The 115,343-nt window shown below is 42.3% G+C and carries 118 protein-coding genes (1 of these 118 running past the window's edge); 57 read left to right on the forward strand and 61 right to left on the reverse strand.

The features are described from left to right. Together CTN01_RS10535 and potE are read right to left on the reverse strand one after the other, a co-directional pair. Window positions 1–1,105, reverse strand: a 1,105-nt coding sequence (locus CTN01_RS10535; protein WP_282957570.1) for an Orn/Lys/Arg decarboxylase N-terminal domain-containing protein, incomplete at its 3' end; no start/stop codon positions are given. Window positions 1,106–1,322: 217 nt separating this feature from the next. Then, entirely contained in the window at window positions 1,323–2,645 is a 1,323-nt protein-coding gene (potE, locus tag CTN01_RS10540) for a putrescine-ornithine antiporter (RefSeq protein WP_045084687.1), read from the reverse strand. Between the two features lie 755 nt (window positions 2,646–3,400). Between potE and CTN01_RS23105 the strand changes: the two genes are divergently transcribed. Beyond that, entirely contained in the window at window positions 3,401–4,138 is a 738-nt protein-coding gene (locus CTN01_RS23105; RefSeq protein WP_045150582.1) for a type II secretion system protein, read from the forward strand. A 75-nt stretch (window positions 4,139–4,213) separates the two neighbouring features. On the opposite strand, the gene CTN01_RS10550 is transcribed toward CTN01_RS23105, so the two are convergent. The 3 genes from CTN01_RS10550 to CTN01_RS10560 all read right to left on the reverse strand — a co-directional run bounded on the left by CTN01_RS10550 (window position 4,214) and on the right by CTN01_RS10560 (window position 5,884). Further along, a complete protein-coding gene (locus tag CTN01_RS10550; RefSeq protein WP_045084689.1) occupies window positions 4,214–4,681 on the reverse strand; it encodes an outer membrane lipoprotein in 468 nt (155 codons plus the stop codon). A 120-nt stretch (window positions 4,682–4,801) separates the two neighbouring features. Further along, window positions 4,802–5,389 carry a tRNA-uridine aminocarboxypropyltransferase gene (locus CTN01_RS10555; protein ID WP_045150581.1) on the reverse strand — a complete coding sequence of 196 codons (588 nt, stop codon included), beginning with the start codon at window positions 5,387–5,389 and terminating at the stop codon, window positions 4,802–4,804. A 78-nt stretch (window positions 5,390–5,467) separates the two neighbouring features. Further along, entirely contained in the window at window positions 5,468–5,884 is a 417-nt protein-coding gene (locus CTN01_RS10560; RefSeq protein ID WP_045150580.1) for a hypothetical protein, read from the reverse strand. Between the two features lie 60 nt (window positions 5,885–5,944). On the opposite strand from CTN01_RS10560, the gene CTN01_RS10565 reads away from it, so the two are divergent. Beyond that, window positions 5,945–6,403 carry an EVE domain-containing protein gene (locus tag CTN01_RS10565; RefSeq protein ID WP_045150579.1) on the forward strand — a complete coding sequence of 153 codons (459 nt, stop codon included), beginning with the start codon at window positions 5,945–5,947 and terminating at the stop codon, window positions 6,401–6,403. A 58-nt stretch (window positions 6,404–6,461) separates the two neighbouring features. Here CTN01_RS10565 and CTN01_RS10570 read toward each other — a convergent pair whose 3' ends face one another. Next, window positions 6,462–7,268, reverse strand: a complete 807-nt coding sequence (locus CTN01_RS10570; RefSeq protein WP_045084693.1) for a Cof-type HAD-IIB family hydrolase — start codon at window positions 7,266–7,268, stop codon at window positions 6,462–6,464. 157 nt (window positions 7,269–7,425) lie between these two features. Beyond that, entirely contained in the window at window positions 7,426–8,346 is a 921-nt protein-coding gene (locus CTN01_RS10575) for an alpha/beta fold hydrolase (RefSeq protein WP_052666740.1), read from the reverse strand. 264 nt (window positions 8,347–8,610) lie between these two features. On the opposite strand from CTN01_RS10575, the gene rhtB reads away from it, so the two are divergent. Next, window positions 8,611–9,228 (forward strand): homoserine/homoserine lactone efflux protein, encoded by a 618-nt coding sequence (rhtB, locus tag CTN01_RS10580; RefSeq protein ID WP_005372087.1) that lies wholly within the window; start codon window positions 8,611–8,613, stop codon window positions 9,226–9,228. A 29-nt stretch (window positions 9,229–9,257) separates the two neighbouring features. Continuing rightward, window positions 9,258–10,481: an EAL and HDOD domain-containing protein gene (locus CTN01_RS10585; RefSeq protein WP_045150577.1), complete on the forward strand. Its 1,224-nt coding sequence runs from the start codon at window positions 9,258–9,260 to the stop codon at window positions 10,479–10,481. A 143-nt stretch (window positions 10,482–10,624) separates the two neighbouring features. Here CTN01_RS10585 and CTN01_RS10590 read toward each other — a convergent pair whose 3' ends face one another. From CTN01_RS10590 to CTN01_RS10605, 4 genes are all read right to left on the reverse strand, one after another. After that, window positions 10,625–11,101, reverse strand: coding sequence for a Dps family protein (locus CTN01_RS10590; protein WP_045129324.1), 477 nt, complete (start codon window positions 11,099–11,101; stop codon window positions 10,625–10,627). A gap of 209 nt (window positions 11,102–11,310) precedes the next feature. After that, window positions 11,311–12,195, reverse strand: a complete 885-nt coding sequence (locus CTN01_RS10595; RefSeq protein WP_045150576.1) for a patatin-like phospholipase family protein — start codon at window positions 12,193–12,195, stop codon at window positions 11,311–11,313. A gap of 103 nt (window positions 12,196–12,298) precedes the next feature. Next, entirely contained in the window at window positions 12,299–13,156 is an 858-nt protein-coding gene (locus CTN01_RS10600; protein WP_045150575.1) for a LysR family transcriptional regulator, read from the reverse strand. A 113-nt stretch (window positions 13,157–13,269) separates the two neighbouring features. After that, window positions 13,270–14,850, reverse strand: a complete 1,581-nt coding sequence (locus tag CTN01_RS10605) for an AbgT family transporter (RefSeq protein WP_045150574.1) — start codon at window positions 14,848–14,850, stop codon at window positions 13,270–13,272. Between the two features lie 377 nt (window positions 14,851–15,227). On the opposite strand from CTN01_RS10605, the gene CTN01_RS10610 reads away from it, so the two are divergent. Next, entirely contained in the window at window positions 15,228–15,950 is a 723-nt protein-coding gene (locus CTN01_RS10610) for an SDR family oxidoreductase (RefSeq protein ID WP_045150573.1), read from the forward strand. Between the two features lie 159 nt (window positions 15,951–16,109). Next, window positions 16,110–17,114: an acyltransferase gene (locus tag CTN01_RS10615; RefSeq protein WP_045150572.1), complete on the forward strand. Its 1,005-nt coding sequence runs from the start codon at window positions 16,110–16,112 to the stop codon at window positions 17,112–17,114. A 59-nt stretch (window positions 17,115–17,173) separates the two neighbouring features. On the opposite strand, the gene CTN01_RS10620 is transcribed toward CTN01_RS10615, so the two are convergent. Beyond that, window positions 17,174–17,506, reverse strand: coding sequence for a DUF2500 domain-containing protein (locus tag CTN01_RS10620; protein WP_045130327.1), 333 nt, complete (start codon window positions 17,504–17,506; stop codon window positions 17,174–17,176). Window positions 17,507–17,695: 189 nt separating this feature from the next. Between CTN01_RS10620 and CTN01_RS10625 the strand changes: the two genes are divergently transcribed. From CTN01_RS10625 to CTN01_RS10645, 4 genes are all read left to right on the forward strand, one after another. Next, window positions 17,696–18,052, forward strand: a complete 357-nt coding sequence (locus CTN01_RS10625) for a hypothetical protein (RefSeq protein ID WP_045150571.1) — start codon at window positions 17,696–17,698, stop codon at window positions 18,050–18,052. A 982-nt stretch (window positions 18,053–19,034) separates the two neighbouring features. Then, the gene (locus CTN01_RS10635; protein WP_045150570.1) at window positions 19,035–19,655 is read left to right on the forward strand and encodes a lysoplasmalogenase; all 621 of its coding nucleotides are present in this window, start codon (window positions 19,035–19,037) and stop codon (window positions 19,653–19,655) included. A gap of 22 nt (window positions 19,656–19,677) precedes the next feature. After that, complete coding sequence (locus tag CTN01_RS10640; RefSeq protein WP_005372049.1) at window positions 19,678–19,998, forward strand: putative signal transducing protein; 321 nt, start codon at window positions 19,678–19,680, stop codon at window positions 19,996–19,998. A 305-nt stretch (window positions 19,999–20,303) separates the two neighbouring features. Continuing rightward, entirely contained in the window at window positions 20,304–20,546 is a 243-nt protein-coding gene (locus CTN01_RS10645) for a hypothetical protein (RefSeq protein ID WP_045132373.1), read from the forward strand. Window positions 20,547–20,798: 252 nt separating this feature from the next. Here CTN01_RS10645 and CTN01_RS10650 read toward each other — a convergent pair whose 3' ends face one another. After that, entirely contained in the window at window positions 20,799–21,065 is a 267-nt protein-coding gene (locus CTN01_RS10650; RefSeq protein WP_005372036.1) for a DUF1145 domain-containing protein, read from the reverse strand. After that, on the reverse strand, window positions 21,062–21,667 hold the full coding sequence (gene rsmD, locus CTN01_RS10655; RefSeq protein WP_045149839.1) for a 16S rRNA (guanine(966)-N(2))-methyltransferase RsmD: 606 nt from the start codon (window positions 21,665–21,667) through the stop codon (window positions 21,062–21,064). Before rsmD ends, CTN01_RS10650 begins: the two co-directional genes overlap by 4 nt. A gap of 84 nt (window positions 21,668–21,751) precedes the next feature. On the opposite strand from rsmD, the gene ftsY reads away from it, so the two are divergent. From ftsY to glpG, 6 genes are all read left to right on the forward strand, one after another. Continuing rightward, complete coding sequence (gene ftsY / locus CTN01_RS10660; RefSeq protein ID WP_045149841.1) at window positions 21,752–23,131, forward strand: signal recognition particle-docking protein FtsY; 1,380 nt, start codon at window positions 21,752–21,754, stop codon at window positions 23,129–23,131. 3 nt (window positions 23,132–23,134) lie between these two features. Then, window positions 23,135–23,803: a cell division ATP-binding protein FtsE gene (gene ftsE, locus CTN01_RS10665; protein WP_005372029.1), complete on the forward strand. Its 669-nt coding sequence runs from the start codon at window positions 23,135–23,137 to the stop codon at window positions 23,801–23,803. Continuing rightward, window positions 23,793–24,725: a permease-like cell division protein FtsX gene (gene ftsX / locus CTN01_RS10670; RefSeq protein WP_005372027.1), complete on the forward strand. Its 933-nt coding sequence runs from the start codon at window positions 23,793–23,795 to the stop codon at window positions 24,723–24,725. Before ftsE ends, ftsX begins: the two co-directional genes overlap by 11 nt. Window positions 24,726–24,909: 184 nt before the next feature. Beyond that, complete coding sequence (rpoH, locus tag CTN01_RS10675; protein WP_005372026.1) at window positions 24,910–25,770, forward strand: RNA polymerase sigma factor RpoH; 861 nt, start codon at window positions 24,910–24,912, stop codon at window positions 25,768–25,770. Window positions 25,771–26,321: 551 nt separating this feature from the next. Next, a complete protein-coding gene (glpE, locus tag CTN01_RS10680; protein ID WP_005372025.1) occupies window positions 26,322–26,648 on the forward strand; it encodes a thiosulfate sulfurtransferase GlpE in 327 nt (108 codons plus the stop codon). Window positions 26,649–26,727: 79 nt separating this feature from the next. Beyond that, window positions 26,728–27,573 (forward strand): rhomboid family intramembrane serine protease GlpG, encoded by an 846-nt coding sequence (gene glpG / locus CTN01_RS10685; protein ID WP_045149842.1) that lies wholly within the window; start codon window positions 26,728–26,730, stop codon window positions 27,571–27,573. Window positions 27,574–27,632: 59 nt separating this feature from the next. Here glpG and CTN01_RS10690 read toward each other — a convergent pair whose 3' ends face one another. Further along, window positions 27,633–28,052, reverse strand: a complete 420-nt coding sequence (locus CTN01_RS10690) for a flagellar basal body-associated protein FliL (protein ID WP_045149843.1) — start codon at window positions 28,050–28,052, stop codon at window positions 27,633–27,635. A 168-nt stretch (window positions 28,053–28,220) separates the two neighbouring features. On the opposite strand from CTN01_RS10690, the gene CTN01_RS10695 reads away from it, so the two are divergent. Both CTN01_RS10695 and ubiA read left to right on the forward strand, forming a co-directional pair. Further along, window positions 28,221–28,763, forward strand: a complete 543-nt coding sequence (locus CTN01_RS10695; RefSeq protein WP_045083799.1) for a chorismate--pyruvate lyase family protein — start codon at window positions 28,221–28,223, stop codon at window positions 28,761–28,763. Beyond that, window positions 28,757–29,617: a 4-hydroxybenzoate octaprenyltransferase gene (ubiA, locus tag CTN01_RS10700; protein ID WP_045149844.1), complete on the forward strand. Its 861-nt coding sequence runs from the start codon at window positions 28,757–28,759 to the stop codon at window positions 29,615–29,617. Before CTN01_RS10695 ends, ubiA begins: the two co-directional genes overlap by 7 nt. A 77-nt stretch (window positions 29,618–29,694) precedes the next feature. Here ubiA and plsB read toward each other — a convergent pair whose 3' ends face one another. Further along, window positions 29,695–32,136, reverse strand: coding sequence for a glycerol-3-phosphate 1-O-acyltransferase PlsB (gene plsB / locus CTN01_RS10705; protein WP_045149845.1), 2,442 nt, complete (start codon window positions 32,134–32,136; stop codon window positions 29,695–29,697). A 351-nt stretch (window positions 32,137–32,487) separates the two neighbouring features. On the opposite strand from plsB, the gene lexA reads away from it, so the two are divergent. From lexA to CTN01_RS10740, 6 genes are all read left to right on the forward strand, one after another. Continuing rightward, window positions 32,488–33,108 (forward strand): transcriptional repressor LexA, encoded by a 621-nt coding sequence (lexA, locus tag CTN01_RS10715; protein ID WP_005372006.1) that lies wholly within the window; start codon window positions 32,488–32,490, stop codon window positions 33,106–33,108. Window positions 33,109–33,247: 139 nt separating this feature from the next. After that, the gene (locus CTN01_RS10720) at window positions 33,248–34,045 is read left to right on the forward strand and encodes a class I SAM-dependent methyltransferase (RefSeq protein WP_045083802.1); all 798 of its coding nucleotides are present in this window, start codon (window positions 33,248–33,250) and stop codon (window positions 34,043–34,045) included. A gap of 365 nt (window positions 34,046–34,410) precedes the next feature. Continuing rightward, window positions 34,411–35,553, forward strand: a complete 1,143-nt coding sequence (gene coxB / locus CTN01_RS10725; protein ID WP_045128566.1) for a cytochrome c oxidase subunit II — start codon at window positions 34,411–34,413, stop codon at window positions 35,551–35,553. A gap of 12 nt (window positions 35,554–35,565) precedes the next feature. Further along, window positions 35,566–37,185, forward strand: a complete 1,620-nt coding sequence (gene ctaD / locus CTN01_RS10730) for a cytochrome c oxidase subunit I (RefSeq protein ID WP_080896227.1) — start codon at window positions 35,566–35,568, stop codon at window positions 37,183–37,185. A gap of 8 nt (window positions 37,186–37,193) precedes the next feature. Beyond that, the gene (locus CTN01_RS10735; protein ID WP_045130329.1) at window positions 37,194–37,763 is read left to right on the forward strand and encodes a cytochrome c oxidase assembly protein; all 570 of its coding nucleotides are present in this window, start codon (window positions 37,194–37,196) and stop codon (window positions 37,761–37,763) included. Next, a complete protein-coding gene (locus tag CTN01_RS10740; protein WP_005371991.1) occupies window positions 37,747–38,643 on the forward strand; it encodes a cytochrome c oxidase subunit 3 in 897 nt (298 codons plus the stop codon). The genes CTN01_RS10735 and CTN01_RS10740 overlap by 17 nt, the downstream gene beginning before the upstream one ends. Before the next feature lie 22 nt (window positions 38,644–38,665). On the opposite strand, the gene CTN01_RS10745 is transcribed toward CTN01_RS10740, so the two are convergent. Beyond that, entirely contained in the window at window positions 38,666–38,872 is a 207-nt protein-coding gene (locus tag CTN01_RS10745; RefSeq protein WP_005371988.1) for a DUF2909 domain-containing protein, read from the reverse strand. 89 nt (window positions 38,873–38,961) lie between these two features. On the opposite strand from CTN01_RS10745, the gene CTN01_RS10750 reads away from it, so the two are divergent. From CTN01_RS10750 to CTN01_RS10775, 6 genes are all read left to right on the forward strand, one after another. Next, the gene (locus CTN01_RS10750; RefSeq protein ID WP_052666692.1) at window positions 38,962–39,645 is read left to right on the forward strand and encodes an SURF1 family protein; all 684 of its coding nucleotides are present in this window, start codon (window positions 38,962–38,964) and stop codon (window positions 39,643–39,645) included. Then, complete coding sequence (locus CTN01_RS10755) at window positions 39,642–40,178, forward strand: hypothetical protein (protein WP_045083807.1); 537 nt, start codon at window positions 39,642–39,644, stop codon at window positions 40,176–40,178. The genes CTN01_RS10750 and CTN01_RS10755 overlap by 4 nt, the downstream gene beginning before the upstream one ends. A 43-nt stretch (window positions 40,179–40,221) precedes the next feature. After that, a complete protein-coding gene (locus tag CTN01_RS10760; protein ID WP_045149846.1) occupies window positions 40,222–41,295 on the forward strand; it encodes a COX15/CtaA family protein in 1,074 nt (357 codons plus the stop codon). Next, window positions 41,288–42,205 (forward strand): heme o synthase, encoded by a 918-nt coding sequence (cyoE, locus tag CTN01_RS10765; RefSeq protein WP_045149847.1) that lies wholly within the window; start codon window positions 41,288–41,290, stop codon window positions 42,203–42,205. Before CTN01_RS10760 ends, cyoE begins: the two co-directional genes overlap by 8 nt. A gap of 105 nt (window positions 42,206–42,310) precedes the next feature. Further along, entirely contained in the window at window positions 42,311–43,648 is a 1,338-nt protein-coding gene (gene dinF, locus CTN01_RS10770; RefSeq protein ID WP_107342160.1) for an MATE family efflux transporter DinF, read from the forward strand. 113 nt (window positions 43,649–43,761) lie between these two features. After that, entirely contained in the window at window positions 43,762–44,145 is a 384-nt protein-coding gene (locus CTN01_RS10775) for a 3D domain-containing protein (protein ID WP_005371978.1), read from the forward strand. 72 nt (window positions 44,146–44,217) lie between these two features. Here the strand turns inward: CTN01_RS10775 and nfuA are convergent, their stop codons facing one another. Both nfuA and CTN01_RS10785 read right to left on the reverse strand, forming a co-directional pair. Next, window positions 44,218–44,796, reverse strand: a complete 579-nt coding sequence (nfuA, locus tag CTN01_RS10780; RefSeq protein ID WP_005371977.1) for a Fe-S biogenesis protein NfuA — start codon at window positions 44,794–44,796, stop codon at window positions 44,218–44,220. Window positions 44,797–44,938: 142 nt separating this feature from the next. Next, window positions 44,939–45,646 carry a ComFC family protein gene (locus tag CTN01_RS10785; protein WP_045130334.1) on the reverse strand — a complete coding sequence of 236 codons (708 nt, stop codon included), beginning with the start codon at window positions 45,644–45,646 and terminating at the stop codon, window positions 44,939–44,941. A 35-nt stretch (window positions 45,647–45,681) separates the two neighbouring features. On the opposite strand from CTN01_RS10785, the gene bioH reads away from it, so the two are divergent. Both bioH and CTN01_RS10795 read left to right on the forward strand, forming a co-directional pair. Beyond that, window positions 45,682–46,464, forward strand: coding sequence for a pimeloyl-ACP methyl ester esterase BioH (bioH, locus tag CTN01_RS10790; protein WP_045130335.1), 783 nt, complete (start codon window positions 45,682–45,684; stop codon window positions 46,462–46,464). Window positions 46,465–46,535: 71 nt separating this feature from the next. Then, a complete protein-coding gene (locus CTN01_RS10795) occupies window positions 46,536–46,994 on the forward strand; it encodes a hypothetical protein (RefSeq protein ID WP_045130336.1) in 459 nt (152 codons plus the stop codon). 66 nt (window positions 46,995–47,060) lie between these two features. On the opposite strand, the gene CTN01_RS10800 is transcribed toward CTN01_RS10795, so the two are convergent. Both CTN01_RS10800 and greB read right to left on the reverse strand, forming a co-directional pair. Continuing rightward, window positions 47,061–49,385, reverse strand: coding sequence for a Tex family protein (locus CTN01_RS10800; RefSeq protein ID WP_045130337.1), 2,325 nt, complete (start codon window positions 49,383–49,385; stop codon window positions 47,061–47,063). A 163-nt stretch (window positions 49,386–49,548) separates the two neighbouring features. Continuing rightward, the gene (greB, locus tag CTN01_RS10805; RefSeq protein ID WP_005371970.1) at window positions 49,549–50,031 is read right to left on the reverse strand and encodes a transcription elongation factor GreB; all 483 of its coding nucleotides are present in this window, start codon (window positions 50,029–50,031) and stop codon (window positions 49,549–49,551) included. A gap of 363 nt (window positions 50,032–50,394) precedes the next feature. Here greB and ompR point away from each other — a divergent pair, with 363 nt between their 5' ends. Further along, window positions 50,395–51,114, forward strand: a complete 720-nt coding sequence (gene ompR / locus CTN01_RS10810) for an osmolarity response regulator transcription factor OmpR (protein ID WP_005371969.1) — start codon at window positions 50,395–50,397, stop codon at window positions 51,112–51,114. A gap of 3 nt (window positions 51,115–51,117) precedes the next feature. Next, on the forward strand, window positions 51,118–52,449 hold the full coding sequence (gene envZ / locus CTN01_RS10815; protein ID WP_045149849.1) for a two-component system sensor histidine kinase EnvZ: 1,332 nt from the start codon (window positions 51,118–51,120) through the stop codon (window positions 52,447–52,449). 71 nt (window positions 52,450–52,520) lie between these two features. On the opposite strand, the gene recG is transcribed toward envZ, so the two are convergent. The 6 genes from recG to CTN01_RS10845 form a co-directional block, all read right to left on the reverse strand. Next, window positions 52,521–54,602, reverse strand: coding sequence for an ATP-dependent DNA helicase RecG (gene recG / locus CTN01_RS10820; RefSeq protein WP_045149850.1), 2,082 nt, complete (start codon window positions 54,600–54,602; stop codon window positions 52,521–52,523). After that, window positions 54,602–55,327, reverse strand: a complete 726-nt coding sequence (trmH, locus tag CTN01_RS10825; RefSeq protein WP_045083816.1) for a tRNA (guanosine(18)-2'-O)-methyltransferase TrmH — start codon at window positions 55,325–55,327, stop codon at window positions 54,602–54,604. The genes recG and trmH overlap by 1 nt, the downstream gene beginning before the upstream one ends. Window positions 55,328–55,445: 118 nt before the next feature. Beyond that, a complete protein-coding gene (gene spoT / locus CTN01_RS10830; protein WP_005371961.1) occupies window positions 55,446–57,548 on the reverse strand; it encodes a bifunctional GTP diphosphokinase/guanosine-3',5'-bis pyrophosphate 3'-pyrophosphohydrolase in 2,103 nt (700 codons plus the stop codon). A 17-nt stretch (window positions 57,549–57,565) separates the two neighbouring features. Next, entirely contained in the window at window positions 57,566–57,841 is a 276-nt protein-coding gene (gene rpoZ / locus CTN01_RS10835) for a DNA-directed RNA polymerase subunit omega (RefSeq protein WP_005371960.1), read from the reverse strand. Between the two features lie 51 nt (window positions 57,842–57,892). Then, window positions 57,893–58,519 carry a guanylate kinase gene (gene gmk, locus CTN01_RS10840; RefSeq protein ID WP_005371959.1) on the reverse strand — a complete coding sequence of 209 codons (627 nt, stop codon included), beginning with the start codon at window positions 58,517–58,519 and terminating at the stop codon, window positions 57,893–57,895. Window positions 58,520–58,720: 201 nt separating this feature from the next. After that, a complete protein-coding gene (locus CTN01_RS10845; protein ID WP_005371958.1) occupies window positions 58,721–59,584 on the reverse strand; it encodes a YicC/YloC family endoribonuclease in 864 nt (287 codons plus the stop codon). Window positions 59,585–59,812: 228 nt separating this feature from the next. Between CTN01_RS10845 and rph the strand changes: the two genes are divergently transcribed. Continuing rightward, window positions 59,813–60,529, forward strand: a complete 717-nt coding sequence (gene rph, locus CTN01_RS10850) for a ribonuclease PH (protein WP_045149852.1) — start codon at window positions 59,813–59,815, stop codon at window positions 60,527–60,529. A 145-nt stretch (window positions 60,530–60,674) separates the two neighbouring features. Further along, the gene (pyrE, locus tag CTN01_RS10855) at window positions 60,675–61,316 is read left to right on the forward strand and encodes an orotate phosphoribosyltransferase (RefSeq protein ID WP_045149853.1); all 642 of its coding nucleotides are present in this window, start codon (window positions 60,675–60,677) and stop codon (window positions 61,314–61,316) included. 76 nt (window positions 61,317–61,392) lie between these two features. Here pyrE and slmA read toward each other — a convergent pair whose 3' ends face one another. The 3 genes from slmA to coaBC form a co-directional block, all read right to left on the reverse strand. Continuing rightward, window positions 61,393–61,983, reverse strand: a complete 591-nt coding sequence (slmA, locus tag CTN01_RS10860; RefSeq protein WP_005371955.1) for a nucleoid occlusion factor SlmA — start codon at window positions 61,981–61,983, stop codon at window positions 61,393–61,395. 233 nt (window positions 61,984–62,216) lie between these two features. Continuing rightward, on the reverse strand, window positions 62,217–62,672 hold the full coding sequence (gene dut / locus CTN01_RS10865) for a dUTP diphosphatase (RefSeq protein ID WP_045083821.1): 456 nt from the start codon (window positions 62,670–62,672) through the stop codon (window positions 62,217–62,219). A gap of 8 nt (window positions 62,673–62,680) precedes the next feature. After that, window positions 62,681–63,895, reverse strand: a complete 1,215-nt coding sequence (gene coaBC / locus CTN01_RS10870; protein ID WP_045149856.1) for a bifunctional phosphopantothenoylcysteine decarboxylase/phosphopantothenate--cysteine ligase CoaBC — start codon at window positions 63,893–63,895, stop codon at window positions 62,681–62,683. 233 nt (window positions 63,896–64,128) lie between these two features. On the opposite strand from coaBC, the gene radC reads away from it, so the two are divergent. The 6 genes from radC (at window position 64,129) to CTN01_RS10900 (ending at window position 68,055) form a co-directional block, all read left to right on the forward strand. Continuing rightward, a complete protein-coding gene (gene radC, locus CTN01_RS10875; protein WP_045149858.1) occupies window positions 64,129–64,803 on the forward strand; it encodes a RadC family protein in 675 nt (224 codons plus the stop codon). A gap of 172 nt (window positions 64,804–64,975) precedes the next feature. Further along, window positions 64,976–65,212 carry a 50S ribosomal protein L28 gene (gene rpmB, locus CTN01_RS10880; RefSeq protein ID WP_005371944.1) on the forward strand — a complete coding sequence of 79 codons (237 nt, stop codon included), beginning with the start codon at window positions 64,976–64,978 and terminating at the stop codon, window positions 65,210–65,212. 13 nt (window positions 65,213–65,225) lie between these two features. Next, on the forward strand, window positions 65,226–65,393 hold the full coding sequence (rpmG, locus tag CTN01_RS10885; RefSeq protein WP_005371942.1) for a 50S ribosomal protein L33: 168 nt from the start codon (window positions 65,226–65,228) through the stop codon (window positions 65,391–65,393). 171 nt (window positions 65,394–65,564) lie between these two features. After that, on the forward strand, window positions 65,565–66,083 hold the full coding sequence (locus CTN01_RS10890) for a hypothetical protein (RefSeq protein ID WP_045149860.1): 519 nt from the start codon (window positions 65,565–65,567) through the stop codon (window positions 66,081–66,083). A gap of 15 nt (window positions 66,084–66,098) precedes the next feature. After that, window positions 66,099–66,908, forward strand: coding sequence for a bifunctional DNA-formamidopyrimidine glycosylase/DNA-(apurinic or apyrimidinic site) lyase (mutM, locus tag CTN01_RS10895; RefSeq protein WP_045149862.1), 810 nt, complete (start codon window positions 66,099–66,101; stop codon window positions 66,906–66,908). Between the two features lie 142 nt (window positions 66,909–67,050). Then, window positions 67,051–68,055 carry an NAD-dependent epimerase gene (locus CTN01_RS10900; protein ID WP_045149864.1) on the forward strand — a complete coding sequence of 335 codons (1,005 nt, stop codon included), beginning with the start codon at window positions 67,051–67,053 and terminating at the stop codon, window positions 68,053–68,055. Between the two features lie 32 nt (window positions 68,056–68,087). Here the strand turns inward: CTN01_RS10900 and CTN01_RS10905 are convergent, their stop codons facing one another. The 5 genes from CTN01_RS10905 to CTN01_RS10925 all read right to left on the reverse strand — a co-directional run bounded on the left by CTN01_RS10905 (window position 68,088) and on the right by CTN01_RS10925 (window position 72,198). Continuing rightward, on the reverse strand, window positions 68,088–68,813 hold the full coding sequence (locus CTN01_RS10905) for a glycosyltransferase family 25 protein (protein WP_045149866.1): 726 nt from the start codon (window positions 68,811–68,813) through the stop codon (window positions 68,088–68,090). 263 nt (window positions 68,814–69,076) lie between these two features. Then, complete coding sequence (gene coaD / locus CTN01_RS10910) at window positions 69,077–69,559, reverse strand: pantetheine-phosphate adenylyltransferase (RefSeq protein WP_045149867.1); 483 nt, start codon at window positions 69,557–69,559, stop codon at window positions 69,077–69,079. Further along, on the reverse strand, window positions 69,556–70,350 hold the full coding sequence (locus CTN01_RS10915; RefSeq protein ID WP_045149868.1) for a glycosyltransferase family 2 protein: 795 nt from the start codon (window positions 70,348–70,350) through the stop codon (window positions 69,556–69,558). The genes coaD and CTN01_RS10915 overlap by 4 nt, the downstream gene beginning before the upstream one ends. Continuing rightward, window positions 70,347–71,132 (reverse strand): glycosyltransferase family 2 protein, encoded by a 786-nt coding sequence (locus CTN01_RS10920; protein WP_045149869.1) that lies wholly within the window; start codon window positions 71,130–71,132, stop codon window positions 70,347–70,349. Before CTN01_RS10920 ends, CTN01_RS10915 begins: the two co-directional genes overlap by 4 nt. A 7-nt stretch (window positions 71,133–71,139) precedes the next feature. Continuing rightward, window positions 71,140–72,198, reverse strand: coding sequence for a glycosyltransferase family 9 protein (locus CTN01_RS10925; protein ID WP_045149870.1), 1,059 nt, complete (start codon window positions 72,196–72,198; stop codon window positions 71,140–71,142). 89 nt (window positions 72,199–72,287) lie between these two features. Between CTN01_RS10925 and CTN01_RS10930 the strand changes: the two genes are divergently transcribed. Continuing rightward, complete coding sequence (locus tag CTN01_RS10930) at window positions 72,288–72,986, forward strand: 3-deoxy-D-manno-octulosonic acid kinase (RefSeq protein ID WP_045149871.1); 699 nt, start codon at window positions 72,288–72,290, stop codon at window positions 72,984–72,986. 47 nt (window positions 72,987–73,033) lie between these two features. On the opposite strand, the gene waaA is transcribed toward CTN01_RS10930, so the two are convergent. From waaA to rfaD, 6 genes are read right to left on the reverse strand one after another with little or no spacing between them, the layout of a single operon-like run. Then, a complete protein-coding gene (gene waaA, locus CTN01_RS10935) occupies window positions 73,034–74,308 on the reverse strand; it encodes a lipid IV(A) 3-deoxy-D-manno-octulosonic acid transferase (protein WP_045149873.1) in 1,275 nt (424 codons plus the stop codon). Window positions 74,309–74,314: 6 nt separating this feature from the next. Then, window positions 74,315–75,346: a lipopolysaccharide heptosyltransferase II gene (waaF, locus tag CTN01_RS10940; RefSeq protein ID WP_045149875.1), complete on the reverse strand. Its 1,032-nt coding sequence runs from the start codon at window positions 75,344–75,346 to the stop codon at window positions 74,315–74,317. Window positions 75,347–75,361: 15 nt separating this feature from the next. Further along, window positions 75,362–76,444: a glycosyltransferase family 4 protein gene (locus tag CTN01_RS10945; protein ID WP_045149876.1), complete on the reverse strand. Its 1,083-nt coding sequence runs from the start codon at window positions 76,442–76,444 to the stop codon at window positions 75,362–75,364. Next, window positions 76,441–77,712 (reverse strand): O-antigen ligase family protein, encoded by a 1,272-nt coding sequence (locus CTN01_RS10950; protein WP_045149877.1) that lies wholly within the window; start codon window positions 77,710–77,712, stop codon window positions 76,441–76,443. The genes CTN01_RS10945 and CTN01_RS10950 overlap by 4 nt, the downstream gene beginning before the upstream one ends. 1 nt (window position 77,713) lies before the next feature. Beyond that, window positions 77,714–78,670, reverse strand: a complete 957-nt coding sequence (lpxM, locus tag CTN01_RS10955; RefSeq protein ID WP_045149878.1) for a lauroyl-Kdo(2)-lipid IV(A) myristoyltransferase — start codon at window positions 78,668–78,670, stop codon at window positions 77,714–77,716. Between the two features lie 7 nt (window positions 78,671–78,677). Continuing rightward, window positions 78,678–79,622 carry an ADP-glyceromanno-heptose 6-epimerase gene (gene rfaD, locus CTN01_RS10960; protein ID WP_045149879.1) on the reverse strand — a complete coding sequence of 315 codons (945 nt, stop codon included), beginning with the start codon at window positions 79,620–79,622 and terminating at the stop codon, window positions 78,678–78,680. A 115-nt stretch (window positions 79,623–79,737) separates the two neighbouring features. On the opposite strand from rfaD, the gene CTN01_RS10965 reads away from it, so the two are divergent. Continuing rightward, window positions 79,738–80,382, forward strand: coding sequence for a TetR/AcrR family transcriptional regulator (locus tag CTN01_RS10965; protein ID WP_045149880.1), 645 nt, complete (start codon window positions 79,738–79,740; stop codon window positions 80,380–80,382). An 85-nt stretch (window positions 80,383–80,467) separates the two neighbouring features. Here CTN01_RS10965 and envC read toward each other — a convergent pair whose 3' ends face one another. Together envC and gpmM are read right to left on the reverse strand one after the other, a co-directional pair. Continuing rightward, window positions 80,468–81,763: a murein hydrolase activator EnvC gene (gene envC, locus CTN01_RS10970; RefSeq protein ID WP_045149881.1), complete on the reverse strand. Its 1,296-nt coding sequence runs from the start codon at window positions 81,761–81,763 to the stop codon at window positions 80,468–80,470. Between the two features lie 8 nt (window positions 81,764–81,771). Continuing rightward, window positions 81,772–83,313, reverse strand: coding sequence for a 2,3-bisphosphoglycerate-independent phosphoglycerate mutase (gene gpmM / locus CTN01_RS10975; RefSeq protein WP_045149882.1), 1,542 nt, complete (start codon window positions 83,311–83,313; stop codon window positions 81,772–81,774). Window positions 83,314–83,732: 419 nt separating this feature from the next. Between gpmM and CTN01_RS10980 the strand changes: the two genes are divergently transcribed. The 4 genes from CTN01_RS10980 to cysE all read left to right on the forward strand — a co-directional run bounded on the left by CTN01_RS10980 (window position 83,733) and on the right by cysE (window position 86,764). Beyond that, entirely contained in the window at window positions 83,733–84,173 is a 441-nt protein-coding gene (locus tag CTN01_RS10980) for a rhodanese-like domain-containing protein (protein WP_045149883.1), read from the forward strand. A 123-nt stretch (window positions 84,174–84,296) separates the two neighbouring features. Beyond that, on the forward strand, window positions 84,297–84,758 hold the full coding sequence (secB, locus tag CTN01_RS10985) for a protein-export chaperone SecB (RefSeq protein WP_045083845.1): 462 nt from the start codon (window positions 84,297–84,299) through the stop codon (window positions 84,756–84,758). Window positions 84,759–84,775: 17 nt separating this feature from the next. Next, the gene (gpsA, locus tag CTN01_RS10990) at window positions 84,776–85,792 is read left to right on the forward strand and encodes an NAD(P)H-dependent glycerol-3-phosphate dehydrogenase (protein ID WP_045128528.1); all 1,017 of its coding nucleotides are present in this window, start codon (window positions 84,776–84,778) and stop codon (window positions 85,790–85,792) included. A 150-nt stretch (window positions 85,793–85,942) separates the two neighbouring features. Then, window positions 85,943–86,764 (forward strand): serine O-acetyltransferase, encoded by an 822-nt coding sequence (gene cysE, locus CTN01_RS10995; RefSeq protein ID WP_045149884.1) that lies wholly within the window; start codon window positions 85,943–85,945, stop codon window positions 86,762–86,764. Window positions 86,765–86,836: 72 nt separating this feature from the next. Here cysE and CTN01_RS11000 read toward each other — a convergent pair whose 3' ends face one another. After that, entirely contained in the window at window positions 86,837–87,301 is a 465-nt protein-coding gene (locus tag CTN01_RS11000; protein WP_045149885.1) for a tRNA (cytidine(34)-2'-O)-methyltransferase, read from the reverse strand. A 340-nt stretch (window positions 87,302–87,641) separates the two neighbouring features. On the opposite strand from CTN01_RS11000, the gene CTN01_RS11005 reads away from it, so the two are divergent. After that, complete coding sequence (locus CTN01_RS11005; RefSeq protein ID WP_308810986.1) at window positions 87,642–88,730, forward strand: hypothetical protein; 1,089 nt, start codon at window positions 87,642–87,644, stop codon at window positions 88,728–88,730. Continuing rightward, a complete protein-coding gene (locus CTN01_RS23180) occupies window positions 88,709–89,110 on the forward strand; it encodes a GGDEF domain-containing protein (protein ID WP_308810988.1) in 402 nt (133 codons plus the stop codon). The genes CTN01_RS11005 and CTN01_RS23180 overlap by 22 nt, the downstream gene beginning before the upstream one ends. On the opposite strand, the gene cpxA is transcribed toward CTN01_RS23180, so the two are convergent. Together cpxA and CTN01_RS11015 are read right to left on the reverse strand one after the other, a co-directional pair. After that, window positions 89,088–90,467, reverse strand: coding sequence for an envelope stress sensor histidine kinase CpxA (cpxA, locus tag CTN01_RS11010; protein ID WP_045149886.1), 1,380 nt, complete (start codon window positions 90,465–90,467; stop codon window positions 89,088–89,090). The two genes, CTN01_RS23180 and cpxA, sit on opposite strands and share 23 nt — an antisense overlap. After that, entirely contained in the window at window positions 90,467–91,159 is a 693-nt protein-coding gene (locus CTN01_RS11015) for a response regulator (RefSeq protein WP_045149887.1), read from the reverse strand. The genes cpxA and CTN01_RS11015 overlap by 1 nt, the downstream gene beginning before the upstream one ends. A 197-nt stretch (window positions 91,160–91,356) precedes the next feature. On the opposite strand from CTN01_RS11015, the gene CTN01_RS11020 reads away from it, so the two are divergent. Continuing rightward, the gene (locus CTN01_RS11020; protein WP_045149888.1) at window positions 91,357–91,824 is read left to right on the forward strand and encodes a DUF4890 domain-containing protein; all 468 of its coding nucleotides are present in this window, start codon (window positions 91,357–91,359) and stop codon (window positions 91,822–91,824) included. A 471-nt stretch (window positions 91,825–92,295) separates the two neighbouring features. Next, window positions 92,296–93,258: a 6-phosphofructokinase gene (gene pfkA, locus CTN01_RS11030; protein WP_008988155.1), complete on the forward strand. Its 963-nt coding sequence runs from the start codon at window positions 92,296–92,298 to the stop codon at window positions 93,256–93,258. A gap of 144 nt (window positions 93,259–93,402) precedes the next feature. Here the strand turns inward: pfkA and tpiA are convergent, their stop codons facing one another. The 5 genes from tpiA to glpX form a co-directional block, all read right to left on the reverse strand. Then, window positions 93,403–94,173: a triose-phosphate isomerase gene (tpiA, locus tag CTN01_RS11035; RefSeq protein WP_005371890.1), complete on the reverse strand. Its 771-nt coding sequence runs from the start codon at window positions 94,171–94,173 to the stop codon at window positions 93,403–93,405. Window positions 94,174–94,357: 184 nt separating this feature from the next. Further along, complete coding sequence (locus tag CTN01_RS11040) at window positions 94,358–94,696, reverse strand: DUF3135 domain-containing protein (RefSeq protein WP_045149890.1); 339 nt, start codon at window positions 94,694–94,696, stop codon at window positions 94,358–94,360. Between the two features lie 139 nt (window positions 94,697–94,835). Beyond that, window positions 94,836–95,579, reverse strand: coding sequence for a ferredoxin--NADP reductase (locus CTN01_RS11045; RefSeq protein ID WP_045149891.1), 744 nt, complete (start codon window positions 95,577–95,579; stop codon window positions 94,836–94,838). A gap of 15 nt (window positions 95,580–95,594) precedes the next feature. Further along, window positions 95,595–96,209, reverse strand: coding sequence for a helix-turn-helix transcriptional regulator (locus CTN01_RS11050; protein WP_045149892.1), 615 nt, complete (start codon window positions 96,207–96,209; stop codon window positions 95,595–95,597). 162 nt (window positions 96,210–96,371) lie between these two features. Beyond that, the gene (gene glpX, locus CTN01_RS11055; protein ID WP_005371885.1) at window positions 96,372–97,379 is read right to left on the reverse strand and encodes a class II fructose-bisphosphatase; all 1,008 of its coding nucleotides are present in this window, start codon (window positions 97,377–97,379) and stop codon (window positions 96,372–96,374) included. Between the two features lie 608 nt (window positions 97,380–97,987). On the opposite strand from glpX, the gene zapB reads away from it, so the two are divergent. Further along, a complete protein-coding gene (gene zapB / locus CTN01_RS11060) occupies window positions 97,988–98,230 on the forward strand; it encodes a cell division protein ZapB (protein WP_005371883.1) in 243 nt (80 codons plus the stop codon). A 100-nt stretch (window positions 98,231–98,330) separates the two neighbouring features. On the opposite strand, the gene rraA is transcribed toward zapB, so the two are convergent. The 7 genes from rraA to priA all read right to left on the reverse strand — a co-directional run bounded on the left by rraA (window position 98,331) and on the right by priA (window position 106,336). Then, entirely contained in the window at window positions 98,331–98,816 is a 486-nt protein-coding gene (gene rraA, locus CTN01_RS11065) for a ribonuclease E activity regulator RraA (protein WP_045083854.1), read from the reverse strand. A gap of 122 nt (window positions 98,817–98,938) precedes the next feature. Then, a complete protein-coding gene (locus CTN01_RS11070; protein WP_045083855.1) occupies window positions 98,939–99,847 on the reverse strand; it encodes a 1,4-dihydroxy-2-naphthoate polyprenyltransferase in 909 nt (302 codons plus the stop codon). A 134-nt stretch (window positions 99,848–99,981) separates the two neighbouring features. Next, complete coding sequence (gene hslU / locus CTN01_RS11075; RefSeq protein WP_005371876.1) at window positions 99,982–101,313, reverse strand: ATP-dependent protease ATPase subunit HslU; 1,332 nt, start codon at window positions 101,311–101,313, stop codon at window positions 99,982–99,984. Between the two features lie 10 nt (window positions 101,314–101,323). Further along, window positions 101,324–101,851: an ATP-dependent protease subunit HslV gene (hslV, locus tag CTN01_RS11080; RefSeq protein WP_005371875.1), complete on the reverse strand. Its 528-nt coding sequence runs from the start codon at window positions 101,849–101,851 to the stop codon at window positions 101,324–101,326. Between the two features lie 182 nt (window positions 101,852–102,033). After that, a complete protein-coding gene (locus CTN01_RS11085) occupies window positions 102,034–102,768 on the reverse strand; it encodes an SPOR domain-containing protein (RefSeq protein WP_045149893.1) in 735 nt (244 codons plus the stop codon). A 159-nt stretch (window positions 102,769–102,927) separates the two neighbouring features. Continuing rightward, the gene (gene cytR, locus CTN01_RS11090) at window positions 102,928–103,950 is read right to left on the reverse strand and encodes a DNA-binding transcriptional regulator CytR (RefSeq protein ID WP_289844205.1); all 1,023 of its coding nucleotides are present in this window, start codon (window positions 103,948–103,950) and stop codon (window positions 102,928–102,930) included. A 184-nt stretch (window positions 103,951–104,134) separates the two neighbouring features. After that, window positions 104,135–106,336 (reverse strand): primosomal protein N', encoded by a 2,202-nt coding sequence (priA, locus tag CTN01_RS11095; protein WP_045149894.1) that lies wholly within the window; start codon window positions 106,334–106,336, stop codon window positions 104,135–104,137. Between the two features lie 266 nt (window positions 106,337–106,602). Here priA and rpmE point away from each other — a divergent pair, with 266 nt between their 5' ends. Next, window positions 106,603–106,815: a 50S ribosomal protein L31 gene (gene rpmE / locus CTN01_RS11100; RefSeq protein WP_005371866.1), complete on the forward strand. Its 213-nt coding sequence runs from the start codon at window positions 106,603–106,605 to the stop codon at window positions 106,813–106,815. A gap of 220 nt (window positions 106,816–107,035) precedes the next feature. Next, window positions 107,036–108,283: a malic enzyme-like NAD(P)-binding protein gene (locus CTN01_RS11105; protein WP_045149895.1), complete on the forward strand. Its 1,248-nt coding sequence runs from the start codon at window positions 107,036–107,038 to the stop codon at window positions 108,281–108,283. A gap of 74 nt (window positions 108,284–108,357) precedes the next feature. Here CTN01_RS11105 and metJ read toward each other — a convergent pair whose 3' ends face one another. Beyond that, window positions 108,358–108,675, reverse strand: a complete 318-nt coding sequence (metJ, locus tag CTN01_RS11110) for a met regulon transcriptional regulator MetJ (RefSeq protein ID WP_005371859.1) — start codon at window positions 108,673–108,675, stop codon at window positions 108,358–108,360. Between the two features lie 304 nt (window positions 108,676–108,979). On the opposite strand from metJ, the gene CTN01_RS11115 reads away from it, so the two are divergent. Next, window positions 108,980–110,146, forward strand: coding sequence for an O-succinylhomoserine (thiol)-lyase (locus CTN01_RS11115; protein WP_045149896.1), 1,167 nt, complete (start codon window positions 108,980–108,982; stop codon window positions 110,144–110,146). Then, window positions 110,146–112,560, forward strand: a complete 2,415-nt coding sequence (locus CTN01_RS11120; protein ID WP_045149897.1) for a bifunctional aspartate kinase/homoserine dehydrogenase II — start codon at window positions 110,146–110,148, stop codon at window positions 112,558–112,560. The genes CTN01_RS11115 and CTN01_RS11120 overlap by 1 nt, the downstream gene beginning before the upstream one ends. Before the next feature lie 138 nt (window positions 112,561–112,698). Here the strand turns inward: CTN01_RS11120 and CTN01_RS11125 are convergent, their stop codons facing one another. Together CTN01_RS11125 and ppc are read right to left on the reverse strand one after the other, a co-directional pair. Further along, a complete protein-coding gene (locus tag CTN01_RS11125; protein WP_005371854.1) occupies window positions 112,699–113,262 on the reverse strand; it encodes a PadR family transcriptional regulator in 564 nt (187 codons plus the stop codon). Window positions 113,263–113,670: 408 nt separating this feature from the next. Then, window positions 113,671–115,343: the 3' portion of a phosphoenolpyruvate carboxylase gene (gene ppc, locus CTN01_RS11130; RefSeq protein WP_005371852.1), read on the reverse strand. The gene runs 958 nt beyond the window's last position; the window shows 1,673 of its 2,631 coding nt (coding positions 959–2,631); its start codon lies off the right edge, out of view; its stop codon occupies window positions 113,671–113,673.

The following is a 115,343-nucleotide window of genomic DNA, read 5'->3' on the forward strand; positions in this document are numbered from 1 at the left end:
TAGGGTTAAAACGTGCGTAACCGAACCATGCTTCATCCATGTGAATACGGCTAGAGCTTTCGCCTAGTAGCGATTCAGTCACTTCAGAGTGGTAACATAAACCGTCGTAAGTACAGTTGGTTACAACTGCATAGCCAGCTTTTTTCTCATCAGCGTTGAAAGGAATGCCAGCATTTTTAGCTTTAAGTGCAATGCCTTCTTTGCTCATTTGAACTTGGCTGATTGGACCGATAATACCGTAACAGTTACGGCTAGGTACCATGTAGATAGGGCGTGCACCTGTTAAGATCAGACCTTGCTCGATTGATTTGTGACAGTTACGGTCACAAATAGCGATGTCGTCATCTTTCAAACATGCTTGCATGATTGTACGGTTTGAACCAGAAGTACCTACGATACCAGAGTAAGATTGGTGAGCACCAAATACTTTAGCTGCTTCAACTTCTGAATCTTTGAATGCGCCGCTGTGGTCAAGTAGAGAACCTAGTGCTGCACGTTCGATACCCATATCGGTACGGAATAGATTTTCGCCGAAGAATTCGAAGAATTGGTTACCAGCAGGGGTCTTAGTAAAACCGATACCACCTTGGTGACCAGGCGCAGACCATGAGTACTCATGGATGTCGTTGTAGTGCATCATCGCTTTCATGAAAGGCGGTAACACTTGTGAGCGGTAACGACGCATAGCAGCAACGATACGGCCTGCAACGAAGTCAGCAGTATCTTCTAGTACTGAGTAACACTCATCAACACGTTCCATTAACTGGCGGTTGTTAAGAATAGAAGTACGTGCGCGTTCTGCTAGTAGAAATACTGGCACTTCAGGTTGACGTGCTTGTAGTGCTGCTAACAAATCAACTTCTTCGTGAGAGTTAACGATTTGCTCTTCAGTTTTTTCTAGTGCTAATACAAGACTATCGATTTGAGATGCCATGATAACTGCACGTGCATCTTCGTAAGAAGTTGCTGTAACGATTTCGATAGTGCGGCTTTCTAATTCAGCGATTAATGACTTAGTTGCACGATCTGCAAAGCTATTTGGAGTAATGTTTTGGTGCTCAATAACGAGAGCACGCATTTTATTTGTACTATTATTGTTGTTCATAATAACGCCTGAATAAAATAACTGATGGCAGATGTGTTTTACCGCAACATAATTTATATGAAGTAATTAAACGTCTTGCCTAATATTTTTAGAAGGGAATAAATAATACTGCTATTAATGTCTATATTAATTTTCAGTATATTTATTATTTATTCCCATTTCCTTTCTAGCTGGTTATTAATAAATTTCTTTATTATCGAATTTATTAAATCTTTAATTAGTTAGATTCTAGTGGTTTTACATCACGAGCAGCGATGAATCCATAGAAGATGTAACCGAATAGCATCAAGATGGTACCGCCGAACACAGCTGTTGCACCACAAGCGTACACACCGTAAATACTGTAGATAACGGCTAATGTACCCACAACAGCGCCTAGGCGGTATTGTTTTGGTGTAACTTTGTTCTTGCGAAGTAGTACTTCCAAACCTGTCATAGATAGGATGTAAGGTACCATGTTAATAAATACGGCTAGGTTCAATAGTGCGTTGAACTGGCTGATCAAGTTTGGAGAAATAGTCATCACAGCAAGAATCAATTCAGCAACTAGCATGATAAGCATACCGGCAATTGGTGCACCTGCTTTGTTAGTCTTAGCGAAGATTTTAGGGAATAGACCTTCTTCTGCCGCTGATTTAGATACTTGAGCGTTAGTGAACTGCCAGCCTAATAGTGAACCGATACATGCGATAACCGCTGCTAGTGTAACAATGTTACCTACTGTTGGGTTAAACATGTGGCTGAATACTAAGCCAAATGGTGCAGTAGATGCTGCTAGTTCTGCGTTAGGAATAATACCTTGGATAACACCAGTAGACGCGATGTAGATAACAGCTGCGAAACCTGTACCAAATAGTACTGCTAGAGGTACGTTACGCTCTGGGTTTTCAACTGCATCAGAGTTAGCACCAGCAGATTCAATACCTAGGAATGCCCATAGAGTTAGTGCGATACCTGAAGATACAGAGTGCATTGTTGTGTCATGGTGTGGGTTCCATGCGCTCATGAATGTTTGTGGATCGAACCACCACCAACCGATAACAGATAGACCAAGTACAGGTAGAATAATACCCCAAACAGTGAATGCTGAGATTTGACCTGTGATCTTAGGACCACCAAAGTTAGCAACCATAGTAATGATAAGAATTGCACATACACCGAAGAAAGTGTGTACTGGCGTATCTAACCAAGGCATGAATGGCTTAATGTAACCAACAGCTGATACGGCAATTGCTACACAACTAATTACTAGACATACATAGTATGTGTAAGAAGAGATAAAGAAAGATGATTTGCCGTGTGCTTCTTCTGCGTAAGCTGACATACCGCCTGAACGTTTACAAAAAGCACCACATTTAGCGAACGTGTAAGCAATACACATTGCACCTAATGCTGTAACCACCCAAGACAACATTGAAATTGCACCAACTTGAGCCAAGCTCGCTGGTAGCATAATAATACCGGAACCCATCATGTTAACTGCAACAAGTACAGTTAAGCCGACAAGGCCCATTTTTTTAGTGCCAGTATCTGATGACATATATTCACCTATGATTAGAAGGTAATAACTACAAATAAATAAGTTAGTAGTTATTGTTATATTTAATAAGACCCAATCCATGGTGAATTCATTAATAACGTTTAGGTTATTGTTTATTATTTTTTAGTAGGGGGAACAAACTAAAAAATAACTCAGATATAAACCTTGGTTATTAAGACTTATATATGAGAGTGAACTCTTCATCCCTTCGATGGAGCGTATAATGCGACTGTTTTGGTAAAAAAAAAACGTTAATTTCGGAATGAAACGTTCCATTTTTAGTGTTAAAAATGACAAACAGTATCGTTATTCGATCAGTAACTATCGTGAATAATGCCAGCTTGTAAGTTGTTGTTGTAAGGTGTTTTTTTAAAATAACAATGAATAACAATAGGTTGAAAATCCCACACAGTGAGATTTATCATACAAAAAGGGCTGGGAAAGTGAATAATTAAAATATAGTTATTCACTTTTTGTGCGGTTAAATGCCATTTATGTGGCGTTTATTTTTTTCTTATTCAGGGTTAATTTTTATTTAATAACCGTAAAAAGTACTTTTTTAGTAAGAAATCGGCGTCATTTCGAGAGGTATAGTAAAAACTTAAATGATACGTTCAGGATTCATTAATAATAAATGGAATATTAATAATATTTTTAATCGTTTTTTGTAATAAAAGACCGTCATTATTTTTAATAATAATACTCATTGATTTATTATGCCTTTAAATCATGATTTAGGTGTTGGCGGTAGATAAATGAAGCGTAAATTCGGTTTTACTCTTATAGAACTAGTCATAGTTATTGTTATCTTAGGTATTTTAGCTGTTGTTGCGGTACCCAAATATCTGCAAATACAATCCGATGCTCGTAAGGCTGATCTCCATCAGCTAGCCGGTACGTTGCAATCAACATCTGCAACCGTAAACGCCAAAGCGATGATTAACGGGAAAGAAACAGCCTTAGTAAGTACCGTTGATGGTATATCGATAGCGAATGGTTATCCCACAGCAACGAAGAGCGGTATTGTTCAAGCGCTAGCCTCACCGAATACTTGGTATCATTATCCTATTGATATGAAAAAACTCGCGTTAGGCGATCATTTTTGGAGTGGCTGGGCTGGCAGCAAGCTGCAACTGAATATGGGGATGATGGTTTTTTCATTAAAAGATCTATCTGGACTTTCACAAAAGCAGATTTTAGATACTCATTGTTATGTCATGTACGTTGATTTAGCAGAGGGAGCGAAAGCGTCTAGTAATACCGCTCCCATTCCTGAGAGTAGTGATAAATCGGCATCAGGCTGGCGAAATAAACTGTATCAGTTCCATAAGAAAATTTGGCAGGAAGGGATTTGCCCTTATGTACTAACGCCCTTTCATTTAGAGAGTTATTTTAATATCTGCCATCAAGCAACAGATAATAAAGCTCATAATAATAATGAGCCTAATTTGTTAAATGCTCCGATGATTACAGTTGTTGATGACAAATGCTGAGACACTATCTATCACTATCAAAGAAAAAGGCGCTAAATTAGCGCCTTTTGGGTGTTGTTTAAGAAGAAATAATACTTAAGCTGGAGTCACGCGAGAAGTGCCATCGTCTGAGATGTTAATTTGAACACGCTCACCGGCGTGGAACATGACGTTTGGATTAACTTGCTGCACGATAGAGACGGTACGGCCACTGTTTAACTTAATGGTTAAGTTAACACCATTACGTTTTGTGACTTGCTCACCCGCTTCATTACCTAAATAACCGCCGAGTAATGCACCACCAATGGTTGCAATTTCAGAGCCTGTACCACCACCTACGCCAGAGCCTAAAATACCACCAATGGCACCGCCTGCAAGTGTACCAATGCCATTACCGTTACCATTTAATGTTACCGCTTGGGTGCGAACCACAGTACCGTAATATACTTCTTGCATCTGGCGTGCATCATTAACATTGTAAGCATTACCATAAGGATTGGCTGCACAGCCTGCGAGACCTAACGTTGATAAAATCACGGTTAAGGCAAGTATCTTTGTTTTCATGTTGTTTCTTCAATAAAAATACAGTGTTTAAATATTGGGTGTAATTTGAGCTCATTCGATGAGAAAAGAAAGCACGAAAACTCATTTTACTAAAACAGTAAATATAAGGTATTGAATCTGTTAATACGTCTTCTTATGTCCACTTTTATCAGCATGAAAAGTATCAATAAATGCCGCGAAGTATTGGTGTAACTGTGCTGCTTCTGTTGTGAATTGAAGTTGAGTAAGTAGCGCTATCCCCACTTCACAGGTACATAAATTACCGTCTTGTTGATTACGTCGTAAGGCGTAGTTTGATGCCTGTTGTGGCGTTAAAGCTAAACGCGGCAAGTCACTAAGCCAAGGGCTTTTACGTACCATTTTTTTCGCTTCTTGCCAGGTGGCATCAAGAATAATAAACAGGGGAATGGGTTGGTCAGGTTGGGCTTGAGGTAGCTCGATACTCGGATGTTGTTCATCGCTTGGGAAAACCAGATAAGCTTGGTAGCAAGGATCACGCAGTTGCGCTAGCAAGTGTGCTGGCGGCTCGGTACGTTGCCATACATCAACGCGGCAATGGGGCAAACTATTTACTAGCAACTTACCCGTGTTGGTATCTTTATTAAGCTCTCGAGGGTGAGTTAATAACACAAAGTGTGCGGGGCACTGAAGGTGTGGCTCAAGGCTGCAAATACAATTGTGCTGAAAGCCACAGCGAGGGCATGACATGGTTATTTCTCCTAACCTCAAATACCCTTGCAGTGTGGCATAAATCGGTGTCTTAAGTCACGATTGTGATAATGGTGTTTAGTCTTGTTTTGTCAGCACTAAACCATCATTGCCGATGTGATACTTCTGACCATTGACGGTTTCTTCTGTTGCGCTGAGCTGTTTCTTATTAGGATCAAAAGTATAAATACGTTCGCTATTGAGCCCATGATGTGAGGTCATTTTTACTTGTAGCTGAGTGTCACTGATCGCTTGCCAATTTCCGTTTTCTTTTAGGCTTGGATCACCATTGGTATATTGATATGTCGTTGTTGCAGAGTGATCGCTTTTAAGGCTCAGTAGAGTCGTTAATCCCATTTCTGGCTGACTTTGATACTCACCCACCCAAGTACTATTACTGTCATCGCCACCAAAGCTACTTGGTAACCAGCTTGCACAACCGGTTAGTGTGGATGCAGCAAAGATAAGGGCGAGGGGTAACCGTGAAACTGTCATTTTATTCTCTCTATGGTAGGCTCAAATTCATGAGGAAGTTGGCAGTAATGGTAGAACAATATGGCCTATTGGTTATTTAAAACCGAACCAGATACATTTTCTATAGACACCCTAAAATCACAAAAAGTTTCACCTTGGGAAGGCGTCCGTAATTATCAGGCACGTAATATGTTACGTGATGAGGTGAAATTAGGCGATCAAGTCTTCATTTATCATTCATCGTGTAAAGATGTCGGTGTGGTAGGGATCGCTACGGTGGTGAAAGCCTCGTATCCCGATCACTTCCAGTTTGATCCCGAAAGCCCGTATTTTGACCTGAAATCAGATCCAGAGAATCCGCGCTGGTTTATGGTTGATATTGAGTACCAACGTCACTTACGGTTAGTTAGCTTAAAACGTATGAAAGCCAATCCAGCCTTGGCTGAAATGCCACTGGTAAAAAAAGGCAGTCGTTTAAGTGTGATGCCAGTTACTGACGCGCAATGGCAGGAAATTTTAACCATGACAGGGCAGTTCTAAGCTGCTTTTCAAGGAAAAAAGAAAAAGGCTGTGTTTAACAGCCTTTCTATTGGATTTATTATGCGTGATTAAGGAGATGCTTTTCTAAGTAGTGCGCTACCGCTTCATCAGCACTCGAACCAATAACTTCATTATCTGGCAGTGCTTGTTTCACTTTGTCATGAGAGGTGCCCATGATTAAGCCTTTACCTGCCATTGATAGCATTTCAACATCATTCATTCCATCACCAAAGGCAATACAATCATCTAATGTCAGCTCTAGTGCTTTGGCTACAGCGGCTAAGGCATCACCTTTAGATACGCCAGCATCCATCACTTCTAAGCACCAAGGTGTGGAAAACGCGATATTCGCTTTGTCTTTAAACTCTTGATTAAATGCTTGCTCCCACTTCACCATTTTCTCATGGTCAAGATCGTCGCGGGTAAAGAAAACTTTCAATACGTTATCTGTCGGCGGGTTCTCAACATCAAATAACTGGTAGTTAAAACTATCGTGGAAATCACGCAGTGCTTCATTTTCATGATTGAGTAGCCAATGGTCGCCTTGGTACAAGTGAATGTGTAAATCAGGATCGTGCTTTGCTAGTGCAATAACGCCGCGGATCACTTCAGGGCTTAAACTTTGTTGAAACACAAGATTACCGTCGGCATCATGTACACTGGCGCCATTTGATGTGATCATGTAAGCAGGAATATCCAGTTCTTCGCGCATTCCAGCAACATCTATATGATGGCGACCTGTTGCAAATACAAAATGTTTATCGTGTTGATAAAGACGTTGTAAGACTTCTTGAGTATATGGGGCGATCTTATGCTCAGGAGTAAGCAGAGTGCCATCTAGATCTGAAGCAACAATTTTAAACATGTGAACTCTCGATAGTAAAACGGGCGGTAATGGTATGTAGCATGCCAATGAGAGATTAATTCTAGAACAAGTCAATGAGGAAAAAAGAGGCTAAAGTAGGATAATTAGACTTCCGCTTTTCGATTACTTGATAAAAACGAAAGTCTGTTAGTGAAGATTAAGCAAAATGCGCTAAGAGTGCAGTGATCGCTTGATTACGGAGTGGATCACTTTCAAATAGGATCTCATGGCGAGAACCTTCAATAATCTGAAAATCACAGTGCCCTGAGCCTTGGTTTAGCTGTTGATGAAATTGCTGCTGACAGACGTTATCAACAATTTTATCTTCACTACCTTGAAGTAGAAGAACAGGAATCGTGATGGTATTGGCCTGTTGAATGGCTCGACGTGCCGCTTTAATACTTTCCCATACCCAGTGATTACTTGCGCCACCAATACGTAATTCAGGGCGGACATCATAAAGATCGCGAAACCATTGGTAACGTGCTTGGCTGTGGGTGAGTAAGTTACCATCGAACGGTTTGGCGTAATAGGGCTTTTGACCAATAGCGTAGTGAGGTTGACGACGAAATAATTCGGTGATGCCGATCAAGGCTTCGGCAAAGGGCTTTAAGTGAGGTTTAACATAGATACCATGCATCGGTGCACTAAGTACGGCGCGGTCAAAAAGAGTGGGATAACGAGCAAGTGCTAAACTGGTGATTGCCCCTCCCATTGAATGACCAAGGATGAAGTGCTGTTTATAACCTTGTGGTTTGACGATGTTTTGCATAAAAAGATGCAAGTCTTCAATATAGTCATCAAAGTCTTCGACATACCCCAATTCATGATCGGCGACTAAGCGTTCAGACACGCCCTGACCACGATGGTCGAAGGAATAAACATGGTAGCCTTGTTTGACTAAATCATAGAACAGCTCTTGGTATTTCCAATAGGTTTCTACTCGCCCATTAACCACTATAATGACTTTATCACTGCGCTTTGGGGTTAAACTGACCCATCCTAATTCACATTGTTTAACACCAGTGAATTTTCCTTCGTGACGTTGTTGCCACATTTCACTTACCGCACTCGTCATTGTGTGGTTGAAATGTTCTTCTTGAGAAAAGGGGGGAAAAGTCGAAGGTTGACAAGTCATTAAAGCGCGTCCGAAATTTATCTGTTTGAAAGCATCACAGCAAATTATGGCGTGGCGATTACTGTGGATTAGTCAAAAAATGTATACTTGGTACAGTATACCTTATTTATCTAAGACAGAATAAGTGTATCCATATTGCTTTATTTGTTCTATTCAGGTTATAAACGCATTTTATAAATGTCATAAAAATTTCACTGAGATCACATGAGTATTGATGTTTGGTTAGCATATTTGCTCGCTGCAGTTATCTTTAGTTTTGCACCTGGCTCTGGTACCGTAAATTCAATCAGTAATGGGATGGTTTATGGCTGGCGTAAGTCATTAGCCTCTATTATCGGCTTGCAGTGTGGTATGGCAGCACACATCATTCTTGTTGGCGTAGGGCTAGGAACGATAGTCGCCGGCTCTGAGTTGGCTTTTACCATTATTAAGTGGCTAGGTGCGGTGTACTTAGTGTGGCTCGGGATCCAAAAGTGGCGTGAGAAGTCAGCATTAGCCTTAGATGAGCGTGATAGCTCCGTATCGGCTGCCACATTGTTTAAACGAGCAGTGTTTGTCAATTTAACCAATCCCAAAACGATTGTGTTCTTAGTTGCGTTATTTCCTCAGTTTATCAATCCAGTAGAACCTCAATTACCGCAGTTATTGGTACTTGGTATCACGACATTAGTCGTCGATGGTTGTGTAATGTTATTTTATGTACTGTTAGCGTCACGCTTTACCCGCTATATCCGTTCAACAACGGTGATGTCTCGTTTAAACCGTTTATTCGGATCTATGTTTATCGGATGTGGTGCTTTACTTGCTTTGGCTCGCGCGTAAATTTTGATGATAGATAAAGGAAAGGTTTGATGTATTCCTATGTTGCTCGTCAGCCAATCTTTAATCGTAAGCAACAAACGATTGGCTATGAATTATTATTTCGTGACGGAGAAAGTAATGCTTTTCCGAATATCGATGCAAGTGAAGCGACATCTCGCTTAGTCATGGAAAATTACATGGCGATTGGTGACAACCGCTCATACAAAGGTCAGAGAAACTTTATTAATTTTCCTGAGCATTGTTTGATTGAATTGATGCCATTATTACTGCCTAAAGATAAGGTTATTATTGAAATCCTTGAAAGTTGTCGTCCAAGTGATGAACTTTTACAGGCAGTTAAACATCTTCATCAAAAAGGCTATCTCTTTGCGCTTGATGATTTTGATTGTAACCCGGAATGGCAGCGTTTCCTGCCGTACATATCAGTTATTAAATTAGATTTATTGGCGTTAGGTATCGATCAAGCTTGCCAATATGTAAAAGATAACCAGCACCTAAAAACTAAGTTTTTAGCAGAAAAAGTCGAAACCTATGAGGATTATGCGCAAGCACTAGCTGTGGGATTCCATTTATTCCAAGGTTATTTTTTCAGTAAACCTGAAGTGCTAAAAAGCCGTAAAGTGGCACCATCAGAGCTCACAACGGTACAGCTACTGCATGAAATCTCCCATGATCCGGTGGATTTTTCTCGTATCGAAACCATTATTAGCCGTGACGTATCTCTGTCTTATTTATTGCTCCGTTACGTTAATACCGTGACCAAGCGCTTACGCTCACCGATCAGCTCATTTCGCCAAGCTTTAGTGTATTTAGGTGAAGATAACTTACGCTTATTTATTGGTGTTGTGGCTACCGCGCATGCTGCGCTTGATAAGCCAAAAGAGCTTTATGCCTTATCGTTATTACGCGCAAAAATGTGTGAGTTACTAGTGACAAAAGGCGGCATTGTGCTTCGCTCAGAACAAGCCTTTTTAGCTGGGATGTTCTCGTTACTGGATGCTTTGCTTGATAATTCACTAGAGAGCTTACTGGATATGATCCAGCTTCAACCTGAAATTAAATCCGCACTTTTACAACGTAATGGGCGATTGGGCTTAGTGTTGGATGTGGTTGATGCGTTTAGTACAGCAGATTGGACACGGGTACAGATTTGTTGTCAGGTGCTGGGGATAAAAGAAGAAGTGGTGCACGAAAGTTATTTGTCTGCGGTTGAGTGGGCAGATAAATGTACCGCGGTGAATTTAAAGCGATAAAAAATGGGGGCTATGTAGTCTCGCCCCCGAATAGGAATCGTAATATTGTAGTTGGAGAGTCGAAGGGAGCAGCGCCGTTGATACAATGCTGCAAGCGCATAATATGGCCCGACTAAATCCATATCTGCTTGTTTATCTGTTTTCTATTGGCGGTATGCGTTTAACATCCATAGCAGTTTTTCTTGCTCACGAATGTAATCACCCATCAATGCTGCCGTACCTTCATCATCAGCATCACCTGCTTGCGCTAAAATTTGACGTTCTAAACGTAGCAAGACACTAAAGCCATTCACTAAGCCTTCAACACAGTCTTTACCTTGCGTTGCATTGTGATGTTCTTTGATATCACTCGCGGCGAGGTAACTGCTGAAGCTATGATCTGGCGTATGACCAAGGGTTAAAATACGCTCCGCAAGTTCATCGATTTTTAGCTGAAGATCGGTGTAGATCTCTTCAAACTTCACATGAAGTTCAAAAAACTCTTGTCCTTTAATATTCCAGTGATAGCCACGGGTATTCATGTATAACACTTGGTAATCAGCTAATAATTTATTGAGGTCTGTAGCCAGAGCTTGCGCCTTTTGGGTATCGAGACCGATTAAATTCATTTCGCTAGTCATGCTACTTTCCTCACTTATTCGATAAATTGGCTAAAAGGTGCTTACCTCTCAGAAGATGTGTTCAGTATAGGATTAATCTCATGATAGGTATAACTGTTAGGTTCTATTGTACCAATAGGTGGTAGCTATCTTTATTGGCTGGATAAGAGAAAGCCACCAGATGTGATTCGGTAAACATCGAGTGGCTTTCTAAAGATATTTATTACTATTTACGCGGCGATTAAATCACCGTGGCAGTTTTCACCATAACAAGGGGTGATGCCACAAATACGGTTACCAGCGGCTTTACCCATCGCATAGCCTTGTTCTAGCTTATCGAGATTACGGGTTAAACGTCCAACTTGAAAATCGTTATTGGGCGCAATGACTGTGATTTTACAATCTTTCGGAGGGTGATTTATAAAATCGAGCGCGGCGTTATAGCGTTGAGCACGTTTGATCACCGAGTCTGCAAATGCAGGATGATCGTGGAACATGGATTTGATCAACCATGGCACCTTGGTTTCGGCTTTGTGGAAGCCTAAAGGTTTAGACAGTACTACTGTGATATCACGGGCCCCGCGACGGTAAGCTTCGATAACAGGGATGGAATCTGCTACGCCGCCATCACTCATTGCAATGCCATTAATAGTAAGGTTATGGCGATAAGCAATAGGTAAGGCGCAGGTCGCTTCCATCACGGGGGTCACGTTATAACGAGTGACTTCAATGTACTCGGCTTCGCCAGTTTCTAGATTTGTTGTGGTGGCAAATAAAGGAATCTGACGCTGCTCATATTTGTGTAAGTTGAGTGGAAGATGACGGGTACTGGTTCGCCATAGCCAATCAATATCAGTGAGATGTCCACCATGAGTAAATCGTGAAAAGTTAATAAACTCAGGATCACGGGAATATTCGGTAATGATTTTATGACTGCGGCCATAGTTACCACACAGATAACCAATGAGGTTGGTTGCTCCAGCTGACACCCCAATCGCAAAATCAAAGTCAACATAGTTGTTATCGAGAAAGGCATCTAGTACGCCACTCGCAAAAATACCGCGCATTGCACCGCCTTCAACAACCAGTGCTCGTGAATTTTCTGCTGTGTTCATACCAAACTACCCATAACTAGAATTAAGTGACCAATGTCACAAGAATAAAGCTCGCTGGGCTATAGTGACAGTCGGTTTTTCTTATCAGTGTGATAGGAAAAACTTAACCTTTTTCTGCTTGGGTGGTGGTAACACTTTGGCTCAAGACTTTAATACATTCAGAAAGGGCTGGGTTTAAGGTTTTACTGGCGGGATAGCATAGCCCTAAACGGCGGAACATCCTTGGGCCTTCGAGTGGTACGGTCACCAGTTGGTTGGCACTTTCTAGCACTCCTGTAGGCAAAAATGAAATGCCAAGACCTGCTTGAACCAAGTGCATAACTTGAGTTTTATGCTCAGCTTTTGCGACGAGATTAACGGATAGACCGTCACAGGCGAGCAAGCTAATAGTCTGCTGATGGGCTTCACAAGGTGGGCACTCAATAAAATCATGCTGATGCAGTTGCTCAGGCGAGACCAACGGTAAGTTTGCCAACGGGTGATCAGGTAACATGCAAAGCACGTAATCTTCATCCCATAGCGGTAAGAAGATCTCATCTTCTGCTTTGAACATATCGAGAGTTAAGCGGGCATCAGCAGTTTTCTCGTGATCAACCAGTTCGAGCGATAGATTGGCAATATTGTGGTGTAAGGTTGCAAAGACTTTCGCCAGTTGGCTTTGGCTCAAATCAGGAAAATTTGCCAAGGTTAATGGTAAGCGCTCGGTGCGTTGCTGGAATAGTTGCGGTAGGGTATTCACATCATTAAGCAAACGGATTGCTAAGGGATATAAGTAGTGAGCTTCATCGGTGACATCAACCCCTTTTTTATGACGTAAGAACAGCACAGTATTCAGCTCTTGCTCTAGTTGTTTAATACCGTTGGAAATCGACGGTTGAGAAACAAAGCAGCGCTCTGCGGCAAGGGTGATGTTTTTTTCTTCATAAACCGCAATGAAAAAGCGTAGTAGTCGTAAATCCATCGTAAGTTACCTGAATATGATGCTAAGTGAGCAGATTATCATAGGAATCGAATAAGCGGGAAAACAGGCATAAAAAAGCCGGACATGATGTCCGGCTAAAGGGGGATTACAGGTTAACCTGCGATGTTGTAGTAAGTATTAGCACCTGGGCCGACTGGGATACCCAGTACGAACACCCAAACATAGAACATGATGCTCCAGCCAATCACGAATACAATCGAGTAAGGCAGCATGGTTGAAATTAGCGTACCTAAACCAAGGTTCTTCTGGTAGCGGGTGGCTACCGCTAAGATCATACCGAAGTAGCTCATCATAGGAGTGATGATGTTGGTAACAGAATCACCGATACGGTATGCCGCTTGAATTGTTTCAGGCGCGTAACCTACCAGCATTAACATTGGAATAAAGATAGGTGCGGTTACCGCCCACTGCGCCGATGCTGAACCAATCATTAGGTTGATAAAGCCACACATTAGGATGAAGGCGAAGAACAGCGCAGGACCTGTTAGACCAATCGATTGTAGGAAGTCTGCACCACCTACCGCAAATACTTGACCGAAGTTAGTCCACTTAAAGAACGCCACGAATTGGGCTGCGAAGAACACCAGTACAATGTACATACCCATTGATGACATCGACACTGACATCGCGTTGATCACATCACGGTCGTTCTTCATCGTGCCAACGACTTTACCGTAAACAAAGCCTGGAATAGCGAAGAACACGAAGATAAATGCCACGATACCTTTAAGGAACGGAGAGCCTGCCACTAAACCAGTTTGTGGGTTACGTAAAATACCATCAGCAGGCACAATCGTCAGTGCTAGCAGTGCTGCAAGACCAGCCGCTTTCAAACCTTTCTTTTCAAGCGCAGTCAGTTTGCCCATTTTATCTTGGCTTAAATCATCGCTAGCTTCAGAAGCCTCATATTTGCCTAGTTTCGGCTCAACGATTTTCTCAGTAACGAATGCACCCATGATGGTGATCGCAAAGGTTGAAGCAAACATGAAGTACCAGTTTACTTCTGGGCCAACAATGTAGTTAGGATCGATCATCTGTGCTGCAGTTTGGGTAATACCCGATAGCAGTGGATCAACCGTACCTAGTAGTAAGTTCGCACTGTAACCACCTGATACACCAGCAAAAGCGGCGGCAAGACCTGCTAATGGGTGACGACCTAGAGAGTGGAATAGCATTGCCGCAAGTGGAATAAGTACCACGTAGCCAAGTTCAGAGGCGGTGTTAGAGATAATACCGGCAAATACTACGACTAGCGTTACCATGCGACGAGATGCGCCCATTACCAAACCACGCATCGCAGAAGACAATAGACCAGAATGTTCTGCAATCGCGACACCTAGCATAGCAACCAGCACCGTACCTAGTGGTGCAAAGCCTGTGAAGTTTTTCACCAGGTTTGCCACGATAAGTTGTAGACCTTCTGCGTTAAGTAGGCTGACCACATGGATCATACCGTCAGCGGCACGACCTGCTGCGCCTTCTGGTCGAGGATCGGCAACAGAAACACCGAAATAGCCTGCAATGCCAGAGGCAACTAAAATCGCGACACAGAAGATAGCGAAGAGTGTGATTGGGTGAGGTAATAAGTTACCTAACCATTCGACGGTATCAAGAAAACGGGTAAAAAGTGTTTTCTTAGGTTGTGGTTGTTGTTGTGAAGCTGATGAATGCATCACTACCTCCAATATAGTTTTAATCCCATCAATGGGTACTGCTTTGTGAATGAGATGTTATATCGCAAAATGTTGTAAAATCAATGTTAAATTGTTTCTAATTGTAAATAGGTAATAAATAAGACTTTTAAATGTGTTTTAACGCGGGATTTTTAACTATTTGTTAAAGCTATGTTTTTTGTTGCATAAAAACCCTTTCATTTGGATAAGAAAAGCCAATAAAAAAGTAATAAAAAAAGCTCTTATCCATAATTTTTTTTGATGATAAACCTAAGAAATCGATATTTTTCACTTATCTCAATTCGACCTATAGTGAATGCATCAACAACATGCCGGCCTGTTGAATATTTTTCGAATTACCAGAGTAGGAAAGTCTTATGTCTAAATCTTTAGTTGTTATTACAGGTGCAAGTTCGGGTATTGGTGAAGCAACAGCACGTCAATTGTCTGCAGAAGGTTACCCATTATTATTACTTGCGCGTCGTGTAGAGCGTATGGAAGCAATGAACTTACCTAATACACTATGCCGAGCAGTTGATGTTACTGATGTGCAGGCAATCCAAGCGGCCGTTGCTGAAGCGGAAGAAAAGTTTGGTCCTGTTGATTGTTTAATTAACAATGCTGGCATGATGTTACTTGGCCTTGCTGATGAACAAGATCCAGCAGAATGGCAGACGATGTTTAATGTTAATGTGATGGGTATGCTTAACGGTATTCACGTTGTATTGGCAGGCATGAAAGCACGTAAACACGGTACAGTGATCAACATTAGTTCTATTGCAGGGCGTAAAACCTTCCCTAATCATGCGGCTTATTGCGGAACTAAATTTGCCGTTCATGCGATCACTGAAAATATCCGTGAAGAAGTCGCTGACGATAATGTTCGCTTTATTACTATCGCACCAGGTGCTGTTGAAACTGAATTATTGAGTCATACCAGCAGTGACGCGATTAAAGCTGGCTATGAAGAGTGGAAAGAAGGTATGGGTGGGGTGATTGCACCACAAGATATTGCGAATGCGATTAGCTATGCATACAACCAACCACAGAATTTATGTATTCGTGAAATTGTGCTTGCTGCAACACGCCAACAACCATAATGCGTTGGCGTTGAAGAGGGGAATGTCAGCGTGTTGTGAGTAATGTTAAAAAGACACGCTTATTCAATACATGTTATTGATCCCCTGTTATATTTAAAGAGAAGTTATTGGTATCAGTGATATTAATAGTTTCTCTTTTTTGTATCAGAGGGATAGGTAATGAGAGAAAAGGTTGGGTATTTTGATCTTCTGCGGGTGGTTGCGGCCATTGCTGTAGTTGTGATCCATGTTTTAGGGCCGTATCGAGAACAATTAGGGCAAATACCTAACTGGGAATGGATCACCGCGATTACTTTTAACAGCTTTAGTCGTTGGGCTGTACCTGTATTCATTATGATCACAGGGGCGTTAATGCTCAGCGATGAACGTCCATTTGAAGGGCGCTATTATTTTAAACGCCGTGTCGGTAAAGTGTTGATCCCATTTGTTGTTTGGTCTGTTTTCTACGCTTTCTTCTCGGCTTTTTCTGCTTCTGGCACAGACTTTTCGACCAGTTGGAAGCTACTGACAGATCTGCCTTTTCATGAAACTTATTACCACCTAGGTTTCTTTTACTACTTCATTCCTTTATATGTCATTGTCCCTTTTTATCAATGGGCGGTACAACGTATGGAGCCAGGACAAGTGAAAGGGGTGGTGATGGTATGGCTGGTGATCACAGGATCGTACTTGTACCACATTGATGGTTTATGGAGTGAAACTTACCTCCTATACAGTGGCTATTTAGTGCTAGGCTACTGTCTGTACAAATATCATTGGCCTGCGATGAAGTGGCTTATTCCTTTAGCAATTGTGGCCTTGTTGGTGACAGATTATATGGTAGTGAGCCATAGTTTAACGGCTGGCGAATATAAAATTGGTCGTTGGTTATCATATAAAACCCTGAATACAGCAATAGCGGCCGCAGGTGTCTTTGTTTTGTGTCGTTACATGTTTGATAAATTTAGTGAGAGTGCGCGTTCTCGATTAGCAGTACTGAGCCGCTATAGCTTAGGCGTGTATTTGCTCCACCCTATTTTCTTATGGCCATTGCGAAATTATGATTGGTATTTTGCTAATCCTCTGATTGCTATCCCTGTTTGGACAGCAATAGCGGGTGGACTAGCGTTAGGAGCAAGTTGGCTATTAAGCCGTAGCCCGAAAACCGCTTGGTTGGTACCATAAAATAAAAAAGCCTGACGTTGTCAGGCTTTTTTATTGCATCATATTGGCGCTTTAAATAGTTAATCACGTTGTAAGGCAAAGTGAATAAACTGCTGTCCACGATAGGTCATAGTGCCTTTATCTCCCGGGTTTAAAGCATGATAATAGTGGATACCTACCATAAATTCACGCTTTGGTCCCCCTGATACTGGCTCGACATAAATCCAATACTCTTCATCTTCTTCACCTGCTTGAGCGCCGATGATTTTATTGCTCTGTTTATCGAGGATCATAACGTCGAGTTTTTTCTCTGGCGCGCCAAGCCCCAGCGTATGTCGACGATAGCTAAAAATAAAATAGCCAAATGAGAAGATAAATAGAATGCAAATTGCCACAATGATCCCTGTTGGCATAACACTAACTCCTTGAACGATGAAAGACAGTTTCATGGCTATTATTCACAATCAGTGAGATATCACTAATCAATGGATAGAAAATCGTGATCTATACGCGACAAAATGAAGTAAATTTTATGTTACTTATCTTGCATATTGGCACTTTAGTTGTAAGGTAAAGATATAGCATCAACAAGGAGTGGGCTCATGATTGATATTGAGCAAGTGATTGATCGTTCTCGCCGTATTGAAGATTTATTACGTCAGCATTATCACGCGAAAGGTTCTGATCTTCAGCAATTAATTATCAGTTGTGAAGATCGCCTACCACATGATGTGCTAATTAAGCTGGATAAGGTTGCTGAATTAAATAAACAATTCACTTCATCAGATACATTAGTTGATTCGAGTGATGAATTTATCAAGTTATGTAATTGGTGTGAGAAAGAGCTAGCCCCGCGAAGTAGTCGCTTGGTATGGGGAGTGGCGATTACATTATTATGTGGTTTTACACTTGTGGCAATATGGTTTTATAGCGTGAATTGGCACCATATTAAGTTTTAAGCGTTAAATGTGAGATTTTCTTATTAGGCCCGGTGCAGTAATGCGTCGGGTTTTCTTTTATTTAAGAATCAAAAATTGTAGGAATTTAATACGAATCTTAAGATTTTGTGACGCAGATAAAAAAATGGCGCCAATAGGCGCTATTTTTTTGAAATTGATAATTCTTTTAGTAAAGAACTGGCAATGTCATTAGGCCTACAACAACTGCAATCATCATAAGTCCTTGTTTTTGAGAAGGTGTCATTATTTCGTCATCCTTTTTTAGTGGTTATTTTTTTCTTGACAAAAAGAATAACATTTTTTTAAGCGCTTTGGCAATCGAGAGTGGTAAAAAACTTAGATAAAAACATTTTTAAATCAAGATAAAGCTTTCAAATGGACAAAAAAGAGAAGTTTATTGTTTTTTTACGCAGGACTGTTTTGTTTTCTTTTGTTCTTTTTTGAGTTTATATTGTTGATTTTTAATTGTTATTTTGTTTTTTGTTGTGGTGGTGAATTGTTTGTTTATAAAAATAACTGTTTATGCAGTCTAGTCTTTTGTCCTTTAATTTATTCTAACTTTTCTGTAGTTATATTTGTTTTTTTATAACTAAATCAGTCGTTTTTTGTGTTTATTATTACCCAAACGTCTATTTGGATTGTGTTTTTTATTTTTTGGTGGTTTATTCACCAAAGTAATATGCGTGAAAAATTACGGTTATAGCATGATTTTATTTCTTATCTTTATGTTTTATATGTGTTTTTTTTGTTTTCTTTATAGTCTTCTTGAAGCGGTGATGTATTTTGTGGATATAAAGTGATAAAAAATTAATAAAATAGCTCTTCATGAGAGGTAAACGGTTGCTTTTACAATCTATCAAAGGTGTATTGAGAGCTGTTATGAGTTGGTTGTACGCCATTTCTGATTATTGAGATGGCAAATACAATAATATTTGCTCACTTTTACAAAGAGTGTATTTAAAATCGTAGTGAATGTCTGATTATGTGGTTATGTATTATATTTTTAGCGGTATTGCACATTACTGCTGCTTATCTAGGACCACGCTGGCTTTACTATGTCAGTAAACCGTTAACGGTTATGTTGATGGTAATACAATGCGTATGGAGCGGTGCTCCCAGTTTTTATTACTGGGCAATTGTTGTAGGGCTTTGCTTTTCAATCATTGGTGATATTTACTTAATGTTGCCAGCAGGTCGCTTTCTCGCTGGCCTGATGAGCTTTTTTCTTGCTCATATTGCTTTTACCGTCGCATTTGCCAGTCAATGGCAAGGAACAATAAGCTGGTGGTTACTTGTGCTTTGTCTGGCCATCGGTATTGTCGTTTTCTTACTGTTGTTACCTTCTCTAGCACCACTACAAACGCCAGTTGCTTTCTATATACTCATTATTATGGCGATGATCTTTGCTGCTGGGCAGTATTGGTTGCTGTCCCATAGCCAAGCCGCACTATTTACCATCGTTGGCGCTATTTTATTTGTGCTATCAGATCTGACCTTGGCTGTTAATCGTTTTAAGGGTGAGTTCGGTGCCGCAGCGGTAATCATTATGTCGACGTACTTTATTGCCCAAGGTTTATTTGTTGGCTCGGTACTCGTTTTATAGCCTGTCATTTGAGGAGTTATCTATGTCAGAGCAATGGCAGTGTATCTATAGCGCTTGTAATAGCTTGGAAGCGCACAGCGTGAAAGGGTTATTAGAAAGTGAGGGAGTTAATGCACGGTTAACGGGTGAGGCGTTAGGTGCTGCGATGGGAGAGCTTCCAGCGAATGTTGTTGAAGTGAAAGTATGGGTTGAGCAATGGCAATGGCAACGCGCACAAGGGATTGTCAGTGATTATAAACGCACTGATTATCATGATTGGCATTGTTCGCAGTGCGGTGAAGTAAATCAAGGACAATTTGAACTGTGTTGGAATTGCCAATGCGACCGCGATCAAGAGCCTTAATCGAGATAGAAAGTAAGCATTAAATAAACATGCAAATAATTAAGAAAACCCAACCCTCTTTAACCCTTTTTTAATGTGTATCAGTTCTTGATAGATGGTTATTCCGAATCATCTTTTTATTGTCTAATTTCTTCGTCTTACCTATTCCGCTATTAAGTACTTCACGACCTTCTCTTTATTATTACTAATTGGTAATAATCTTTTGTATTTTTATCGCATTGTTGTTTCGGGTGTAATTGTTAATAATACACCCATCGAAACGCACAAGGCGTTCACAAACATAAAGACACAAGGTTTTATTACTCATGAAAACAGTTATTAAAGCAACTATCGCAGCCGCTATCATCGCTATGTCTTACAACGCTTCAGCTAAAGATGGTGCGTTCACAGGTAATGTTCAATTTCAAAAAGCAGTGGCTAGCACTATGAATGCAGGTCACTACCAAAAACAAGGTACTGCAGAGCGTTCACACTCAGGTGTGGTATTCACACAATCAGCATCACAACTTACTTTTGCTGAAAAGCTACTGTCTGCTGCTGATAAATAAGCCGCTGATATCGGCAAGTAACATTCCATTTTAATTATTACGTTTACGTAATAGTGGTTCACTTTTCATTTTATTGTTTATTTCCGGTAAGTGAGCTGTTGTTAGCATCAACACCAACAACAACCATAAAGATTCGGCGCCGATAACACTCACTTTGTTATTCACGCATGTTATTACCCAGACTATCGGTAATGAGGTGATGAAACAAAAAAGCGAACCTAATGGTTCGCTTTTTTATTATCTTTGATTTGGTTACATCATATGCTTACGGCGGATATCAAGTAGGGCGAAGATACCAAAAATTAAAATGGACCACTTTTCCCAACCGGACATGTTAATTTTGTCGCCAAATGCACCAATAAATATCAGCATTTGTAAGCCATGCATCATAAACAAGAACGCTGTCATGATATATAACGCCATAGCAGCAACGCCAGGGAATGGGTGAACGATATTAATCAGTAGTACCAGCCAAACAAAGGCAATGGCAAGTTTTGCGATAAGTATTAGCGCCTTCATGGTTCCTCTCTTGCAAATAAGCGGTAGCAAACCTGTCCTGCCGTTTTTTCACGGTGTAGGTGCCAATGGTTTGGCGTTATCAGGTTGCCCAATTCCTTTTCTGCTTCAATATAAATCATTGCATGGGGAGCAAGCCAGCCGTTGTTTTCCAATGCGGCGATCACGTCTTGAATAAGATCTTTTCTAAATGGGGGATCAATAAAGACTAAATCATGTGCACGTCCTTGTTGTGACAAAAACGTTAAGCTGTCACCATTAACCACAGTGGCATTTTTTGCCCCAACGGTTTTTAAGTTTTGCTCTAATTGATTCGCGGCTTTTTTGTCGAGTTCAAGCATCGTTACGCTTTCAGCGCCACGAGAAAGAGCTTCAAAACTTAAACCGCCGCTACCAGCGAACAGATCAAGGCATTTAGATTGATAAATGTCTTGCGCTAACCAGTTGAAAAGTGTTTCTTTTACACGGTCAGTGGTCGGACGTAGTCCTTCGACATCATGAACGGGTAATTTGCGTCCACGCCATTGTCCGCTAATGATGCGAACGAACCCGCCAGGACGATTATTTTGTGGTTTGCGAGTTGTTTGTTGTCTACGCTGCGTCATAGATTTTTTTGACCGTTAAGAAAATGATAGTATACACCTGTTTTTAGGCTGCAAATTGTACCAATCAAGCGCTAGGATTCGCCAATGGCAGAAAAAAAGAAACGCGGTTTATTTTCATGGCTCGGATTTGGCTCTGAAGATAACGATGCTCAAAAGGAACAAACTACTGAACAATCAGTAGTGGATGGGGCTATTGATAGCCCTGAATCAACACATTCCTCTGACGAGGCGAAGACGAAAGTTGAGCATAATGATGATGTTCAAACTGACGAAAGCGCTGCGGCAGAGCAAGAAAAGATTGCTAAGACCGATGATGTCGAATTGGCAAAGACGTTGCAAGTAGATGACGCTGAAAAAAGTAGTGTTATTGAAGAAACTGTAACGACAGAGCCTGAAGCTTCAAATGTTCTTGAGCCTTCTAATGCAATAGATAATGCTGAAATTGTAGAGCCTATCGCTTCGAACGATGCTGGAGCAGTGGAAACTGAAGCAACACCTGAAGAAGAGATAGCAAAACCCGTAGAGCAAGAAAAACCAAAATCGGAAGGCTTCTTTGCCCGCTTAATGCGGGGTTTAAAGAAAACTAAAACCAATTTTGGTGCGGGGTTCTTTGGCTTATTTAGTGGTAAGAAAATCGATGATGAACTGTTTGAAGAGCTGGAAGAGCAGCTTCTCATTGCAGATGTCGGCATGGATACCACGCTGAAAATTATCGAAAATCTGACTGACAAAGCATCAAAAAAGGAACTTAAAGACGGTGAAGCCCTCTATGGTTTACTAAAAGATGAATTGGCTGACATGTTAGCGAAAGTCGAACAACCTTTGGTGATCGATACCAGCAAAAAGCCTTATGTCATCTTAATGGTCGGCGTAAATGGGGTGGGTAAAACGACCACTATCGGTAAGTTAGCTAAGCAATTCCAAGCAGAAGGTAAATCTGTAATGTTAGCAGCAGGTGATACATTCCGTGCTGCTGCCGTTGAACAGCTGCAAGTTTGGGGTGAACGAAACAACGTTCCTGTTGTTGCCCAGCATACTGGTGCTGATAGCGCATCAGTGATCTTTGATGCCATTGAATCGGCAAAAGCAAAGAATGTTGATGTGGTTATCGCCGATACTGCTGGCCGTTTGCAAAACAAAGGCAACTTAATGGAAGAGCTGCGTAAGATCGTACGTGTAATGAAAAAGGTGGACGTTGATGCCCCTCATGAAATTATGCTAACTGTCGATGCGGGCACCGGTCAAAATGCTATTAGCCAAGCTAAATTGTTCAGTGATGTTGCTCCTGTATCAGGAATTACGATCACTAAATTAGATGGTACAGCGAAAGGTGGTGTGATCTTTGCGGTGGCAGATCAGTTTAATATTCCGATTCGATACATTGGTGTTGGTGAAGGTATTGACGATCTCCGTCCATTTGCTGCAGAAGAATTTATTGAAGCATTATTTAGTGATGAGGAATAAAGTGTGATTCGATTTCAGCAGGTAAGTAAAGCTTATCGTGGCGGTAGGCAAGCCCTACAGAAAGTAGATTTTCATCTACGTCCAGCAGACATGGCTTTTTTAACTGGTCACTCAGGTGCCGGTAAAAGTACTCTGCTGAAATTAATTTGTGCTTTAGAACGACCAAGTGATGGTCAGATCTGGTTTAACGGTCATGACATCACACGATTACCAAATAAGCAGATCCCTTTTCTGCGCCGAAATATCGGTATTATTTTCCAGGATCATAAATTGTTAATGGATCGCAGTGTGTACGACAATGTCGCGTTACCACTGCGAGTTGAACAAGTCTCGGAAAATGAGATTAAGCGTCGTGTTTGTGCGGCACTTGATAAAGTTGGGTTATTGGATAAAGCAAAATGTTTGCCGATCCAATTATCTGGCGGTGAACAACAGCGTGTGGGTATTGCCCGCGCTGTTGTTAACAAACCTATGTTACTGCTAGCTGATGAGCCGACCGGTAACCTAGATGCGGATTTATCACAACAAGTACTTCGCTTGTTTGAAGAATTTAATCGTGTTGGAGTTAGCCTTTTAATGGCAACCCACGATACATCATTATTAGCGAGTCGAAATTATCGTCGCTTTGATTTACAAAAAGGGAACCTAAGGGAGCTTACTCATGGCGCGTAAATCTACGGGCTTTTTTGCGATCCATCGTCAGCAGGGAAGTGCCGCATTAAAGGATATGTTTCGTCGCCCACTAGGTAACTTTTTAACCTTAGCAGTACTCGCATTTGCGTTAACGCTACCGTGTACCTTCTACCTAATGGCTAAAAATATCACGGTAGTGGCGGACTCTTGGCAAAACCCAAGCCAAATTACGTTGTATTTGAATAACGATGTCAGTGATAGTGACGGTCAAGCTTTTGCTGATACTGTTAAAACTTGGCCTGAAGCAGAAAGTGTTCAATATATTTCGGCGGCCAAAGGATTAGAAGAATTCCGTCAACACGGTGGCTTTGAAAAAGCACTCAGTTTGTTTGATAGTAAAGATAATCCATTGCCAGCGGTTGTGATTGTTAAGCCCGCACCTGATTGGCAGGGCGATGTGCAAGCCCGTGCGCTAGCCGATAAATTAGGTAAAGAGCCACAAGTTAATGAAGTGCGTTTAGATAGTGACTGGTTACAACGTTTAGCCGCTATTCAAGATCTTGCTGTAACGTTAGCGGCATTGATGTCTGGCTTAATGCTTTTTGCCGTGTTCTTAATTGTTGGTAATACATTACGTTTACAAGTGCTGAGCCATAAAGATGAAATCCAAGTGATGAAAATGGTAGGGGCAACCGACAGTTATATTTTGCGCCCTTATCTTTATGTTGGCGCTTGGTATGGTTTGATTGCGGCCGTGATTGCTTGGATCTTAGCGGCGATTGTGACATTACTGCTTGATGAAGCTGTGGCGAAACTTGCTAACCTCTATGGCAGCAATTTTAGAATGATAGGATTGAGCTGGGATGAAAGCTTAATTATGGTTATGCTTGCTACGTTTTTAGGCTTGTTGGCAGCACGACTTTCTGCTGGTCGACATCTAAAAGAGATCGAGCCTGTGTAACGTATTGTTCTCAGTTCCGACATCATTTTTATTTATTATTGATGCCTGTAATTCATATTCATTTGCGCTTGAGCTTGCAATTGAACTATGTTTACAGGCATTATTGCATGTTCACGTAACGTTCGTTGTCGTTTATTTATCGTTACGATAGAACAAAAATAGCACAAACATACGAGGTCTTTGAATGTCACAAGAGATGTCTGCAATGGCTCTGGTATCAACGGAAAGTTTAGATAGTTATATCCAAACTGTTAATCGTTATCCAATGCTTACGCCTGAGCGTGAGAAAGAGTTAGCTGAACGTCTGCATTACGATGATGATATTAATTCTGCGAAAGCATTAGTAATGTCGCATCTGCGCTTCGTTGTTCATATTGCTCGTGGTTACTCTGGTTATGGCCTACCAATTGCCGATCTTATTCAAGAGGGCAATATTGGTTTAATGAAGGCAGTTAAGCGATTTAACCCCGAAGTTGGGGTGCGACTCGTGTCGTTTGCCGTGCATTGGATTAAAGCAGAGATCCATGAATATGTACTGCGTAATTGGCGAATTGTGAAAGTTGCAACGACCAAGGCACAACGCAAATTATTCTTTAACCTACGTAAGTCGAAAAAGCGCTTGGGTTGGTTTAATAATGATGAAGTCAATATGGTTGCAGAGCAGCTTGGGGTTGAACCTTCCGATGTACGTGAAATGGAATCACGTCTCGCAGCGCAAGATCCTACGTTTGAAATGCAAAATGACGATGATGAGCGTGATACCACACCGGTTGCTCCAGCTTATTATTTAGAAGATAAAAGCTCTGATCTCGCATTAACCTATGAAGAAAACAATTGGGAAAATCATGCTAATAATCGATTATCCCAAGCGTTAGCGAGCCTTGATGAACGTAGTCAGCATATCGTACGTTCACGTTGGTTAGATGATGAAAAATCCACGTTGCAAGATTTAGCCGATAATTACGGTGTTTCTGCTGAGCGTATTCGCCAGTTAGAAAAAAATGCGATGAAAAAGTTAAAAGATGCAGTGGGCGATTTTTATTGATCCTGTGCATTATGAAGATGAGAAGCCGACCTAAGAGTCGGCTTTTTTGTGCCTGAGGATCCGTAATGAAGCTGATAAGTAGAGTGATCTAACGCAATTGACCTAGTTGACTATCATCTTGAATATAATGAGATAAGCATCACAATTGTGGGTAGAGTTGTGTACTAAATGGTACGTTATCCACAGTTTATGATCGGATCCTAACTATATGTAGTGGATCCTTGGTTGTTAAAACACATTATCAACGCAATTCACAGCTTTTTCCACAGATGGTTACTTTCTGATCACGTTGTGGGTTATGATCATCGACAAGCCCTTGTCTTCCTTTGAATCTTCATTATCCAAGAAGATGCTTGTGTGTGGATAAACCCTGATTTTGACGTGGAATATATTCCCTAAAAGCTGAGGTATACTGTGCTAATAATGAGATATCGCAGTAATAAGTCAGGATCATGTGAAAAGGATCTTGTAACGGTTTAGCGGATCATATTATTTAGCATATGTAGATCACGATGCGATGATAACAATAACAAGTCAGGTAAAGGAAAATCATGGAACAGTTTCAACATATCTCAGTCGAGCAGGCTTATCAGCTATTACAACAAACAGATAGCCAGGCAGTTTTAGTCGATATTCGCGATCCTCAGTCATTCGCCTTAGCGCACCCAGAGCAAGCGTTTCATTTAACCAATGACACCATGGTTAGCTGGATGGATGAGGTGGATTTTGAGCAGCCGGTGATTGTGATGTGCTATCACGGTATCAGTAGTCAAGGCGCTGCACAGTATTTGATCAATCAAGGTTATGAAAATGTGTATAGCTTAGATGGTGGCTTTGAAGGTTGGCGTCGTGCGGCATTACCTGTGATTGAAGCATAAAGGCTTTACAGTGGTACCGAGCGCGCGATAATGATAGATCTTAAGTAAGATTCTATTTTCGAACAGAAAGGTCATCATTATGTATCGCTTAGCGGGATTTTATAACCCACGACAGGCACAAGCTTTTATCGATTATATGGCCTATCGAGGTATCGAAATATCGATGGCACCAGAGCCAGAAGGTAAATTTGCATTATGGTTGGCAGATGAGCAATACCTCGTTGAAGCAGAGGCTGAGCTTAATGCATTTTTACTTGACCCCAATAATAAAAAATACCAAGCGGCATCTTGGCAAGTTGCTGAAAGCCGAACCGCAAAGTTTAACTACAGTAATCCAAGTTTGATCAACATGGTTAAAGCTCAAGCTGGGCCTTTTACCTTATTGGTAATGGTCGCATCATTGGTCATTTATGGCTTATGGTTACTCGGGTTTGAACAGGTCTTATTTGAGTGGCTACATTTCCCGTTTATGAATGGCGATCAATGGGAATTATGGCGTTACTTCTCTCACGCATTACTGCATTTTTCTCCTATTCATGTGATTTTTAACTGTCTATGGTGGTGGTTACTGGGCGGGCAAATTGAACGTCATAGTGGTTCCGCTAAATTAGTGCAGATTTTTTTACTGTCCTCATTAGTTTCAGGTTTTGGTCAGTTCTGGCTTGATGGGCCTAATTTCGGCGGTTTATCTGGTGTGGTGTATGCGCTGTTGGGCTACATCTGGTGGATGGGATGGCTGGCACCACAGCGAGGTTTAGTGATTGCCCGCTCTTACGTTGTGTTTATGTTGGTATGGCTAGTGATTGGATTTGCTGAGCCGATGGGAATGTCGATTGCCAATATGGCGCATTTATTTGGCTTAATCTCAGGCTGTGTGATTGCGCTATTTGACGCTAAAGTGAATCCATTAAAGCAAGCTAAATAACCCTGAGAAAATATCGTTAAAGGGGAGGTTTACTTTAACGATATTTCACTACCTTTTCTTTATTGATAAAGAAACTTAGTAAAGAGCAGTTCAGCGACGGGCTGTTGGCGCGTTTCTGCTAGCAAGAGTCGATTGACTTGATCTTGGCAAGCTCGGCGGATCTCTTCACGGCCAGCAAGTGATTTGATTTTTGCTTCTGGTTGTTTACTCACAATATCAATAATGGCGTCACGAATAAGCGGGGTGTGGTGCTCAATATTGGTTAGGTTGGTTTGATTGTTTATCATCAAATCCACTTGGAGACGAATATAACCCAGCCGTTTACCTTGGGTAACATAGTTGGTTGTGATGTCAGGCTCTAACGTGTAGTAAGTGATTTGAGGGGGAGCTGCCACATCTTCATTAGATGCTATCGCCACAGGGCTTTGAAGCATGCTGACAAGCGTTAGCGCTGCCGCAAAAACAGATAATTTTATCATTATACTTATGTTGTCCACTTAGTTTGTGAGAAACAGGTGTAATCTTTGCACGGTAACGATATTCGTACTGGTTACAGCTTGCTACAATAGCAGATCATTATGGTAATAAATTAACCGAATACAACCAAGTGTTATCGATCACGAGTTTGTTGATTAAGTAGTGAGAAAATGTCGGAATTCAAGCAGTTATATAGTCCGTTTCTTGAAGGTGCTGTATGGTATCCAGCCTCTGAATGGGCATTAGAAGGACGTTCCGTTGGTTCTTGGTTACTCGAGTCTGACTCTTTATCGCGCCGTTTAGCCGCGCATTGTCGTGTTTTTTCAGTCACAGTATTAGCGCAAAGCGTAATAAAAAATAGTGAGTTATCACTATCAGAGCGTGCGTTATTAGGACACAGCGATTGCCTTGAACGTATCGTTATGCTCAATGGTGATCAACAGCATTGGGTCTATGCTCGAACACTAATGCCGACCACGATATTATGCGGGGACGAAAGTGATTTAGCCGAATTAGGCGCTAATCCTTTAGGGTATCGTATTTTTAATGGCAACAATTCCCGTCGTGATGCTCTGGAAGTTGCAAAAATAGGCATGCCAGAACAAGCGATTTGGGCTCGTCGTTCAAGATTATGGATTAATGAAAAACCTATGCTGGTGGCAGAGTTGTTTTTACCTGACTCACCGGCGTATGCAAGGAATAACAAATGTTAGAAATGACTAAGGCGAAAGCGTTTTGGCAATTAGCGCGTTTTGATCGTCCAATTGGTAGCTTATTATTATTATGGCCAACCTTGTGGGCACTTTTTCTTGCCGCTGATGGTATGCCAAATATTAATGTATTAATTGTTTTTGTCTTAGGTGTCATTTTCATGCGTGCAGCAGGATGCGTGATTAATGACTTTGCTGATCGTAATTTTGATGGCCATGTTAAACGCACCAAAGATCGTCCGATGCCCTCAGGTAAGGTGTCTGAGCGCGAAGCGTTAGGCTTATTTTTCTTGTTAGTGCTGGTGTCGTTTTTACTGGTTTTAACCATGAATAGCTTAACCATCATGTTATCTGTGGTGGGATTACTATTAGCGGCATGTTATCCATTCATGAAGCGCTATACCCATCTACCTCAGTTGGTTTTAGGCGTTGCATTTGGATGGTCTATTCCAATGGCATATGCAGCACAAGCGGGTGATTTATCGCTGAGTGCATGGCTATTATTTACCGCCAACATTTTGTGGACGATTGCGTATGACACCCAATATGCGATGGTGGATCGGGATGATGATTTAAAGGTTGGGATTAAGTCGACTGCCATCCTATTTGGACGTTTTGACAAGCTAATTATTGGCTTGCTTCAGCTTGCAACGCTGAGCTTATTGATTGCTGTTGGTATGGTGCTGCAATTAGGTCAAGTGTATTACTGGTCATTGTTGATAGCGTCAGGCTTATTTGTTTATCAACAGATGTTGCTTAAAGAGCGTCTACGTGAAAGCTGTTTCCGTGCGTTTTTAAATAATAACTACTTCGGCATGATCGTCTGTGTCGGTATTGTATTAAGTGTCTGTTTCTAGAAATATGACTTAATGCTTTAGTGAATCTGTTAGAGATATAAAAAAAGCGCCGTTATGGCGCTTTTTTAGTTAAGTATTTATTCTTGTTTGTCTTTCACATCTTCTAAGTGCATCACCGCTTGAATGGTGAGATTCACTTCTGGTGAGACTAACGAGGTGAGTAGATTAGCTAAGTTTTCTACTGGACGTGCTACCGCATGGCACTCGTCATTGAGATAACCTTCGCTACGCAATGTTTTCACTAAAATACTAAAGACACCCTTATCGAAAAACTCTGGTGCATTGATCCCGTGCAAACGACTTAGACGTTGAGCAAGTACTTGGCTGTGATGCTCTAAATCATTTTTCGCCATTTCAGGCTCTGCACGCAGTAAAGTTAGTGCAATCGCATAGCGTTGTAGTGTTTCTGATATTGTGCGAGCCAGTAGCTGAAGAGGGCCAATACGGGCATTATTAATAGAAATATTAATTCCATCGTTAAGCAATAGACGTTGGCGTATAAGCTCGTCAATGATCTTATCAATTTCTGTGTTTAGCTGCTCATTATCAAAACGTAAGAACAATTCTGCTTTTAAGAATGGATACAGTAATTCAACTTGTTCATGAATTTCATCATTGGTTAAGTTTTGCTGCTGTACCACAATATGCGCAATCAATGACGGTAATGCGAATAAGTGAATGATGTTATTACGGTAGTAAGTCATCAAGATCGATTGCTGACGATCAAGCGAAATGATATCGCCTAAGGTGTCATGCTCAACCACGAACTTATCCATTGCAACCGCATGCTCAATCATTTGCTCGGCATTTTCTTTTGGCGTTGTACACTCGCTTGAATATGGCGTATTACGCAATAGTTCAAGGTAGCATTCAATTTGCTGCTCTAGTACTTCACGGCTTAATGCGCGCTGTCGTGATGCCAGTAATGCAAGGGCGCATAACGTCATTGCATTGGTTGCTGCAGCATCGTTAATATGCGTCATCATTTTAACGGCTAAATCGTTCACTACAGGTGTCAACCAGCTTGGTTTTTGCGGCTCGATTGAGTTAATGTCTTTGTGCCACTCAGGTACATTGTCATTTAAGTATTGGTTAAGTGGAATAGGCTCACCAAAGTTGACATAACCTTCGCCTAAATTACGCAGCTTGCGTAATGTTCGGATAACTTGGCCAACATTTTCTTTTTCTTTACGCTTACCTTGCAGCTCTTTTGCGTAAGTGCCCACTTCCATTACATGTTCATAGCCGATGTACACTGGCACTAACGTAACTGGGCGGTTTAAACCACGCAGCATGGCTTGGATTGTCATTGAAAGCATACCGGTTTTTGCCGGTAATAAGCGACCTGTACGCGAACGACCACCTTCACTGAAGTATTCAACTGAATACCCTTTAGTAAATAATTCAGATAAGTATTCACGAAATACTGTTGAGTACAGACGATCACCACGGAAACTACGGCGAATAAAGAACGCACCACCACGACGGAAAATAGGACCGGCAGGGAAGAAGTTTAAGTTAATACCAGCGGCAATGTGTGGCGGTACTAAGCCTTCGTTATAAAGCACGTAAGAAAGCAGTAAGTAGTCCATGTGACTACGGTGACAGGGCACATATACAATTTCATGCCCATCTTGTGCTAAACGACGCACACGTTGGGCATTTTTGATATTTAAACCTTGGTAAAGTTTGGTCCATAGCCAGCGTAGGAAGCGCTCACCGTTCTTGATCAGTGGATAAGAAAAATCTGTCGCAATTTCTTCCATCATGCCGATGGCTTCTTTACGTACTTTTTCAACCGGCACTTGACGGCTGATCGCTTCTTCTTGTACCACTTTATCAATGGCTTTAGAAGCCAGTAGACGCTTAAACAGCAGTTGACGATCAGGCAGACGTGGGCCAGATGTCGCAATTTGCTGGCGTGAGAAATGGATTTTTGCCACGCGTGCTAGTTTTTGTGCAATCGCATCATCGGTACCATGATGATCGGCCATATAACGAAGCGATACTGGCGTACTTAAACGCACTAAAGAATCACGACCATGCGTTAAAATTGCCCAGAATTTTGCAGGCCCATTTAACGGTCGTAAGGTTGCTTTACGTTTGGATTCTTTACCCGGTGCTCGTCCCCATAAAATAGAAGCTGGCACTAACTGAACGTTTAACTCAGGATCTTGTTTGTGTTGCTCAAGTAACTCGGTAAAGAGTTCAATCGAATCTTGAGGTAGGGCATTATTAGTGCCAAATACACTCGGGCCTTCAGCAACAAAGACAAAACGTGGAAAGCTATGACCATTAATTTCTAATTTAGTTAATGGATCGGGAAGTCCTAATGCTTTAGCGCTACTACGTAGTGTTAATAAATCAGTATTAGAGCAGTACGGTAAAATGTAGGCGATTGGTCGCTCTAAATCTAACTCTAAATCAGCAACAGGATCAGATGGAATGGTTGCTGGTTTAACTAATAAAGAAAGCGGCAACTTTAATAATTGTTGATAAAATTTTTGCCAACGTGACATATTTATAACGAGCCTCAGAATCTTAATGCGCCGCAAGGATAGCAGAAAATGGTTGATTTCATGCAGCTAAAATACAGTTGATAGCGTTTAAATTATCATTTTTTATGGTCTTTTATTGTTTCTTTTTGACCGATGAGTGGTTTAAAAAACAATCTGGCATGACCAGTGAGTTAAATCTAATTGATTCTACTGAAATTATTATCTTTGCGAGACGGCTGTCATTATTCTAGTACGTAAGCTCTGATAGGTTTGAATAACTGATCAAATTGGTGTTTTCGTAAACAATTGCCTTTTAATGTGGCTGAACACTGGATATACTCACAGTGAACTGTATAAAAAGACAGGTGACTCATGAAGCCGTTGACATTACGCCAACAAGAAGTCTTTGATTTAATCAAAGCAAAAATAGACGAAACAGGTATGCCACCAACACGTGCTGAAATTGCACGTGAATTAGGTTTTCGCTCTGCGAATGCGGCAGAAGAACATTTAAAAGCATTAGCACGTAAAGAAGTGTTGGAAATTATTCCAGGCGCATCGCGTGGTATTCGCCTACTTGTAAATCAAGAAGAGCCTGAAGAGCAGGGGCTACCACTGATTGGCCGTGTCGCTGCTGGCGAACCGATTTTAGCGCAAGAACATGTTGAAGCGCATTATGAAGTCGATCCTATGCTATTTAAACCTCGTGCCGATTTTTTACTACGTGTAAATGGGATGAGTATGAAAAATATCGGGATTATGGATGGCGACTTGCTGGCCGTACATAAAACCCAAGATGTTCATAACGGTCAAGTTGTGGTTGCACGTGTTGATGACGATGTAACGGTTAAGCGTCTTGATAAGCAGGGAGCCAAAGTATTACTCCATGCTGAAAACGAAGAATTTTCACCTATTGAAGTTGATCTTGAGCATCAAAGCTTAACCATCGAAGGCATTGCTGTTGGCGTGATACGAAACGCTGATTGGATGTGATGGTTATTGAACGACGGATTGAGTAAAGCAAAAAAGCGCAGTTAAAGCTGCGCTTTTTTATTGTCTTAAGAAAATGACTAGTAAACTTTGCAAATCTAACTGATAATTATTATCATCTTTTATTCATAAGGAGATAATGATGACGAAAATAAAGCGCTACACCATTCCCTCTGATTTACTTCAACCACTTTGGTATCGCAGCCGAGAAAGCTTAGCCGATGACGGTCTTATTTATGATCCGGTGGCTGCTGTAGCATGTCGTCAATGTTATCTTGAGCCTGATTGCGTAGGGCAACAAGTTCCTCAACGCCAACTTTTACATGCCACTTTAACTTTGCAGTGCGATAAACAAGTTAAAGACTTCTTAACTCGATATCCTTATGGGCAGGTTGTTAATGTAGGTGCAGGGCTGGATACCCGCTTTTACCGTTTAGATAACGGATGTTGTCGCTGGTTTGAGTTAGATACTGATGAAAATTTACTTTGGCGAGAGAAACTATTTCATCGCAGTGATCGTTACATGCTGAAAACAGGTTCAGTCACTGATCTCAGTTGGTTAAAGCGTCTTCCGAAAAGTGCTCAAACACCGATACTTTTAATTTGCGATCAAGCACTATTAGCCTGTAATTCAGCGCAATTAGCGACATTTATCCAGCGTATGGGGTGTAGTTTTAGCCATATGGAAATGTGTATCGTGGTTGCGGGCGATCTATGCCATGTCCCAATTGCGAAAAAGATGGGGTGCGGTGAATACCATCATGGTTATAGAGATCCTGCGCAACAAATGATCAATTGGTTGCCATGGGCTGAGTTGATTGATTGTTTTAGCCCATTTGATAATCCCTGTCCGAGATGGCGAACATGGCAACGTTGGATTGCTAAAATGCCCAGTATGAAATATCGATTAACGCCTGTTGTTGTTCATTTGAAATTATAGCAAGGTATTAATATTACTATTGTTGATATAAACAACGCTTCTCGTCACAGCTGTAACTTATTGATATTGTGATACATGATAGCGAGTAGTTTATTTGTATCTATATATCAAAGTGTTATCTACTTTTTTGTTAGTTATTTTATATTCATGATTCTTTGCGTATTCTGCGATTCCTGCCTACGTTAAATATATCGAGACATTTTTATGTGTTGGTATGTGCTGCCCAATAAATGCTTTAAATAATAAAAAATAAATTAAATGATGCCGATTTGATAGCTCAGTTGCATCGTTATTAATTGATAGAAGCATTCTGCCACATAAAATTCGTTCAATTGCATATTTGAATGACAGGGGAGGTCAGAGCGATGCTTCGTTCATTGATCGCAGGAATAGCGAGTGTACTTTTCTCAATGCCGCTGATGGCTGACACCATGCAGCTTAATATGACACCGGGTGTAACGGCGGTGAGTCAGAATGTGTATGGTCTTCATATGACCATTCTCTACATTTGCATCGCGATTGGTGTGGTGGTATTCGGAGTCATGTTTTGGGCTATCTTTCACCACCGTAAGTCAAAAGGCGCAAAGCCTGCTTCATTCCATGAAAGTACCAAAGTAGAAATTATCTGGACGTTGATCCCTTTCATTATCTTAATTGGCATGGCTATTCCTGCAACTAAGACATTGATTGCAATGGAAGATACCTCAAAATCGGATGTGACTATCCTTGTGACAGGCTCGCAATGGAAGTGGCATTACAGCTATTTCAACCAAGACGTTGAATATTATTCCCACCTTGCAACAAGTGCTGAACAAATCAGCAATCAACGACAAAAGCGCGACAACTATTTATTAGAAGTCGATTACCCCTTAGTTCTTCCTGTCGGACAAAAAGTACGTTTTTTGATCACCTCACAAGATGTGATCCACTCATGGTGGGTGCCAGCTTTTGCGGTGAAAAAAGATGCTAACCCTGGCTTTATTAATGAAGCATGGACACAAATTGATAAGCCCGGTATTTACCGTGGTCAGTGTGCCGAATTATGCGGTAAAGATCATGGCTTTATGCCGATTGTGGTTATAGCCAAACCACAAGCAGAATACGATGACTGGCTACAGCAAACCAAGATCACTCAACGTAAGGCGCGTGAAGAAGAGCAGCGTTTGTTGGACATGCAAATGTCATTAGATGAGCTTATGGCACTGGGCGAAAAGACCTATACCGCTCGTTGTGCCATGTGTCACCAAGAAAATGGAGAAGGTATTCCAGGGGCATTTCCAGCACTGGCTGGTGAAGGGGTTTCTATTGATCCTAAAAGTAAGTTAGAGCACATAAGCGTTGTTGTTCACGGCAAGGCAGGTACCGCGATGCAAGCGTTTGGTCCCCAGCTAAGTTTGAAAGAATTAGCTGCTGTTATTACCTATGAGCGTAATGCGTGGGGGAATAATACTGGAGAATCGGTACAGGCGGCGGAAGTACAAGCGATTAAAAACGGTCAGCAACTATAAAGGAGAGTAAGCATGACGGATACAATGCGCCAACAAGCTGAAATTGATACTGCTGGCTGTACTGACACAGAACACGAACATCATGCGCATCCTGCGAAAGGGCTAAAGCGTTGGTTGTTTACTACCAATCACAAAGATATCGGCACCCTATATTTGCTGTTTAGTTTAACCATGTTTTTTGTTGGCGGCGCAATGGCGATGGTTATTCGGGCTGAATTATTTCAACCGGGTTTACAGTTAGTTGAGCCCAACTTTTTTAATCAGATGACTACAGTTCATGGCTTAATTATGGTGTTTGGCGCCGTGATGCCAGCTTTCACCGGACTGGCTAACTGGATGATCCCAATGATGATTGGTGCACCAGATATGGCTTTACCAAGGATGAATAACTGGAGTTTCTGGATCCTGCCTTTTGCATTTAGCTTATTGTTAGCCTCTCTTTTTATGGAAGGAGGCGGGCCTAATTTTGGTTGGACATTCTATGCGCCACTTTCAACAACATATAGCCCACCGAGTACGGGATTGTTTGTATTTGCCATTCACATCATGGGAATTAGCTCGATCATGGGAGCGATTAATGTTGTTGTGACCATTGTGAATATGCGCGCACCGGGCATGACGTATATGAAAATGCCACTCTTTGTTTGGACGTGGTTGATCACCGCATTTTTACTTATCGCGGTTATGCCTGTTTTAGCAGGCGCAGTGACTATGGTGTTAACCGATAAATATTTTGGTACGAGCTTTTTTGATGCGGCGGGTGGTGGTGATCCTGTGATGTTCCAGCATATCTTCTGGTTCTTTGGTCACCCTGAAGTTTATATTATGATTTTGCCGAGTTTCGGTATTATTTCTGCCATTATCCCTGCTTTTTCGCGCAAGAAACTCTTTGGTTATAGCTCTATGGTGTACGCCACGGCATCCATTGCAGGGTTAAGCTTTGTGGTCTGGGCACACCACATGTTCACCACGGGGATGCCTGTCGCGGCAGAGCTGTTTTTCATGTATTGCACCATGTTGATTTCAGTCCCTACGGGGGTGAAAGTCTTTAACTGGGTAGCAACAATGTGGCGAGGCTCATTAACTTTTGAGGTGCCAATGTTGTTTGCTATTGCGTTTATTGTGCTCTTTACCATTGGCGGCTTTTCTGGATTGATGCTCGCTATTACGCCTGCTGATTTTCAATATCATGACACCTATTTTGTAGTGGCTCATTTCCATTATGTGTTAGTCACTGGTGCTATCTTTTCGATCATGGCTGCGGCCTATTATTGGTTACCAAAGTGGACGGGGCACATGTTTGATGAGCGTTTGGCGCACTGGCACTTTTGGTGCTCGCTGATCTCGGTCAACATCTTATTTTTCCCAATGCATTTTTTAGGGCTCGCTGGGATGCCCCGACGTATTCCTGACTATGCTCTGCAATTTGCAGATATTAATGCCGTGGTCAGTATTGGTGGTTTCCTATTTGGGTTCTCTCAATTGATATTTATTGCGGTCTTAGTGAAATGTATTCGAGGGGGAGAAAAAGCAGCAGCCAAACCATGGGAAGGTGCTGAAGGACTGGAGTGGACAGTCGCATCACCTGCACCATATCACACCTTTTCAACACCGCCCAAGATTGATCCTTAGGAGGCGTGATGGATGAGCCTAAAAAACAGCGATCATTGTGGGGGTTAATTGCCGCAGCAGTTGGGATGTTTGGCTTTGCTTTTGCGTTGGTTCCACTTTATGACGTGTTTTGTGACATTACAGGGATTAACGGAAAAACCGCATCAACGCCAACAGAAACCAGTGAGCGTATTGATAAGAGCCGCGAAGTGACGGTTGAATTTGTCGCCTATATTAACCCTGGCGTGAGGTGGCAATTTACGCCACAGGTAAAGCAAATCACGGTGCATCCTGGTGAAACTAAAATCATCAAATACGATGCGAAAAACTTAAATAAAGTCGCCACTATCGGACAAGCGGTGCCTTCGGTAACACCAGGTGTAGCCGCGAAGTACTTCAATAAAATCGAATGTTTTTGTTTTAACCATCAGCCTTTAGAGGGTGGTGAAAATGCGGAATTGCCGTTGGTGTTCTATATCGACCCTGACTTGCCTAAAGAGATAGAAACGCTGACTTTAGCTTACACCCTATTCAACGTTGCCACGGATAATTCAACGGTTGAGCAACACAGTGAGGTGGATAATGTCAAAGCCCTATAGTGAAACCGATAACTTACCGCCAGCGACGAAATATTATGTCCCCGATGAGAGCGCATGGCCCATTGTGGGAGCAATCGCCTTATTTCTTATAGCCCTAGGTGCTGGCGCGACTGTTGGGGATCTGTTTGGCGGTCAAGGTCCTTGGATCTTATTGGCTGGTGTTGGGCTGATTTTATTAATGTTAGTGGGGTGGTTTCGTGATGTGATCCGAGAATCTATGGCGGGGCTTTATAGTGCGCAGATGGATCGCTCTTTTCGTCAAGGAATGAGCTGGTTTATTTTTTCCGAAGTGATGTTCTTTGCTGCTTTTTTTGGCGCGCTATTTTATGCCCGAATGATTGCGGTGCCATGGCTCGGTGGTGCTAGTAATAATGCCATGACCAATGCCGTATTGTGGCCAGACTTTGTCGCAATGTGGCCATTGGAAAAAACGCCAGATGGCACCGAAACCCAAGCGATGGGGCCAATAGGCTTACCGCTTTATAATACCATTTTGTTGCTGACATCATCGGTTACTTTACATTTTGCTCACACTGCATTGGAGCAAGATAATCGTCCTCGATTGAAGCTATTACTATTGCTGACGGTATTGCTAGGCGCGGTGTTTGTGTACTTACAAGGGGTCGAATATGTCCATGCCTATGAGGATATGAATCTACGATTAGATGCAGGGATTTATGGTAATACCTTCTTTATGTTGACTGGGTTTCATGGCGTTCATGTCACGCTTGGAGCGATTATCTTATTTATAGTGTGGTGTCGAATTTTAAAAGGGCACTTTACGCCTGAGCATCATTTTGCATTTCAAGCAGGCGCTTGGTATTGGCATTTTGTTGATGTGGTGTGGTTAGGTTTGTTTTTGTTTGTTTATATTCTTTAGTATTTATTTTGAACATACAAGGTTAATACGGACGAGGGTTGGGGGTGATAACCCCAGTTAATAAAGCAATCACAATCAGGCCAAAAACAACGACAGATAAGCCAATACGCCAGCCTAAGTAATACGACATTGGGCGTGATGATTGACCTTTTAACATGATTGGGAGTGCTTTAAAAAGATTGACGATGATCACCAGTAATAAGCCGAGAAGCAGTATTTTTATCAACATTGAAACCTCTAATTGAATAGGGGTGATAACACATTGAGCGCTTATTTAAGGATAGCTGTTTTCAACCAATAGGGATGGAGGAAACATCAATGCGAAAAGTAGCTTTTGTTATTTTTACCTTCATCGTGGTGTGCATGTTAGGGCGACTAGGCTTTTGGCAATTAAGCCGAGCAGCTGAAAAACTTAAATTACAGCAGCAAATAGAAGAAACGACTCAGGCCGAGCCTATCTCTGATATTACGCAATTACCCAGTACGCCAATTTGGCATAATGTGGCGCTTACTGGTGTGTTTGATAATCAGCATCCGATCTTACTTGATAACCAACTAAATAATGGTCAAGCAGGCTACCATTTTTATCTCCCTTTCCTTAGCCAAGGTCAATGGATATTGGTCAATCTTGGCTGGATTGCCGCACCTCCTTATCGTGAGTTATATCCCGTCTTACCGCAATTTAGTGGCGAAAAAGTCATTACCGGTCTGATTGCACCGACCACCTCATTATTACAACTCAAACCAGAATCATCAGCCGTGAGTTGGCCGTTACGGGTACAAAATATTGAATCAGTATGGCTGTCACAACAATTAAATCGCGCCCTACCGCAATGGGTGGTTCAAATTGCAGCTACGAATCCTCTCGCGCTTAAACAAAATTGGACCCCTGTTGTGATGAAAGCTGATAAGCATTATGGCTATGCCACGCAGTGGTTTGTTCTAGCCTTTGCGGTATTAGGGATGGCTGGGTGGTGGCTATTAAGAGGGAATAAGGAATGAAAAAATATCAGGTTTTAATGTTATTAGGCGTGATGTTTTTACTGCCTGTTGTCCTAGCGAAATTAATGTTAACCCAGCAGTGGTATAGCGGTGGTGTTACCAATAAAGGTCAATTATTAACGCCACCGTTGACGGCAAATTGGCTAGCGACAGGAAAGTGGCAACTTATTTACTGGCTACCTCAACAATGTGATAGCCGTTGTGAAGGCGCATTATTTCACTTAAAGCAAATACCTCTTGCTGTTGGGGCTTATCAAGATCGGGTCAAAAGTGTTGTACTTCTGGCGCCTGAAGAGTCAACAGCAGTCGTTCCCGTTGATGCTGAAAATCTGCAGCGCTATAGCAGTAACTCAGCAGAATATGAGCAATTTTCGCCATCTGAATATGGGCTCAATGCGGTATATCTAGCCGATCCTCATGGCAATGTAATGATGGCCTATCCGCTAGAGACTGAACCTCAGGCGATTTTAGCACAAGGTAAAGACATCTTACGTGATTTAAAAAGGCTGCTAAAAGTATCAAAGATTGGATAAATGTATCGAAAGTTGGCTAAAACCATAAATGGTGGGGTTAATTATGCATAAAACGCAAAAAGATAAACCGTTCTACTTTTTAGTCACTGCTACCTTTTTTCTCTCTTTGATTGTGGTTGGGGTGGGGGCTTATACGCGGTTAACGGATGCGGGTTTAGGCTGTCCCGATTGGCCTGGTTGTTATGGGTTTATGTCAGTACCGCAAACGGAGTCACAATTACAAATAGCACAAGCTATTTACCCTGATTCGCCCGTTGAACCGGTAAAAGCATGGAATGAAATGGTACATCGCTATATTGCAGGATCGTTAGGTCTTTTGGTGTTAATGATTACTGTGATGGCATGGAGCCGAAGTGGACGTCCTAAATTGTTACCCAGTTTGTTATTGGGGATGGTTTTTTTTCAAGCATTACTAGGAATGTGGACGGTCACCATGCAGCTGATGCCTGTTGTGGTGATGACGCATTTGTTAGGCGGCTTTACTATCGTATCGCTATTGTGGCTATTACGTTTGCGGATCCAACCTAAACCACTTTTCTATCAAGATGGTTTTAAAACTCATTTATCATTATCACGTCGATATTTAACGGTACTCAAAAGCGGAGCAATTGCAGCTTTAGTTGTTCTAATAGGCCAAATTGCATTAGGTGGCTGGACAGCGGCTAATTATGCTGCTGTTGTATGCACACAATTACCGATATGCGAAGGGGATTGGCAGGGAATGTTTGATCCTCGCGCGTTTGAATTGATTCAACCTCAACACAGTAGCTATGAATATGGTGTTTTAGATTATGCCCAAAGGGTCTCTATTCATGTTACTCATCGTATTGGTGCAATTATCACAACGGTTTTTATCTTGGTATTAGCTGGGTTGCTGTGGCTTAAACCACCCTTACGTCGTTATAGCATTGCGATGATAGGAGGGGTAGCGGTACAAATAATATTAGGCATTACCAATGTTCTTGCTAGCTTACCGCTATTGATTGCTGTTGCGCACAATGTGGTTGGCTTAGTCTTACTACTTACCGTTGTCACCACCTGTTATCGCCTGATATGCGATTGCCGCTCCCCATTAGAGGTAAAGTATTTTGCATCGGAGAGCGCGACTCATGGATAAATCACAACTGCTTCATTCCAGTCGAGTTCGTTCGCCACCGATAGCGGTTTGGCGTGATTATCTTACGATGACGAAACCAAAAGTCGTTGCCATGTTATTACTGACCGCATTAGTGGGCATGTGTTTGGCCGTGCAAGGTATTCCACCGGCAAATGCCGTGATATTAGGTTTAACAGGGATAGGTTTCCAATCGGCTGCGGCTGCGACTTTTAATCATGTATTAGATCGACGCTTTGATGCCAAAATGGCGCGAACTTACCATAGACCGCTTGCGAAAGGGCGAGTAGAAACGTGGAAAGCCGTTGTCTTTGCAATGACGTTAATGTTGGTGGGTTTTGGATTATTGATGATGCTTAACGCTTTAACGGCATGGTTAACGATGGCAAGTTTAGTCGGTTATGCGTTGGTTTATACGGTGTGGCTAAAACATGCGACACCACAAAATATTGTGATCGGAGGGCTTGCAGGAGCGGCGCCCCCGTTATTGGTGTGGACGGCAGTAACTGGTCAGCTTGATCCGCATGCGTTGTTACTCGTGATGCTGGTATTTGCATGGACTCCACCACATTTTTGGGCATTAGCGATCCATCGTCGAGATGATTATGCCAAAGCCGGGATCCCAATGCTGCCAGTTACACATGGGATTGAATATACCAAAACTATGGTATTGCTTTATACCCTGATTCTCTTTGCGGTCGGGTTATTACCTTGGCTAACCGGTATGAGTGGGTGGGTCTATTTAATCGGGAGTGGCGCATTGAATTTGGGTTTTCTGGGCTATGCGCTGAAGTTGAAATTTTTTGATAGTGAAGGCCATGCATGGGCGACATTTAAATATTCTATCTGGCATTTGTTGGCTTTATTTGTGGTACTTCTTGCCGATCATTGGTTATTACCTTGGTATGGTTAGTCTCTCGATTGATCAATATATCTAACCGATAAGACTTTTGTCGCCATAATCAACTGGTTAAACTGCTCTGTTATATAACCAACATTATCGCGGCAGAGGTAGTTCGTGCTAGCAGCATTAAAAGACAAATCATTACATTATCAGGTGTTTGCATTAGCCCTGCCGATGGTACTTTCAAACATTACAGTACCGTTGCTCGGGTTGGTGGATGCTGCTGTGATCGGACATCTTGATAAGTCATGGTATCTCGGTGGCGTTGCTGTTGGCGGTACTATGATCAACGTTACATTCTGGTTGTTGGGTTTCTTACGCATGGCAACCACAGGTATTACCGCACAAGCTTTTGGTCGAGAAGATAAACATGGGCAAGCGGCTATTTTTGTTCAAGGTATCGCATTGGCATGGTTACTCGCGTTTATTCTTATTGCCTTACATCAACCTGTCAGCAGTGCTATTTTTCATTTCAGTGATGCTAGCAATGAAGTGAAAGTTTACGCAGAGCAATACTTTTCAATCCGTATTTGGGGAGCGCCTGCTGCTTTAGCAAACTTTGTGATCATGGGCTGGTTACTTGGAGCGCAAAATGCCAAGTTGCCAATGTGGCTTTTGATTGTTACTAACCTCGTTAATATTTTATTGGACGTTCTGTTTGTTTTGGGCTTTGGCTGGAAAGTTCAAGGTGCCGCTTCTGCGTCGGTATTAGCGGATTATAGTGGCATGTTATTAGGGTTATGGTTTGTTTCTCGTCAATGGTTAGCGCTAGGTTTGCCGCCGTTAAAAGATAAAATTATGGCTGCGCGACATGGTATGGGACGACTACTTAAATTAAACCGAGATATTTTTTTACGTAGCTTGTGTTTACAAGCTACGTTTACGTTTATGACTTTCCAAGGTGCAACACTAGGCGATAACGTAGTCGCGGCAAATGCTGTTTTAATGAGCTTTTTAATGTTGGTGTCTTATGCCATGGACGGTTTTGCCTATGCGATGGAAGCATTAGTAGGAAAAGCCGTTGGTGCGAATAATCGCGATCAGTTAGGACGTTATCTAATTAACACTACATTTTGGAGTTTTATAATATCTGTCGCTCTTACATTGGCATTTTCTTTAGGTGGTGAGCGCATTGTTAGTTTGATCTCCGATATTCCAGCGGTTCAAGCTGAAGCTGATATTTATTTGCCGTGGCTTGCCGCAGTACCATTAGTCGCGATGTGGTGCTTTTTACTGGATGGTGTCTTTGTTGGCGCAACGCAAGGGCGAGTAATGCGTAATAGTATGTTTGTTGCAACCTGTGGTTTTTTTGCCATCTGGTGGTTAATGGATAGCTATGGTAACCATGCATTATGGGCGGCGATGTTAGGTTTTATGGCATTACGCGGTGTGACTTTAGCGGTTATTTTTGGTTACCAGTGGAAAAAAATATTTTCTTATCTCCTGCATTAAAACAGTAAGTTAGATTTAAAATACACATTTTGTATTAATTTTAAGCAAAAAAAGCTATTAAACCTGATGTTCTTTTGGTTAAAATGCGAGCACTTTTTAGCCGGGTGTTGGATATGAAAAAGAATATTCTTGCTTATTTCTTACTGACTATTGCATTAGTGTTTAGCGTAAATAGCTTTGCTGCTAAGCCTCAAAAAATGCATGTGACAGCGACAGCGTATAATTCTGTTAGGGCGCAGACAAACTCAAACCCTAGCATTGCTGCATGGGGAGATAAGTTAAAACCAGGGATGAAAGCAATTGCCGTTTCACGGGATTTGTTGAAAAAAGGATTAAAACGAGGTGTAAAGGTGAAAATATCAGGTTTGCCCGGTGAATATGTTGTGCTAGATAAAATGCACCACCGTTGGCGTAATAAGATTGATATTTACATGGGGAAAGATATTCGTGCCGCGAAACGCTGGGGACGAAAGAAAGTCACTCTCACCGTATTATAACGAGCATCTTTGTTTCAAAACGAAAAAGCCGCATATCATATGCGGCTTTTTGATTTCCGTTCACACTAAAAATTAGTAGTATGAATGCTCACCACGTGCGTGATCGGTAATATCACGAACGCCAGTTAGCTCACCTTCAAACTGTGCGAGTAGTTCTTTTTCGATGCCTTCTTTTAGTGTGACATCAACCATTGAACAACCATTACAGCCACCACCGAATTGTAAGATAGCAACGCCATCTTCAGTGATTTCTGATAAAGAAACGTGACCACCGTGACCAGCAAGTTGTGGGTTAACTTGGGTTTGGATAACGTAATCAACACGCTCCATTAATGGTGCATCATCAGACACTTTACGCACTTTTGCATTCGGTGCTTTAAGTGTAAGTTGTGAGCCCATTTTGTCAGTAACAAAATCAATTTCAGCATCTTCTAAAAATGGCAGGCTTAGCTCATCAAGAAAAGCAGAAAATAGCTCCAGTTTGATTTCTGTGTCGCTTGCTTCAACCGCTTCAGGTGGGCAGTAGGATACACCACACTCAGCACTTTGAGTGCCTGGGTTAACAACAAAAACACGGATATTAGTACCCTCAGGCTGCTGGGCAAGAAGCTTGCCGAAGTGCTGCTGAGCGCTTTCAGTAATAGTGATCATTGACACGACGTAATACCTGACCTATTTAGTGAGTTTTCTCTATTCTACTCTTAGAGAGACGTTCTATCATCCCTAATCTTAGCATTTTTAATTTCATCATGTTTTACATCATAATGCGCGACTTTTTTGTTATAAGTGATGACTATACGGGTTTTTCCGTATGACAAATCGTAATTATATCAACGCGCTTTACGCCTCGTCGGTGAAGTTTTTGGGTTAATAATGCCACGGTTGTTCCTGTTGTAACGACATCATCAACTAAGGCTACATGTTGCGGAAGCGCACATTCTTTAATAGTAAACGCATTGGCTAAATTAGTTTTACGTTGTTTTTTGGTAAGAGATTTTTGTGCTTGAGTATGTCGGGTTCTCACCAATATCTTGTGATCTACTTGGGTATTAAGTTCACGAGCTAAGGCTAACGCTAAGTAATGACTTTGGTTAAATCCACGTTGCCAATAACGCCAGCGGTGCAATGGAACAGGAAGTAATAAAGGGGCGGGGACGGTAATTTGTTTTGCTAATTGTTTGGCTAATGGTTTTGCAAGCCAAAACTTTTTCCCAAATTTAAATTGGCTAACTAGTTGCTGTAGAGGCGGTTGGTACTCACCTAAACGATACAGCCGCTGCCAAGGTGGCGGAGTCGTCAAACAGTGCCCACAATATTGTTCAGAGTTTAAAGTCGTTGTACCACATCGTTGACAGTAAGGCGGGGATGGAAATTGAGAAAGACAATAATGACACCAATAATCATCATTGGGTTCGAGTGGTAACTGACATAAGCTACAGTGGCGAAATAATAGTTTACGGCAGGTGTGCGATAGCCAAGCCGTTGTGTTTTTTGGCATCATAAACAAAACCTCAAAAAACCGAATAAGGAAGTGTAATGGCGGTAATGCTTGATTGGCACAGTAAAGGTCAAGGCTCGGATCTGGTTCTCATTCATGGCTGGGGAATGAACGGTGCGGTATGGCAAGATGTGATCCCAGCCCTCGCAGAGCATTTTACTGTGCATTGGTGTGACTTACCGGGTTACGGTTATAGCGGTGATGTTACCGCAGAGTCATTGGTCGAGATCACGCAAGCGGTATTAGCGCGAGCCCCTCAGAAAGCAGCGTGGTTAGGTTGGTCACTGGGGGGGCTAGTGGCAACGCAAGCGGCATTACTTGCACCTGAGCGTGTAACACAATTAATGACTTTAGCCAGTTCGCCAAGTTTTATGGCGCGAGAAGAATGGCGAGGGATCAAACCTGATGTACTCAGGAATTTTCAATTACAGCTAGCCTCTGATTTTAACTTAACGGTAGAGCGATTCTTAGCGTTACAAGCGATGGGCAGTCCGACAGCGCGACAGGATATTAAGAATTTAAAGCAAGCCGTACTTGAACGGCCGACGCCACAACCTTCAGCTTTGGCACTGGGGCTAACGTTACTTGAAACTGTCGATCAGCGAGCAGAACTGTCATCGCTCACTCAACCTTGGCTGAGAATGTATGGTCGCTTAGATGGCTTGGTGCCAGTTAAAACAGAAGCCGCGATTACCGAGCTCTGCCCACAGTCATTGAGTTATGTTTTTCAGTCTGCATCTCATGCACCGTTTATTTCACATCCTGATGAATTTATCGCTGCAGTTCGGCAGTTTATTTCTGAAGATGCTGTTGTATCTTAAAAATTACCGTTATGATTAAATAGTAACCACTTGGGTTTGTTTACTTTGCATATGGTGAATTTGCTTTCGGTATGAATATTTCTCCTCTACAAGCTGGTGGCGTGCCATTAGCTACAACGGTCAATCCGCCAACCGATCAAGTTGCGCGGGATAACCGAGTGCGAGAAAAAATTGTCCCGTTAACTGAAAGTAATGCGGCGGCAGATGAAAAGCCAATCACCAGTGAAGAGAAACAGCTAAAAAAGCCAAGTTGGGATCCGAGTGAACATCCTGATTACGATAAGCAAGATGATGAAACTTTAAAAGGTTATCAAGAGGATATTTCTCGTCTTGTTGATCTTTTATCTGCCAGTAATTACCTTGAGAAAGACAGTGCGCTGGGTTACAGCATGCACATTAAATTACCGCGAGAATTACTTGAGCAATTAGATAAAATAAATCAAAACGAGCGGACTAAAGGGGTGGTGGCATTTAAGTATGCACAAGCCAGTGTGCCAAACCCGCCAACAGAATATCTACAAGTGATTTAATTTCTACTTGATAAAACAAAGCCAGACATCATGTCTGGCTTTTTCGTTCATGAATAAGACGTTAGCTTATTTTTTCTTAGCATTAGCAAAGGCTGCTGCAAACGCACCGCCCATTGCGGCATTACCGTTATCACGTTGACGAGGTTGGCTTTGTGGCTGACTTCGTGCAGGACGTACTGAATTATCGCGAGGTTGACGAGTCGGTTTTTCTTGCCCTGGCTCGTCAGATAAACGCATCGACATACCAATACGCTTACGCTGTAAATCCACTTCCATCACTTTCACTTTGACGATATCACCCGCTTTTACCACTTCGCGCGGATCTGAAACGAATTTATCAGACAGGGCGGAGATATGGACTAAACCATCTTGGTGTACGCCAACATCAACAAAAGCACCGAAGTTAGTCACGTTAGTGATCACGCCTTCTAATACCATGCCAGGGAGCAGATCTTTGACTTCATTAACGCCTTCAGCAAAGGTGGCTGTTTTAAACTCTGGACGAGGATCTCGACCAGGTTTATCCAGCTCGCTAATGATGTCGGTTACCGTTGGTAAACCGAAGTCTGCATCGGTGTAGTCAGCGGCTTTTAAGCTACGTAGGAAGTCTGTGTTACCAATGATCGCATCAACCGGTTTATTATTAGCAGCCGAAATAGCTTTAACTACCGCATAAGACTCTGGGTGAACTGCAGAGCTATCAAGTGGGTTTTTGCCATTCATGATACGTAAGAATCCAGCACACTGCTCAAAGGCTTTTGGCCCTAAACGTCCGACTTTTTTCAGGGCTGTACGCGCATCAAAGCGACCATTTTCATCACGGTAATTCACGATGTTTTGTGCGATGGTAGCGTTCAAACCTGCCACGCGCGTCAGTAGTGCAGCAGATGCGGTATTGACATCTACACCCACGGCGTTTACACAGTCCTCAACTACGGCATCGAGGCGTTTCGCTAACATACTTTGGCTAACATCGTGTTGGTATTGACCCACACCGATAGATTTCGGATCAATTTTCACTAACTCTGCCAATGGGTCTTGCAGACGACGACCAATAGACACCGCGCCACGGATAGAAACATCTAGGTTTGGGAATTCATTTGCAGCAAGCTCTGATGCAGAGTATACCGATGCACCGGCTTCACTCACCATTACGCTCTGTACTTTTAGATTATTATCTTTAAGTAGCTTGGCAACAAACGCATCTGTTTCACGTGAAGCAGTACCATTACCAATCGCAATTAAGCTAACGTTATGCTTGTTGATCAAGGCTAAAACGACTTTGCTTGATTCTGCAATTTTGTTGTGGGGTTGGTGCGGGTAGATGGTGGCTGTATCGAGTAACTTGCCGGTTTCATCAACCACTGCAATCTTACTCCCTGTACGTAAACCAGGATCAAGTGCGAGTGTGACGCGAGGACCGGCAGGCGCTGCCATTAGCAAATCTTTAAGATTGTCGGCAAACACTTGCATCGCGCCATCTTCGGCTTTTTCACGCAGGGCACTCATCAGTTCGGTTTCCATGTGCATTAAAATCTTAATGCGCCATGCCCAACTTATTACTTGTTTACGCCATGCATCAGCAGGTGCTGTGCCCAGTTTTACGCCGTAGTGATCGGCAATAATTACTTCACAGTAAGAGCCTCGAACGCCTTCATCTTGGTTGGGATCAGCATTTAATGCTAATTGTAGGAAGCCTTCATTACGACCACGAAATAGCGCGAGTGCGCGGTGAGATGGAATAGTTTTTAATGGCTCGTTATATTCAAAGTAATCTTTAAATTTCGCACCATCGTGCTCTTTGCCATCGACAAGGCGAGAAGTCAGCTCTGCTTGACTGTTTAACTGGCGACGGATTTTATCAAGCAAGGTTGCATCTTCAGCAAAGCGCTCCATTAAAATTGCGCGAGCGCCATCCAGTACCGCTTTGGTATCAGCAAAGCCTTGCTCTGGATTTAAAAATTGTTCAGCTGTTTGCTCTGGCGTGTTGTCTGGTTGGCTCCAAAGCAGATCGGCTAAAGGCTCAATACCGGCTTCAATGGCAATTTGACCTTTAGTGCGGCGCTTAGGCTTGTAAGGCAAGTAAAGATCTTCAAGACGAGTCTTACTGTCTGCTGTCTTGATTTCAGCCTCTAGCGCAGGGGTCAATTTACCTTGCTCGGTAATCGATTTTAAAATGACCTGACGACGATCATCGAGCTCACGTAAGTAGCCTAAACGTGATTCTAAATTACGAAGTTGGGTATCATCCAAGCCGCCAGTGACTTCTTTACGGTAACGGGCAATAAAAGGCACGGTGTTACCATCATCGAGCAGTGTGACTGCTGCATTGATTTGTTCATTTCGAACATTCAGTTCGCTGGCAATCAGCTGATTAATAGAGTTGCTCATCCGTAGGTATCTCTTGTTTATCGTTAAGCTTACATTCTACGTCTCCCGATGAGGGTAGCAAGTTTACCGATGTTAAGAGTGTGTCAGTGAGCAGAAAAAAGATCGGAAAAGAAGCCGCGCACATAACGAACGGCTTCTATCGTATGCAGTAATGATGATTTAATTACTCAATGTTGGTGTCGTAGCTGATTTCATTGATAAACCACTCTTTTTTACCAAGCGGAGTGGTAACGACAATATCGTCATCGACTTCTTTACTAAGTAATGCCCGCGCCATAGGGGAATCAATCGAGATATAGTCGTTTCTGCCGTAAATTTCATCAGGGCCAACGATACGAAAGGTCTTTGTTTCTCCCGCTTCATTTTCAATTTCCACCCAAGCACCAAAGAAGACTTTACCATCTTGTTGCGGGGAGTAATCAATCACCTTTAATACATCTAAGCGCTTACGTAGAAAGCGGACGCGACGGTCAATTTCACGCAAGCGTTTTTTATTGTATTGGTAGTCGGCATTTTCCGATCTATCACCCAGACTGGCAGCCCAAGTGACTTTTTTGGTCACTTCAGGACGATCTTCACGCCATAGGAAATCAAGTTCTTTTTTTAATTTATTGTAACCTTCACGCGTCACTAGGTTGGTTCTCATATCTATCCTTATAACATGACGTGAACGAGGAATGGGCGATGATCTAACGCTTAGACGGATGGGTCAATAAGCGCAATAATAAATTGTCGCGGTAAGTTTCAAATTATGTAGAAATAAAGATGAGATATGACAGGGAACAGGTGTCTTTTCACCAAGATCAAATAGACTGCAACCCTAGTTTTCACTTCATTTTAGCTATTTTATAATTACTTAATTGACTCAGGCGCTTATCTGGCGCATAAAACGAATATACATACTCTGTTACATATTTGCCTGAAAAAAACGCAGGAAATTCTGAGTCTGTTTAGTGAGCTGACGTACACTACGGCAAAAGCTCAAGACCTCGACCGCTGAAGGTGGATTATGCAAGAAAATTACAAAATTCTGGTTGTTGATGATGACATGCGCTTACGTGCGCTATTAGAACGTTATTTATCTGAGCAAGGATTTCAGGTTCGAAGTGTGGCAAATGGCGAACAAATGGATCGTCTATTAGCCCGCGAAACGTTTCATCTAATGGTGTTAGATTTAATGCTACCGGGTGAAGATGGCTTATCAATTTGTCGTCGCTTACGTAATGCCAATAACATGTTACCTATTTTGATGCTAACAGCAAAAGGTGATGAGGTTGATCGCATTGTGGGTCTTGAAGTGGGCGCTGATGATTACCTGCCTAAACCGTTTAACCCACGAGAGCTGTTAGCGCGTATTCGTGCGGTACTACGTCGTCAAACAATTGAAGCACCGGGCGCACCGAGTGTTGATAGCAAGATGATTGAGTTCGGTGAATTCCGTTTAAACTTAGGCACGCGTGAAATGTTCCGTGGCGATGTTCCTATGCCATTAACGTCTGGTGAGTTTGCGGTATTAAAAGCATTGGTTACTAATGCTCGTGAGCCGATGTCACGTGATAAGTTGATGAATATGGCGCGTGGTCGTGAATATTCAGCAATGGAACGTTCTATCGACGTACAAATCTCACGTTTACGTCGTATGGTTGAAGAAGATCCAAGCCGTCCACGTTATATCCAAACAGTGTGGGGTTTAGGTTATGTCTTCGTTCCTGATGGCCGCGAGGCGTAAGCCATGCGTTTATCGCCAAAAAGCACATTTGGTCGAACGTTAATCCTATTAGCTGGCTTGCTTATCGCAAGCCAGATTTTTTCGTATCTGACCATAGTTAATTACGCCTTATTACCCAGCATTCAGCAATTCAACCGCATCTTATCTTATGAAGTAAAATTGATGCTTAACGATGAATTGGCGATGCCGGATGATCAATGTGTACATCTTGACCGTCCTCTTCGTCGCAAACTATTAGAAGAGTTAGGTCTAACCTTAGTCGCACCTGATAGTGACGCAGCAAAACCTTTCCATGATGCTATGCATATTGGTTATCTCAGTGAGCAGATGACCAAAGATCTTGGTTCGCCAACCGATGTTCGTTTATTGCTCGGTGCTGACAGTTATGTACTGTGGCTAAAAACAGATGCGATGCCGAATTTCTTAATGCGAGTCCCGTTATCGGAACTGCAAGAAGAAGACTTTGCGCCGCTATTTCGTTATAGCCTGATCATTGCCTTTCTTGTGATTGCTGGCGGCTGGTTATTCATTCGGATCCAAAACCGTCCATTAATGGAGTTGGAACAGGCCGCACTTATGGTGGGCCGTGGTGAAACGCCACCACAACTGCCTGAGCAAGGCGCTTCTGAAATTCGTTCGGTAACCAAAGCCTTTAATCAGATGTCACAGGGTATTAAACAGCTAGAAGAAGATCGCGCGCTGTTAATGGCAGGTGTCAGCCATGACTTACGTACGCCATTAACCCGTATTCGTCTGGCTACAGAAATGATGTCACCTGAAGATAGTTATTTAGCGGAATCGATGATCACTGATACGGAAGAGTGTAACGCGATCATTAGTCAGTTTATGGATTATCTAAAATCGACTAAAAAGCAGGAAGAAGAAGATCTTGATCTGAATACCTTGCTGATTGATGTTGCGCATACTGAAGGCAGTTACGGTAAAACTATTGATCAGCAACTCGGTGAGATCCCTGGAACGGTTTCCGCTAATGCGGTTGCGCTTAAACGTGCTGTCGCAAACCTTGTGGTGAACGCACAACGCTACGGTAAAGGCTGGGTGAAGATATCGAGTGGGGCTTCTGCTGATCGTAAATCTGTATGGTTTTGTGTTGAAGATGATGGTCCGGGTATTGCGCCTGATCAGGTCAATAAGATGTTCCAACCCCTTACGCGTGGTGATTCAGCTCGCGGTAGTGAAGCGGAAGGGACAGGATTAGGACTTGCGATTGTGAAGCGTATTGTTGATCAGCATGATGGTGTTATTTTAGTACGTAACCGCAGCGAAGGTGGTTTACGTGTTGAAGTAACGTTACCACTACATAAAATGAAGTAAGTCAGCAAATAAAAAAGCCCATATTACCGCTCGGTAATGTGGGCTTTGTTGTATTTGTACTTTACCAATAACTAAGCGTTTGAGTAGTTTTCTCGTTGTCCTAGCCAACGATCAATGATTGCTTTGGCGTTATCGGGGTAACTGTCATGAATATAGCGAGCCAGCTTCTGCACTTGTGGGATAAGGTATTGGTCACGGATCAGATCGGCGACTTTAAATTCAGCAATACCGGTTTGTTTAGTACCCAGTAATTCACCCGGACCACGAATTTCTAAATCTCGCTGGGCGATCACGAAACCATCACTGCTTTCACGTAATACCCCTAAACGCTTTTGCGCGGTTTTAGATAGGGGGGCGTGATAAAGCAATACACAGTGACTCGCAACCTTTCCTCGACCGACACGGCCACGTAGCTGGTGGAGCTGCGCTAAGCCTAATCGTTCAGGGTTTTCAATCACCATTAAACTGGCATTAGGCACATCCACCCCGACTTCAATCACGGTTGTGGCTACTAACAAATCCAGCTCGCCAGCTTTGAAGCTTGCCATCACCGCTTGTTTTTCTGCGGCTTTCATTCGCCCGTGTACTAAGCCAATTTTTAAATCAGGCAGTAAGCCAGTCAGTTCATCGGCAGTATCTGAGGCGGCTTGGGCTTCTAACACTTCAGATTCATCAATCAAGGTACATACCCAATAGGCTTGGCGTCCTTCATTAACGCAAGCCGATCGAATACGCTCGATAATTTCAGGGCGGCGGGCATCGGGTAAGGCAACGGTTTGGATCGGTGTTCGGCCGGGTGGCAGTTCATCAATGACCGAGGTATCCATATCGGCGTAAGCTGTCATAGCAAGAGTGCGTGGAATGGGGGTTGCTGTCATGACTAACTGGTGTGGGTAGCGACCTTCATTGGCGCCTTTCTCTCGTAGCTCTAAACGCTGATGGACACCAAATCGGTGTTGTTCATCGATAATGACGAGCGCTAAATTTTCAAATTTAACGTGGTCTTGGAATAAAGCATGAGTGCCGACCACCATCTTTACTTCACCGCTAGCAATACGGGCAAGTTCAGTTTCGCGCGCTTTGCCTTTCAGCTTACCTGCCATCCAGCCAACCTGAATCCCCATTGGATTAAGCCAGTTGGCAAAGTTGATGGCATGCTGTTCTGCCAGTAACTCTGTTGGTGCCATTAAGGCGACTTGAAAGCCATGTTCAATGGCACGTAGGGCGGCAAGAGCGGCAACTAAGGTTTTACCTGAGCCAACATCACCTTGAACTAAACGCATCATAGGCTGCGGCTTGATAAGATCGGCTTCAATGTCAGCGACAACACGTTGTTGAGCACTCGTTGGAGAGAACGGAAGACTATCGAGCAGTTGCTGCTTTAATGAATCTTTCGCGGCAAGTGGCCAAGCACTATGTTGTTGTCCCTTACTACGTAGTGCCAGCATCGATAAATTTTGCGCCAACAACTCTTCTAAAATTAATCGGTGTTGAGCAGGATGCTTACCTGCTTCTAATTGATCTAATGAGATATCAGGTGTTGGACGATGCATCGCACGTAATGCCTGCGCAAGCGTCATTTGACGGTCGTATAAACCTTCTGGCAGTAGTTCTGTCACCGCTGCCTTATCTAGCAAGTTGAGCGCTTGGTCGGTTAGGTTACGCAGGGTTAGTTGACGTAAGCCATCAGTGGTTGGATAGACTGGTGTTAAGGTTTCTTCAACACTAAGCTCGGTCGGCTCTGAGAAAATACGGTAATCCGGATGAATGATCTCAAGCCCGAATTTACTGCCTTTGATTTCGCCGTAAGCCTTAACTTGTTTTCCTTCAGCAAAGCTATTTTTCATTGCCGCATTGAAATTAAAAAAGCGTAGCGTGACAGAGCCAGTGCCGTCTCCAATTTTTACTGCCAGCATTTTACGTTTACCAAAAGTAATGCTGGTATGGTGGACTTCACCTTGAACTGTTAAGTGTTGCCCCGGCATGGCTCGATTGATAGGCCAAATACGAGTGCGATCCTCATAGCGCAATGGTAAGTGAAACAGTAAGTCTTGGACATTATGGAGCCCAATCTTTTCTAGTTTCTCTGCCATTTTTGCTCCAACGCCAGACAGTTCAGCTAGCGAAATGGTATTGAGGAGTTGTCCGCTCATTACTCGTTATTCTCCATTACGGGTTGGCGTTTTTTTACTTTCTTCGCTTGCATAGCTGCCCACCATGCTTCATCAGCGACAATCTGACCTTCATCATCTAATTGTGGGTAAGGTAAGCCTTTTTGTTGTGCGACTTTGGCAAGTACAGGATGCCCGCGTTCAAATAGGATTCGGTTAACGACTTCATCTGGCAGTAAGGTTTTTTCACGCTCATACATACCCGCATTTTGACGTTGGCGTTGTGCTTCGTACAAAATCAACGCGCTTGCGACTGACACATTTAATGACTGCACCATGCCGACCATTGGAATGATGATATCTTGATCCGCCATCGCTAGCGCTTCAGCTGTGATCCCGTTTTTCTCTCCGCCTAAAATAATCGCTGTTGGCTTGGTGTAATCAACATCACGAAAATCAATCGCAGTATCAGATAGGTTTGTAGCTAGTACCTGCATGCCTTGATTTTTTAATGCTTGCACGGCTTCAACCATAGAATCATGGGTATCTAATTCAACCCAGTTACGCGCACCAGCTGAAGTATGGCTTAAGACTTTCATCCCTTCTTTGGGCCAAACGGCATGGACTTTATGTACACCGACAGCATCAGCAGTGCGGATTATCGCTGAGACATTATTTGGTTTGTGGACTTCTTCCATACATACCGTCAGATCGGGCTGACGCGTTGCCAATACTTGGTGGATACGTTGAAAACGATCTGGGGTCATGGATGTTACCTAATGAAAAAAATGAGATAGGTTAATGATAATAAGGCTTTATTGCCAAATACACAAAACGCCCAATAAAGGGCGTTTTTATGATGAAAAATATAGCGTATCTTATCGCTTAGTTTTTCTGGCGCGCGACACGTACGACATTTGGCATAATACGAATTCGACGCATAATGTTGGCTAAATGAATACGGCTACGTGTGGTTAACTTAACGGTGATGGTGTATAAACGACCATCTTTTTCTTCCGTCGCTAAGCCTTGAATATTCGAGCCTGTCGCAGCAATAGTGTTGGTGAGATCGGCTAACGCACCTTGGTGGTTTTGCATGTCGACTTTCAAACTGGTAACAAATTCCTGATCGAAGTCTTCACTCCATTCTACCGCCATGTACTTATCCGGCTCTTTACGATGACTACGGACATTGGCACATTCTTCACGGTGGATCACTAAGCCTTTACCGGGACTAACATGGGCAATGATCGGATCGCCATGGATCGGATGACAGCAGTTAGCAAAGGTTAATAAAATGCCATCAGCGCCTTGAATCGGTAAGCGACGATCACTTTCTTTTGGTGTGAGTTCATCGACATTGCCTAATAAACGACGAGCAATGACGACACTCATCACTTCACCTAAACCAATTTCAGCGAGAAGATCATCCATTGAGCTAAGTTTGAGATCAGACAATACTTTGGTGATATTTTCACTAGCAATACTATCGATATTAGTGCCACCAAGTGCATGGTTTAGCAAGCGACGACCTAAAGTAATCGATTCATCACGACGCATGGTTTTCAGCACTTGACGGATTTTAGTACGGGCACGGGAAGTCACCACGTAGTTAAGCCATGCTGCGTTAGGTCTAGCGCCAGGAGCACTGATAATATCAACCGTCTGACCATTTTTAAGTGGTTTACTTAGTGGATAAGGTTGACGATCAACGCGAGAGCCAACACATGCATTGCCGACATCAGTATGAACGGCGTAAGCGAAATCCACCGCAGTTGCACCAACAGGCAACTCAACAATACGGCCTTTCGGGGTGAAAACGTAAATCTCGTCAGGGAAAAGATCCGATTTTACATTTTCAATAAATTCAAATGAGCTACCTGCACTTTGTTGAAGTTCAAGCAAGCTTTGCATCCAACGTTGGGCTTTAACTTGCGCGGTGGTACCTGAGCTTTCGCCATCTTTGTAGGTCCAGTGCGCTGCGACGCCTTTGTCTGCCATTTGATCCATGTCTTCAGTACGAATCTGTACTTCAACGGGAACACCATGAGGGCCAACAAGCGAGGTATGCAGCGATTGATAGCCATTGGCTTTCGGGATCGCAATGTAGTCTTTCATGCGGCTAGGACGCGGCTTGTACAAGTTATGTACTTGTCCTAATACGCGGTAGCAGGTATCTAAATCACTCACAAGTACACGGAAAGCATAGATATCCATGATGGAGTGGAAGCGCTGCTCTTTGTTCTTCATCTTGTTATAGATAGAGAACAAGTTTTTCTCACGACCTAATACGGTAGCGTGAATTCCCGCATCACTGAGGCGCCCCTCAATTTCAGCGTGAATTTTATTGATCATCTCTTTACGGTTACCACGCGCAGCAGCTACCACTTGCTTTAATACACGGTAGCGATTTGGGTATAACGCTTCAAAGCCAAGCTCTTCAAGTTCAGATTTGATGTTATGGATACCCAGACGGTGGGCAAGAGGAGAGAATATTTCAAGAGTTTCGCGGGCAATACGACGACGTTTATCGGGGCGAAGTGCGCCGAGTGTTCGCATATTGTGGGTACGGTCAGCCAGCTTAATCAAAATTACGCGAATATCATGAGCCATTGCCATGATCATTTTGCGGAAGTTTTCAGCTTGTGCTTCTTTTCGATCGCGAAACTTTAATTTATCGAGTTTCGATACGCCATCGACCAATTCTGCGACAGTGTCGCCAAAACGGCTAGCGAGATCTTCTTTCGTGACCTCGGTATCTTCGATAACGTCATGAAGCAATGCCGCCATGAGCGTTTCAATATCGAGACGCATTTCCGCCAAGATGCGAGCAACCGCAACGGGGTGGATAATATAAGGCTCGCCAGTGGAGCGAGTTTGCCCTTCGTGTGCGTCGCGAGCAACGAGGAAAGCCTGCCGAAGAGCCTCTAGCTGAGGCTCTGGCAGGTACTCGATTGCGACTTCTTTCAGGCTATCAAAAAGATACAATTCGCCCGGTTCCCTGATTAACGGTGGTCGCCAGCAATAGCACTAACTGCTGCTAATTCAGCAGCTTCTTGCTCTTGCAGTTCCTGACGCTCACGAGCATCAAGGATATCTTTAGTAATTAGGCCTTCTTCGATTTCACGAAGTGCAATTACTGTGTACTTGTCGTTTTCTTCAGGAACCAATGGATCCTTACCGCCTGTTTGCATTTGACGTGCGCGGCGAGCAGCAATTTGGATCAGATCGAAACGGTTGCCAATTTTATCAACAGCGTCTTGAACGGTTACGCGTGCCATGGAGGACTCCAGTGGTTATTAAATTAGGAATAGAAAATTGTACAAAATAACTTACTGATCTGCTAGTAGTGCAGACAACATGCTCTTATATTTAGCAGCTTGTTTGTCTTGCTTCAATCGTTCAGCACGAATAATTGCTTTAAAATCGATTAAAGCGACATCAAAATCATCATTTACGATAACATAATCATACTCATCGTAGTGTGAGATCTCTGAACGAGCTTCTTGCATACGACGCTCAATAACAGCTTCGCTATCTTGACCGCGCGTATTCAGACGACGCTCTAATTCCTCTTTTGAAGGAGGAAGGATGAATAAGCTCTTAGCCGCAGGCATTTGTGTGCGAATTTGACGCGCACCTTGCCAGTCGATATCAAGGAATACATCAATTCCTTTATTTAATTGCTCTTCGATCCATGGGCGTGAAGTGCCATAGTAGTTGCCGAATACTTCTGCATGTTCAAGGAATGCACCTTGTTCTACCAAGTCAGTAAATTCTTCTACGCTAACGAAATTGTAATGAACACCGTGTTCTTCACCCGGACGCATGCCACGAGTTGTGTGGGACACGGATACTTTCATGTCATAGGTCGGGTTTGTTTCAAGAAGTGCATTAATCAGACTTGATTTACCAGCACCGCTTGGGGCCGACACGATGTATAGAGTACCTTTGCTCATTGCCTATTTTCACTCAGTGATAGAAGGGCGCGAAGATTATCATGATCTGCGCATAATTGAAATTAGCTAATTGCTGGAAAATTCATCTTTTTGTGCGATATAGCTTAAGCCTAGTTGGCTTTAATGCGTTTTTCATAATTGCAGCAGCTAATCAACAACAATCAAGGAAGCCATGACTTCCTTGATTGAGCGATTATCGAGTTATTCGATATTCTGGATTTGTTCGCGCATTTGTTCAATCAATACCTTAAGTTCAACTGCAGAAGCTGTGACTTCAGTGTTGATTGATTTTGATGCGAGGGTGTTAGATTCACGGTTGAACTCTTGCATCATGAAGTCTAAACGACGGCCACATGCGCCACCTTTTGCGATGATTTTTTGGGTTTCTTTTACATGAGAATCAAGGCGATCAAGCTCTTCTGCGACATCACTCTTTTGAGCGAGCATGATCAGCTCTTGTTCAATGCGGTTAGCATCAAGATCAACTTTTGCTTCTTCAAGGCGAGACATAATGCGCTCACGTTGCCAGTTGATGATTTCTGGCATCATAGTGCGTACTTTGGTCGCTTCAACCGAAATAGCATCCAAGCGTTGGTCGATAAGCTGTTTCATGTTATCGCCTTCGCTTGCACGTGCAGCAATGAAGTCATCCATAGCGAGTTCAAAACCCGTCAGTAGATCTTTGTTAATCGCATCTAAATCTTGCTCTGGCGCTTCCATCACACCAGGCCAATTAAGGACTTGGAATGGACCGATATTACCTTCACCTGCGGTTTCTTTTACCCATTTAGCAGCGGTAATAACTTGCTTTGCTAACGCTTCATTAATAGTTAGCTCTGTGTTTGCGGCAATATTGGCTTCAAAACGTAGATTACATTCCACTTTACCGCGAGCAAGACGTTTACGGAAACGCTCACGTAGTACTGGCTCTAAGCTACGAAATTGCTCAGGCATACGAATGTAGGTTTCAAGATAACGTTGATTAACTGAGCGGATCTCCCACACAGCAGTACCCCAATCGCCTTTAATTTCGCGACGGGCATAAGCAGTCATACTATGGATCATGGCTTGTGGCCTTTTAGTTGAGAATGGTGCGACGACTAACTTACCGTTACCCACGATAAGTCTTAATTATTCATAACAGGATGCGTCGTTACCGGGTGTTGAGATTATATGCGATATTGGCCTCAAGGGGCTACTGTTTGTCAGCTTACGTTATCGTTTTCTCGTGCACTGAGATTGAGTTATCGCTATAATCGCCGGTTAATATCATCCAGCCAAAGGGAAATCCCGATGCGTCCAAGCGGAAGAAGTGCGACTCAAGTTCGTCCAATCACTATTACTCGCCAATATACAGCCCATGCTGAAGGTTCAGTACTGGTTGAGTTTGGTAATACCAAGGTTATTTGTACCGCGAGTGTAGAAGAAAATGTTCCGCGCTGGTTAAAAGGCAAAGGCCAAGGCTGGGTGACAGCTGAATATGGCATGTTACCTCGTGCTACGCATACTCGTAATCGTCGTGAAGCTGCGAGTGGCAAGCAAGGTGGACGTACGATGGAAATCCAACGTCTTATCGCACGTAGCTTGCGTGCTGCGGTTGATTTAAACGTATTAGGCGAGCAGATGATCACCGTTGACTGTGATGTTATTCAGGCTGATGGTGGTACACGTACCGCATCTATTACTGGTGCGATGGTGGCACTAGTTGATGCAGTTAATTACATGCTAGAGAAAGGCATGATTAAGAAAAGCCCACTGAAAGGTATGGTAGCTGCGGTATCTGTGGGTATCTATAAAGGCGAACCTATTTGCGATCTTGAATATCTTGAAGATTCTGCTGCTGAAACCGACATGAATGTGGTGATGACAGAAGAAGGCAAGATGATTGAAATCCAAGGTACTGCCGAGGGTGAAGCCTTTAGCCATGAAGAATTACTGGCAATGCTGGCTCTGGCGAAAGACGGTATAACCGATATTATTTCGATGCAGAAGCAAGCGTTAGAAAATTGATATTAAGCGGTTCCTATTGGGAACCGCTTTTTTTTTAGCTAAAACTGAATATCAAGTGGAGTACTTGTTGGTTTTAGTTGTTACCTGAGAGTGTTAGGTAACAGGTACATTGTTAAAACACAGAGAAGTAGTTTAAGGAGACACAATGAAAGCATATCAGCGTCAGTTTATTGAATTTGCCCTAGAGAAAGGTGTATTAAAATTTGGTGAGTTCACATTGAAGTCAGGTCGTAAGAGTCCGTACTTCTTTAATGCTGGCTTATTTAATACCGGTCGTGATTTAGCACGTCTTGGTCGTTTTTATGCTGAAGCTTTAGTTGATGCCAAGATTGAATTTGATGTGTTGTTTGGCCCAGCTTATAAAGGGATCCCGATTGCAACAACAACGGCAGTTGCCCTAGCTGATCACCATGATGTAGATACGCCATACTGTTTCAACCGTAAAGAAGCAAAAAATCACGGTGAAGGTGGCAACTTAGTCGGCAGCGCACTAGACGGTCGTATTATGTTGGTTGATGATGTGATCACGGCAGGTACGGCGATTCGTGAGTCAATGGAAATCATTAAAGCGAATGGCGCAGATTTAGCTGGCGTTTTAGTGGCGATTGATCGTCAAGAAAAAGGCCAAAGTGAATTATCTGCGATTCAAGAAGTTGAACGTGACTTTGGTTGTGCGGTTATTTCAATTGTCTCGCTAGGCGATGTGGTGACCTACCTTTCTGAGCAAGCAGGCATGGAACAACATCTTGAAGCGGTAAAAGCGTACCGTGCTGAGTATGGTGTATAAATACAGCTTAAGAAAAAATAGATAATAAAAAAGCGAGGGCAGAGGCTCTCGCTTTTTTGTGCCCGTCAACTAAGTATTATCCTAATTGCGCACTTAATAGCTCCCAGTACTCATCAAAGTTTGCCGTTGGCTTGTATTTGAAGTTAGAGCGAACGTAGCGGTTTAAACTGCCTTCTACTTGACCTAGAAGTTGTGCTGCTAAAACTGACTCATCAACAGGAAAGCCTTTACCTTCACGAATTTTACGCTCTTTTAAGATCTGGCGAAGTTGCGATTCAACACGTTCGAACAGTTGATTAATACGAGATTGAAGACGATCTTGTTCAAACATCAGAGCATGGCCAGTCATGATACGAGTTAAACCAGGGTTACGCTCAGCAAACATGAGGATGAACTGCATCACCATACGTAAGCGGTTCAGTGTATCTTTTTCATCATCTAAAATGCGGTTAATACGCGTGGTAATTGAATCTTCAATAAATTCAATTAACCCTTCAAACATACGCGCTTTGCTTGGGAAGTGGCGGTAGAGTGCAGCTTCTGAAACTCCAACATTCGCGGCTAGCATTTTGGTCGTGATGCGTTGACTGCCTTGGTTAGACTCCAGCATATGCGCTAAGCACTGAAGTATTTCCTCGCGGCGATTGTTCTTTTTGGTGCCTGCCATGAATTATCTTTCCTTTACAAAATGAGACTGTCCATGGACAGTATGAAACCCGCCTATCTTAGCGATGCCTTGGCGTTGTGAAAAGTAGCGCAATCGAAATGTACGTATTTTTATTCGCAAAAAAAGCGCAAGCTGAAGAGGTTGCGCTTTGCTTTAATATGTTGCCTTTATTTTATCATCAAAATTGATAATACAAGGCTAATTAGATCACGCTTTTTTAACATTAATAGCGACTAGCTACGGCCTGAATGACCAAAACCACCTTCGCCACGATCTGTGCTATCGAAATCATCAACAATATTAAACTGCGCTTGTACCACAGGTAAGAAAACCAGCTGAGCAATACGATCACCCGGCTCAATAGTAAATGTGGTTTCACCTCGGTTCCACACCGACACCATTAATTGACCTTGGTAATCAGAATCAATAAGGCCAACAAGATTTCCCAAAACTATACCGTGTTTATGGCCAAGGCCTGAGCGAGGCAGGATGGTTGCCGCAAGATTTGAATCGCCAATATGGATCGCAAGGCCTGTTGGTACAAGATGAGTCTCACCCGGTGCGACGGTTAATGCTTCATCTAAACAAGCGCGTAAATCTAAACCAGCAGAACCTTCGGTTGCATACGCTGGAAGTGGGAATTCATTGCCGACGCGTGGGTCAAGAATTTTCAGATCAATACTATTCATATTTCGCTCTATTGTTTCGCTTGTTGGTAAAGATTAATAATTTCATTGACTAATTGCAGCCCAAGCTCTGATTTGGCAGCAAGAGGTAGTGCTTTATCACCGTTAGACCAGTAAAGGTGTAGCGCGTTGTTATCACTATTAAAGCCTTGGTCTTGTACCGACACATCGTTGGCACAAATCATATCAAGGTTTTTCTTTGCCAGTTTACCACGTGCATATTGCTCAACATCTTGTGTCTCTGCAGCAAACCCGACCGTAAATGGACGGTTTTCTGTTAAGGCTGCTACGCTGGCAACAATATCTGGGTTCTTCACTAACTGAATCACCATGTCATCATTGCCGTCTTGCTTTTTCATCTTTTGAGTTGCGAGATGAGCTGGACGGAAATCTGCAACGGCAGCACAAGCAATAAAAATGTGGTGATTAACGGCATGTTCAAGTGCCGCTTGGTGCATCTCTTGGGCACTACTGACATTAATACGCGTTACACCATCAGGTGTGGTTAAATTTACTGGGCCACTGATTAGGGTGACGTTTGCACCACGCTTAGCTGCAGCTTGAGCAATGGCATAGCCCATTTTTCCTGAGCTGTAGTTACTTAAATAACGTACTGGATCAATCGCTTCTCGTGTAGGACCTGCTGTTACCACAATGTTTAGACCACTAAGGTCTTGTGGCTGAAAAAAGTCTTCGCAGCAATGTACTAGTTGCATGGGTTCTAGCATACGACCAGGGCCTACATCACCGCAGGCTTGCTCACCACTTGCTGGTCCCCAAATACGGCAGCCGCGACGTTGTAAGGTGGCAATATTCTCTTGTGTTGCGATATTGCGGTACATTTGCTGATTCATCGCAGGGCTAACAGCGATTGGTGCATCGGTTGCGAGACAAAGCGTTGTCAGTAAGTCATTGCCCATCCCTGCACTCATTCGTGCAATCAGATCCGCTGTAGCAGGTGCTAAGAGAACTAAATCTGCCCATTTAGCTAATTCAATATGACCCATGGACGCTTCTGCGGAAGGATCTAGCAAGCTATCTGAAATGGGATGGCCTGACACGGCTTGCATGGTGAGTGGGGTTATAAACTCTTTTGCAGCTGTGGTCATGACAATGCGCACTTGCGCCCCACGTTCAATAAGTCGTCGGGTGAGCTCTGCACATTTGTAAGCAGCGATACCGCCGCTAATGCCGAGAAGAATTTTTTTTCCTGCCAGTGTTTGCATTCGTCTGCCTGTGTCTTGGGCTTATAAATTGGCAACAAGATACCACCAAAGTAATTTTTGATCATCGATTCGGATCAACTCTGAATTGAATGGAAAGTTGTGTGCCTCGCATTTTGAGTACTGAATATTTTATTGATTACTTTTTCGCTGTGACTGTTTTCTAAAAAAGCATCTTGTTAGGTTGTGCTAATGGTGTCGACTGTTCTGCTAGTGGTATATCAATGGGAGGGGTTATGTCATTAAAGCAATTGCCAGTCGCATCACGACCGCGAGAAAAGTTATTATCTCATGGCTCTGATGCATTAACCGATGCTGAATTATTAGCCATTTTTTTACGCACCGGTACTCAAGGAATGAATGCGCTGGAATTGGCGACCCATTTACTGCATGAGTTTGGATCTCTTCGAGCACTGCTTGGTGCTGAAAAACAGATATTTTGTCAGTTTAAAGGTTTGGGGCCGGCAAAATTTGCACAATTGCAGGCAGTTTTAGCGTTGAATGAGCGGTATTTAGAAGAAACTTTAAAAAAAGATGATGTTCTCACAAGTCCACAAAATACCCGTCGATATTTAGCGCGAAAATTACGTGATAAACAGCGTGAAGCCTTTTATATCCTGTTTTTAGATAACCAGCACCGAGTGATCACTGGAGAGGTTTTATTTGAAGGAACGATCGATTGTGCGAGCGTCTATCCACGTGAAGTTGTAAAAAGATCACTAGAACTTAATGCAGCAGCGCTCATTTTAGCGCATAATCACCCATCAGGCGTCGCTGAACCTAGTCAGGCTGACCGTCGAATAACGCGCAAAATCAGCGATTCGCTGGCTTTGGTCGATATTCGTGTTCTGGATCATTTTGTTGTTGGTGATGGGGAGATTATTTCTTTCACCGAGCTTGGTTGGTTATAAAATAGCCGATTTTTCGATAAAAAAGTGAGAAAGGATCTGCTCGGGACTTGAGCAACTGGTTTTGACTTAGTATAATGCGCGACCTTTGATAGCTGTAGTTATCTGTGAAAATTTTTTTTACAGTGAATTTCTACAGTAGATATCGAGCTGAAACGATTTGGAGAAGACAGTAATGTCCCGAGTATGCCAAGTAACTGGTAAGCGTCCTGTAACGGGTAACAACCGTTCACACGCACGTAATGCCACCAAGCGTCGTTTTCTGCCGAACCTGCAAACTCATCGTTTCTGGGTAGAAAGCGAAAAACGCTTCGTTAAACTACGCCTTTCTGCGAAAGGCATGCGTATCATCGATAAGAAAGGCATTGATGTCGTTCTTGGTGAAATGCGTGCTCGCGGCGAGAACGTTTAAGAGGATTTAAAGAATGGCTAAAGGCATTCGTGAGAAGATCCGTCTAGTATCATCTGCTGGTACAGGCCACTTCTACACTACCGACAAGAACAAGCGCAACATGCCAGGCAAATTTGAGATCAAGAAATTTGATCCAGTAGTTCGCCAGCACGTGCTTTACAAAGAAGCTAAAATCAAGTAATTGGTTTTATCACTCTTTGATAAAAACCCAGCCTCGCTGGGTTTTTTTATATCTATTACTTTCCAATTTTTATTCACTGACGACTTTTCTGTTCGTTATTTATCAGCCAATGGTGCAATGACTTCACTAGTGTTATCTTTATTTTCATTAAGATAAGACAGGAATAGATGAATGCGCTTAACTCGACGTGGCTGGAATAACATCATTATTATAGGTGTGCTGTGTTTTATCGCGATAATTAAATTGCCTGATTTACTTCGCGAACGATTTGCACCTAAAGAAGCGGTGACACAAACTGTTACCGAGCAAGTAAATAATATTCCCAATACTGTTTTTGTCCTCTCGCCAGATTTTTTGATTCAGCGAGTTGTTTTTCCACATTTTACGCTTAAGCAAAGTAATGGGCAGTGGCAAAGCTCGGCTAAGTTATCGACTTCAGCCAGTGAGTTAGTGCAACGTTGGCAACATCTACAAGGCACAGTGGTGGATGAAGCAACGATATCAAAGTTGAGTTTACAGCTACCACCTCCACAAACGATCGAATTTTGGGGGGAGCAACAAGTAGAACCTATTCGATTAACGGTTTATGCCTTGCCTAAATTTTGGTTGTTCAATAATGGTCAACAATGGATTGCTGTGTCTGTTGCTGCGGATTATCTGTTTCCGACATATTTATCAAATAACGAATAAAAACGAGATTGAGTCATGCCTGAATTACCAGAAGTAGAAGTGAGCCGAATGGGGATATCTCCTCATGTCATCGATCAAACGGTGAAACAAATTATTATCCGTAACCCTCGACTGCGGTGGCCTATTCCTGAAGCGATTAAAGCGATTGAAGGGCAAGTGATTCGTGGGGTGACACGTCGCGCTAAATACTTGCTGTTAGAAACCGATGTTGGCTATGCGATTGTACATTTAGGGATGTCTGGCAGTTTACGCGTTTTACCCGTAGGAACTCCAGTCGAAAAACACGATCACGTTGATTTGGTACTCACAAGTGGTGAAGTGCTGCGCTATAACGATCCTAGACGCTTTGGCGCGTGGTTATGGGAAGAGAAAGGGGTAACGCACCCTGTGCTTGAGAAAATGGGTCCAGAGCCGCTGAGCGACGAATTTAACGTGGAATACTTGTATGAAAAAGCTCAAGGGAAACGCACCGCAATAAAACAATTTATTATGGATAATCATGTGGTTGTTGGTGTTGGTAATATTTATGCCAATGAATCTTTGTTTGCGGCAGGTATTCACCCTAAACGTGCAGCGGGTAAAATCTCACTCGCACGGATGACGAAGCTGGTGGCAGAGATCAAATCGGTATTAGCCTTTGCCATTCAACAGGGCGGTACGACATTAAAAGATTTTAAAAACGCAGACGGAAAGCCTGGCTATTTTGCACAAGAGCTGCAGGTGTATGGTAAAGCAGGTAAACCTTGTCCAAAGTGTGGTAAGCCATTAAGTGAGACTAAAATCGGCCAACGTGCGACAGTGTTTTGTGTTGATTGCCAGAAGTAGGTTCGATTTTAGTTAACCTAACCATCATATTTATTGAGTCGGTTTGCTTAGGATTTCCCTTCGTTGATTGAGCTAAAATGTTATTATGCTCGCAGTTTTAAGGTTGAGTAACGCTGCTTGAAGCGTTATTGAGGATAGAAGTATGAAATATCTTGTTACCGGCGTCGCTGGTTTTATTGGTAGCGCAGTGACAGAGCGTTTATGTGCTCAAGGCCATCAAGTTGTAGGTATCGATAATCTTAACGATTACTATGATGTCTCACTCAAGCAAGCGCGTTTAGCTCGTATTGCTCATTCTAATTTCACCTTCATTGAATTAGATTTAGCCGATCGTGACGGTATTGCGAATCTATTTGCCGAGCAGCAATTTAACCGTGTGATCCATCTCGCAGCACAAGCGGGTGTGCGTTACTCAATTGATAACCCATTAGCTTATGCTGATAGTAACTTAGTTGGACATCTAACGATTTTAGAAGGTTGTCGCCATAACAAGGTTGAACACCTTGTTTATGCATCTTCAAGCTCAGTATATGGTTTAAATCATAAGACGCCTTTTAATACGGCTGATAGTGTTGATCACCCTATCTCACTGTATGCTGCTACTAAGAAATCGAATGAGTTAATGGCACATACTTATTCGCACCTTTATGGCGTACCAACCACTGGCTTGCGTTTCTTTACTGTTTATGGCCCTTGGGGGCGTCCAGACATGGCATTGTTTAAATTCACCAATGCAATTATGGAAGGGAAAGAAATCGATGTGTACAACCACGGAGATATGCGTCGTGACTTTACTTACATCGATGATATCGTTGAAGGTGTGATGCGTATTCAGGATGTGATCCCGCAGCCTAATGCTGATTGGACGGTAGAAGCGGGCTCACCAGCAACCAGCTCTGCACCTTATCGTGTGTATAACATCGGTCACGGTAGTCCTGTAAAACTGATGGATTACATTGAAGCGCTAGAAGAAGCGCTAGGTATTGAAGCGAAGAAAAACTTCATGGACATGCAGCCAGGTGATGTTTACATGACGTACGCAGATACAGAAGATTTATTTAAAGCAACCGGCTATAAACCTGAGGTTAAAGTTAAAGAAGGTGTAAAAGCCTTTGTTGATTGGTATCGAGAGTTTTATCAAAAGTAATTTTAAAAGGCCTAAAATTAGGCCTTTAATTATTACTTTTTAGTAAAATAATAATGAAGTGACATTCTAATGTCACGGTATGAACGGTAAATCTCTCTAAAGGACTTATAAATTAGTGATACTTCAGACTTAGCTGATGTTGGTTGTATTGTACTTGCTTGGTTATCATCATGTTCTATCGCATATGGTTGTATTCCTGTACACGATAAATTAGTTCTATAAGATTCACCTATAAAATTATCGACAGGGCAACGCCATTTTTTACTTTTTTCTATGAGTTTTTTTGCGCCAAGCGGACTAATACTATAGCCAACAGTTCCGATTAGATTCTCTTTCCATAATACTATTTGTAAGTCACTAAATTGCTCAATTACTTTAAACGGCCCTTGTTGCCCTTGTAATCGTAGGTATTCATATCCTTTACTATGAAGAACTGGCAGCTGAGTATATATGTCTTTAAAAAATTTTGTTGGTATACAATCGTCTTCTAGAATGACAATTGGCTGCTGTAATTCGATACATTTTTGCCAAAGACGATAATGACTAGCGTAGCAACCTTTTTCACCTGAAGATAAAGGGCGACTTCGAAAGTAAATTCTGTGTTTATCATCAGGACAATTAACTAGATCTTGAGGGAGTTCTTTTTTGCCGTCAATTGCAGAAAAGTACTCAAAATCAACACCAATATCTTTCATCTTTTTAGAAATAAAAGGGCGGCGATCTGAAGATGATGGTAAATTGATGACGAATATTTTCATATATTATGTCAATGACCTTAGTTTAAGCTTGCTATCTAGTTGTATAAATGAACACTGGATTCTATCAAAAAAAATTGAATACGGTAAGATTGATAATTTTCATATAGTATAAAATGTATACCCACAAGGGGTATACCTATTATTAAATTGAAAGATTAACCCTCGAAGTTTTTGTAATTAAAAACTTTTAAATGCCATTGTTGTACTATTTGGCTTATTTGACGATAAAGTGTAAAAAATCGCATAACGCGTGATTTTAATGTCTATTTAGCGAGCTTTTCCAGTAATGCTGTGGTGATCAGTGGATCAACAAACTGACTAACATCACCTTTATGTAGTGCAACTTCTTTAACTATGGTTGAAGAAATGAACGAGTTTTCTTCTGCTGGCGTTAAGAAGACGGTTTCAAGCTCTGGCATCAAGCGACGGTTCATGTTTGCGAGTTGAAATTCATATTCAAAATCTGAGACTGCGCGCAGACCTCGAACTAACACGTTTGCGTTGTGCTCTTTGGCAAAATTAACCAATAGCCCTGAAAAACCGACAATCTCGACATTAGGAAGATGTTGAGTTATAGATTGAGCCAGTGCAACGCGTTCATCTAAATCAAACAACGGCTTTTTACTTGGATTGTACGCTACACCAACAATGACCGTATCGAACATTGCGGCTGCGCGCTCAATCAGATCAAGATGACCATTGGTGATGGGATCAAAAGTGCCTGGATAAATTACGCGTGTGGTCATTTTTGTGTTCCTAAATATTTATCGATGCCATTAGGGCAATAAGTCAATTTATCATCAATGGTTTTTTGTAAAATAATGTCGTTGTCTGCAAGAGATTGACGTGAATTTTCTTTGTGATAAAGATGATATCCAACCCCAGCAAACTTTAAATATAAGCGTTGTAAACCGAGATTTAGCATTCGGTGAACAAATTCACTGTCTTCTCGTCCCCAACCAATAAAGTCTTCATTAAAACCATTCACTCGAATAACATCTTCGCGCCAAAATGCCATATTACAGCCACGGGTCGACTTATCATTATTACGAATGTAGGAAAACCATTGACTGAGCAAAGGATGGCTAATGCAATTGTGGCGATTACGAATCCCTGTTGATGTAATGGATGGTATCGCACCTTGATTCATGATTTTCTTACTGAATTCTAAATCAGTTAGTACGCGACCACCTTGTACAAACTGATGTTCTTTTGCTACTTTTGCATGCGAGGCTATAAAAGTTGAAGATAGCACCATATCACCATCGATCATGATCAGATAATGACCTTGGGCTTTAGCAATGGCTTCATTGCGACTTTTGGCCAGTTGAAATCCTTCGTCAGGGATCCAAGAATGAATTAATGGAGCTGGAAAAAACATTCGATATTGGTCAATTAATGCTTTGGTATCTTCACGAGACCCATCATCGGCAATGATCACTTCATCGGGTAGTTGTGATTGGCGCAGAACACTGTCTAAAACGGCACTTAAGGCTTCTTTCCAATTGTAGGTGGTAATGATCAAAGAAATTTTCATTGCGTTTTGTCCTGTTGTTCTCTAAGCCATAAATCAGTGTATTTAACGAATGTGGAGTGCATAGTCAGCCAAGCGAGAATAAATCCTCGGCGGCCGTCTAAAAAGCCTAATCGAATCACGTACATTTTAAGGAAACTGGCAAAAGCATGTAAGAGAGCCGTTGTAATGCTGCTTTTTTTTCGGCCTTCGCGTTCATCGGTCCATGCTTTGATGTATTTTGTCGTTTTTTCGATGTAATGATGCAGATTATCGTACGTATGATGATGCAGTCGTCCCGATAACTTTTGTTGTTGTGCATATTCTGGAATGATGACTTTTTCATGTACTAATGCATCGTTATATTGGGTGAACTGCGTTGAATACAATCGAACTAACCAATCGGGAGACCAACCTGAGTGATGAATAAATTGTCCAAATGCTGAGCTCAATCGATTAATCAAATAAACCGTCTTGTGATCCGGAGATTGTAGTACGTTTTCAATCGAGATTTTCAACTCTGGCGTCACTCGCTCATCAGCATCTAGCCACAGAACATAATCCGATTGAATGTATTGCTGTGCACGTTGGCGTTGAATGCCAAATCCTGGCCAATCATCAGAGACATAAAATTTATCGGTATATTGTCGTGCAATCGCTTCTGTTTTATCGGTGCTGCCTGAGTCTAAGATCACGATTTCATCAACCCAGTCTTTTACTGAGTCTAAACATGCCGCCAGATGCTTGGCTTCATTTTTTACAATCAGTGCAACAGCAAGGCTTGGTTTGGTGTTCTGTTGGTTCATTGTTTTCTCACTGTGATTGGGTCAAGGTTAATGAGTCGATGATGGTATCGAGTTGGGTGATAACATCATCAACAGAAATCGCAGCCATAATATCACTGCCTTTTACTCGTGCTCCCCAAGGAAGCTCTGAAACAGGTTTGCCATAATACTTTTCTGCAAATTGTCGATACACACTGACGACATATTGTTGGCTAAGATAAGGGCCTGTGCGTGTTGGATTACTATGCCCGTACAAACCGATCACTGGTGTGCCCTGTGTGGTTGCTAAATGGGCTGGACCTGAGTCAGGAGCGATAACAACCGTTGCGTATTTTAGCAATGCGGTTAATTGGATCAGGCTTGTTTTACCAATAAGGTTAGTAATAGGGTGATGACAATGTTGTATAATCTTCTCACCTAACGCTTGCTCTCGTTGCGTCGGTGAACCACATAGAATGACATTTAATCCTTTACTAACGGCGTGATCAGCAACGGCAGCATAGCGCTCTATAAGCCAGTTTCGCTCATCTTTACTTGCAGCAGGCGAGATGATCAATGTTGGTTTGTTAGTGTATTGCTGAGCAAAGGCAATATCTTCACTTGATAATGGGATCTGCCAATCTGGAGCCGTAAAAGGTACGCCTATGTAGCGAGCAAACTCAGCAAAGTTATCAAGTACATGAGGAGCATTTGTTTGTGGCAGCTTTCTATTCGTAAATAGCCATTGTCCCTCTTTGGCTCTTTGACGAGAGAAGCCGACTTTATAACGTGCTTTAATCCCTAAAGATAATAGGCTTGCACGCAGCGCGACTTGCATATCGAGTAGGGCATCAAACTTTTGACCTTTCAAGGTATTCCAAACTGCTTTGATCCCTTGCCAGCCTGCTTTTTTATCAAAACTGACCACCTTGATATGAGGCAGTTGACTTACAAGCTGAGCTTCTGTTTTTCCTACTACCCATGTAATACTGGTTTCTGGCCAATGTTTTTGGATGGCTTGTACTACAGCGATCGCATGACACACATCACCAATAGCTGATAGCCGTAAAATACAGATAGATTGAGGCGCAGTGGTAAACAAAGCCATAGTGGTACCTAATAAAAAGTGGTTAGCGAATTATGCAGTTAGCGCTGGTAATTGTAAAATAAACCAAAATAAACAGGAGAAAGACAACAGTGCAGAAAATTAGCCATGAACAGCAAATGATATGGTTTGATGACAATTATTTAACTGTCGATCCGCATTGTTGCTTTGAGATTGATTTTTGGCGTCAACAAAATGCCATTGTCGGCTCGGCGCAAGGGCGGGGCACAACTTGGTTTGTTGCTGGCGATAAAATGGAAATGGCATTGCGTCATTATCGTCGTGGTGGCTTATTTGGTAAGTTGGTGAGTGACAGTTATTGGTTTACTGGTTGGGATAAAACCCGTAGTTATGCTGAATTGATGCTTTTAAAAGTATTACGTGAAGGCGGGGTAAACGTTCCTCGCCCTGTAGCCGCAAAAGCGGAAAAGAAAGGTTGTGTTTATCGCGCAGATATTTTGGTTGAGAAAATCCCTCATAGTTGTGATCTTGTTGCGCTACTTATTAAATCACCTCTGCCAAGTTCGGTTTGGCGCCAAATTGGTATCATGATCCGTAAGATGCATGACCTGCAGGTTTGCCACACAGACTTAAATGCCCACAACATCTTGCTTGATATGGATCAGCAAGTTTGGTTGATTGACTTTGATAAGTGCTATCAGCAACAGGGTGAAAGTTGGAAGAAGGATAACCTAGCCCGTTTAGAGCGCTCATTTATAAAAGAAGTGAAGAAGCGTAATATTCAATGGCAGGCTCAAGACTGGCAAGCGTTATGCGATGGCTATCAATAAGGTTAGGGATGAAGTAGCGATGAGTGTGGGCTCTCATCGCTATGAATTTAATGCAGGTAGTTAGTTATATTATCAATGGTGCGTTGTACCGCGCCCTGATTTTGCTCTACCACTTTTTTTGCGTTTTCTCCCATTACATATTGACGCTCTGGGTTATCAAACAACTCAATTACTTGTTTTGCTAGCTCGGCACTACCTTGGCAGATCTCTATCGCGTCAGCTTGCAGTAGTTGCTCTGTAATATCGATAAAGTTATAGTAGCTAGGACCTGTGATAGCCGGTTTTCCTACTGCGGCAGGTTCGAGTAGATTATGTCCACCGACTTTATCACCGATCAAACTTCCCCCGACAAACGCAACATCACTACTAGCAAGAAGTAATAACATCTCCCCCATGGTATCGGCTAAATACACTTGGGTTTGTGGCGTAAATTCAGCGTTATTGGTACGTCGATGAACGGACAATTGAAATTGCTGTTTTGCCAACATTTCAACATCATTGAAGCGTTCAGGGTGGCGAGGAACGATGATGAGTAATGCTTTCTCGTTGTGCTGCAATATCGTCTTAAAAGCAGTAAAGACTTGCTCATCTTCACCTTTGTGAGTACTCGCAGCAATGAATACAGGGCGATCTTGACCTAACTGAGAACGTAATTGTGCAGCGTACTCAAAGACCGTTGGCGCAATAGTAAGATCGTATTTAATTGAGCCTGTTACCGTAACCTTCTCTTTAGCCGCTCCAATATCGATAAAACGTTTTGCGTCGTCTTGATGAAGACAAAGAATGCTATCGACATTATTAAGTAGTGGTTTGGTAAAAAACGCGGCCGATTGATAACGTTGAGCAGAGCGTTCTGATAAGCGAGCATTAGCGATTACGATCGAGATATGCTGCTTTTTAACGGTCGCTAGCGTATTGAGCCATAGCTCTTTTTCAACAATCAACATCAGTTTAGGTTGCACCGCTTTTAGAAAACCTCGTACACACCAAGCAAAATCAATCGGCATGTAGCGGTGTTCAACCAAATCACCTAGCTTAGCTATTTGCTCAGCACCCGTGCTAGTGGTTGTTGTAACCACGATGGCTTGTGCTGGATATTGTTCTTTTAGCGCTTTGATCAGTGGCGTGATCGCAATAGATTCTCCAACCGATGCGGCATGGATCCAAATAGGTTTCTCACCATTAACCACAGGCGTCAAACCAAAGTGCTCTTTCCAACGCTTACCAAAACGAGGTTTCCCCGGCTTTTGTTTGTATAGTCCAAACAGAAGTAACGGGGAAGCCAGAGCAAGAAGTAGGGTATAAACGATTCTAAGTAACATATTCACTTACGCTTGTTGTAACTTATTGATCGCATCAACCACTAAATCAGGTGTCAGCTCTGTTAAACACTTCAAATGACCTAATGGACACTCGCGTTTAAAGCATGGGCGACAACTGATATCGGTATGTAATACTTCAACATGCTCAGCCAAAGGTGGGGTATAACCCGGTGATGTTGAACCGTATAACGCCACGATATTACAGCCAACGGCGGCTGAAATATGCATCAGACCAGAGTCATTGCTAACGACAGTTGTACAGGCGGCAAGTAAATCAATCGCCTCGATTAAAGACGTATTACCAGCAAGATTTTGGCAATGCGTTTGCATTTCCTGCGGCAGGCTGGCTTTTATTTTATCGGTCACTTCACGATCTTTTGCTGAGCCGAATAACCATACTTGGTTACCTTGCTCTATCAGCGTTGCGGCAGCTTTTGCAAAATGTTGTTCAGGCCAACGTTTTGCTGGACCAAATTCAGCGCCAGGACATAAGCCAATCACGGTTCTATCTCGGTTTAAACCGAACTTAGTTAGTGCTTTATTTTGAGCGGTGGCGTCGATGGTGAGCTTTGGATATGGCATATCGGTTAAACAGCCAGAGCCTGTCATTTCCGTTGCCGGATGCGCTAGTGCAATATAGCGTTCAATCATCAAGTTAAATGATTTTTTGTTATTGCGCAGATCATTGAGTAAGCCGTAACGCATCTCACCTTTCCAGCCTGTACGAACTGGGATCTTGGCAAATAAGGGGATTAATGCTGATTTGGCGGAATTGGGTAATACGTACGCATGCTCATAGTTGTCATCGCGAAGAATTTTACCTAATTGATAGCGAGCAAACAGGTTGAGATCGCCATGTCCAAGAGGCATTTCAATTGCTTGATTGACTTCAGGCATACGCTCGAGTACGGGTTTACACCAGCCGGGTGCCATGACATCAATGATAGCGTCTGGGTGAAGCTTTTTAAGCTCGGTATAAAGACATTGCGACATCACCATGTCGCCAACCCATGATGGGCCAATAATTAATATTTTCACATTACAACCGTTGTTTTAAACGCTTTGAAAGAAGTTCAGCTGTTGTTTTGTTGTTTCTTGGATTGAAAAATGCGCTTTTAATCGTTGTTGTGCATTCTGTCCCATTTCAACGCGTACTGTTTTAGATTCTGCTAATTGTTTAATTTTATCAGCTAATGCTTGAGGATTATTGGTTTCAACAACAAATCCGGTTTTACCTTCTTCTACTAACTCTTTACTGCCGCCAGTAGTTGTGACAACAGAAGGTTTTGCCATTGCCATCGCTTCGATAATTGTTTTGGGTAGACCTTCACCGCTAATAGATGGTTGCACTTGGATATCGGATGTCGCCATGATTTCAGGTACATCAGAGCGGTAACCTAAGAAGTGAATACGATGTTGCATACCACTCGCCGTTGCCAATTGGTCATTTTCTTCCGTATCCATATCACGACCAACGAGCACCAGATGTAGATTGTCGATATCAGCTAACTGCTTAGCGGCATCAAGCAGAACATGCACGCCTTTGGATTTACGTGCATTGGCGACACAGGTAACAATAATATCATCATCGGCTAAGCCGAGTTGCTCACGTGGCAGCGCATCTGCTTTATACCAAGCTAAGTCATGACCTTTATAAATGGTTTGAACTTTTTCAGGTGATAACTTAACAACACTTCGTACTGACTCTGTCACCGCTTCTGCGACACAAGAGATCCCATTCACGCGAGGATGAAGATGCGTTAAATACGATGATGGGTCATGACGATAAATACCGCCCACAGTGCCACGGTAGCTAATAAGTTTTGTATCAGGAAAACCAATACAAGCAAACGCAGCGTTAGGGATAGTCTTAGAGTTAAGTGCATACACCACATCATAATGGTGTTGGCGTAGTTCATGACGAATTGTTTTTATTGTTCTGAAGCAAATTTTACGACTTGGGTAGCAATCGATCACCGTTATTCCAGCTTCACGAAAACGCTCGACATAAGGAGCATCACCTTGGGTGATAATAGTGACTTCGTGACCTTGCTTGACCATCTCGATACACATTTCGGCTTCTGGTCTAACGCTGTTCCAAGCATCTAAATAAGAGCTTAATATGAGTAACTTCATGATTGTTTCTCTCTCATTGAAATGCTTGTTGCTAGCAGAATGACTGTCATTAGAGAATAGAAAATCATTCCCGAATTATGACGAAACATAGCTTGAGACAAACAGTAACCTATCATCATGATCACACTGATAGCACCACACTGGTTGATCATTTTCTGTTGGGACGAGTTTGTAATACGATGGTTTGTAATAAAAATACCAAAAGGAATTATAAAAATGGCAAGTAAGGCTGTTAGCCCAATAACACCACGGACAGATAAGTCTTCTAAGAATTGATTATGGGAGTGTGAATGTAAATATTCTTTAATCACTTGTGCATTCACAAGGCCATCATGCGCCCATTTTTCTCTTAGTACTTCTCGACCTTGGTAACCTGCACCAATAATAGGGTGCTGCTCTGTGGTGTAAATAGCACTTTTCCAAAGTTCAAATCGAACGCCTAACGACGAGTTTTCATCATGGCCTTTTTGATATTGAACAATTTGATGAGTTGCTGTGTTTAGGCGTGATGTAATTTCCGTATTCTGGCTTAGTGAAAATACTGCGGCGCCTAAAATAACCATACTAAATAGAGCTATTTTCTTCGTGATTAATTGACGATTACTAAAGGCTAAATAAACGATAGCAATAGGTAAAAATACCCAGCCACCACGACTTCCAGAAAGAAAGCTTGCATAGATACCTAAAAATGCAGCAATTAAGCTTAGCGTAAACTTCCACCATGACTTTTGGTCCAGATAATAAAGACTAATCGTGAGGCTGATTAACCCTAGTGTCATCGCCATATTGCCAGATTGAATAGGCATATAGCCTTTTAACGATGGGTGAATGCTTTCTAAACCGCCATCAAATGCTCGACCAATCTTAAAATCATGAATGTGAATTATTGCTACAACACCTGCAATGATCGAGCCGATGATAAAACCTGAAGTTAAGATATTAACTTTCGTTGGATAGAGCAGCAGTAATAGAAATATAGGTAGAACTAACACTATACGGCTAGGCATATCAATTTCAGAAAAGCTCCCACCGTAATAAAGCGTTGAGGCTAAATAGGTGAGAAAGTAAATGCTAAAGCTACTTAATACCCATTTCACTTGTGTTGTATAGTTAACTTTTTTGAATTGCCAACAAAACCCAAGTGCAGCTACCAATAATAAAAGTGGTGGTAAGTTATAACCTTTACCGTAAGCAAGGCATAAAACAGGAAAGCTTGCGACGAGCAAGCTTATGATTATTTCACGATTTAAAAAGCGGGGCAGATTCATTTTATTTCTTTACCTGATACGGATTTTCATCACTATTCGGACGTGTCTTTAATAAACGCAGAATCCACATATATTGTTCTGGACGTTCACCGACGTATTGCTCAATACATTCGTTCATCATACGAGCATCTTGCTCTTCTGTTTCACTTGGGAAAGGCAGAGCAGGGTAAAAATCTAATTCATATTTACCTGATTCACTGTTATACATCGCAAAAAGCGGTACGATTTTTGCGCGGCTTAATTTAGACAGGCGACCAAGACCTGACATCGTTGCTTTGGTGGTACCAAAGAAATCAACAAAAACACTGTGCTCAGGACCAAGATCCTCATCAGGTAAGTAGTAACCTAAGTACCCTTCGCGAATCGATTTAATAAACGGTTTAATGCCACCACTGCGTTCATAAACACGGCCCCCGTATTGTACTCGTTGACGGTGCATTAACCAGTCTGATACTGGGTTTTTCTGCTTTTTCGCCATTGCTGAAACAGGTAAACCACGTGATGCGAGCAGTACCGCTGGAATATCAATCGCCCAAGTGTGAGGAACCAATAAAATCACGCTTTGCTGTTGTTCGGTGAGTGTGGTGAGGTTCTCCATCCCGCGGATCACGGTATTATCTTCTAACCAAAATTTGCTTCGTACACTTAACGATGCAAAGCCCAGTAAGAATGTGCCTGCGGTGGTGATACTTTGCAGTAGAATATCTTCACGTTCAGCATCGGTTTTGTCTGGAAAGCACATCTGTAAGTTTACACGCGCACGACGATTTGATTTGCTATTTAGCTTGATGGCTTTTTTAGCAAAGGTACTTGCAATGGCGCGACGTACCTTGTGTGGCAGTAAGCAAAACAAAGATGCCAGTAATACTGCAAGCCAAGTTCCCCAGTATTTAGGATGTAAAAATGACCACTCAAACTGTGGGTTATAAGCTTGTTTGTCGTAATGGTTATCAATCATATCGTTATTATTTATTTAAAATAGCCATGTATTCAGCAACACCTTCAGCAACTGATTTAAACGGTTCTGGGTAACCTGCTGCACGTACTTTTGTTAAATCTGCTTGAGTATATGCTTGGTAGCGACCTTTTAAGTGTTCAGGGAATGGAACAGATTCAACGTCACCTTTACCGTGAAATTTAACGACCGCATCAGCAACAGCTTGGAACGATTCTGCGTTACCCGTACCACAGTTAAAAATACCGGATACACCATTTGCTAGGAACCATAGGTTCATTTTGCATACATCGCCGACGTAGACGAAATCACGTTTGAAGTTCTCTGAACCTTCAAATAGTTTTGGGTTGCCACCTGCATTAATTTGAGTGTTTAGGTGAAAGGCGACAGAAGCCATACTCCCTTTATGTTGCTCACGTGGACCATAAACATTGAAATAACGGAAACCAGTAATTTGCGATAGTTTCTCGCCATGTGCTTCAGCATCTTGCCAAATACGGCGAACATAGTTATCAAATTGTTGTTTCGAATAACCATAAACGTTCAGTGCACCTTCGTATGGTTTTTCTTCGATGAAATCATGATCGCGACCACCATAGGTTGCAGCAGATGAAGCATAAAGGAAGGGAATTTGGCGCTCTAAACAGTAATGTAATAGCTCTTTTGAGTACTCATAGTTATTGAGCATCATGTATTTACCGTCCCACTCAGTGGTTGCTGAGCAAGCACCTTCATGGAAAATAGCTTCAATATTTCCGAACTCATCTCCCGCCATAATTTGGGTGATGAAGTCTTCTTTGTCCATGTAATCGGCAATGTCTAAATCGACAAGGTTGGCGAATTTAGTCCCGTCTTTGAGGTTATCCACCACTAAAATATCGTTACAACCTTGCTCGTTAAGGGCTTTTACGATGTTGCTGCCGATCATGCCGGCGCCGCCAGTAACAATTATCATGGGAGAAAATCCTTCATTGATGAAATAACAACTTGTAGCTATGGCGCTACAGAGCAAAAAAAACGTTAACTTATGATACATTATATGTAGAAGAAGGGCGAAGGAAGTCAATCAAATGAAAACCCGAGACAGAATTATTCATGCTGCTTTAGCGTTATTTAATGATCGCGGAGAGCCCAACGTAACGACGAACCATATCGCCGCCGATCTCGCGATCAGTCCGGGTAATCTTTATTATCATTTTAGAAATAAAGAACAGATCATCCACAGTATTTTTGATTTATATGCCACTGACTTACAAGTGAGCTTTCAACCGCGCAGTGGAGCTGAAACGACGGAAAGTCTGTTGAGTTATCTCGATGCCGTATTTTTGCTGATGTGGCGCTATCGTTTTTTCTACGCAAATTTGCCTGATATCTTACGTCGTGACCCTGAATTACAGCTTAAATATCTTGAAGCACAGGCGCAACTTCGCAGTAATATTGCGATCTTGATGCAAAGCTTGAAAGAAGGTGGATTGGTTGATATCGATGATGAAGATTTGAAAACTTTGGCAGAGACTTTGTTGATGGTGGCATCAAGCTGGATTAGTTACCAAACGACACAAGTAGCAGGTGCTAAAATAACCCCTACGGTTATTTATAAAGGTGTTATTCAGATACTTAATATTGTGAGACCGTTAGCAACACCGTTAGGCTGCGAACGTGTAGAAGCATTGAAACTGTATTACGAGCAACAAGAACAACAAGCGAAGCGTTAAGAATCCGTTGCGACAAAGTGGCATTAAAAAAGGTTGGGATAATAACTATCACCAACCTTTTTTATTTTGCGTATTAGAGTGGAGCTTAATCAAGCCAAGGTTTAGGGTTTATTGGCTGACCTTTACGGCGGATCTCAAAATAGAGCCCAGGTTGAGTTTGGCCACCACTGTCACCTACTAAGGCAATTGGCTCTCCAGCTTGTACCTTATCACCGACTTTTTTCAACAGTGTTTGGTTATAGCCATAGAAACTCATGTCACCTTTACCGTGATCAATACCAATCATCAAACCGTAGCCTCGCAGCCAGTCTGCAAAAATAATACGACCGGAATAAATCGCTTTTACTTGGCTCCCCATTGGCTTGCTAAATACCATGCCTTTCCAGCGTAATTGCCCTTGCTGGTGTGAGCCATAGTTATGCAAAATAGTCCCTTTCACTGGCCAGTATAATTTACCTTTGTGGCGAGCAAGGCCGTCCATCGGCACGCGAGCGTTCTGGTTTGCATATTGCCTGTCAATTTCACGCGCTTCGGCTTCAGCTGCAGCGCGCGCTTTGGCTTCTTTTGCCGCTTTGATGCGTGCTTGAGCAGCCGCTTTTTCACGGGCAATTCTTGCTGCTTCTTCACGGGCTCTTCTTTCCGCTTCTGCTTTCGCTTTGGCAATGGCAGCGAGCATTTGCCTTTCGTTGGCTTGTAGTTCAGCTAAATCTTCACTGCTGCTATCGATTTGGCTTTTTATGCTAGATAGCGTTTTTTGACGTGATTGCTGCTGTTGATCGAGTGTTTGCTTTTGCTGTTTAAGAGTATTGAGTGCTTGTTGTTGCTCCGTTTTTTGCTCGTTGAGCTGGTGCACTTTCATTTGAATTTCAGTTTGTGTGGCATCAAGGGCATCGATGGCATTAACACGAGCTTTACTGATGTACTCAGCATAGGTTGTCATTCGATCAAGGCGTGTTGAATCCTCACCACTTAATAAACTGGCGATATCGCTATCTTGGCCTTGGCGAAATTGGGCATTTAATAGGGATGCAACAACGGCTGTCTGTTGTTTCTGTTTTTGTTCTAGTTCTGTTTGTTCCGCATTTAACTTATCAATAGCGCGTTTAATGGTTGCTAGTTGATTGTTTGTCGCATGAATATCATTCGCAGCTTTGGCAATGTTCAGTTCGTGTTGTTTTAGATCTTGTTGCAAGCTGTTGTATTTCTTTTGCTTGCTTGCCAGTTGATTTTTTTGACGTGAGATTTCCTGTTTTACGCCATCGAGCTGGTTTTGACTGGACGCTGCACATGGAACGGCAAATGTCATGCATAAAAGAACGCCAGTGCATAATGCACTGGCGCGGATTTTTTTGTTTAGATGTTTTCTAATCATATCTCGCATGGAGATAATTATTTCAGATTGTATAGCACCTGACCAGACATCTCTGAAGGGATTTCCATATCTGTTAGTGAAAGCATCGTTGGCGCAAGATCTGACAGCTTACCACCTGACTTAAGTTCTAAGTCTTTGCTACCTACGTAGATAAGTGGCACTGGTAGATTCGTGTGTGCTGTGTGGATACCACCTGTTGATGGGTCAACCATCATTTCAGCATTACCGTGGTCGGCAGTGATCAGCAACTGACCGTCCATTTCTTTAATCGCTGCAACGACTTTACCTAGACAAGTATCTAGTGCTTCACACGCTTTCACTGCTGCGTCGTAAACTCCAGTATGGCCAACCATATCACCGTTAGGGTAGTTACAGATGATCATATCGAACTCACCACCTTTGATTGCAGCAACAAGCTTATCAGTTAGCTCTGGTGCACTCATTTCAGGTTGAAGATCGTAAGTGGCTACTTTTGGTGAAGCAACAAGTTGACGTGATTCACCATCAAACTCATCTTCTTTACCGCCATTGAAGAAGAAGGTTACGTGCGCGTATTTTTCTGTTTCAGAAATACGTAGCTGTTTTTTGCCTTTCTTCGATAGCCATTCGCCTAATGTATTGTCTAGGCTTGCTGGTTTGAATGCTGTTGTTAGCTCAATATCTGCTGCATATTGTGTTAGCATTACAAAGTCAGATAATTGTGGGAATTGTGCACGCGCAAAATCGGTGAAACCTGGCTCAAATGCACGTGTGATTTCACGCGCACGGTCAGCACGGTAGTTCATGAAAATAACGCTATCGCCATCTGCCACGATTGCTGCTTCTTGACCTTCTGCACGTACTTCAGTCGCTTGTACAAATTCGTCATTTTCATCACGCTCGTAAGCCGCAGCTAGACCGTCAACAGCATTAGCGACGGTGAACTCAGCTTTAGCGGCAGTGATAAGATCGTAAGCTTTTTCAACGCGATCCCAGTTATTATCGCGATCCATTGCGTAGTAACGACCAATCAGTGATGCGGTACGTCCTTTACCTAGCTTGGCAAATAGTTCATTAAAATGAACCAGTGAATTCTTAGCGCTACGAGGTGGTGTATCACGACCATCTAGGAATGCGTGCAGGTAGATCTTCTCTGCGCCACGTTTTGCTGCCATCTCAATTGCTGCAGCAATGTGATCTTCGTGGCTGTGTACGCCACCTGGAGATAGAAGACCTAAAATATGAACCGCTTTACCTGCGTTTACTGCTTTGTCGATAGCCGTTACAAGTGCTTCATTTTCGAAAAACTCACCATCGCTGATCGCTTTAGTAATACGAGTAAGATCTTGGTATACCACACGGCCTGCACCGATATTAGTATGACCTACTTCAGAGTTACCCATTTGACCGTCAGGTAGACCAACATCAATACCAGAAGCTGAAATTAGTGTGTTAGGATTTTGAGCAAGCAGCCCATCCATTACTGGCGTTTGAGCGTTAGCAATTGCGTTATCCGCATTGTCTTCGCGGTAGCCCCAACCATCTAAAATAACAAGTGCAAGTGGTTTCTTCGCAGACATGTTCTGTCCCTCTTCGAATAAATGAAAATCTATATCAATTGCCTTAACTGCTTAATGTGAAAGCACTTTTAAGGTAATTGTAATATCCATTAATGTAATTTTACTACAGAAAGTATTGAAAGCAGTAGGAGAAGTTCAAACTTACTGTCGAGCGTATTGTGACCTATTCGACAAAATATATGCATTTATTGTCTTGAGTGTAAGCCCTAGATCACAGTTTTTCTCTATTTCATTAATAGGTAAGTGCGAGATTCGCTTTTATACTGGGTGGTGCGCATAACTTATTAATACCAACAAGTGAGTTAAAGCGCGGAATGAATACCTGTTGCTGTACATGATAGGTAACAACGGTATACTCAAAACCTTTAAAAATCCCGTTAATCTTGGCTGTCATTTAGCCATGAAACAGAGCGAAGCAAATGCAACAATATATTGAATTTTTAACCAGTAACCCTATTTTATCTCTAGTTTGGATCGGTTTAGTTGTCGCTATCATCGGTTCTATGGTCAAAGAGAAAACTGCAACGTATAAAACAATTGGTATTAACGACGCGACAGCATTAGTCAACCGTGAAGAGGGAGTGTTTGTTGATATTCGTTCTCGTGACGAATACCGTAAAGGTCATATTGCGGGCTCACTTCACGCTTTACCAAGCCAAATTAAAGAACAAAACACCACAGAGCTTGAAAAACATAAAACAGCCCCAATCATTGTGGTATGTAAGACAGGTCAAACCGCTCAAACAACCGCAAATGATTTGAGTAAAGCGGGTTTTACCAATGTTAACGTACTTAAAGATGGTCTGATTGCTTGGAACGAAGCAAACCTGCCGCTAGTAAAAAGCAAAGGTAAAAAATAACGCATTGTTTGATGTGCGGTACGCGTAGTCATACCGCTGTCTATTTATTCAATACAGCCTGTGGTTAGCACTGTGCTGGCGTATTAAGTCTCGTAATAGCGAGCATCAAAAAGGACTCAGGAAATGGCTGAAGCAGCAAACACAGAAGCACAACAAAACTTTCAAATTCAACGTATCTTCCTAAAAGACGTTTCTTTTGAAGCGCCTAATTCACCTGATATGTTCCAAAAAGAATGGAACCCAGATGTGAAATTGGATCTTGATACTCAAAGCCGTGAACTAGCTGAAGGTGTGTATGAAGTTGTACTTCGTCTGACTGTTACAGTTAAGAATGAAGAAGAGAATGCATTCCTTTGTGAAGTTCAGCAGGGCGGTATCTTCTCTGTTGCAGGTATGGAAGCACCACAACTAGCACATTGCCTAGGTGCATTCTGCCCGAACATCCTATTCCCGTACGCGCGTGAAACAATTTCAAGCTTAGTAGTTAAGGGTACATTCCCACAATTGAACCTAGCACCAGTAAACTTTGATGCATTGTTCATGAACTACTTACAAAACCAAGCAGAAGCAAACGCTGAAGCTTAATAAGCAAAGTAACAATTATGACTAAGAACGCAAATAATACGATTTCAATGGCAGTATTAGGTGCTGGCTCTTACGGCACAGCACTTGCTATTGCGTTATCCAGAAATGGTGCCAATGTTATTTTATGGGGCCATGACCCAGAACATATTGCACAATTGGAAATTGATCGTGCCAATGAAGCGTTTCTTCCTGGTGTGCACTTTCCAGAATCGTTAATTGTAACGTCAAACTTACAAGATGCTGTTGAAGGTAGCCGCGATTTACTTGTTGTTGTACCAAGTCATGTATTTGGTCAAGTATTATCACAAGTAAAACCTTTCTTACGCTCAGATTCACGTGTCTGTTGGGCGACCAAAGGGTTAGAACCAGAAACTGGACGTCTGTTAAAAGATGTCGCAGTAGATGCTTTAGGTAGTGATATTCCACTTGCCGTGTTATCAGGCCCTACCTTTGCCCAAGAATTGGCTGCGGGTTTACCGACGGCTATTTCTGTTGCATCACCAGATGCGGAGTTTGTTGCTGATCTTCAAGAAAAGATTCATTGTGATAAAACCTTTAGAGTTTATAGCAATAATGATTTTACGGGGATGCAACTAGGCGGCGCTGTAAAAAATGTGATTGCGATTGGTGCTGGTATGTCTGACGGTATTGGCTTTGGTGCCAATGCACGTACAGCTTTGATCACCCGTGGTCTTGCGGAAATGTGTCGTCTTGGCGCGGCATTAGGTGCACAGCCTGAAACCTTTATGGGCATGGCTGGATTGGGTGATTTAGTACTTACATGTACCGATAACCAATCCCGTAACCGTCGTTTTGGTTTAGCGCTAGGTGCCGGTAAAAGTGTAGAGCAAGCACAGCAGGAAATTGGTCAAGTTGTTGAAGGTTATCGTAATACCAAAGAGGTTTGGCAACTAGCGAAACGTTATGGTGTTGAGATGCCGATCTCTGAGCAAATTTATCAAGTACTTTATCAAGGTAAAGATGCTCGTGAGGCTGCTAAAGAATTACTTGCACGCGAGAAAAAATATGAATAACAGTAAGATATAAAGGTAACAACCTTATTATCTTCTGTTTCAACAACGCGAGCCTTGGCTCGCGTTGTTTTTTTTTGCAATCAGGTTAAAGTAATACCTGACTAATTAAGTATAGTTATAAGAAGAATAGATAAGTAAGCAGAGGATGACGTGAAGCAATGTCAACAACACCAACTTTGGCCAGCGATCAAGCAGGAAGCACGAGAGCAGTCAGAGCATGAACCAATGCTTGCGAGTTTTTATCATGCCACGATTATTAAGCATGATGATCTTGCTGCTGCATTGAGTTATATACTTGCAAATAAATTGGCGACACCATCGATGCCAGCGATGGCTGTTCGTGAGGTCATCGAAGAAGCGTATGCTAGCGATTGTTCGATAGTTGAATCGGCAGCACGTGATATTTGTGCTGTTGTTGAACGTGATCCTGCTATTGATATGTATTCTATTCCATTACTTTATCTTAAAGGTTGTCATGCTCTTCAAGGATATCGCGTGGCTAACTGGTTGTGGAAACAAGATCGAAAAGCCTTAGCGGTTTATCTACAAAACCAAATCTCGGTAGCTTGCCAAGTCGATGTGCATCCTGCGGCAAAAATCGGTCAAGGGATCATGTTTGATCACGCGACCGGTATTGTGATTGGTGAAACCGCAGTCATTGAAAATGATGTCTCAATCCTTCAGGACGTCACATTAGGTGGTACGGGTAAAGAGAGTGGTGATCGTCATCCGAAGATCCGTGAAGGGGTAATGATAGGTGCTGGCGCTAAAGTATTAGGCAATATCGAAGTCGGTGAAGGAGCGAAAATTGGCTCTTGTTCGGTGGTGTTAACCCCTGTTCCTCCCCATACAACTGTGGCTGGTATTCCAGCTAAAGTCGTTGGGCGACCAAATTCTGATAAACCATCGATGGATATGGATCAGCAATTTAATGGTAACTCGCAAACGTTTATTGAAGGTGATGGTATTTAGTCATCGTTTATGTTCAATAAAGGACATATTGAATGTGAAAGAAAAGGCGATCATTGATCGCCTTTTTCTGTTTTATACTGCGCCGTTAAAATCCATTTGTCGCCATGCTTCAAACGAGATAATCGCAACCGCATTGGAAAGGTTTAAGCTGCGACTATCGGGTTGCATTGGAATACGTAAGCGTTGTTCAAGGGGGAGGCTGGCAATAAATTCAGCCGGTAGGCCGCGAGTTTCTGGGCCGAAAAGTAACACATCGCCTTGTTCAAATTTCGCATTAGTGTGGAAATTAGTGGTTTTGGTGGTGCAGGCAAAAATACGACGACCTTCCATTGCTTGCATGAAGGCTGCAAAGTCTTTATAGCGATGGACATGCGCTAAATCATGATAATCCAACCCAGCACGACGGACTTTCTTTTCATCAAGATCAAACCCTAAAGGCTCAATTAGGTGCAAGTTCGCGCCACAGTTCGCACTTAGGCGAATAATGTTACCCGTATTGGGGGCAATTTCGGGTTCATACAACGCAATATCAAACATAATTCATCGTTTCATTAACAGCTAAAGATAGTGCATTGTGACAAGCACTGCTTTAACAATCAAATACAGAATAATAAAGGTTATTTCTAATAACGATAAATTTAATCTTTGTGCTTTTTGTATATTTTTAAGGCATACTTCTCGGCTTTTTATGCCTGCCGTTATTTCATACTGCTTATGAAAAATCTCGCAATACCTGAGTATAAGTTTTTCTTTGTCCGTTTTACGCTGATATTTTTATTGTTGTTAACGGTTTTTCTATCGATTTTTTACTATAACTCACAATCTGAACTTGAACGACGAAAAAGTAATATTCAAGTACAGCAAAAAGCACTGCTGGTTGGTAAAAAAAAATTATATCCAAGTGGTAATAGGCTCAGTAGTACGAGAAACGGCATTATTGGCTGATATCGCCAATAACCATGAGATCCACCGTATTACCGGATTGAAAGATGGCATTGAAAAACAGCAGCGAATGGCACGTTTTTCACAAGCGCTGAAATCGGTGAGTCAACGTAAAGAAATCTATGATCAAATGCGCTATCTCGATTTAGAAGGTAATGAAGTTACTCGGGTTAACTTTAACGACGGGCGTTCATTGATAGTGCCTTCTAATGAGTTACAGAAGAAAAAACATCGATACTATTTCCTAGAGGCGGCAAAATTACAACGCAAAGGGATCTATATATCTCCCCTTGATTTAAATATCGATCATGGTGAGATTGAAGTGCCTTATAAGCTGATGATCCGTTTATCTGCACCTGTATTTGATAAAGAGGGAAATAAGCAGGGTATTGTTATTATTAACTATTTAGCGAAGTATTTGATGGAAGGGCTAGGGTTGTTCAACCTAAATGGGGGGACAAACTATATGTTGGTAAATAGTGATGGCTATTATCTATATAATAATTTGTATCCAGAAAAAGAGTTTGCCTTTATGTTTGATAATAAAAAGGAGCAAACTATTTATCAGCAGTTCCCTGAATTAGAAGCACAAATTCAAGCTATGCAGTCGGGGCAAATCGTTACATCTAAAGGTGTATTAACCATTGAGTCGGTTGGTGCCATTGGACGAATTAACCCTTACTGCTTTCAGGAATACCATGTTACTGAAAATAATTCGACTGCTTGGAAACTGATTTCCTTTGTTGCTTTTGATAAGCGTGGCGATTTCATTAAAGCGATCGAACATCATCAAACCTTAGTTTATGTCGCAATTATATTGAGTTTCGTTTTATCTTATTGGATTGCACGCTATCAATTAAAAGAACATATTAATAAACAGCGTATTTATACGTTAGCGCACTACGATAATTTAACGGGACTCTTGAATCGTGCTTCTTTTCTAACACAAGCCAATAAAATTCTGAGTACTAGCGTAAAGTCATCTGCCTTTTGTATATTGATTTGGACGACTTTAAGCCGATAAATGATCAATATGGTCATGGCGCTGGAGATAAAGTATTAAAGCATCTCGCTTTAATGATGCGTAAAGTCTTCGGCTCAAAAGCGTTGCTGGTACGTTTAGGCGGAGATGAATTTGCTGTTTTGCTGAATTCCGCTCAGCATTTAGCGAGTCCTGAATTTTATGCAGCCGCCTTACAGCAAATGCTAGCTTGTCCGTTTGAAGTTGCAAACAAGGTATTTATTCCTATTCATTCAAGCATTGGTGGTTGCTATTCAGCAGCCAAAGAAATTTCACTTGATGATTTGATGCACAAAGCTGATATAGCGATGTATCAAGCTAAGCGGCAGGGTAAAAATCAAGTGTATTTCTTTAATGACGTTAACGGGCCAGAGGCAGAGTAATGGTAATATTCAATCCGCCAAGGGAGCTATTATTCGCTTGAATTGTTCCTCTATGCTGCCTAATCGCACTTTCTGTAATGGCTAAACCAAGCCCAGTGCCTCCGCTGTCACGATCTCGTGCGGTGGAGACGCGGTAAAAGGGCCGGAAGATATCATCTAATTCCGCCTCAGGCACACCGTCACCATTGTCATCAATAGTGATGGTGAGCAGGTGCTGCTGAGCCGTAAACTGTATTTCAATGATGTCATTACCGTATTTAATCGCGTTACGTATTACGTTTTCTAGTGCGCTGATCAACAGGTTTGGGTTGCCATTAATCGGCCAATCTTGCAACGTGTTATAACGTAAAGTTTTATGGCATTGTTCAGCTTCAAAGCGAGCATCTTCAAGCATCTCATACCATAATGTTTGGCTATCAAGCCTTTCATTTTGTTGATGGCTATTGACTTGCATTCTAGATAATTCAAGTAATTCGCTAATCATGGTTTCTAATCGTTCTGCCTCTGTATCAACTCGAGTTAGTTCACGGCTTTCCCCTTGTTTGCGTTGAGCTAATGCGGTAGCCATCCGTAAACGAGTGAGTGGTGAGCGCAATTCGTGTGAAATATCTGACAGTAAACGTTGCTGTCCACTGATCATGGTATTTAATGCTCCCACCATTTGATTAAAACTTGCGCCAGCTTTTTTAAATTCTCGAGGTCCAGTTTCTAAATTTGGATCGGCGGTAAACTCACCTTGTGCGACACGCTCTGCGGCTTGTTGTAAACGTCTTGCCGGGCGCGTGACCGCCCAAGCGAGCCAGAGTAAAAAGGGGGTGCTGACTAGCATTGTTACAAGTAGGAGCTTAAACGGTTTATCCAAAATTTGGATGATAAAAGGGGAAGGGCCTCGCCATACTTGGCCGCTATACATATAAATACCACCCTTCGGTGTATTAATCAGAAAAGGGCCTGCCATCATCCAGCGACCATATAAACGTTGCTTAGGGGCGCTTGGGTCATCAGCAATAGTAATAAAGTTACGCAGTGCTTTAGTGTGTTTTTGTGGTGAGATAATGTCGCCATCAAGGGTCGTAAAATAAATCTGGATATCATGATTATTTTTACGTTTTGTTAAGCGTTTGATTTTTTGTTCTAGCTGCAGTTTTTTAACTGTTTCGTTTCGTGGAGTGTTGAGTTTTTGGTTAATACTTTCCGCAGTATACTCTAAGCGTTTAAGGTGAGGTTCGGGGATCGCTTGTCCTGTTCTAGGGTCGAGTTGAAATAACAAAACAATTGTCACGACGACAACAAAAAGGGTAAACCAGAAAATGGCAAAAATACGGCCATAAAGGCTAGTGAGCCCTGGAAATTTCATTATGCTTCCTCAACTAATAAATAACCTTTACCGCGTAAGGTTTTAATCCTAGGCTTACCATCTAAGCGCTCTGGCAACTTTTTTCTAATATTGGATACATGCATATCAATGGCGCGATCAAAACGAGCTAAACGCTTACCAAGTACATCTAAACTCAAAGATTCCTTGGAAATGATTTGACCTGGACGCTGAATAAAATAGCTTAATAAAGCGAGTTCTGTGCCCGTCATTTCAATTGGAATTTCCTGACAAACCACCTCTTGCCGTCCGGGATAAATCGTAATGTCCTGATAGGTGAGCAGGTCTGATTTTTCAGTGGTTTTTTCGTTAGTGGCTTGGGTTCGGCGTAATACTGCGCGTATACGCGCTAATAACTCACGGTCGCTAAAGGGTTTAGGTAGGTAATCATCAGCACCGAGTTCAAGACCAAGTACACGATCAATTTCATCACCTTTAGCGGTTAACATCATCACAGGTGTCGAATGTGCCTCTCGCAATCGACGCAGCATTTCAGTTCCGTTCATTACTGGCATCATGACATCAAGTAAAATCAGATCGATGCTGCTATCTACCTTTTCTAACCCTTGCTGACCATTATTGGCTTCAATTACATTAAAGCCTTCTAGCTCTAAAATATCTTTTAATAATGCTGTGAGCTCAATGTCGTCATCGACAAGTAAAATTTTCGCCATGGTCAAACCTATTCAAAGATAAAGAGAGTGATGAAGTATGAGCCTAGTATCGCTAATGTAAGCTTCAACGCCAAGTTTCGTTATCATTGCTTTACGTAGCTTTACGTTTACTCGACAGCGCTTTACTTGCCAGCCGTTATGATTAATACCAAGCAAACGGCATAGCTTGCCGCACCCTAATAGCTGGAGAGATAAGCATGAAGATGTTCAAAAAAACAATGATGATGGCGATTGCAGTACCAATGGTATTAGGTTCGATGTCAGTAATGGCAGCCCCAGACTCACTCGGTATGAAAGGCCATCATGGTGAGCGTGGCCTGTTTAAACAGCTTGAACTGACTGATACGCAAAAAGCGGAAATGAAAACCTTACGAGAGAAGGATCGTGAAGCGATGAAAGCGGAGCGACAAGCTAATCGAACTGAAATGCAAACAGATCACAAAGCACTCGATAAGTTAGTATTGGCAGATAATTTTGATGAGCAAGCGGTGCGTCAATTGGTCGATCGTATGTCAGAGAAACAAGCCGAGCACCGTGTTGAGCGATTAAAACAGCGCCATCAAATGTTGAATATTTTGACCCCAGAGCAAAAAGAAAAATATGTGGAATTAAAGCAACAGCATGCCGAAAAGCGATTTATGAAACTTGAGAAAAAAACACACTGAGTGTTTGAGTAATAAAGACAAAAAAAGAAAGCCATAACTTCTGTTGTGGCTTTTTTTTGATTTTCTACTCAGGAGTTAGAGCCCTCATAAAAAAATCACATCGATGATCGTATTTTCTCGTAGGTTTTGTTATTAATTGTCATCATAAAACGGCTATACTGCGTGATATTGAACACACCATAGGCATATGGATCATCAAGTACACGAAAAAAACGGGCTGATAATGTAGAAATGTCAGCTGAAAACGAAAGAGATAAGGTTAATTTTTGTGTAAAAAGAAGCTTGTTTGAATCCCGACCTTGCGTGATATGAATCAACTAAATATTTTTGCAAACTTGTAATACTCCTACATAAGTAGAAAAGTTTCAGTTTTTACACGCACAGCACGGGTGTTGCTGTGATATCGAGCAGGGGAACCTCGGTATAATCGTGTCGGATTTGATTTTCAATTCCCAAAGTCAGAGGGTAACCATGATTAAGAAGATTGGTGTTTTGACCAGTGGTGGTGACGCACCTGGTATGAATGCAGCCGTTCGCGGCGTAGTTCGAGCAGCGTTAACTGAAGGTCTAGAAGTGTACGGTATTTATGATGGCTACCAAGGTCTTTATAACAACTGTATCGAAAAGCTAGATCGTAAAAGTGTATCTGATGTGATCAACAAAGGCGGTACATTCCTAGGCTCTGCGCGTTTTCCTGAATTCCGTGAAGTGGAAGTTCGTGAAAAAGCTATTGAGAACCTAAAACTGCACGGTATTGATGCATTAGTAGTAATTGGTGGTGACGGCTCTTACATGGGAGCGAAGAAGTTAACTGAGATGGGTTACCCATGTATTGGTCTTCCTGGCACTATCGATAATGACGTTGCCGGTACTGACTACACTATCGGTTACATGACAGCAATGAACACGGTTATCGATGCAATTGACCGTTTACGTGATACATCATCTTCACACCAACGTATCTCTATCGTAGAAGTGATGGGGCGCCACTGTGGTGACTTAACCCTAATGTCTGCGATTGCTGGTGGTTGTGAGTACATCATCACGCCAGAAACTGGGCTAGATAAAGAAAAGTTACTTAAGCATATCCACGAAGGTATTGCTAAAGGCAAAAAGCACGCAATTATCGCGATTACAGAGCTGATGACTGACGTGAATGAACTCGCTAAGTACATCGAAAAAGAAACAGGTCGTGAGACTCGTGCAACAGTACTTGGCCATATTCAACGTGGCGGCCAACCAACTGCATTTGACCGCGTACTAGCATCTCGTATGGGGGCATACGCTGTCGATCTTCTTCAGCAAGGTGAAGGTGGTCGCTGTGTGGGTATTCAGTGTGAGCAACTTGTTCACCACGATATCATCGATGCAATTGAAAATATGCGTCGCCCTGTTCGTAACGATCTTTATGAGTTAGCTGAGAAGTTATTCTAAGAGATTTATCGAGCGGTAAGAGAAAGAAGGTCGATTATTATCGGCCTTTTTTATTACCTTGAAATCGGTAAAGGGCAGTTTTTTTTTGCGGTAAAACAAAAAGGCCACCCGTAGGTGACCTCTTAGGCTAATCAAAAAGAATGATTAGTTTTTCGCTTCAGCAGCTGCTTTAGCGATAGCTGCAAAGCTTTCAGCAACAAGTGCTGCGCCACCAACTAGAGCACCGTCGATGTCTGGTTGTGCGAAGTATGCTGCTGCGTTTTCTGGCTTAACAGAACCGCCGTATTGAATCACAACATTCTTAGCTACTTCTTCACTCTTCTCAGCAATGTGAGCACGGATTGCAGCGTGGATGCGTTGTGCATCGTCAGCAGTTGCTGCTTTACCCGTACCAATAGCCCAGATTGGTTCGTAAGCGATGATTGCGCCGTTTAGTGCTTCAACACCTTGAGTGTTGATAACTGCGTCAAGTTGACGTGCACATACTGCAACAGTTTCGCCAGCTTCGTTTTGTGCTTCTGACTCACCAATACAAAGAACTGGTGTTAGACCATTTTCTTTTAGGAATGCGAATTTTTGAGCAACAAATTCATCTGATTCGTTGTGGTATTCACGACGCTCAGAGTGACCGATGATGATGTGGCTAGCTCCGAATTCTTTAAGCATTGCAGGAGAAATATCACCTGTGAATGCGCCGTTGTTGTGTAGATCAACGTTTTGAGAACCAAGGATGATTTTGCTGTTTGCTTTGCTTAGTAGCTGCTCAGCTAGATCCAAGTACATTACTGGTGGAGCGATGGCTACATCAACACCTTCAACACCGTTAAGTGCTGCATCAAGACCTTTGATAAGGCCAGAGACCATTTCCTTGCTACCGTTTAGCTTCCAGTTACCCATAACCACAGGATGGCGCATAGCTTTTCTCCAAATTTAAATGATGTAATTAACTTAACTTGATGTAGTAAAAATATACCAAGACTGGCTCATTTTTACTGTCCAAAATCATTAATGAGCTCGGTTGTACCTTTTTCAAGGTAAAAAGTGAACTCATAATTTCAAAATATTTCAAAATATAGTTAATTTCTTGCAGGAAGCTGCGTTAGAGAGAGTTTTTATCTGTGTTTTCGGATTGTTTGGGATGAGATGAAATCGGCGTGATCTCAGCATTTTCTTGACTATAAGGGTGTTGGAGAGTTTCGGCAAAGCGAACTAATTGGCGCTGTAATTCATTGCGTAACAACATGGTGGTGTGAAGTGGGTTTTTTCCACGACTAATAACCAGATCGATATGACTTTGCTGTGCCTTTAGGCGTGGCTTCATGCTGTCATGTGCTTGGTTTATTGCGTTTTCTATTAATTGCTGGCGTAGTTGTTCGAATTGTTCTGGATCTTCTTTCGCCATTTTTGCCATATCATCAAAATTGGGTAGCGTATCCATCGTCAACTCCATCCGCACAACTAACTAAAGTATAAGAAAAAATGACGGATATGGCGTCTTAGAGGTGAGATAAATAGGAGATAAAAAGCAACTTTATGCATATACCTCCTATTTGATACAACTCATCGGGTGTTAATCATTACCAGTAATGCTCCATAGTAATTTGTCCCGGTTTTCGGCGTAAATTTTTAGCAAACCCTCGATCTTCTAGCACACTTTTAGTCTCTTTTACCATTTCAGGATTGCCGCATAACATAATTTGGCTTTGAACTGGATCTAATGTTAATCCGACATGGCGCTCTAGTTGTCCATCCTCAAGGGCTTGAGGGATCCTTCCTGTAAGGCAAAGAGTAGACGGTTCTCGGCTGACAAAGGGCTGGACGATAAGTTGATCGCCATATTGCTGCTTTAATTGTGTAATTTCTGCTTGATAACTTAAATCTGCGGCAAAACGAACGGCATGAACTAATACGACTTTTCTAAATCGGTGCCAGACATCACCTTGTTGCAAAATAGATAGATAAGGACCAATAGCAGTGCCTGTTGCGAGTAGCCAGAGGTGATCGCCTTGTGGGACTTCATCGAGGGTAAAAAAGCCATTGGCACGCGCAGAGATCAGGACTGTATCGCCTTCTGCTAGTTGGTGGAGTCGAGGAGACAATAACCCGTCTTGAACCCTTGTGGCGTAAATATCGATGGTTGGCTGCTGGGGAGGATTAACGAAAGAATAGGCTCGTTGAACCATTTGGCCATCAATCTCTAAGCCGAGTTTAGTAAATTGCCCAGCTTTAAAAGGCTCGATGTTTGCCGCTAATGACAAACTGAATAAATTATTATTCCAGTGGCGATTTGCAATAACTTGAGCAGGAATCCAATCAGCCATTATGGCCTCCTAATTCTATGATGTTATTCGATAAGTACAGCGCCTTTGACCTGAAATGATATGTTCTTCACGTTCAATACGGATGTTTTCTCCAAGAAGGCGTTTAAATACCGTAAGTTCCGAGAGACATAGTGCAGGACAATGTTGTGCTGCTCGACAAATAGGGCAGTGGTTTTCAACCAAAGTGTAACCATCGTGCGTTGTTATAAGCTCTGCCATATATCCATCTTGTGTACGTAATTGAGCTAGCTGTTCGAGCTTTTCTTTAAGTGTTTCGCACGTTTGTAAGGTTTGTTGATACTGTTCGTAAGTATGCTGTTCGCGTTTTGCTATAACTTGCTCAAGCCCTGATATTCCGAACAAATCTTCAACGGACTCTAACATATGTACGGCTAAATCATGATGACGATCAGTGAAACGACGATGTCCTTGCTCTGTTAACTGCCAATGACGGGTAGGACGTCCGACTTTGACTTTGACATCGTTAAAATCAACCAGCCCATCATCTTCTAAGCTTTGTAAGTGCTGACGAATTCCCATAGTGGTAAGGGAGAACTTCTCAGCCAATACTTTTGCTGTGACAGGACCTTCACTTTTTAAGTGATAGAGGATTTTCTCGATGGTTTTCATAGCTACCTATATATTCATTTCTCTAGGTATTATGGGATCAGCTTATTAAATAAAGCAATCTCTTTACCATTCTAACGGGTTGCGTTGATTTTGCTTCTTAGGAGTGAGAGGTGGGAAAAAAAAGCGTACAGAAGTACGCTTTCTTGCATGTAAAAATCGCAATTAGATGATGTGCGATTTTACAATGTCATCTTTGCGATCAAGGTAATGGGTTGATTTAATACGACGAATAGTACGGCACTGACCGCGGATCAATAAGGTTTCAGTGGTCGCGATATTTCCTTGACGGTGAATGCCTTCTAGTAAGTCACCTTTGGTAATCCCTGTTCCTGCAAAAATCACGTTATCGCTTTTTGCCATATCTTCAATACGCAATAATGTGTTGGTTTTAATACCCATTTCGCAACAACGACGAATTTCAATCTCACCGAGTTCGCGGTTTTCTGTAGTATCACCTTTGACCTCATGACGAGGAAGTAAACGCGCCTGCATGTCACCGCCTAATGCACGGATCGCGGCGGCGGAAACAACACCTTCTGGCGCACCACCAATACAGTACATCACGTCGACTTCACTATCTGGCATGCAAGTTAGAATAGACGCCGCCACATCGCCATCAGGCACGGCAAAGACACGAATACCGATTGCTTGCATTTGCTTAATCGTTTCATCGTGGCGAGGCTTGGCAAGGGTGATCACGACTAAATCTTGCAATGATTTACCTAGAGCATTAGCAATAGCCGTCAAGTTATCAACAAGTGGCTTCTCAAGATCAATCACGCCTTTTGCTGCAGGGCCAACCACGAGTTTTTCCATGTACATATCAGGCGCTTTTAGAAAGCTTCCTTTTTCACCAGCAGCTAATACAGCAAGGGCATTATTTTGTCCCATCGCTGTCATGCGTGTTCCTTCAATGGGATCGACTGCTATATCAACAGCATCGCCACCGCAACCCACTTTTTCACCGATGTAGAGCATTGGCGCTTCATCAATTTCGCCTTCACCAATTACGATCTCGCCATTGATTTCAGTTTGATTAAGTAGAATACGCATCACTTCTACCGCAGCGTTATCAGCAGCATTTTTATCGCCACGACCAAGCCATTTATGACCTGCCAATGCTGCCCCTTCAGTAACCCGTGAGAATGCCATTGCTAAATCGCGCTTCATGATAACTCCAGATATAAAATCGATTAGATAAAAAACTGAGTCGATTTTAACATAAGGGGTGGTGAAACGATTACGCAAAATAAAGAGAGCTGTATTGCAATGATCATAACCAGTTTTAATCGCCATGTATAAATAATTGAAATGATGACAAGCACTATCATATTCGGCATTTGGTCATGCTAACGATTGGCGTTATTTTTGGTGACAGAATATCAATGAATTAATCGTGACAAAAAAACGGTATTGGTGGTATTGGAGCTAAACACTGTGTACAAATTAGGATATAAATAAGAAAGCGCATAGTTAGGTGACAGTTAAGCTCATTCGTTGGTGTTTTTTTGACAGGGAAGAGAGCAAATAAAGCTGAGATCCGATTAAAAATGAACTTCGCGCTGTATTTGGTTGTCTCAGTGGTCGAATATTTGATCCACTTTGCAAAAATCATATCAGACTTGTGTGATTTTCATCCGTTTGCCCAAAAGCATTAGAATTGTGGATGCCAGATAGTCGCTGCCTCGTTAGAATAGAGGCGAATATGAATTTAACTCGCGCGTAGGTGATTGGCTTAATGATTAAGCCAGCATACGGGCTAAGATCAGGTAAACAATATGTCTCTAGAAATGTTAGAACAACTAGAAGCCAAAGTTCAGATGGCAATTGATACAATTTCTATTCTACAAATGGAAATTGATGAATTAAAAGAGCAAAACTCTCAACTTTCGATGGAAGCACAAGAACTACGCTCTGGTCGTGAAAATCTAAATGAAGAAAATGAAAAACTACGTCAAGATCACAATGCATGGCAGGAGCGCGTACGCAACCTACTAGGCAAAATGGAACACGTAGAATAATACTGATTTCAGTTTATCTGTTTCGGTTTTCGGCTTGGTATGTTGTTTTCAGGAACGACAGCATACCGGGCCGTAATTTTATTTATTGCTAGCTGTATGTCTAATCGATATCAAGAGGTTCAGGCGATAAAATAACCCCTGTATTATCAGCATAGATATGATCTTCTGGTAAGAAGGTTACCCCGCCAAAATTGACAGCGACGTCAATCTCACCAATATCACGTTGATCAGCGCCCACTGGGATTGAGGCGAGTGCCTGAATACCAAGATCTAATTCATCTAGCTCATCGACATGGCGAACACAGCCATAAATAATCAGCCCTTCCCATTCATTTTCTTGCGCTAAGTGAGCTAAATCGATATCAATTAATGCCCGTCGTAGTGAACCACCACCATCAATTAATAACACCCTTCCTACACCTGATTGCTCTAAGACTTGGCGAATAACACCGTTATCTTCAAAACATTTTATGGTAGTTATTTGGCCGCCAAAAGAGCTGCGTCCACCGTAAGAGCTGAACATAGGCTCAACAACATCAACGTGTTCGAGATAGATATCACACAGTTCAGAGGTATTGTATTCCATAAGTGGACTTCTTATTTAGCGAAAGAAAGGAAATCAATAAGGCTTATAACGAGGAGAGACTCATTTTAAGCCTTGTTGAAATTATAACCAGTTGATCTGTCATTGCAATTCGCAATCATCAATTATGACAAGATGATCCCGAGAGCAAACAATAAATTAGTGAGTAAAGCGCATTTGACCATGGTTGCCATCATAGGGCGGAGCTCTTTACCATTTTTAGAATGATAAACAGCACGACCATGTTTAAAGAGTAGTGGGACACTCAATAAAAATAACCAACCAAATAGCGATTTTGTTTCAAATAGAGAAAAAAGAGCTAAACATACAATACTGGCTGTTAATAAGAATAGGTGGTATTTACGGCCCCATTCAGGCCCCATGCGCACGACCAAAGTTTGCTTACCGCAAGCTCGGTCGTTATCAATATCACGCAGGTTATTAATATTAAGAACACCCACAGCGAGCAAACCACAGGCCGTTGCCGGTAACATTATCACTGAATCAATGCTGCCAGCTTGAAGGTAGTAAGTGCCTGCAACACCTAGCCAGCCAAAAAAGATTAATACTGATAAATCACCTAAGCCACGGTAACCGTAGGGCTTATTACCCACGGTATAGGCAATAGATGCAACAATAGCTAGCGCGCCGAGCAGTATAAAACCAATGATGTCATGGGGGTTATGACAGGCAATAAATATCAATGATAAGCCACTGATTGCTGTCAGAATAATGTTGAGGAACATGGCGGTACGCATGGCTTTCGGGGTTACTAATCCTGATTGAATCGCACGTTGAGGTCCTAAACGATCATCATTATCGGTGCCTTTAACAGCGTCACCGTAATCATTAGCAAGGTTAGAAAGAATTTGCAGCAAAAGGGCGGTTAATAAAGCGAGCGCTGCAATTAAAGCAGAAAAACTTCCATGCCATCCTGCCACCGCACTACCGCATACAATTGATGCGATGGCTAGTGGCAAGGTTTTCGGTCTTGCTGCATCTAACCAAATAGCAAGTGATGAAGATGATTTCATAATCTAGATACTTAAATAATGAGGGGATCAGTATTATGGCGAAAATTTGGATTGGCGCAAATTTATCCCATTAATAGTTGTAAAAATAAAAAAAACGGTGCGCAAGGGCACCGTTTTTCTGAAAGGCAATGTTATTACAAGATAAAACGGCTTAAATCTTCATCTTGTACAAACTCACCAAGACGCTCGCTAACATATGCAGCATCAATCATGAATTTTTCACCGGATTTTTCACTGGCGTCATAGGAAATCTCTTCCATTAAACGCTCCATAACGGTGTGAAGACGACGAGCACCGATATTCTCAGTACGCTCATTCACTTGCCATGCCGCATCCGCTAGGCTATCGATACCGTCAGCCGTGAATTCGATTTCAACTGATTCTGTTGCCATTAATGCTTTATATTGCTCTGTTAGCGATGCATTTGGCTCAGTCAGAATACGTTTAAAGTCGTGACTTGTTAGCGCTTCAAGTTCAACGCGAATAGGTAAACGACCTTGCAATTCAGGGATCAAATCTGATGGCTTAGCCACTTGGAACGCACCTGATGCAACAAATAGGATGTGGTCTGTTTTAACCATACCGTGTTTGGTTGATACTGTGCTGCCTTCGACTAATGGTAGCAAGTCGCGCTGTACACCTTCACGAGAAACATCAGGACCGGAAGACTCGCCACGCTTACAAATTTTATCGATTTCATCGATGAACACGATACCATTGTTTTCAACCGAATGAATCGCTTGTTCTTTAAGCTCTTCTTGGTTTACTAACTTCGCCGCTTCTTCTTCGGTTGCTGCTTTTAGCGCGTCTTTGATTTTCATCTTACGCTTTTTAGTGGTATTGCCAGCAAGGTTTTGGAACATGCCCTGAAGCTGGTTGGTCATTTCTTCCATACCAGGAGGCGCCATGATCTCTACACCCATTTGAGGTGCAGCAATGTCCATTTCAATTTCTTTATCGTCTAGCTTACCTTCACGTAATTTCTTACGGAAAGATTGACGAGTCGAAGATTCTGCAGGTGCTTCTTCATTTTGACCCCAAGCATCACGCGCTGGTGGTAGAAGAGCATCTAAAATGCGCTCTTCTGCTAATTCTTCAGCACGGAAACGGACTTTCTCAGTCGCTTGTTGATGCGTCATTTTTACAGCTACATCAGTCAGATCGCGAATGATCGTTTCAACTTCTTTACCAACATAACCCACTTCGGTGAATTTTGTTGCTTCTACTTTAATGAAAGGTGCATTCGCAAGTTTTGCTAAGCGGCGTGCAATCTCGGTTTTACCCACACCGGTAGGGCCGATCATTAAAATGTTTTTTGGCGTTACTTCAACACGCAACTCTTCAGGAAGTTGCATGCGACGCCAGCGGTTACGTAGTGCAATCGCAACTGCTCGTTTCGCTTTGTCTTGACCGATAATATGGCGATTAAGTTCATGAACGATTTCGCGAGGAGTCATTTCAGACATTACAACTTCCTTACTTAGTTTCTAATTCTTCAATGGTGTGATTGTGGTTAGTGAACACACAAATATCACCAGCAATATTCAGGGCTTTCTCTGCAATTTCTCGCGCACCTAAATCGGTATTTTCTAGCAATGCTGTTGCTGCGGCTTGGGCGAAATTACCGCCAGAGCCAATCGCAATTAAGTCGTGCTCTGGTTGTACAACGTCACCATTACCGGTGATGATGAGTGAGCCTGTTTCATCGGCAACGGCCAACAAGGCTTCAAGCTTACGTAGAGCGCGATCAGTACGCCAATCTTTGGCAAGTTCAACGGCCGATTTTAGAAGGTGGCCTTGGTGCATCTCAAGCTTACGCTCAAAACGTTCAAATAGAGTGAATGCATCAGCGGTACCGCCAGCAAAACCTGCCAGTACTTTATTGTTATATAGACGGCGAACTTTACGTGCGTTGCCTTTCATTACTGTGTTACCAAGTGATACTTGGCCGTCACCAGCAATGACGACTTTACCGTTTCGACGTACAGATACAATAGTTGTCACGGGGTTAACCTCTCTGGTTCTGCTCCGGCATAGCCGGTATCGTTAATGTGAAAAGATCTGGGGATGAAAGAAAGGCTTTTCAAGTATGAACTGTCAATTGGTCGTTATTATTACGTTTATCTAATATAAAAAAAGGACGTACATTGGTACGTCCTTCTGATTGCTTGGTTAACTTTGGTGAGTTATTGCCAATGCCAAATACCACACGGTGAAACACCAGCACTTTGGAGTTTAGCTTTATCTTTTTCAGCACTGCTTTTTTGTGAGTAAGGGCCTAATACGACACGGTACCACGTTCCTTTTGCATCACTACTAACTTTAAGTTGGCTATTCATACCTTGGAATGCAATTTTTGCTTTACGTTCATCGGCTTGTGATTTTTTACGGTAAGCACCACACTGCAATACAAAGCGCACATTTGAAGTTGCCTCGGGCTTATTTTTTGCCGGACTTGGTTTTGTGTCCTCAGCAACCACAGGCTTATCAGTTTGAGCGCTCTCTTTCGGTTTAGGCGTGTCTGTTTTTTTAGCTGCAGTTTCTTTTTCCACTGGCTGCACACGTTGGTTTTTTAAGTCGTCTGGCACGATGACTTTTTTATTTTCTAATTCCTGAATGTAACGCCATTTTTCTTCAGGTTTTGGCGGTAGGACTTCTTTATTAGTGGTTTTTTTAACCTCAGTAGTAGGTTGAGGTTTTGCACTAATTGGCAGTTCATCTTTAGGTGCTGGTTGTTCAGGAACATCAGTACCAGACAAGAAGAATAAACCAGTAATCAGTCCAAATACTAAAACAATAGCGGTGACCGCCCACTTGATTGGAAATCCACTAGGGGCGGGGGCTTTTTTTCGACTCGGACTGCTTTTTTTATTTGCCGGTTTCGGCGAGCGTCCGCGTTTTACATAATCTTTAGTAGCCACGATGATAGACAAATACGTTGAGAGAAGGAAAGAGTTCTATGTTACAAAGTTGGAATGATACTGACTAGTTTTTATCACTAATAATGTGTAGGTTATGGTCAATAGTTTGCAAAAACTGTGAACTTATGATTATTTCATAAGCTCACGGTCTTTTTATGACTATCGAGATGGTGGCGCAGCACTTTCACGGATTACCAGTTTTGCATCAAGTAAGCGAGATCCTGCTTGTACTTCCTTGCCTTTAAGCAACTCAAGTAACATCAACATTGCTTGGCGACCAATTTCATAACGTGGTTGAGAAACAGTTGTTAATGGTGGATCACAATACTCAGCAAATTGAATATCATCAAAGCCAACAATTGAAATATCTTGTGGAACACGAAGTCCAAGACGTTTTGCCTGCTGCATCGCACCAATCGCCATCACATCAGAATGACAGAATAGTGCGGTTGGTGGCTCTGGTAACGACAACAATGCAGTAACTGCGCGCGCACCAGCAGCAAAGGAAAAATCGCCCTTTACAGTATAGGCTGGGTTTAATGTTATCCCACCACGACGCAGTGCTTGTTGATAGCCCTGATTTCGGAACTGGGATAATGGCGCTTGATCGGGGCCAGTAATCTGCGCAATACGCTTATGACCCATTTGTGTTAGATAATTAACTGCTTCAAATGCTGCGGTGAGATTATCAATATGGATGGTCGGCAACTCTAATTCAGGTGCGTACTCACAAGCCATCACTAAAGGTGGTAGGTTCTTCTGTTCTGGTTTACTGACATCAAAAGGTAAGTCTGTACCAAGTAATAACATACCATCAGCTTGTTTAGTAAAGACTAAATTAACAAATGAGTTTTCACGCTTTTTCTGTTGCCCACTATCGCCCAGTAATACAAGGTAACCGTACTCCATTGCGGCTTCTTCGATACCACGAATAATCTCTGTGAAGTACGGATCACAAATATCAGGGACGATAGTTACGATCGTTTTTGACTCATTGCGACGTAAATTACGGGCAAGTGAGTTAGGTGAGTAGCCAGCTTCCATGACAGCCTGCTCAACTTTTTTACGAGTTGAAGCCGATACTTTTTCCGGGTTCATTAGCGCACGGGAAACCGTTGCAGTCGAAACTCCGGCTAGCTGGGCAACATCCTTCATTGTCGCCATATTGCTTTCCTCTTTTATCTAAATCTCTCTTATTGTGCGGCTGGTAGCTCGAGGTCAAAAGGACTGAGACGGAAACCAGCAAAGCAGTAAATGACTGATATTAGTCAATACTATTGATATTGTAGAATGTAAACAAAGGATTAAACATGCCTCAAATAGCATAAATTACATTCACTATGTGAGTTTTGTCGCATTGTTGGTCTTAAGTTAAATCTTGAGGCTCTACATCAATCGACCAACGTACTTTTTTAGCTAACGGCAGTAATTGAATTGCGGGCTTGGCAACACTGAGTATTTGTTGCAAGGCTTTGCGATTAGGGGTTTGTAAAATTAATTGCCAACGATAACGTCCTGCTCGACGAGCAAGAGGAGCAGGGTTTGGCCCCAATACACAGCAATCTTGATCATAAACAGGGCTGGATTCAAAAATGCCACGGATTTGCTGTAAGAGTTGGCAAACGGTATCGCTGTCATTAGCTTCCGCCCGTATTAAGACAAGGTGAGTATAGGGCGGTAACATGGCTTGTTGGCGTTCAACTAATGCGGTTTGTGAGAAAACGCCATAGCCTTTATGAAGCAATGATTGTAATAGTTGATGCTCTGGATGGTGAGTTTGTAATAGCACTTCGCCCGGTTTACTCGCACGTCCAGCGCGTCCTGCTACCTGAATAAACAATTGTGCTAAACGTTCGGATGCGCGGAAATCGTTACTAAACAGCGCGCTATCAACATCAATTAGTGCGACTAAAGTGACATTCGGGAAATGGTGGCCTTTTGCTAGCATTTGAGTACCAATTAAAATTTGATACTCATTATTTTTAATCGCTTCGAGATAGTTTTCTAAAGCCCCTTTACGACGCGTGCTATCACGATCAATGCGCACTGTCTTAAATTCAGGAAATAGGGTTGCGAGTTGATTTTCTAGTTGTTCAGTACCTACACCGACGGGCAATAATTGAGTCGAACCACATTGCTCACATTGCGGTATTATAGGACGCTGAGTTGCACAATGGTGACAACGCAGCTCCCCAGATTGCTGATGTAAAGTGTAATAAGCATCACAACGATGACACTCGGCTATCCAACCACACTCATGACACATTATGGCAGGCGAAAAACCACGGCGATTAAGAAATAACATCACCTGATTACCTGCATTTAAGTGTTTACGCATCTCAGCGATGAGTGGTGCAGATAAGCCAGCATCAAGATATAGACCTTTGACATCAATCACACCATGACGTGCCAGTTGAGCGTTACCCGCACGTTTAGTTAAAGTTAAATGATGGTATTTGCCCGTTTTAGCATTATGCAAGGTTTCTAATGCTGGTGTCGCAGAGCCTAAAATAATTGGAATGTTTTCTTTATTGGCGCGCATAACGGCAAGATCGCGAGCATGATAACGTAAGCTATCTTGTTGTTTATAAGATGCGTCATGCTCTTCATCGACAATGATGATGCCAAGGTTTGCAAAGGGGGTAAATAATGCAGATCGCGTCCCGATGATAATACCCGCTTGATTATCTCGACCTGCAAGCCACGCAGCCATACGCTCGCTGTCATTTAGCCCTGAGTGAACCGTTTCTAGAGGCACATTAAAACGACGGCGAAATCGGTTAATCGTCTGAGGGGTTAAGCCAATCTCAGGGACTAATATCAACGCTTGTTTACCTGCGGCAAGCACTGGTTCTAACAAGTTAAGATATACTTCTGTTTTGCCTGAACCTGTTACCCCTTCTAACAGATAACAGCCAAACTCAGGGTTACTATTCACGGTGGCAATTGCTAACGCTTGTTCTTCATTTAAACGTGGTTTTTCTTCAGTAACAGAAAACTGTTTCTGCCAGTTTTGGCTTTTAGGTTGTTGCTGTTGTTCAATGATCCACCCTTTATTTGCTAACGTTTTTAAAGTTGTAGAGCTCACTTCTTCGCTCAATAATGCATCATGACTGACGGCCCCGTTTTGCAGTAGACGCAGTATTTGAGCTTGTTTGGGCGCGCGGGTTAAACCATTTAGTGGCTGTGATTTTCCGGCTTCTGTTAAAGCCCAAAATTTTAGTGTGGTTTGTGAGGCTTCACGCCCTTTTCGCAATAAAGCCGGCATCGCATTAGCCAGCGTATCGCCGAGAGGATATTGATAATATTGACTAGCCCATTTGAGCAAATCGAATAAAGGCGGCATCCACAGCGGTGCTTTATCAATGACTTTTTGGATCGCTTTTAGTTGTTCGATAGGAAACTCAGAGCTATCTGTTAGTGCGGTAACGATACCTATTAACCGTTGACGCCCGAAAGGAACCTGCACACGCCCGCCGACAATAGGCAGGTCGTTGGGTTTGATTAAATAATCAAAGGTTTTATCTAAGGGAATAGGGAGAGCGACTCGAGCGATATTCGGGATCATAATTTACTGCAGTCATTGAGCTTATGTTGAATAATACCAGACCAAGTGAAACTCGATAAGTGCTGTTAAGTCTGATAGGTGAAGAACACGGTGCGGGACAAAGAAATTACGCGTGAAAAATCGGCATCTGTATTGATCTCCGCGGGATGATTGATTACTATACGCCGCCTGATTTGTCACATAATGTGGCAAGCTATTTTTTAACGACGTGTGGTGCCCGGCTTTGGATCGGGAGAGCGACACGGCCTTTATTTTGAGGTTATCCCATGAAACAAGGTATTCATCCTGAGTACACAGCAGTAAACGCACGTTGTTCTTGTGGCAACACTTTCGTATTTAACTCTACTATGGGTAAAGACATCAACCTTGATGTATGCGACAAGTGTCACCCATTCTACACTGGTAAACAACGTCAAGTTAGCTCTGGCGGCCGTGTTGACAAATTCAACAAGCGTTTCGGTGCGCTTACTAGCAAGTAATCACTTGCCAGATGAATTTAGAAAAAAGGGATGCGAAAGCATCCCTTTTTTTATGTCTCAATAAAATATAAGAAGAATAACTGTTGGCTAAATGTATAAAACTTGCTGGTCATAAGCTGGGAAATTAGTACTTAATGGCATATGATTTAATAACAAATACGAATTGCACATAGATGTAATTTGCCATTATAAATGTCAGCGTTGAGGCTCAAATATCACTATGACCGAAGATTTTCGTCAACAAGCTCTAGATTACCACTCCCTTCCTACTCCTGGAAAAATAGCCGTTGCACTGACTAAGCCTGCCAATACGGTTGAAGATCTTGCTTTAGCGTATAGCCCTGGTGTTGCTGAGCCCGTTAGGGAAATCGCTCAAGATCCTGATAACGTTTATAAATATACTGCGAAAGGGAATATGGTCGCGGTGATCACCAATGGTACCGCTATTTTAGGTCTTGGTAATTTAGGTCCGTTAGCCTCTAAGCCTGTTATGGAGGGTAAATCATTACTTTTTAAACGCTTTGCCGGTATTGACTCAATTGATATTGAAGTAAAACATCGTACTATCGATGAGTTCGTTGATACTGTCGCAAATATTGCCGATACCTTTGGCGGCATAAATTTAGAAGATATTAAAGCACCAGATTGCTTTGAGATCGAACAGCGCTTAATTGAACGTTGTAATGTTCCCGTGTTTCACGATGATCAGCATGGTACGGCGATTGTCACAGCGGCAGGTATGCTTAACGCTTTAGAGCTTCAAGGTAAAGCCATCGATGAAGCTGTGATTGTTTGCTTAGGCGCAGGTGCTGCGGCAATTGCCTGTATGGAGTTACTTATTAAGTGCGGTGCACAGCGTGAGAAAATCTACATGCTGGATCGTAAAGGGGTAATTCATACCCGTCGTGATGACATTAATGAATATAAACAGCTATTTGCTAATAATACCGACAAGCGCACTTTAGAAGATGTGATTGCGGGGGCCGATATTTTCGTTGGTGTATCAGGCCCTGATTTATTACCGCCTGATGCGCTAGAATTAATGGCAGAAAACCCTATTGTATTTGCTTGCTCTAACCCTGATCCTGAAATAAAACCAGAATTAGCTCATCAAGTCCGAAATGATTTGATTATGGGGACAGGGCGCTCTGATTATCCTAACCAAGTGAATAATGTTCTGTGTTTCCCGTTCATTTTCCGCGGCGCATTGGATGTGCGTGCAAGTCAAATTAATGATGAAATGAAATTAGCTGCCGTTCATGCAATTAGAGAGTTAGCGAAAGAGCCAGTACCACAAAGTGTACTTGAGGCTTCGGGTGTATCACATCTTGAATTTGGCCGAGAGTATATTATTCCAAAACCGATGGATCCACGTTTATTACCACGTGTCGCAAAAGCTGTTGCACAGGCAGCCATTGATTCAGGCGTCGCACGTATTGAGATGCCAATGGGTTATATGGAAGTGTAATAGCGCTATTGCGTTGATGAGAAATAAAAACCAGCCATTAGGCTGGTTTTTTAGTATACATAGTACTGCAATAATTATTCATTAATGTCTTCGTAGCTAATGCCCATCGCGTCCATTAATGCTTTTGCTTCTGCAGGTAAATCGTCTGGACGATCTTTACGAATGTCATCATCAGTGGGAAGCGGTTGGCCTGTGTAGGCATGAAGAAAGGCTTCACAAAGTAATTCGCTATTTGTTGCGTGGCGAAGGTTATTCACCTGACGACGAGTACGTTCATCAGTCAGAATCTTAAGCACCTTTAATGGAATCGAAACAGTAATTTTTTTTACTTGTTCGTTTTTCTTACCGTGTTCCGCGTAAGGGCTAATATATTCGCCATTCCACTTTGCCATGTTTTACCTTCTCAGCGATATTTGGGTTAATAATGGTGGTAACAGGAATCGACATTTTCTGTTAGCAACGGGGATTGTAGGGCGGCGATATTACGTGAACATCGCGGTTTTGTCCCGTATTGAACAGAAAAATTACAGTAAGGTTGTTACCATTATTTTGTTATGGCTGAATTTTAGCGGGATTTACTGCCATAAGCAAAGACATATAGACGTCCAGATGTGTTGACGTCTTGTTTTGTAGTGGTTAAAGTTGTTATAAATTTATTATCTTGGGTTAAATCCTGCCCCGACAAGGAATGTTTGTATGAGTGATAAGCGACTGGCGACAATTGCAGTAAGAACCGGTATTGATGTTGACTCTCAATATAACGCTGTTGTTCCTCCTATTTATTTAACGTCGACCTATAGCTTTCCAGCTTTTGGCGAAGTACCGCAATATGATTATTCTCGTTCGGGTAACCCAACAAGAAATACGTTAGCTGACGCGCTTAGTGAGATGGAAGGTGGTGCTGGTGGTGTGGTAACCAGTTGTGGCACAGCAGCGATGAATTTATTAGTTACTGCATTACTAGGTCCTGATGATTTGATTGTTGCGCCGCATGATTGTTATGGCGGTACTTATCGATTATTTAATACTCGTGCCAATAAAGGTGATTTTAAGGTTGAGTTCGTTGATCAATCGGATCAAGAAGCATTTGCAGTTGCTTTAGCGAAAAAGCCTAAACTAATCTGGGTTGAAACACCGTCTAACCCATTAGTGCGTGTGATTGATATTGCGGCGCTGTGTCAGCAAGCAAAAGCCTTGGGTTGCCTTGTTGCTGTTGATAACACTTTTTTATCGCCGCTACTACAACAGCCAATTGAATTAGGGGCTGACTTTGTTGTTCACTCAACAACCAAGTACCTTAATGGTCACTCAGATGTGGTGGGTGGGGTACTGATTTCAAAAGATGCTGAAATGGCAGAAACCATTGCGTGGTGGGCAAACTGTATTGGTGCTACTGGCGCACCATTTGATGCTTATCTAACTTTGCGAGGTCTACGTACATTATCACCACGTATGAGAATGCATGAAGAGAATGGTGTAGCAGTACTCGATTACCTTCAACAACAGGCGATGGTGGGTACTATTTATCATCCAAGCCTTCCATCACATCCTGGTCATGAGATTGCCAAACGCCAGCAAAAAGGTTTTGGCTCTATGATGAGTTTTGAATTTGCGGGTGATCAAACCCAACTTGAAGTGTTTGTGAAAGAGTTAAAGCTGTTTTCACTAGCAGAATCATTAGGTGGCACTGAAAGCTTAATTGCGCATCCATCAAGTATGACTCATCGTGCAATGTCTGATGAAGCACAGGCAGAAGCGGGGATCACCACCTCATTATTACGTCTTTCGGTTGGCCTTGAAGACCCTAGTGATTTAATAGAAGATCTTGATCAAGCCTTTAAGCTCGCAGCGGAGGCTCACTAATGACAAAAGCATTACGCCAATTACATAAATTTGGCGGTAGTAGCTTAGCTGATCCTGAGTGCTATCGCCGAGTAGCGGATATTCTGGCGGAGTATTCAAACAATGAAGATTTAATTGTTGTGTCAGCCGCGGGAAAGACTACAAACCAACTTATATTATGGTTAGCGCAACTAGAAAAAGATGGTCGTCAAGCCCATGAGACCTTGTTATCTGTCCGTAGCTATCAGCAACAATTAATTGAGTCTTTGCTTTATTCACCGACAGCAGAACGTTTGATTGAATTACTACATGATGATTTATCAACGATTGCTCGCTATGGTGAAAGCCCTATTAGCCCTGCACTTCGAGGCACCATTCAAGGGTATGGTGAAGTATGGTCTGCGCGATTATTAGCGGCATTACTGTGCCAGCGTGACTTACCCGCCACAGATTTGGATTCTCGGTTATTTTTACGCGCCGATCACGCCGCACAGCCAGAAGTTGATAGCCGATCGTCGAAGCCATTATTGCAACAGCAGTTTGCGCAGCATAGCCATCACCGTTTAGTGATAACAGGTTTTATGGCCCAAAATGAGCAAGGGGAAACTGTTTTACTTGGTCGTAATGGTTCAGATTACTCAGCAACAATTATTGGTGCTTTAGCGGATGTTTCTCGAGTCACGATTTGGAGTGATGTTGCTGGGGTCTATAGTGCTGATCCACGTAAAGTTAGCGATGCCTGTTTATTACCGTTATTACGATTAGATGAAGCCAATGAGCTGGCTCGTCTTGCTGCCCCTGTTTTGCATAGCCGTACATTACAGCCTGTAGCGCAAAGTGCGATAGATTTAACACTGCGTTGTAGTCATCAACCAGAATCAGGTTCCACGCGAGTAGAGCGTGTTCTAGCTTCCGGTCGAGGGGCAAAAATTGTCTCTTCGCTTGATGATGTGTGTCTGATTGAAGTTGATGTACCACGAGGTATGGATGTTCAACATGTACGTGAAGACGTTGAACGTTTATTGTCGCGCCATCAATTAGCCCCTTTAGCGCAAAGCCTAGAGCAGAGTAAAGGCCGTATTATGCTGGCTTATACTCGAGAGGTGGTGAATGATGTATTAAAGTTACTGCAAGATAGCGGAACACCTGCTGAATTACGGTTACGAGAAGGCTTCTCAATGGTTGCAGCCGTGGGCGCGGGGGTGATCAATAATCCTATTCATTGTCATGGGTTCTACCAGCAGTTAAAAGGCTTACCGGTTGAGTTTATGACCGAAGCGGATTCGGGATTAAGTTTGGTTGCTGTATTGCGCCATGTCGAAACAGAAGGCTTGGTTAGTGATATTCACCAAGCGCTCTTTCAAGCTCAAAAACGTGTAGGGTTAGTACTTTGCGGTAAAGGCAATATAGGGAGCCGTTGGCTTGAGTTATTCGAACGAGAGAAACCAGCGTTAGAAAAACGTCATGGTTTAAGTTTCACTTTAATAGGGATCCTCGATAGTCGTCGTTGTTGGATGAACTTTACAGGTATCGATCCTTCGTTAGCACTGACACAATTTGAACAAGAAGCAATAGAGTATCAAGAGAGTGCGTTTTTCTCTCATTTTGCGAATGCTGATTATGACGATGTGATTGTGCTTGATGTAACGGCAAGTAGTGAGCTGTCAAAGCGTTATGCTGAAATAGCTGAACACGGTTTGCACTTAATTTCAGCCAATAAAGTGGCGGGCTCTGCGAGCAGCAAGGACTATCATGCGGTGATTGATGCGTTTGCGAAAAGTAGTCGTCATTGGTTGTATAACGCGACTGTTGGTGCTGGGCTTCCAGTGAATCATACTGTCCGTGATTTACGAGATAGTGGCGATCAAATCATCGCTGTTTCTGGTATTTTCTCAGGCACTTTATCTTGGTTATTCCAACAGTATGATGGTAGTGTGCCATTTTCTGCGTTAGTAGAACAAGCATGGCAGCAAGGGCTAACAGAACCAGATCCTCGCCATGATTTAGATGGCAGTGATGTGATGCGTAAGCTCGTGATATTGGCTCGTGAATCAGGCCTAGACATTGAGCCTGAGCAGGTAAAAGTTGAAAGCTTAGTCCCAAGCGATCTTGCAATATTATCTGTTGAGCAGTTTTTTGAGCAAACCCAAGTACTTGACGAGATTTTAGCCGAGCGATTAGAAAGTGCGCGTGAGGAAGAAAAAGTTCTACGTTATGTGGCTCGATTGGATCGTCACGGCAACGCCTATGTTGGTGTTGAAGCCTTACCACAAGAGCATGCGCTAGCTAATTTACTTCCGTGCGATAATATCTTTGCTATTGAAAGTCATTGGTACCGTGATAATCCGTTAGTGATTCGAGGACCAGGAGCGGGGCGTGATGTGACTGCTGGTGCATTATTATCAGATATAAATCGTCTGGCCTGTTTACTATAACGGTTTGATAAAATTTTAAAGCCCGCTTGTTATTAGCGGGCTTTTTATTGTTTAAAAGCAGCGTTGCGATTGGTTTATGCCGTAAAAAATAAACCGCAGTTTACTGCGGTTTAATTATTTTATGAGAAAGATAACGAACTACAGCGCAACAGGGCTGCCGTTACTGTCCATATCTTTTAGCTCAACAAGCACTTCTTCAGCCCAGTCAATCCAAGCTTGGCGGTTATGTAAACCACGACGAAGTGTTAAACGATCTAAGCGTTGTTGGCGGTCCATTGACTTATAATCGCTGAAATGGAGTTTTTCTAGCTCTTTGTAATGGCCGATCAGTGTTTGAGATTCATCGATTAATGCTGCAAGTTGCTTTTGCATTGGCTCTGAATTATGAACACCACAGACTAACAGCTTTGCTGAGAACTCATCGCGAGTTGTGGGATTACGTGCAGGCTCTTCAAACCAATTAAATAGTGCTTGGCGACCAGCATCTGTGATGGCATAGACTTTACGATCAGGTTTACCCTCTTGAGGTTCAAGTCGACATGTTACTTGATCGTTAGTAGCCATCTTATTCAGTTCACGATACACCTGCTGGTGGCTCGCTTTCCAAAAGTAGCCAATACTATGAGAAAACTCTTTAGTTATATCATAACCCGTTGCTTCTCTGTTGCTAAGCACGGTTAAAATTACGTGTGGTAGTGACATCTCTTCTATCCGTTAAATACGTCAAATAAAAATAACAACTGAACTAGATTACATACGCTTCGTAATGGCGCTTTTTATTTATAATCTTAATATCTTATAGTTCGGTTGAGACCGCATACAATATCATTAATTTGCTTAATATCGATACTTCGAGATGAAATATCTGATATACGGGCTTGCAAATTTATTATCTTGTGACCTTACTTCGATAGCGAAAAAATACTCGCACCATTAAGGTCTGGATAATCTTATACATCATCGCTCATATCGAAGTTACAACTATCATAGCCCTGTTAAGAAACTTTATGCTGTATCATTATTGAGACAAAAAAGATTTTTCTTAACATATAGATAAATAACGGGAAAAAAAAGGACCATCAAATGGCCCTTATTAATTATCACAATCTGCTAGCCAGTATTACGCATACCTGTTGCAATACCAGCAATAGTAACCATTAAGGCCTCTTCAAGTGCTGGAGGTAACTCTTCCTGCTGTCGAGTTCGGTATAACAGTTCTGCTTGTAGCATGTTAAGAGGCTCAACATAAATGTTACGTAATCGAATTGATTCAGCGCCCCAAGGGTCTTGCTCCATTAAGTGATCGTTATTTTCAACCGTTAAAACAGCCTTAATATCTTTACCTAATTGATCACGAAGCTTTTGACCTAATGGCCATAGAGATTCGTCTGTTAGACGCTCGTCATAGTATTTAGCAATACCGGTGTTAGTCTTGGTATAAACCATTTCAAGCATACCTAGACGTGTAGAGAAGAAAGGCCACTCTCGACACATATCTTCTAACAATTTCGCGTGACCTTTGTTGATTGAATACTGAATTGCTTCACCAGCACCCAGCCATGCGGGTAGCAATAGACGGTTTTGACTCCATGCAAAAATCCATGGGATCGCACGTAAGCTCTCTACACCACCTTGCGGGTTACGTTTCGCTGGACGAGAACCAAGAGGCAGTTTACCTAACTCAAGTTCAGGCGTCGCAGCACGGAAGTAAGGAACAAATTCAGGATCAACACGCACAACATTACGATAAGCTTCACAAGAGACTTCAGACAATACATCCATCAGTTCACGCCATTCTTGTTTAGGCGCTGGAGGCGGAAGTAGATTGGCTTCAAGTGTTGCACTCGCGTAAAGGCTTAAACTATTGATAGCGACTTCTGGTAAACCTAACTTAAAGCGGATCATTTCACCTTGCTCGGTGACACGTAATCCGCCTTTTAAGCTGCGTGGTGGTTGAGATAACAGTGCTGCGTGAGCTGGTGCACCACCACGACCAATACTACCGCCACGGCCATGGAATAGGGTGATTTCAACCCCAGCTTGTTCGCAAACATCAACCAGTTTTTCCATTGCGCTATATTGCGCCCAACCTGCCGACATTACACCCGCATCTTTAGCTGAATCTGAGTAGCCGATCATGACCATTTGGTGGTTTTGAATAAAGCCACGATACCAGTCAATATTCAGTAGTTGCTCAATAACATCAGCACCATTATTCAAGTCATCAAGGGTTTCAAATAATGGACAGACATCCATTCTAAATGGACAGCCAGCTTCTTGCAGTAGTAAGTGAACGGCAAGTACATCAGAAGCCGTACGCGCCATTGAAATGACGTATGAGCCTAGTGCTTCACGGGATTGCTCTGCAATAGTTTTACAGGTTTCAATGACTTCTTTAACCTCAGCCGATGGTTCCCAATCACGAGGAAGAAGTGGACGTTTCGATGATAGTTCACGAACAAGGAAAGCAATTTTATCCTGCTCGCTCCATTGGTCGTAATCACCCAGTCCAAGGTAACGAGTAAGCTCTGATATCACATCTGAATGACGAGTACTTTCTTGACGAATATCTAAACGGACTAAGTGTACGCCAAAACATTTAACGCGACGTAATGTATCAAGCAGTAGGCCATCAGCAATAATAGCCATGCCGCACTCATGCAGTGATTGGTAACACGCATACAGTGGATCCCATAGCTCTGCAATATCTTCAATAACAATATCGGAGGTGGGTTTCTGACCATGAATCTTCGCATCAAGATTGTCACGAGTATGAACTAGCT

Origin of the sequence: Photobacterium angustum (assembly GCF_003026365.1) — a bacterium.
Classification (GTDB): domain Bacteria; phylum Pseudomonadota; class Gammaproteobacteria; order Enterobacterales; family Vibrionaceae; genus Photobacterium; species Photobacterium angustum.

Excerpts from the sequence above, each read along its gene's own strand:
- rph (WP_045149852.1), top strand. The coding sequence starts at position 59,813 with ATGCGTCCAAGCGGAAGAAGTGCGACTCAAGTTCGTCCAATCACTATT.
- CTN01_RS10915 (WP_045149868.1), bottom strand. The coding sequence starts at position 70,350 with ATGAAAATTTCTTTGATCATTACCACCTACAATTGGAAAGAAGCCTTA.
- gpmM (WP_045149882.1), bottom strand. The coding sequence starts at position 83,313 with ATGTCTGCGAAGAAACCACTTGCACTTGTTATTTTAGATGGTTGGGGC.
- coxB (WP_045128566.1), top strand. The coding sequence starts at position 34,411 with ATGCTTCGTTCATTGATCGCAGGAATAGCGAGTGTACTTTTCTCAATG.
- glpE (WP_005372025.1), top strand. The coding sequence starts at position 26,322 with ATGGAACAGTTTCAACATATCTCAGTCGAGCAGGCTTATCAGCTATTA.
- ftsY (WP_045149841.1), top strand. The coding sequence starts at position 21,752 with ATGGCAGAAAAAAAGAAACGCGGTTTATTTTCATGGCTCGGATTTGGC.
- CTN01_RS10845 (WP_005371958.1), bottom strand. The coding sequence starts at position 59,584 with ATGATCCATAGTATGACTGCTTATGCCCGTCGCGAAATTAAAGGCGAT.
- greB (WP_005371970.1), bottom strand. The coding sequence starts at position 50,031 with ATGAGAACCAACCTAGTGACGCGTGAAGGTTACAATAAATTAAAAAAA.
- hslU (WP_005371876.1), bottom strand. The coding sequence starts at position 101,313 with ATGTCTGAAATGACTCCTCGCGAAATCGTTCATGAACTTAATCGCCAT.
- ubiA (WP_045149844.1), top strand. The coding sequence starts at position 28,757 with ATGTTAGAAATGACTAAGGCGAAAGCGTTTTGGCAATTAGCGCGTTTT.
- metJ (WP_005371859.1), bottom strand. The coding sequence starts at position 108,675 with ATGGCAAAGTGGAATGGCGAATATATTAGCCCTTACGCGGAACACGGT.
- pfkA (WP_008988155.1), top strand. The coding sequence starts at position 92,296 with ATGATTAAGAAGATTGGTGTTTTGACCAGTGGTGGTGACGCACCTGGT.
- CTN01_RS10920 (WP_045149869.1), bottom strand. The coding sequence starts at position 71,132 with ATGAACCAACAGAACACCAAACCAAGCCTTGCTGTTGCACTGATTGTA.
- CTN01_RS11020 (WP_045149888.1), top strand. The coding sequence starts at position 91,357 with ATGAAGATGTTCAAAAAAACAATGATGATGGCGATTGCAGTACCAATG.
- rpoH (WP_005372026.1), top strand. The coding sequence starts at position 24,910 with ATGTCACAAGAGATGTCTGCAATGGCTCTGGTATCAACGGAAAGTTTA.
- CTN01_RS10605 (WP_045150574.1), bottom strand. The coding sequence starts at position 14,850 with ATGCATTCATCAGCTTCACAACAACAACCACAACCTAAGAAAACACTT.
- CTN01_RS10615 (WP_045150572.1), top strand. The coding sequence starts at position 16,110 with ATGAGAGAAAAGGTTGGGTATTTTGATCTTCTGCGGGTGGTTGCGGCC.
- CTN01_RS10590 (WP_045129324.1), bottom strand. The coding sequence starts at position 11,101 with ATGACTAGCGAAATGAATTTAATCGGTCTCGATACCCAAAAGGCGCAA.
- coaBC (WP_045149856.1), bottom strand. The coding sequence starts at position 63,895 with ATGCAAACACTGGCAGGAAAAAAAATTCTTCTCGGCATTAGCGGCGGT.
- CTN01_RS10760 (WP_045149846.1), top strand. The coding sequence starts at position 40,222 with ATGCATAAAACGCAAAAAGATAAACCGTTCTACTTTTTAGTCACTGCT.
- CTN01_RS10735 (WP_045130329.1), top strand. The coding sequence starts at position 37,194 with ATGGATGAGCCTAAAAAACAGCGATCATTGTGGGGGTTAATTGCCGCA.
- CTN01_RS11105 (WP_045149895.1), top strand. The coding sequence starts at position 107,036 with ATGACCGAAGATTTTCGTCAACAAGCTCTAGATTACCACTCCCTTCCT.
- CTN01_RS11125 (WP_005371854.1), bottom strand. The coding sequence starts at position 113,262 with ATGTCACTACCACACGTAATTTTAACCGTGCTTAGCAACAGAGAAGCA.
- CTN01_RS10620 (WP_045130327.1), bottom strand. The coding sequence starts at position 17,506 with ATGCCAACAGGGATCATTGTGGCAATTTGCATTCTATTTATCTTCTCA.
- rraA (WP_045083854.1), bottom strand. The coding sequence starts at position 98,816 with ATGGAATACAATACCTCTGAACTGTGTGATATCTATCTCGAACACGTT.
- CTN01_RS10695 (WP_045083799.1), top strand. The coding sequence starts at position 28,221 with ATGTCGGAATTCAAGCAGTTATATAGTCCGTTTCTTGAAGGTGCTGTA.
- rfaD (WP_045149879.1), bottom strand. The coding sequence starts at position 79,622 with ATGATAATTGTTACTGGCGGCGCCGGCATGATCGGCAGCAACATCGTA.
- CTN01_RS10745 (WP_005371988.1), bottom strand. The coding sequence starts at position 38,872 with ATGTTGATAAAAATACTGCTTCTCGGCTTATTACTGGTGATCATCGTC.
- lexA (WP_005372006.1), top strand. The coding sequence starts at position 32,488 with ATGAAGCCGTTGACATTACGCCAACAAGAAGTCTTTGATTTAATCAAA.
- CTN01_RS11045 (WP_045149891.1), bottom strand. The coding sequence starts at position 95,579 with ATGGCTGATTGGATTCCTGCTCAAGTTATTGCAAATCGCCACTGGAAT.
- CTN01_RS11070 (WP_045083855.1), bottom strand. The coding sequence starts at position 99,847 with ATGAAATCATCTTCATCACTTGCTATTTGGTTAGATGCAGCAAGACCG.
- lpxM (WP_045149878.1), bottom strand. The coding sequence starts at position 78,670 with ATGATTGATAACCATTACGACAAACAAGCTTATAACCCACAGTTTGAG.
- dut (WP_045083821.1), bottom strand. The coding sequence starts at position 62,672 with ATGAATAGTATTGATCTGAAAATTCTTGACCCACGCGTCGGCAATGAA.
- rsmD (WP_045149839.1), bottom strand. The coding sequence starts at position 21,667 with ATGACGCAGCGTAGACAACAAACAACTCGCAAACCACAAAATAATCGT.
- rpmB (WP_005371944.1), top strand. The coding sequence starts at position 64,976 with ATGTCCCGAGTATGCCAAGTAACTGGTAAGCGTCCTGTAACGGGTAAC.
- CTN01_RS10890 (WP_045149860.1), top strand. The coding sequence starts at position 65,565 with ATGCGCTTAACTCGACGTGGCTGGAATAACATCATTATTATAGGTGTG.
- bioH (WP_045130335.1), top strand. The coding sequence starts at position 45,682 with ATGGCGGTAATGCTTGATTGGCACAGTAAAGGTCAAGGCTCGGATCTG.
- CTN01_RS10640 (WP_005372049.1), top strand. The coding sequence starts at position 19,678 with ATGTCAGAGCAATGGCAGTGTATCTATAGCGCTTGTAATAGCTTGGAA.
- CTN01_RS10720 (WP_045083802.1), top strand. The coding sequence starts at position 33,248 with ATGACGAAAATAAAGCGCTACACCATTCCCTCTGATTTACTTCAACCA.
- ftsX (WP_005372027.1), top strand. The coding sequence starts at position 23,793 with ATGGCGCGTAAATCTACGGGCTTTTTTGCGATCCATCGTCAGCAGGGA.
- potE (WP_045084687.1), bottom strand. The coding sequence starts at position 2,645 with ATGTCATCAGATACTGGCACTAAAAAAATGGGCCTTGTCGGCTTAACT.
- CTN01_RS10900 (WP_045149864.1), top strand. The coding sequence starts at position 67,051 with ATGAAATATCTTGTTACCGGCGTCGCTGGTTTTATTGGTAGCGCAGTG.
- CTN01_RS10645 (WP_045132373.1), top strand. The coding sequence starts at position 20,304 with ATGAAAACAGTTATTAAAGCAACTATCGCAGCCGCTATCATCGCTATG.
- ompR (WP_005371969.1), top strand. The coding sequence starts at position 50,395 with ATGCAAGAAAATTACAAAATTCTGGTTGTTGATGATGACATGCGCTTA.
- CTN01_RS11000 (WP_045149885.1), bottom strand. The coding sequence starts at position 87,301 with ATGTTTGATATTGCGTTGTATGAACCCGAAATTGCCCCCAATACGGGT.
- CTN01_RS10555 (WP_045150581.1), bottom strand. The coding sequence starts at position 5,389 with ATGTCATGCCCTCGCTGTGGCTTTCAGCACAATTGTATTTGCAGCCTT.
- CTN01_RS10965 (WP_045149880.1), top strand. The coding sequence starts at position 79,738 with ATGAAAACCCGAGACAGAATTATTCATGCTGCTTTAGCGTTATTTAAT.
- CTN01_RS11120 (WP_045149897.1), top strand. The coding sequence starts at position 110,146 with ATGACAAAAGCATTACGCCAATTACATAAATTTGGCGGTAGTAGCTTA.
- CTN01_RS10740 (WP_005371991.1), top strand. The coding sequence starts at position 37,747 with ATGTCAAAGCCCTATAGTGAAACCGATAACTTACCGCCAGCGACGAAA.
- coaD (WP_045149867.1), bottom strand. The coding sequence starts at position 69,559 with ATGACCACACGCGTAATTTATCCAGGCACTTTTGATCCCATCACCAAT.
- tpiA (WP_005371890.1), bottom strand. The coding sequence starts at position 94,173 with ATGCGCCATCCTGTGGTTATGGGTAACTGGAAGCTAAACGGTAGCAAG.
- gpsA (WP_045128528.1), top strand. The coding sequence starts at position 84,776 with ATGACTAAGAACGCAAATAATACGATTTCAATGGCAGTATTAGGTGCT.
- CTN01_RS10950 (WP_045149877.1), bottom strand. The coding sequence starts at position 77,712 with ATGAATCTGCCCCGCTTTTTAAATCGTGAAATAATCATAAGCTTGCTC.
- CTN01_RS10925 (WP_045149870.1), bottom strand. The coding sequence starts at position 72,198 with ATGGCTTTGTTTACCACTGCGCCTCAATCTATCTGTATTTTACGGCTA.
- CTN01_RS10775 (WP_005371978.1), top strand. The coding sequence starts at position 43,762 with ATGAAAAAGAATATTCTTGCTTATTTCTTACTGACTATTGCATTAGTG.
- envZ (WP_045149849.1), top strand. The coding sequence starts at position 51,118 with ATGCGTTTATCGCCAAAAAGCACATTTGGTCGAACGTTAATCCTATTA.
- rpoZ (WP_005371960.1), bottom strand. The coding sequence starts at position 57,841 with ATGGCACGCGTAACCGTTCAAGACGCTGTTGATAAAATTGGCAACCGT.
- radC (WP_045149858.1), top strand. The coding sequence starts at position 64,129 with ATGTCATTAAAGCAATTGCCAGTCGCATCACGACCGCGAGAAAAGTTA.
- CTN01_RS11040 (WP_045149890.1), bottom strand. The coding sequence starts at position 94,696 with ATGGATACGCTACCCAATTTTGATGATATGGCAAAAATGGCGAAAGAA.
- slmA (WP_005371955.1), bottom strand. The coding sequence starts at position 61,983 with ATGGCAGGCACCAAAAAGAACAATCGCCGCGAGGAAATACTTCAGTGC.
- CTN01_RS10755 (WP_045083807.1), top strand. The coding sequence starts at position 39,642 with ATGAAAAAATATCAGGTTTTAATGTTATTAGGCGTGATGTTTTTACTG.
- CTN01_RS10795 (WP_045130336.1), top strand. The coding sequence starts at position 46,536 with ATGAATATTTCTCCTCTACAAGCTGGTGGCGTGCCATTAGCTACAACG.
- CTN01_RS10980 (WP_045149883.1), top strand. The coding sequence starts at position 83,733 with ATGCAACAATATATTGAATTTTTAACCAGTAACCCTATTTTATCTCTA.
- CTN01_RS10800 (WP_045130337.1), bottom strand. The coding sequence starts at position 49,385 with ATGAGCAACTCTATTAATCAGCTGATTGCCAGCGAACTGAATGTTCGA.
- CTN01_RS23105 (WP_045150582.1), top strand. The coding sequence starts at position 3,401 with ATGAAGCGTAAATTCGGTTTTACTCTTATAGAACTAGTCATAGTTATT.
- envC (WP_045149881.1), bottom strand. The coding sequence starts at position 81,763 with ATGCGAGATATGATTAGAAAACATCTAAACAAAAAAATCCGCGCCAGT.
- secB (WP_045083845.1), top strand. The coding sequence starts at position 84,297 with ATGGCTGAAGCAGCAAACACAGAAGCACAACAAAACTTTCAAATTCAA.
- CTN01_RS10570 (WP_045084693.1), bottom strand. The coding sequence starts at position 7,268 with ATGTTTAAAATTGTTGCTTCAGATCTAGATGGCACTCTGCTTACTCCT.
- CTN01_RS10635 (WP_045150570.1), top strand. The coding sequence starts at position 19,035 with ATGTGGTTATGTATTATATTTTTAGCGGTATTGCACATTACTGCTGCT.
- CTN01_RS10785 (WP_045130334.1), bottom strand. The coding sequence starts at position 45,646 with ATGATGCCAAAAAACACAACGGCTTGGCTATCGCACACCTGCCGTAAA.
- plsB (WP_045149845.1), bottom strand. The coding sequence starts at position 32,136 with ATGTCACGTTGGCAAAAATTTTATCAACAATTATTAAAGTTGCCGCTT.
- mutM (WP_045149862.1), top strand. The coding sequence starts at position 66,099 with ATGCCTGAATTACCAGAAGTAGAAGTGAGCCGAATGGGGATATCTCCT.
- CTN01_RS10625 (WP_045150571.1), top strand. The coding sequence starts at position 17,696 with ATGATTGATATTGAGCAAGTGATTGATCGTTCTCGCCGTATTGAAGAT.
- CTN01_RS10575 (WP_052666740.1), bottom strand. The coding sequence starts at position 8,346 with ATGACGAGTGCGGTAAGTGAAATGTGGCAACAACGTCACGAAGGAAAA.
- cyoE (WP_045149847.1), top strand. The coding sequence starts at position 41,288 with ATGGATAAATCACAACTGCTTCATTCCAGTCGAGTTCGTTCGCCACCG.
- ctaD (WP_080896227.1), top strand. The coding sequence starts at position 35,566 with ATGACGGATACAATGCGCCAACAAGCTGAAATTGATACTGCTGGCTGT.
- gmk (WP_005371959.1), bottom strand. The coding sequence starts at position 58,519 with ATGAGCAAAGGTACTCTATACATCGTGTCGGCCCCAAGCGGTGCTGGT.
- recG (WP_045149850.1), bottom strand. The coding sequence starts at position 54,602 with ATGAGCGGACAACTCCTCAATACCATTTCGCTAGCTGAACTGTCTGGC.
- rpmE (WP_005371866.1), top strand. The coding sequence starts at position 106,603 with ATGAAACAAGGTATTCATCCTGAGTACACAGCAGTAAACGCACGTTGT.
- CTN01_RS10595 (WP_045150576.1), bottom strand. The coding sequence starts at position 12,195 with ATGAACACAGCAGAAAATTCACGAGCACTGGTTGTTGAAGGCGGTGCA.
- glpG (WP_045149842.1), top strand. The coding sequence starts at position 26,728 with ATGTATCGCTTAGCGGGATTTTATAACCCACGACAGGCACAAGCTTTT.
- zapB (WP_005371883.1), top strand. The coding sequence starts at position 97,988 with ATGTCTCTAGAAATGTTAGAACAACTAGAAGCCAAAGTTCAGATGGCA.
- CTN01_RS10600 (WP_045150575.1), bottom strand. The coding sequence starts at position 13,156 with ATGGATTTACGACTACTACGCTTTTTCATTGCGGTTTATGAAGAAAAA.
- CTN01_RS10565 (WP_045150579.1), top strand. The coding sequence starts at position 5,945 with ATGGCCTATTGGTTATTTAAAACCGAACCAGATACATTTTCTATAGAC.
- CTN01_RS10650 (WP_005372036.1), bottom strand. The coding sequence starts at position 21,065 with ATGAAGGCGCTAATACTTATCGCAAAACTTGCCATTGCCTTTGTTTGG.
- cpxA (WP_045149886.1), bottom strand. The coding sequence starts at position 90,467 with ATGAAATTTCCAGGGCTCACTAGCCTTTATGGCCGTATTTTTGCCATT.
- CTN01_RS10550 (WP_045084689.1), bottom strand. The coding sequence starts at position 4,681 with ATGAAAACAAAGATACTTGCCTTAACCGTGATTTTATCAACGTTAGGT.
- CTN01_RS10750 (WP_052666692.1), top strand. The coding sequence starts at position 38,962 with ATGCGAAAAGTAGCTTTTGTTATTTTTACCTTCATCGTGGTGTGCATG.
- rpmG (WP_005371942.1), top strand. The coding sequence starts at position 65,226 with ATGGCTAAAGGCATTCGTGAGAAGATCCGTCTAGTATCATCTGCTGGT.
- CTN01_RS10610 (WP_045150573.1), top strand. The coding sequence starts at position 15,228 with ATGTCTAAATCTTTAGTTGTTATTACAGGTGCAAGTTCGGGTATTGGT.
- trmH (WP_045083816.1), bottom strand. The coding sequence starts at position 55,327 with ATGACCCCAGATCGTTTTCAACGTATCCACCAAGTATTGGCAACGCGT.
- glpX (WP_005371885.1), bottom strand. The coding sequence starts at position 97,379 with ATGAAGCGCGATTTAGCAATGGCATTCTCACGGGTTACTGAAGGGGCA.
- rhtB (WP_005372087.1), top strand. The coding sequence starts at position 8,611 with ATGAGTATTGATGTTTGGTTAGCATATTTGCTCGCTGCAGTTATCTTT.
- waaA (WP_045149873.1), bottom strand. The coding sequence starts at position 74,308 with ATGTTACTTAGAATCGTTTATACCCTACTTCTTGCTCTGGCTTCCCCG.
- priA (WP_045149894.1), bottom strand. The coding sequence starts at position 106,336 with ATGATCCCGAATATCGCTCGAGTCGCTCTCCCTATTCCCTTAGATAAA.
- CTN01_RS10585 (WP_045150577.1), top strand. The coding sequence starts at position 9,258 with ATGTATTCCTATGTTGCTCGTCAGCCAATCTTTAATCGTAAGCAACAA.
- CTN01_RS10560 (WP_045150580.1), bottom strand. The coding sequence starts at position 5,884 with ATGACAGTTTCACGGTTACCCCTCGCCCTTATCTTTGCTGCATCCACA.
- CTN01_RS10690 (WP_045149843.1), bottom strand. The coding sequence starts at position 28,052 with ATGATAAAATTATCTGTTTTTGCGGCAGCGCTAACGCTTGTCAGCATG.
- CTN01_RS10945 (WP_045149876.1), bottom strand. The coding sequence starts at position 76,444 with ATGAAGTTACTCATATTAAGCTCTTATTTAGATGCTTGGAACAGCGTT.
- CTN01_RS11015 (WP_045149887.1), bottom strand. The coding sequence starts at position 91,159 with ATGGCGAAAATTTTACTTGTCGATGACGACATTGAGCTCACAGCATTA.
- CTN01_RS11115 (WP_045149896.1), top strand. The coding sequence starts at position 108,980 with ATGAGTGATAAGCGACTGGCGACAATTGCAGTAAGAACCGGTATTGAT.
- pyrE (WP_045149853.1), top strand. The coding sequence starts at position 60,675 with ATGAAAGCATATCAGCGTCAGTTTATTGAATTTGCCCTAGAGAAAGGT.
- CTN01_RS11050 (WP_045149892.1), bottom strand. The coding sequence starts at position 96,209 with ATGAAAACCATCGAGAAAATCCTCTATCACTTAAAAAGTGAAGGTCCT.
- CTN01_RS10905 (WP_045149866.1), bottom strand. The coding sequence starts at position 68,813 with ATGAAAATATTCGTCATCAATTTACCATCATCTTCAGATCGCCGCCCT.
- nfuA (WP_005371977.1), bottom strand. The coding sequence starts at position 44,796 with ATGATCACTATTACTGAAAGCGCTCAGCAGCACTTCGGCAAGCTTCTT.